Annotated in this window: 104 protein-coding genes, 2 pseudogenes and 2 riboswitches (2 of these 108 only partly in view); of the genes and pseudogenes, 42 read left to right on the top strand and 64 right to left on the bottom strand. The window is 65.0% G+C overall.

Annotated elements, in window-relative coordinates; all coding sequences use genetic code 11:
- From V1280_RS45025 to V1280_RS44965, 13 genes are all read left to right on the top strand, one after another.
- On the top strand, nt 1-2,001 hold the 3' portion of the coding sequence (locus V1280_RS45025; RefSeq protein ID WP_334537602.1) for a flotillin family protein. It extends 906 nt beyond the left edge of the window; 2,001 of the gene's 2,907 nt are visible here — the last part of the coding sequence; its start codon lies off the left edge, out of view; the stop codon is at nt 1,999-2,001.
- 10 nt (nt 2,002-2,011) lie between these two features.
- Nucleotides 2,012-2,449 carry an SRPBCC family protein gene (locus tag V1280_RS45020; protein WP_008140518.1) on the top strand — a complete coding sequence of 146 codons (438 nt, stop codon included), beginning with the start codon at nt 2,012-2,014 and terminating at the stop codon, nt 2,447-2,449.
- Between the two features lie 3 nt (nt 2,450-2,452).
- Complete coding sequence (locus V1280_RS45015) at nt 2,453-2,896, top strand: SRPBCC family protein (RefSeq protein ID WP_334537598.1); 444 nt, start codon at nt 2,453-2,455, stop codon at nt 2,894-2,896.
- A complete protein-coding gene (locus V1280_RS45010; RefSeq protein WP_334537596.1) occupies nt 2,897-3,715 on the top strand; it encodes an FAD binding domain-containing protein in 819 nt (272 codons plus the stop codon).
- A 6-nt stretch (nt 3,716-3,721) separates the two neighbouring features.
- Nucleotides 3,722-4,198: a (2Fe-2S)-binding protein gene (locus V1280_RS45005; protein WP_148773316.1), complete on the top strand. Its 477-nt coding sequence runs from the start codon at nt 3,722-3,724 to the stop codon at nt 4,196-4,198.
- A gap of 12 nt (nt 4,199-4,210) precedes the next feature.
- A complete protein-coding gene (locus tag V1280_RS45000; RefSeq protein WP_334537594.1) occupies nt 4,211-5,803 on the top strand; it encodes a xanthine dehydrogenase family protein molybdopterin-binding subunit in 1,593 nt (530 codons plus the stop codon).
- Nucleotides 5,804-6,826, top strand: a complete 1,023-nt coding sequence (locus V1280_RS44995) for a xanthine dehydrogenase family protein molybdopterin-binding subunit (RefSeq protein WP_148773314.1) — start codon at nt 5,804-5,806, stop codon at nt 6,824-6,826.
- 12 nt (nt 6,827-6,838) lie between these two features.
- Nucleotides 6,839-7,720: an AAA family ATPase gene (locus V1280_RS44990; protein ID WP_334537591.1), complete on the top strand. Its 882-nt coding sequence runs from the start codon at nt 6,839-6,841 to the stop codon at nt 7,718-7,720.
- Nucleotides 7,717-8,838 carry a vWA domain-containing protein gene (locus V1280_RS44985; protein ID WP_334537589.1) on the top strand — a complete coding sequence of 374 codons (1,122 nt, stop codon included), beginning with the start codon at nt 7,717-7,719 and terminating at the stop codon, nt 8,836-8,838. Before V1280_RS44990 ends, V1280_RS44985 begins: the two co-directional genes overlap by 4 nt.
- On the top strand, nt 8,835-9,719 hold the full coding sequence (locus V1280_RS44980; RefSeq protein ID WP_334537588.1) for an amidohydrolase family protein: 885 nt from the start codon (nt 8,835-8,837) through the stop codon (nt 9,717-9,719). The genes V1280_RS44985 and V1280_RS44980 overlap by 4 nt, the downstream gene beginning before the upstream one ends.
- A 30-nt stretch (nt 9,720-9,749) precedes the next feature.
- On the top strand, nt 9,750-10,598 hold the full coding sequence (locus tag V1280_RS44975) for an N-acyl homoserine lactonase family protein (protein WP_334537586.1): 849 nt from the start codon (nt 9,750-9,752) through the stop codon (nt 10,596-10,598).
- A 75-nt stretch (nt 10,599-10,673) separates the two neighbouring features.
- Complete coding sequence (locus tag V1280_RS44970; protein WP_334537584.1) at nt 10,674-12,251, top strand: isochorismatase family protein; 1,578 nt, start codon at nt 10,674-10,676, stop codon at nt 12,249-12,251.
- 3 nt (nt 12,252-12,254) lie between these two features.
- The gene (locus V1280_RS44965; protein WP_334537582.1) at nt 12,255-12,881 is read left to right on the top strand and encodes an FMN-dependent NADH-azoreductase; all 627 of its coding nucleotides are present in this window, start codon (nt 12,255-12,257) and stop codon (nt 12,879-12,881) included.
- Nucleotides 12,882-13,712: 831 nt separating this feature from the next.
- On the opposite strand, the gene V1280_RS44960 is transcribed toward V1280_RS44965, so the two are convergent.
- The gene (locus V1280_RS44960; protein WP_334537580.1) at nt 13,713-14,702 is read right to left on the bottom strand and encodes a Bug family tripartite tricarboxylate transporter substrate binding protein; all 990 of its coding nucleotides are present in this window, start codon (nt 14,700-14,702) and stop codon (nt 13,713-13,715) included.
- 29 nt (nt 14,703-14,731) lie between these two features.
- Nucleotides 14,732-14,986, bottom strand: a complete 255-nt coding sequence (locus V1280_RS44955) for a hypothetical protein (RefSeq protein WP_334537578.1) — start codon at nt 14,984-14,986, stop codon at nt 14,732-14,734.
- 48 nt (nt 14,987-15,034) lie between these two features.
- On the opposite strand from V1280_RS44955, the gene V1280_RS44950 reads away from it, so the two are divergent.
- Nucleotides 15,035-17,917, top strand: coding sequence for an ATP-binding protein (locus V1280_RS44950; RefSeq protein WP_442895208.1), 2,883 nt, complete (start codon nt 15,035-15,037; stop codon nt 17,915-17,917).
- A 27-nt stretch (nt 17,918-17,944) separates the two neighbouring features.
- Here V1280_RS44950 and V1280_RS44945 read toward each other — a convergent pair whose 3' ends face one another.
- The 8 genes from V1280_RS44945 to V1280_RS44910 form a co-directional block, all read right to left on the bottom strand.
- The gene (locus tag V1280_RS44945; protein ID WP_334537574.1) at nt 17,945-18,238 is read right to left on the bottom strand and encodes a DUF1330 domain-containing protein; all 294 of its coding nucleotides are present in this window, start codon (nt 18,236-18,238) and stop codon (nt 17,945-17,947) included.
- Between the two features lie 2 nt (nt 18,239-18,240).
- A complete protein-coding gene (gene msrA, locus V1280_RS44940) occupies nt 18,241-18,756 on the bottom strand; it encodes a peptide-methionine (S)-S-oxide reductase MsrA (RefSeq protein WP_334537572.1) in 516 nt (171 codons plus the stop codon).
- A 36-nt stretch (nt 18,757-18,792) separates the two neighbouring features.
- Nucleotides 18,793-19,227, bottom strand: coding sequence for a cupin domain-containing protein (locus tag V1280_RS44935; protein WP_334537571.1), 435 nt, complete (start codon nt 19,225-19,227; stop codon nt 18,793-18,795).
- 20 nt (nt 19,228-19,247) lie between these two features.
- A complete protein-coding gene (locus V1280_RS44930; RefSeq protein ID WP_334537569.1) occupies nt 19,248-19,670 on the bottom strand; it encodes an OsmC family protein in 423 nt (140 codons plus the stop codon).
- A gap of 114 nt (nt 19,671-19,784) precedes the next feature.
- Nucleotides 19,785-20,633, bottom strand: a complete 849-nt coding sequence (locus V1280_RS44925; protein WP_334537567.1) for an enoyl-CoA hydratase/isomerase family protein — start codon at nt 20,631-20,633, stop codon at nt 19,785-19,787.
- 65 nt (nt 20,634-20,698) lie between these two features.
- Nucleotides 20,699-22,012, bottom strand: a complete 1,314-nt coding sequence (locus V1280_RS44920) for an epoxide hydrolase family protein (protein WP_334537565.1) — start codon at nt 22,010-22,012, stop codon at nt 20,699-20,701.
- Nucleotides 22,013-22,269: 257 nt separating this feature from the next.
- Nucleotides 22,270-22,959 (bottom strand): VOC family protein, encoded by a 690-nt coding sequence (locus V1280_RS44915; protein WP_334537563.1) that lies wholly within the window; start codon nt 22,957-22,959, stop codon nt 22,270-22,272.
- A 137-nt stretch (nt 22,960-23,096) separates the two neighbouring features.
- Nucleotides 23,097-23,768 (bottom strand): sensor histidine kinase, encoded by a 672-nt coding sequence (locus V1280_RS44910; protein WP_334537561.1) that lies wholly within the window; start codon nt 23,766-23,768, stop codon nt 23,097-23,099.
- A gap of 341 nt (nt 23,769-24,109) precedes the next feature.
- Here V1280_RS44910 and V1280_RS44905 point away from each other — a divergent pair, with 341 nt between their 5' ends.
- The 7 genes from V1280_RS44905 to V1280_RS44875 all read left to right on the top strand — a co-directional run bounded on the left by V1280_RS44905 (nt 24,110) and on the right by V1280_RS44875 (nt 32,543).
- Nucleotides 24,110-26,947: an ATP-binding protein gene (locus V1280_RS44905; protein ID WP_334537559.1), complete on the top strand. Its 2,838-nt coding sequence runs from the start codon at nt 24,110-24,112 to the stop codon at nt 26,945-26,947.
- 118 nt (nt 26,948-27,065) lie between these two features.
- Nucleotides 27,066-27,773, top strand: coding sequence for a hypothetical protein (locus V1280_RS44900; RefSeq protein ID WP_334537557.1), 708 nt, complete (start codon nt 27,066-27,068; stop codon nt 27,771-27,773).
- Nucleotides 27,774-27,973: 200 nt separating this feature from the next.
- A complete protein-coding gene (locus V1280_RS44895) occupies nt 27,974-28,672 on the top strand; it encodes a type 1 glutamine amidotransferase domain-containing protein (protein WP_334537556.1) in 699 nt (232 codons plus the stop codon).
- Nucleotides 28,673-28,822: 150 nt separating this feature from the next.
- Complete coding sequence (locus tag V1280_RS44890; protein WP_334537554.1) at nt 28,823-29,662, top strand: enoyl-CoA hydratase/isomerase family protein; 840 nt, start codon at nt 28,823-28,825, stop codon at nt 29,660-29,662.
- Between the two features lie 49 nt (nt 29,663-29,711).
- Nucleotides 29,712-30,686, top strand: a complete 975-nt coding sequence (locus tag V1280_RS44885; RefSeq protein WP_334537552.1) for a heme-binding protein — start codon at nt 29,712-29,714, stop codon at nt 30,684-30,686.
- Between the two features lie 46 nt (nt 30,687-30,732).
- Nucleotides 30,733-31,683 (top strand): alpha/beta fold hydrolase, encoded by a 951-nt coding sequence (locus V1280_RS44880; RefSeq protein ID WP_334537550.1) that lies wholly within the window; start codon nt 30,733-30,735, stop codon nt 31,681-31,683.
- 140 nt (nt 31,684-31,823) lie between these two features.
- Complete coding sequence (locus tag V1280_RS44875; protein ID WP_334537548.1) at nt 31,824-32,543, top strand: hypothetical protein; 720 nt, start codon at nt 31,824-31,826, stop codon at nt 32,541-32,543.
- A gap of 12 nt (nt 32,544-32,555) precedes the next feature.
- Here the strand turns inward: V1280_RS44875 and V1280_RS44870 are convergent, their stop codons facing one another.
- Nucleotides 32,556-35,429 (bottom strand): ATP-binding protein, encoded by a 2,874-nt coding sequence (locus V1280_RS44870; protein WP_334537546.1) that lies wholly within the window; start codon nt 35,427-35,429, stop codon nt 32,556-32,558.
- Between the two features lie 300 nt (nt 35,430-35,729).
- Between V1280_RS44870 and V1280_RS44865 the strand changes: the two genes are divergently transcribed.
- Nucleotides 35,730-36,734, top strand: coding sequence for an AraC family transcriptional regulator (locus V1280_RS44865; protein WP_334537545.1), 1,005 nt, complete (start codon nt 35,730-35,732; stop codon nt 36,732-36,734).
- Between the two features lie 5 nt (nt 36,735-36,739).
- On the opposite strand, the gene V1280_RS44860 is transcribed toward V1280_RS44865, so the two are convergent.
- From V1280_RS44860 to V1280_RS44830, 7 genes are all read right to left on the bottom strand, one after another.
- Nucleotides 36,740-36,997 carry a hypothetical protein gene (locus tag V1280_RS44860; protein WP_334537544.1) on the bottom strand — a complete coding sequence of 86 codons (258 nt, stop codon included), beginning with the start codon at nt 36,995-36,997 and terminating at the stop codon, nt 36,740-36,742.
- A gap of 145 nt (nt 36,998-37,142) precedes the next feature.
- Nucleotides 37,143-39,356: a two-component system VirA-like sensor kinase gene (locus V1280_RS44855; RefSeq protein ID WP_334538598.1), complete on the bottom strand. Its 2,214-nt coding sequence runs from the start codon at nt 39,354-39,356 to the stop codon at nt 37,143-37,145.
- A complete protein-coding gene (locus V1280_RS44850; protein ID WP_334537543.1) occupies nt 39,323-39,649 on the bottom strand; it encodes a hypothetical protein in 327 nt (108 codons plus the stop codon). Before V1280_RS44850 ends, V1280_RS44855 begins: the two co-directional genes overlap by 34 nt.
- Complete coding sequence (locus tag V1280_RS44845) at nt 39,646-40,608, bottom strand: cytochrome-c peroxidase (protein WP_334537542.1); 963 nt, start codon at nt 40,606-40,608, stop codon at nt 39,646-39,648. Before V1280_RS44845 ends, V1280_RS44850 begins: the two co-directional genes overlap by 4 nt.
- A gap of 270 nt (nt 40,609-40,878) precedes the next feature.
- Nucleotides 40,879-41,415 carry a DUF1127 domain-containing protein gene (locus V1280_RS44840; RefSeq protein WP_334537540.1) on the bottom strand — a complete coding sequence of 179 codons (537 nt, stop codon included), beginning with the start codon at nt 41,413-41,415 and terminating at the stop codon, nt 40,879-40,881.
- Nucleotides 41,416-41,552: 137 nt separating this feature from the next.
- On the bottom strand, nt 41,553-42,278 hold the full coding sequence (locus tag V1280_RS44835; RefSeq protein ID WP_148773284.1) for a response regulator: 726 nt from the start codon (nt 42,276-42,278) through the stop codon (nt 41,553-41,555).
- A gap of 388 nt (nt 42,279-42,666) precedes the next feature.
- Entirely contained in the window at nt 42,667-43,611 is a 945-nt protein-coding gene (locus V1280_RS44830; protein ID WP_334537538.1) for a c-type cytochrome, read from the bottom strand.
- Nucleotides 43,612-43,889: 278 nt separating this feature from the next.
- Between V1280_RS44830 and V1280_RS44825 the strand changes: the two genes are divergently transcribed.
- Nucleotides 43,890-45,236 (top strand): glycosyltransferase, encoded by a 1,347-nt coding sequence (locus V1280_RS44825; RefSeq protein WP_334537537.1) that lies wholly within the window; start codon nt 43,890-43,892, stop codon nt 45,234-45,236.
- Nucleotides 45,237-45,287: 51 nt separating this feature from the next.
- Here the strand turns inward: V1280_RS44825 and V1280_RS44820 are convergent, their stop codons facing one another.
- The 5 genes from V1280_RS44820 to V1280_RS44800 are packed head-to-tail and all read right to left on the bottom strand — an operon-like array spanning nt 45,288 to nt 51,383.
- Complete coding sequence (locus tag V1280_RS44820) at nt 45,288-46,895, bottom strand: ABC transporter ATP-binding protein (RefSeq protein ID WP_334537535.1); 1,608 nt, start codon at nt 46,893-46,895, stop codon at nt 45,288-45,290.
- The gene (locus tag V1280_RS44815) at nt 46,892-47,704 is read right to left on the bottom strand and encodes an ABC transporter permease (RefSeq protein WP_334537533.1); all 813 of its coding nucleotides are present in this window, start codon (nt 47,702-47,704) and stop codon (nt 46,892-46,894) included. Before V1280_RS44815 ends, V1280_RS44820 begins: the two co-directional genes overlap by 4 nt.
- Nucleotides 47,701-48,645 (bottom strand): ABC transporter permease, encoded by a 945-nt coding sequence (locus V1280_RS44810; protein ID WP_334537531.1) that lies wholly within the window; start codon nt 48,643-48,645, stop codon nt 47,701-47,703. The genes V1280_RS44815 and V1280_RS44810 overlap by 4 nt, the downstream gene beginning before the upstream one ends.
- Before the next feature lie 12 nt (nt 48,646-48,657).
- Nucleotides 48,658-50,223, bottom strand: coding sequence for an ABC transporter substrate-binding protein (locus tag V1280_RS44805; RefSeq protein ID WP_334537529.1), 1,566 nt, complete (start codon nt 50,221-50,223; stop codon nt 48,658-48,660).
- On the bottom strand, nt 50,223-51,383 hold the full coding sequence (locus V1280_RS44800) for a C45 family peptidase (RefSeq protein ID WP_334537527.1): 1,161 nt from the start codon (nt 51,381-51,383) through the stop codon (nt 50,223-50,225). Before V1280_RS44800 ends, V1280_RS44805 begins: the two co-directional genes overlap by 1 nt.
- A 66-nt stretch (nt 51,384-51,449) precedes the next feature.
- Here V1280_RS44800 and V1280_RS44795 point away from each other — a divergent pair, with 66 nt between their 5' ends.
- Together V1280_RS44795 and V1280_RS44790 are read left to right on the top strand one after the other, a co-directional pair.
- Nucleotides 51,450-52,373, top strand: a complete 924-nt coding sequence (locus tag V1280_RS44795; RefSeq protein WP_334537526.1) for a GntR family transcriptional regulator — start codon at nt 51,450-51,452, stop codon at nt 52,371-52,373.
- A gap of 19 nt (nt 52,374-52,392) precedes the next feature.
- Nucleotides 52,393-53,261, top strand: a pseudogene (locus V1280_RS44790) (aminotransferase class III-fold pyridoxal phosphate-dependent enzyme).
- Nucleotides 53,262-53,268: 7 nt separating this feature from the next.
- On the opposite strand, the gene V1280_RS44785 reads toward V1280_RS44790, so the two are convergent.
- The 13 genes from V1280_RS44785 to hydA (V1280_RS44725) form a co-directional block, all read right to left on the bottom strand.
- Nucleotides 53,269-54,249, bottom strand: a complete 981-nt coding sequence (locus tag V1280_RS44785; RefSeq protein ID WP_334537524.1) for an ABC transporter ATP-binding protein — start codon at nt 54,247-54,249, stop codon at nt 53,269-53,271.
- A complete protein-coding gene (locus V1280_RS44780) occupies nt 54,246-55,235 on the bottom strand; it encodes an ABC transporter ATP-binding protein (RefSeq protein ID WP_334537522.1) in 990 nt (329 codons plus the stop codon). The genes V1280_RS44785 and V1280_RS44780 overlap by 4 nt, the downstream gene beginning before the upstream one ends.
- 19 nt (nt 55,236-55,254) lie before the next feature.
- Nucleotides 55,255-56,178 carry an ABC transporter permease gene (locus V1280_RS44775; protein WP_334537520.1) on the bottom strand — a complete coding sequence of 308 codons (924 nt, stop codon included), beginning with the start codon at nt 56,176-56,178 and terminating at the stop codon, nt 55,255-55,257.
- Nucleotides 56,175-57,116 (bottom strand): ABC transporter permease, encoded by a 942-nt coding sequence (locus V1280_RS44770; protein WP_334537519.1) that lies wholly within the window; start codon nt 57,114-57,116, stop codon nt 56,175-56,177. The genes V1280_RS44775 and V1280_RS44770 overlap by 4 nt, the downstream gene beginning before the upstream one ends.
- A gap of 17 nt (nt 57,117-57,133) precedes the next feature.
- Nucleotides 57,134-58,738 carry an ABC transporter substrate-binding protein gene (locus V1280_RS44765; RefSeq protein WP_334537517.1) on the bottom strand — a complete coding sequence of 535 codons (1,605 nt, stop codon included), beginning with the start codon at nt 58,736-58,738 and terminating at the stop codon, nt 57,134-57,136.
- Between the two features lie 141 nt (nt 58,739-58,879).
- A complete protein-coding gene (gene nikE, locus V1280_RS44760; RefSeq protein ID WP_334537515.1) occupies nt 58,880-60,550 on the bottom strand; it encodes an ABC transporter ATP-binding protein in 1,671 nt (556 codons plus the stop codon).
- On the bottom strand, nt 60,547-61,395 hold the full coding sequence (locus tag V1280_RS44755) for an ABC transporter permease (protein WP_334537513.1): 849 nt from the start codon (nt 61,393-61,395) through the stop codon (nt 60,547-60,549). Before V1280_RS44755 ends, nikE begins: the two co-directional genes overlap by 4 nt.
- Nucleotides 61,392-62,402 (bottom strand): ABC transporter permease, encoded by a 1,011-nt coding sequence (locus V1280_RS44750; protein ID WP_442895275.1) that lies wholly within the window; start codon nt 62,400-62,402, stop codon nt 61,392-61,394. The genes V1280_RS44755 and V1280_RS44750 overlap by 4 nt, the downstream gene beginning before the upstream one ends.
- A 52-nt stretch (nt 62,403-62,454) precedes the next feature.
- Nucleotides 62,455-64,074 (bottom strand): ABC transporter substrate-binding protein, encoded by a 1,620-nt coding sequence (locus V1280_RS44745; protein ID WP_334537510.1) that lies wholly within the window; start codon nt 64,072-64,074, stop codon nt 62,455-62,457.
- Nucleotides 64,075-64,181: 107 nt separating this feature from the next.
- Nucleotides 64,182-65,618 (bottom strand): NAD(P)/FAD-dependent oxidoreductase, encoded by a 1,437-nt coding sequence (locus V1280_RS44740; protein WP_334537509.1) that lies wholly within the window; start codon nt 65,616-65,618, stop codon nt 64,182-64,184.
- Nucleotides 65,615-66,364 carry an SDR family oxidoreductase gene (locus tag V1280_RS44735; RefSeq protein WP_334537508.1) on the bottom strand — a complete coding sequence of 250 codons (750 nt, stop codon included), beginning with the start codon at nt 66,362-66,364 and terminating at the stop codon, nt 65,615-65,617. The genes V1280_RS44740 and V1280_RS44735 overlap by 4 nt, the downstream gene beginning before the upstream one ends.
- 1 nt (nt 66,365) lies before the next feature.
- Nucleotides 66,366-67,340 (bottom strand): NAD-dependent epimerase/dehydratase family protein, encoded by a 975-nt coding sequence (locus tag V1280_RS44730; protein WP_334537506.1) that lies wholly within the window; start codon nt 67,338-67,340, stop codon nt 66,366-66,368.
- Between the two features lie 16 nt (nt 67,341-67,356).
- Nucleotides 67,357-68,826 (bottom strand): dihydropyrimidinase, encoded by a 1,470-nt coding sequence (gene hydA / locus V1280_RS44725; protein WP_334537504.1) that lies wholly within the window; start codon nt 68,824-68,826, stop codon nt 67,357-67,359.
- A 56-nt stretch (nt 68,827-68,882) separates the two neighbouring features.
- On the opposite strand from hydA (V1280_RS44725), the gene V1280_RS44720 reads away from it, so the two are divergent.
- On the top strand, nt 68,883-69,545 hold the full coding sequence (locus V1280_RS44720; RefSeq protein WP_334538596.1) for an aspartate/glutamate racemase family protein: 663 nt from the start codon (nt 68,883-68,885) through the stop codon (nt 69,543-69,545).
- Here V1280_RS44720 and V1280_RS44715 read toward each other — a convergent pair.
- Nucleotides 69,542-70,216 carry a flavin reductase family protein gene (locus V1280_RS44715; protein WP_334537502.1) on the bottom strand — a complete coding sequence of 225 codons (675 nt, stop codon included), beginning with the start codon at nt 70,214-70,216 and terminating at the stop codon, nt 69,542-69,544. The two genes, V1280_RS44720 and V1280_RS44715, sit on opposite strands and share 4 nt — an antisense overlap.
- On the bottom strand, nt 70,216-71,148 hold the full coding sequence (locus tag V1280_RS44710) for an N-carbamoyl-D-amino-acid hydrolase (RefSeq protein ID WP_334537500.1): 933 nt from the start codon (nt 71,146-71,148) through the stop codon (nt 70,216-70,218). Before V1280_RS44710 ends, V1280_RS44715 begins: the two co-directional genes overlap by 1 nt.
- A 446-nt stretch (nt 71,149-71,594) precedes the next feature.
- On the opposite strand from V1280_RS44710, the gene V1280_RS44705 reads away from it, so the two are divergent.
- The gene (locus V1280_RS44705; protein ID WP_334537498.1) at nt 71,595-72,728 is read left to right on the top strand and encodes an MFS transporter; all 1,134 of its coding nucleotides are present in this window, start codon (nt 71,595-71,597) and stop codon (nt 72,726-72,728) included.
- Between the two features lie 13 nt (nt 72,729-72,741).
- Here V1280_RS44705 and hydA (V1280_RS44700) read toward each other — a convergent pair whose 3' ends face one another.
- The 5 genes from hydA (V1280_RS44700) to V1280_RS44680 are packed head-to-tail and all read right to left on the bottom strand — an operon-like array spanning nt 72,742 to nt 77,519.
- Nucleotides 72,742-74,151, bottom strand: coding sequence for a dihydropyrimidinase (hydA, locus tag V1280_RS44700; protein WP_334537496.1), 1,410 nt, complete (start codon nt 74,149-74,151; stop codon nt 72,742-72,744).
- Nucleotides 74,152-74,162: 11 nt separating this feature from the next.
- Nucleotides 74,163-74,894, bottom strand: coding sequence for a maleate cis-trans isomerase family protein (locus tag V1280_RS44695; RefSeq protein ID WP_334537494.1), 732 nt, complete (start codon nt 74,892-74,894; stop codon nt 74,163-74,165).
- Nucleotides 74,895-74,903: 9 nt separating this feature from the next.
- Nucleotides 74,904-75,680 (bottom strand): ABC transporter ATP-binding protein, encoded by a 777-nt coding sequence (locus tag V1280_RS44690; RefSeq protein WP_334537492.1) that lies wholly within the window; start codon nt 75,678-75,680, stop codon nt 74,904-74,906.
- Nucleotides 75,680-76,531 carry an ABC transporter permease gene (locus tag V1280_RS44685; protein ID WP_334537490.1) on the bottom strand — a complete coding sequence of 284 codons (852 nt, stop codon included), beginning with the start codon at nt 76,529-76,531 and terminating at the stop codon, nt 75,680-75,682. The genes V1280_RS44690 and V1280_RS44685 overlap by 1 nt, the downstream gene beginning before the upstream one ends.
- On the bottom strand, nt 76,515-77,519 hold the full coding sequence (locus tag V1280_RS44680) for an ABC transporter substrate-binding protein (RefSeq protein WP_334537489.1): 1,005 nt from the start codon (nt 77,517-77,519) through the stop codon (nt 76,515-76,517). The genes V1280_RS44685 and V1280_RS44680 overlap by 17 nt, the downstream gene beginning before the upstream one ends.
- Before the next feature lie 198 nt (nt 77,520-77,717).
- On the opposite strand from V1280_RS44680, the gene V1280_RS44675 reads away from it, so the two are divergent.
- The 6 genes from V1280_RS44675 (at nt 77,718) to V1280_RS44650 (ending at nt 83,111) form a co-directional block, all read left to right on the top strand.
- Nucleotides 77,718-78,434 (top strand): GntR family transcriptional regulator, encoded by a 717-nt coding sequence (locus V1280_RS44675; protein ID WP_334537487.1) that lies wholly within the window; start codon nt 77,718-77,720, stop codon nt 78,432-78,434.
- On the top strand, nt 78,431-79,183 hold the full coding sequence (locus V1280_RS44670; RefSeq protein WP_334537485.1) for an aspartate/glutamate racemase family protein: 753 nt from the start codon (nt 78,431-78,433) through the stop codon (nt 79,181-79,183). Before V1280_RS44675 ends, V1280_RS44670 begins: the two co-directional genes overlap by 4 nt.
- A 69-nt stretch (nt 79,184-79,252) precedes the next feature.
- A complete protein-coding gene (locus V1280_RS44665; RefSeq protein WP_334537484.1) occupies nt 79,253-80,347 on the top strand; it encodes an ABC transporter ATP-binding protein in 1,095 nt (364 codons plus the stop codon).
- Between the two features lie 29 nt (nt 80,348-80,376).
- Nucleotides 80,377-81,423 (top strand): ABC transporter substrate-binding protein, encoded by a 1,047-nt coding sequence (locus tag V1280_RS44660; protein ID WP_334537483.1) that lies wholly within the window; start codon nt 80,377-80,379, stop codon nt 81,421-81,423.
- 9 nt (nt 81,424-81,432) lie between these two features.
- Nucleotides 81,433-82,296, top strand: a complete 864-nt coding sequence (locus tag V1280_RS44655) for an ABC transporter permease (RefSeq protein WP_334537481.1) — start codon at nt 81,433-81,435, stop codon at nt 82,294-82,296.
- Complete coding sequence (locus tag V1280_RS44650) at nt 82,296-83,111, top strand: ABC transporter permease (RefSeq protein ID WP_334537479.1); 816 nt, start codon at nt 82,296-82,298, stop codon at nt 83,109-83,111. Before V1280_RS44655 ends, V1280_RS44650 begins: the two co-directional genes overlap by 1 nt.
- Here the strand turns inward: V1280_RS44650 and V1280_RS44645 are convergent, their stop codons facing one another.
- Nucleotides 83,112-83,447 carry a hydroxyisourate hydrolase gene (locus tag V1280_RS44645; protein WP_334538594.1) on the bottom strand — a complete coding sequence of 112 codons (336 nt, stop codon included), beginning with the start codon at nt 83,445-83,447 and terminating at the stop codon, nt 83,112-83,114. It abuts the gene before it with no gap.
- A gap of 26 nt (nt 83,448-83,473) precedes the next feature.
- Here V1280_RS44645 and V1280_RS44640 point away from each other — a divergent pair.
- Together V1280_RS44640 and V1280_RS44635 are read left to right on the top strand one after the other, a co-directional pair.
- A pseudogene (locus tag V1280_RS44640) lies at nt 83,474-83,679 on the top strand (MFS transporter); the annotation flags it as partial.
- Nucleotide 83,680: 1 nt separating this feature from the next.
- A complete protein-coding gene (locus V1280_RS44635) occupies nt 83,681-85,048 on the top strand; it encodes an amidase (RefSeq protein WP_334537475.1) in 1,368 nt (455 codons plus the stop codon).
- A 1-nt stretch (nt 85,049) separates the two neighbouring features.
- On the opposite strand, the gene V1280_RS44630 is transcribed toward V1280_RS44635, so the two are convergent.
- Together V1280_RS44630 and V1280_RS44625 are read right to left on the bottom strand one after the other, a co-directional pair.
- On the bottom strand, nt 85,050-86,483 hold the full coding sequence (locus V1280_RS44630) for a PepSY domain-containing protein (RefSeq protein WP_334537473.1): 1,434 nt from the start codon (nt 86,481-86,483) through the stop codon (nt 85,050-85,052).
- A 12-nt stretch (nt 86,484-86,495) separates the two neighbouring features.
- On the bottom strand, nt 86,496-88,850 hold the full coding sequence (locus V1280_RS44625; protein ID WP_334537472.1) for a TonB-dependent receptor: 2,355 nt from the start codon (nt 88,848-88,850) through the stop codon (nt 86,496-86,498).
- A gap of 117 nt (nt 88,851-88,967) precedes the next feature.
- A riboswitch (cobalamin riboswitch) is annotated at nt 88,968-89,169 on the bottom strand.
- Between the two features lie 72 nt (nt 89,170-89,241).
- On the opposite strand from V1280_RS44625, the gene V1280_RS44620 reads away from it, so the two are divergent.
- Entirely contained in the window at nt 89,242-89,814 is a 573-nt protein-coding gene (locus V1280_RS44620; RefSeq protein ID WP_334537471.1) for a histidine phosphatase family protein, read from the top strand.
- Here the strand turns inward: V1280_RS44620 and cobT are convergent.
- Genes cobT through cbiE form a run of 7 tightly spaced genes read right to left on the bottom strand, consistent with a single transcriptional unit; the run spans nt 89,811 to nt 95,983 of the window.
- A complete protein-coding gene (gene cobT, locus V1280_RS44615; protein ID WP_334537469.1) occupies nt 89,811-90,863 on the bottom strand; it encodes a nicotinate-nucleotide--dimethylbenzimidazole phosphoribosyltransferase in 1,053 nt (350 codons plus the stop codon). The two genes, V1280_RS44620 and cobT, sit on opposite strands and share 4 nt — an antisense overlap.
- A gap of 10 nt (nt 90,864-90,873) precedes the next feature.
- Nucleotides 90,874-91,623, bottom strand: a complete 750-nt coding sequence (gene cobF / locus V1280_RS44610) for a precorrin-6A synthase (deacetylating) (RefSeq protein ID WP_334537467.1) — start codon at nt 91,621-91,623, stop codon at nt 90,874-90,876.
- Nucleotides 91,620-92,351, bottom strand: coding sequence for a uroporphyrinogen-III C-methyltransferase (gene cobA, locus V1280_RS44605; protein WP_334537466.1), 732 nt, complete (start codon nt 92,349-92,351; stop codon nt 91,620-91,622). Before cobA ends, cobF begins: the two co-directional genes overlap by 4 nt.
- Complete coding sequence (locus V1280_RS44600) at nt 92,348-93,658, bottom strand: cobyrinate a,c-diamide synthase (RefSeq protein WP_334537463.1); 1,311 nt, start codon at nt 93,656-93,658, stop codon at nt 92,348-92,350. The genes cobA and V1280_RS44600 overlap by 4 nt, the downstream gene beginning before the upstream one ends.
- The gene (cobM, locus tag V1280_RS44595) at nt 93,658-94,440 is read right to left on the bottom strand and encodes a precorrin-4 C(11)-methyltransferase (RefSeq protein WP_334537462.1); all 783 of its coding nucleotides are present in this window, start codon (nt 94,438-94,440) and stop codon (nt 93,658-93,660) included. The genes V1280_RS44600 and cobM overlap by 1 nt, the downstream gene beginning before the upstream one ends.
- The gene (locus V1280_RS44590) at nt 94,437-94,805 is read right to left on the bottom strand and encodes a cobalamin biosynthesis protein (RefSeq protein ID WP_334537461.1); all 369 of its coding nucleotides are present in this window, start codon (nt 94,803-94,805) and stop codon (nt 94,437-94,439) included. Before V1280_RS44590 ends, cobM begins: the two co-directional genes overlap by 4 nt.
- Nucleotides 94,802-95,983, bottom strand: a complete 1,182-nt coding sequence (cbiE, locus tag V1280_RS44585) for a precorrin-6y C5,15-methyltransferase (decarboxylating) subunit CbiE (RefSeq protein ID WP_334538593.1) — start codon at nt 95,981-95,983, stop codon at nt 94,802-94,804. The genes V1280_RS44590 and cbiE overlap by 4 nt, the downstream gene beginning before the upstream one ends.
- Before the next feature lie 10 nt (nt 95,984-95,993).
- Between cbiE and V1280_RS44580 the strand changes: the two genes are divergently transcribed.
- The gene (locus tag V1280_RS44580; protein ID WP_334537460.1) at nt 95,994-96,740 is read left to right on the top strand and encodes a cobalt-precorrin-6A reductase; all 747 of its coding nucleotides are present in this window, start codon (nt 95,994-95,996) and stop codon (nt 96,738-96,740) included.
- On the opposite strand, the gene cobJ is transcribed toward V1280_RS44580, so the two are convergent.
- The 7 genes from cobJ to V1280_RS44545 are packed head-to-tail and all read right to left on the bottom strand — an operon-like array spanning nt 96,716 to nt 104,620.
- Nucleotides 96,716-97,450, bottom strand: a complete 735-nt coding sequence (gene cobJ / locus V1280_RS44575) for a precorrin-3B C(17)-methyltransferase (RefSeq protein WP_334537459.1) — start codon at nt 97,448-97,450, stop codon at nt 96,716-96,718. The two genes, V1280_RS44580 and cobJ, sit on opposite strands and share 25 nt — an antisense overlap.
- The gene (locus tag V1280_RS44570; protein WP_334537457.1) at nt 97,447-98,178 is read right to left on the bottom strand and encodes a precorrin-2 C(20)-methyltransferase; all 732 of its coding nucleotides are present in this window, start codon (nt 98,176-98,178) and stop codon (nt 97,447-97,449) included. The genes cobJ and V1280_RS44570 overlap by 4 nt, the downstream gene beginning before the upstream one ends.
- A gap of 2 nt (nt 98,179-98,180) precedes the next feature.
- Nucleotides 98,181-98,810, bottom strand: a complete 630-nt coding sequence (locus V1280_RS44565) for a precorrin-8X methylmutase (RefSeq protein WP_334537455.1) — start codon at nt 98,808-98,810, stop codon at nt 98,181-98,183.
- Nucleotides 98,810-99,970, bottom strand: a complete 1,161-nt coding sequence (gene cobG, locus V1280_RS44560) for a precorrin-3B synthase (RefSeq protein WP_334537453.1) — start codon at nt 99,968-99,970, stop codon at nt 98,810-98,812. The genes V1280_RS44565 and cobG overlap by 1 nt, the downstream gene beginning before the upstream one ends.
- Nucleotides 99,967-103,215: a cobaltochelatase subunit CobN gene (gene cobN / locus V1280_RS44555; RefSeq protein ID WP_334537452.1), complete on the bottom strand. Its 3,249-nt coding sequence runs from the start codon at nt 103,213-103,215 to the stop codon at nt 99,967-99,969. The genes cobG and cobN overlap by 4 nt, the downstream gene beginning before the upstream one ends.
- Nucleotides 103,215-104,249 carry a cobalamin biosynthesis protein CobW gene (cobW, locus tag V1280_RS44550; protein ID WP_334537450.1) on the bottom strand — a complete coding sequence of 345 codons (1,035 nt, stop codon included), beginning with the start codon at nt 104,247-104,249 and terminating at the stop codon, nt 103,215-103,217. The genes cobN and cobW overlap by 1 nt, the downstream gene beginning before the upstream one ends.
- Nucleotides 104,246-104,620, bottom strand: a complete 375-nt coding sequence (locus tag V1280_RS44545) for a DUF1636 domain-containing protein (RefSeq protein ID WP_334537448.1) — start codon at nt 104,618-104,620, stop codon at nt 104,246-104,248. Before V1280_RS44545 ends, cobW begins: the two co-directional genes overlap by 4 nt.
- Before the next feature lie 96 nt (nt 104,621-104,716).
- Nucleotides 104,717-104,936: riboswitch (cobalamin riboswitch) on the bottom strand.
- 40 nt (nt 104,937-104,976) lie between these two features.
- Here V1280_RS44545 and cobO point away from each other — a divergent pair.
- Both cobO and V1280_RS44535 read left to right on the top strand, forming a co-directional pair.
- Nucleotides 104,977-105,612 (top strand): cob(I)yrinic acid a,c-diamide adenosyltransferase, encoded by a 636-nt coding sequence (gene cobO, locus V1280_RS44540; protein WP_334537446.1) that lies wholly within the window; start codon nt 104,977-104,979, stop codon nt 105,610-105,612.
- Between the two features lie 12 nt (nt 105,613-105,624).
- Nucleotides 105,625-107,073 (top strand): cobyric acid synthase, encoded by a 1,449-nt coding sequence (locus tag V1280_RS44535; protein ID WP_334537445.1) that lies wholly within the window; start codon nt 105,625-105,627, stop codon nt 107,071-107,073.
- Here V1280_RS44535 and cobD read toward each other — a convergent pair.
- Together cobD and cbiB are read right to left on the bottom strand one after the other, a co-directional pair.
- Complete coding sequence (gene cobD / locus V1280_RS44530) at nt 107,062-108,027, bottom strand: threonine-phosphate decarboxylase CobD (RefSeq protein ID WP_334537443.1); 966 nt, start codon at nt 108,025-108,027, stop codon at nt 107,062-107,064. The two genes, V1280_RS44535 and cobD, sit on opposite strands and share 12 nt — an antisense overlap.
- 11 nt (nt 108,028-108,038) lie before the next feature.
- Entirely contained in the window at nt 108,039-108,992 is a 954-nt protein-coding gene (gene cbiB / locus V1280_RS44525) for an adenosylcobinamide-phosphate synthase CbiB (protein ID WP_334537440.1), read from the bottom strand.
- Nucleotides 108,993-109,113: 121 nt separating this feature from the next.
- Between cbiB and cobU the strand changes: the two genes are divergently transcribed.
- Genes cobU through bluB form a run of 3 tightly spaced genes read left to right on the top strand, consistent with a single transcriptional unit; the run spans nt 109,114 to nt 111,035 of the window.
- Nucleotides 109,114-109,617, top strand: coding sequence for a bifunctional adenosylcobinamide kinase/adenosylcobinamide-phosphate guanylyltransferase (gene cobU, locus V1280_RS44520; RefSeq protein ID WP_334537439.1), 504 nt, complete (start codon nt 109,114-109,116; stop codon nt 109,615-109,617).
- Complete coding sequence (gene cobS / locus V1280_RS44515) at nt 109,614-110,399, top strand: adenosylcobinamide-GDP ribazoletransferase (protein ID WP_334537438.1); 786 nt, start codon at nt 109,614-109,616, stop codon at nt 110,397-110,399. Before cobU ends, cobS begins: the two co-directional genes overlap by 4 nt.
- 3 nt (nt 110,400-110,402) lie before the next feature.
- Nucleotides 110,403-111,035 carry a 5,6-dimethylbenzimidazole synthase gene (gene bluB, locus V1280_RS44510; RefSeq protein ID WP_334537437.1) on the top strand — a complete coding sequence of 211 codons (633 nt, stop codon included), beginning with the start codon at nt 110,403-110,405 and terminating at the stop codon, nt 111,033-111,035.
- A gap of 128 nt (nt 111,036-111,163) precedes the next feature.
- Here bluB and V1280_RS44505 read toward each other — a convergent pair whose 3' ends face one another.
- Both V1280_RS44505 and V1280_RS44500 read right to left on the bottom strand, forming a co-directional pair.
- Nucleotides 111,164-112,852 (bottom strand): ShlB/FhaC/HecB family hemolysin secretion/activation protein, encoded by a 1,689-nt coding sequence (locus tag V1280_RS44505; protein ID WP_334537435.1) that lies wholly within the window; start codon nt 112,850-112,852, stop codon nt 111,164-111,166.
- Nucleotides 112,853-112,858: 6 nt separating this feature from the next.
- Nucleotides 112,859-114,398 carry the final stretch of a leukotoxin LktA family filamentous adhesin gene (locus tag V1280_RS44500; protein WP_334537433.1) on the bottom strand. It continues 15,779 nt past the right edge of the window, so 1,540 of the gene's 17,319 nt are visible here — the last part of the coding sequence; the start codon falls outside the window, past its right edge; its stop codon occupies nt 112,859-112,861.

Raw genomic sequence — 114,398 nt, 5'->3', positions numbered from 1 at the left:
GCGGAGGCCCGTATCGCCTCCGAGCGCGAGACTCGCCAGAAGGAGATCGAGCGCACCCGCACCATCGAAGAGAAGGAACTGCTGGCCCGCGAAGATATCGAGAAGACCCGGATCGCCAATCAGCGCTCGATCGACACGACGCGGATTGCATCCGAACGCGAGGTCCGCCAACGCGAGATCGAGCGGATGCGCACCGTCGAGGAAGCCGAGATCGCCGCCCGCGAATCGATCGAGAAGGCCCGCATCCAGCAGGACCGCGTCGTCACTGACGCCCGCATCGCCAACGAGGAGGAGACGCGACGCCGCGAGATCGAGCGCACCCGCGCCGTCGACGAGGCCGAAATCGCGGCCCGCGAAGCCACCGAGAAGGCGCGCATCGCCCAGACGCTGATCGTCAATGTCGAGCGTATCTCCTCGGACGAACGCACCCGCGCGCTGGAGATCCAGCAGGTCCGCACCATCCAGGAGGCCGAGATCGAGGCGCAACGCGCCGTCGAGGCGGCCCGTATCGCCCGCGAGCGGACGCTCGCCGCCGATCGCATCGCCGCCGAGCAGAACACGCGGCAGTTGGAGATCGAACGCAACCAGACCCTCGAGGTCGCCGGCATCGCCGCACGCGAGACGACGGAAGCAAGCCGCATCGCCCAGGAGGAACGCGTCCGCTCCCTGGAGATCGCCCGCAACCGCGCCGTCGAGGAGGCCGACATCGCCTCTCGCGAAGCGATCGAGGCAGCCCGCATCGCCCAGGAGAAGGCGGTCGCCGCCGAGCGTATCCAGGCCGAGCGCGACACCCGATCGCTCGAAATCGAGCGCACCGGCGTGCTGGAAGCGGCCGATCTGAAGCGGCGCGACGCGATCGAGCGCCAGCGCATCGTCGTCGATCTCGCGCTAGAGGCTGAGCGGATCAACTCTTCCAAGAAGCGCGAGGTGCTCAATATCGAGCAGAAGAAGGCGATCGAGATCGCGGACGAAGACCGCGTCATCGCCCTCTCCGCCAAAAAGTCCGAGCGGATCGATGCCGATCGCCAGGTCCGGCAGGCCGAGATCGTCGCCCGGAAAGAGGTCGAAACCACCGACGTCTCCCGCGAGCAGGCGCTGGAAGCCGCCCGCCTGGAACGCCGCCGCGCGATCGAGCAGCTCGAGGTCGCCCGGGTCCAGTCGCTGCAGGAGGCAGAGATCGCCTCCCGTGAGGAGGTCGAGCGCGCCCGCATTGCCTCCGACCGCGGCCTCGACGAGGCCCGCGTCGGCCGCGAACGCGAGCTGCGCAAGCTCGAGGTCAATCGCGAGAAAGAGGTCGAGACGGTTCTGATGGAGAAGGCGATCGCGATCCACCAGAAGTCGCTGGAAGAATCTGCTGCCAAGGCGATGGCCGAGGAAGCGCGGATGCGGGCCACCGAGGCAACCGAGCGCGTCATCACCGCGCGCGAGAGCGAGATCGCCAAACGTCGCAGGACGGTCGAAGTCATGCTCGCCGAGAAGCAGGCCGAGGAAACGCGGATTGCCGCGGACGCGGAGCGTGTCCGTGCCACCGTCGAGGCCGAAGCGCAGCGGATGCTCAATGAGGCCGAGAACGTGCTCACCGACCAGGCGCGCTACTCGCTGTTCCGCAGAAAGCTGCTCGACCGCATCGAGGGCATTGTGCGGGAGAGCGTCAAGCCGATGGAGAAGATCGAGGGCATTCGCATCCTCCAGGTCGATGGCCTCAACGGCAACGGCGGCGGTGGCAATGGCGGCCGCAGCGCCACCGACGAGGTGATCGATTCGGCGCTGCGCTACCGCGTGCAGGCGCCGCTGATCGACTCCCTCCTGGCGGACATCGGTGTCGAGGGCGGCAGCCTCTCGAAGATGCCGGGCCTGATCCGCGAGGCCCGCGACATGCAGGGCATCAAGGAATCCGCGCGCAAGGGTGGCGGTGGCGGCGACAAGACCGCAGCCTCCCCGCCTGCCGCTGAGGGCGGCGGCGAACCGCCGGCCGAGCGCGGTCCGCGGAAGAAGAGCTGAGGTCTGACCCATGCCACGCGTCTACGTCTCCACCGTCGTCAATGCGCGCAACGACCGCGTCTGGGCCCGGGTGCGCGACTTCAACGGCCTGCCGAACTGGCATCCCGCGATCGCGGAGAGCCGCATCGAGGGCGGCGAGCCCTCCGACAAGATCGGCTGCGTGAGGGATTTTCGCCTGCGCAACGGCGACCGCATCCGCGAGAAGCTGCTGGGCCTCTCCGACTACGACATGTTCTGCACCTATTCGATCCTGGAATCCCCGATGGGCGTCGAGAACTACGTCGCGACCTTGCGGCTGACGCCCGTCACCGACGGCGACCAGACCTTTATGGAATGGACCGCGGAATTCGACTGCGCGCCGGAGCGCGAGACCGAGCTCGTGGGCAACATCGGCGGCGGCGTGTTCCAGGGCGGGTTCGATGCCCTCAAGCGCGTGTTCGGAGGTTGATCCGTGCCGCATATCGTCAAAAGCACGATCCTGGACGCACCGACCGAAGCGGCGTGGGCGATGCTGCGCGATTTCAACGGGCACGATCGCTGGCATCCGGCGGTCGCGACCTCGTCGATCGAGCGCGCGCACGCATCCGACAAGATCGGCTGCGTCAGGCGGTTCAAGCTGAAGGACGGCGCCGAGCTGCGCGAACAATTGCTGGCGCTGTCCGACCTCGAGCAAAGCTTCAGCTATTGCCTGCTCGATACCCCGATCCCGATGTTCAACTACGTCGCCCATGTCCGCCTGCTGCCGGTCACCGACGGCGACCGCACCTTCTGGCACTGGGAGTCGCGCTTCACCACGAAACCCGAAGACAGGGACCGCATTACCCACATGGTCGCCGAGGACATTTATCAGGCCGGGTTCGAAGCAATCCGCCGACATCTCAAGGAGGCCGCCTAGATGGCCGTGACAGTGAAGACTTTCGCCAGTGCCAGCGAGGCGGCCGGCGCGCTGTCCTCGGACCGCTCCGCGCGCTATCTCGGCGGCGGAACGCTGGTGATGCGGGCGCTGAACGAGGGCGATGTGTCGATCTCGACCGTCGTCCGCGCCCGGGACCAGGCGCTGGCCCGGATCGATGCCTCCGGCCCGCGCATCACACTGGGTGCGAGCGTCACTTTCGCGCGCGTCCTTGCCGAGCGAGATCTCGGCTTCCTCCACGCCCCCGCCCGTTCGATCGGTGGCCCCGCCGTTCGCAACATGGGGACTGTCGGCGGCAATCTCTTCGCCCCAAACCCTTATGGCGATTTCACCGTCGCGCTGCTGGCGCTCGACGCCACCGTGGCCGTGCAAGGCGGCTTCGGCTCGCGCGACATCCCGATCGAGGAGTTCTTGCAGGCGCGCGAGCGACAGGCCGGGACATTGGTCCTGTCGGTCTCCTGCGCCCGGCCGGCAAGCAGCGAGGCATTCCGCTATCGCAAGATCGCGCGCATCAAACCGAAGGGCGGCTCGGTCATCACGCTGGCCGCGCATCTGCCGATCAGCGGCGGCCGGATCGCTGGCGCCCGGATCGCACTGGGCTCTATGGCGCCGACCCAGATCCGCGCCCGCGCTGCAGAGCGGGCGCTGGAGGGCCGCTCGCTGGATGCCGCGACCATCGCTGCCGCTGCATCCGCCGCCACCGAGGGAACATCGCCATCCGACAACGCGCTCGGCAGCGCCTGGTATCGACGCGAGATCGTCGGCGTGCATCTGCGCCGTCTGCTGTCCGGTCAGGAATAGAGCCTCATGTCCAAGGTACCCCTGCAATTTCGTCACAATGGCCGCGACGTCGCGATCTTCGTCGATGGCGGCACCAATCTCCTGGTCGCGTTGCGCGAGTTGATCGGCGACATGACGCCCAAATTCGGCTGCGGCCAGGGCGGCTGCGGCACCTGCAGCGTGCTGATTGACGGCGAGCTTCATCTCTCCTGCCTGACGCTGGCGGAAACCGTGGCTGGCCGTTCGATCGAGACACTCGACGGCATGAAACAAGGCCCGAACCTGCATCCGCTGCAGCGCGCCTTCGCCGACCAATTCGCCGCCCAGTGCGGCTATTGCACGCCGGGCATGCTGATGGCGGCGAAAGCCCTGCTCGATCGCAACCCCTCGCCCAGCCGCGACGAAGTCATTGAAGCCATCTCCGGCAACATCTGCCGCTGCACCGGCTACGAGCCGATCATCAATGCCATCCTCGCCGCCGCCGGCGGCCGGGTCAGCGCCTAAGGGAACGCGACCATGCTGGAACTGCGCAAGGACATCTTCGCCGACGAGCGCGACGACAATCTGAAGGAGATCGGCAAGGGCACCCAGCGCCAGGACATGCTCGGCCATGTCACGGGCACGTCCAGCTATTTCAACGACCACAAGCTGCAGGGCATGCTGCACCTGAAGGTCGTCCGTTCGACGCAGGCGCATGCACGAATTCGCCGCATCGACACCGCAGAGGCCGAGCGCTCGGCCGGCGTACGCCGGATCATCCGCGGCACTGATGTGCCGGTTAATCTCAACACGCTTCTGAGCCTGATCAATTTCGGCAAGGACGACGAGCCGTCGCTCGCGGTCGACAAGGTCCGCTACAAGGGCGAGCCGATCGTCGCGATCGTCGCCGACAGCGAGCGCGAGGCCTTCGAGGCCGTCGCCAAGGTCAAGGTCGACTACCAGCCGCTGGCGGCGGTGTTCGACGTCGAGGACGCGCTGAAGCCCGGTGCGCCCATCGTCAACGAGACCTATCCCAAGAACACGTTCACCTATCACGAGACCTACGATCACCAAAAACTGCGCTTCGGCGACGCCGACGCGGCGCTGGCGACCGCCGATCACGTGCTGGAGCAGCGCTACCAGATGTCGCCGATCGAGCACGCCCCGACCGAGACCAACGGCGCGATCGCAGCACCCGATACCAACGGCCGCTATGTGGTCTACACCTCGACGCAGGCGCTGTTCTTCTCGGTCGATACCTGCGCCAAGATCCTGGACGTACCCTCCAACACCTTCCACTTCATCGGCGGCACGGTCGGCGGCGGCTTTGGCGGCAAGGTGGACACGCTGACCGAGCCGCTTGCCATCCTCGGCGCGATGCTGACCGGGCGGCCCGTGCGCTACGTGTTCGGGCGCGAGGAGGAGATGCAATACGGCCCGCCGCGCGGCGCCGAGCGCATCTACATCAAGGACGGCGTGATGCGCGACGGCCGCGTCGTCGCGCGCAAGATCCGATGCTATTTTGACAGCGGCGCCTATACGCGGCTGTCGAGCTATGCCGCCGTGAAATGCGCCGCGCATTTGCCGGGCCCCTACACCATCCCGAACGTCTATGGCGACGTCTATTGCGTCTTCACCAACCGCACGCCGGCGACCGCCATGCGCGGTTTCGGCGTGACCGCGATGGACTTTGCGATCGAGTGCCAGATGGACAAGCTGGCGCACCTCGTCAACATGGACCCGATGGAATTCCGAATCCTGAACGCCTATCGCGACGGCGACATGAAGGCGCACCGGCGCGAGGCCAAGAACACAGCGCTGATCGAGTGCGTCCAGGTTGCGGCTGAGAAAGCCAAGTGGCCGCTGCGCGAGGAATTCAAGCGGGCGTCCTCGCGCAAGGACGGCGGCGGTAGCCGCGCCGTGATCCCGCCGACCCCGGCAGATTCTTCGCGCGCACGGCCCACCGCTCCGGCGCAGCAGCGCACCAGCTACGACCGGCTCCCGCCCACCGTCACCCGCGAACCGCCGCGCGAGCCGCCACCGCCCACTCCGCCGCCACCCTCGCCGCGGCCCGCGGCACCGGCGCATGGCGCGACCCGTTTCTCTTCGGTCTTCGGCAGGAGGCGCTAGATGACCCGGCATCGCGGGCGCGGCATCGCGTCGATCAACTATCCCATCGGCATGAATCTCGGCGGCGACCCCAGCCAGGCGCTGGTGCATTCCAACCCGAGCGGCAAGTTCACGGTGGCGCTGTCGTCCATCGACCTCGGCCAGGGCATGAAGTCGGTGACGCGGCAGATCTGCGCGGAAACGTTGGGCGTGCCGGTCGAGGACGTCTATGTCGACACCGCGGATTCCGACACCGGCCCGCATTGCATGGGCTCGTTCGCCTCGCGCGGAACGCATCGCGTCGGCAACGCAGTGATGGCAGCGGCCCGCGAGGCGCGCGGCGTCATGATGGAAGCCGCCGCCGAGGAACTCGAGGTCAACGCCGCCGATCTCGATACCGACGGACGCGGCAATATCCACGTCAAGGGCGCACCGCACCGCTCGATCTCGACCAAGGACGTCGCGATCGCCGCGCAGTTCAAGCAGGGCAAGACCATCTCCGGCCGCGGCATCTTTCTGGTGCCGCTCTCCGAAGTCAATCCCGAAACCGGCGAGATGTCGCCCGCGACCTGCTACGCCCATGCCTGCCTCGTCGCCGAGGTCGATGTCGACGACGAGACTGGCGAAGTCGCAATGGTGCGGATGGACTCGGCCTATGAGCTCGGCCGCGCACTCAATCCGCGTCTGGTCGAGCAACAGCTCGTCGGCGGCGCCTGGATGGGCGTCAGCCACGCGCTCTACGAGACGCCAGAGCCTTACTATCCCGAACCCGTGCACGGCCCGCGCGACTTCGTCGAATATCTGATGCCCGGCCCCGGCGATATCTGCCCGCATGATATCGCTGTGCTGGAGCGCCCTGCGCCCGACGGCCCATTCGGCGCCAAGGGTCCGGGTGAGATGTGTGCGAACCCGGTGCTGCCGGCGGTCGCCAATGCGATCTTCAACGCAGTCGGCGTGCGCATCGATGACCTGCCGATCACTCCGGAGAAGGTGCTTCGCGCGATCAAGGCCCAGGGCGGCGCGCGGCCGCAGGCGCGGCGCTAGAGGTTTTGGTTCATGGCGGTCCGCAGCAACATCGTCGGCATCGATAGCCCGGACGCGCTGGAGAAGGCGCTGCGCGCGGCCTATTACCTCGCCGACGAGGGGCTCGCGACCGCCGCCTATCTCGGCCTTGCGCTCGGCAAACCGCTGCTGCTCGAGGGCGCTCCGGGCGTCGGCAAGACGGAGGCCGCAAAGGCCATCGCCGCCGTGCTCGGTCGTCGGTTGATCCGCCTGCAATGCTACGAGGGTATCGACGCCTCCGCGGCGCTCTACGAGTGGAACTACCCGCGCCAGATGCTTGCGATCCGCCAGGCCGGCGACGAGAGCATCGACATCTACGGTGAGACCTTTTTGATCGAGCGTCCCATGCTGGCGACCCTGCGTGCGCCGGACTCGACCGTGCTCTTGATCGACGAAATCGACCGCGCTGACCAGGAATTCGAGGCTTTCCTGCTCGAATTCCTGTCCGACTTCCAGATCTCGATCCCCGAGCGCGGCACGGTGCGTGCCGCCGAGCGCCCCGTCGTCGTGCTGACGTCGAACCGCACGCGCGATTTGCACGAGGCCTTGCGCCGTCGCTGCGTCTACCACTGGATCGACTATCCCACCGAAGAGCGTGAGGCACGCATCATCATGCTGCGGGCCTCCAGTGTTGCGGAAGCGACCGCGCGCGCTGTCGTCGCGGCCGTCGGCAGGCTCCGGCGCGAGCCGCTCAGCAAGGCGCCCGGCATCGCCGAGGCCGTCGACTGGGCCGAGGCCGCAACGCTCTTGCACAAGGGCGGCGCGCGCTGGCCCGACGCGTTCAAGCGCTCGATCGGCGTGGCACTCAAGGACGAGGAGGATCTGCACTTCATCTCGCCCCGACTGGACGCCATGCTCGCGGAGGCGACCGCATGAGCACCGAACACCAGCTTCCGCGCGCCGCGCGCATCTTCGTCTCCTTCGTTGCGCTCTTGCGTGCCAACAGCTTTGCCGTCGCCCCGGAGCAGACCACCGCGTTCCTCACCGCGATCGCGCTGCTCGGGCCACGCGACCTCCGGGACATCAGGCAGGCCGCACTGGCCACCCTCGCTCCGCCGCCCGAACGCCGCGCGACCTTCGACCGGCTGTTCGATCTCCACTTCCGCGGCAGCGAGGCGCTGGAGCGTGTCGATGACGGCGAGGACGACGAGACCGTCCGCCTCCAGGAAGAGAGCCGCGGCGACGAGGAGCCGCTTCTCTCCGACGAGGCCAATGACTCCGGCCTGACCGCCAGCCGCACCGAGGCGCTGGTTGAGCGTCGCTTTGCGCAGCTTTCCACGACAGATGCGCTTCGTCGCCTGTCGCGTGAGGCTCCCCGGCGCCTGCCGCGGCGGCGCGGCCATCGCCGCATGCGGGCGCGCCGCGGGCCGTTTGCCGATCTCCGTCGCACTTTGCGCGATTCCGTCCGGAGCGACGGCGAGATTCTGCGGCTCGGCCATATGAAGCGGCGCCAGCGCCCGCGAAAATTCCTGCTGCTGATCGACGTCTCCGGCTCGATGAAGAGCCGCACTGAAGACAACATGAAGCTCGCCCATGCGCTGGTGCAGGCTGCGCCCAACGTCGAGGTCTTCACCTTCGGCACGCGCCTGACCCGCGTCACGCGTGCGTTGCGACTGAAACGCCGCGAACAGGCCTTGAGCGCGGCAGCCCATCTCGTCAGCGACTGGGACGGCGGCACCCGCATCGGGGACGCGCTGCAGGCCTTCCTCGCGGTGCCCCGCTTCGGTGGATATGCGCGTGGAGCAGCCGTGGTCGTCGTCTCGGACGGATTGGAGCGCGGTGACCCCGACGCGCTGCGCGATGCGGTCGCAAAGCTGTCGCGGCGGGCCTGGCGCGTGAGCTGGCTGACGCCACTCGCGGCGGGTCCAGGGTTTCGCCCGCAGACCGAAGCGCTCCTCGCCATCGAGCGCTTCGTCGACGATCTCGCCGACGGCGGATCGAGCGCGTCGATCGTCGCGCATGTACTGGCATTGGGACGAAGGAGAGTTGCGTGACCGAGATTGTCGACAGCCATCATCATATCTGGCGGCAGGCCGACCTGCCCTGGCTGGTCGGCCCGATGCAGCCCCGCATCTTCGGACCCTACGAGGCCATTCGCCGTGATTACCCGATCCAGGAATATCTCAACGACCTCAAGGGCGGCGGCGTCACCCGCTCGGTCTATGTCCAGACCAACTGGGCCAACGACCGCTTCGAGGACGAAGCCGCATGGGTGCAGGAGACCGCCGACGAGCACGGCTGGCCGCACGCCATCGTCGCCTATGCCAATTTCGCGGTGGACGACGTGCGCCCGCAGCTCGACCGCCTGAAGCGCTATCCGCTGGTGCGTGGCGTGCGCATGCAGCTGCACTGGCACGAGAATCCGCTCTATCGTTTCGCAGCAAAGCCCGATCTCTGCATCGATCCGACGGTCCGCCGCAACGTCGCGCGGCTCGCCGATTACGGCTGGAGTTTTGATCTCCAGGTCTTCACACCACAGATGCCGGATGCGGCGCTGCTCGCCGAGTCCTGCCCCAAGGTGACATTCGTCCTTCAGCATGCTGGCATGCTCGAAGACCTCTCGCCCGCGGGCCGCGCGGCCTGGCGCGCTGGCATGGCCCGGCTCGCGGTCTGTCCGAACGTGGTCTCGAAGCTCTCGGGCCTCGGCACGTTCATCCATCGCAACGACTCCGCGCATATCGCAGCCGTGGTTACGGATACCGTCGCAATCTTCGGTGCCGAGCGCTGCCTGTTCGGCTCCAATTTTCCGATCGAGAAATTGTGGACCAGCTATCGCGAACTCGTCGACGCATTTCGTGCCGCGACAGCCCCGCTGAGCGCCGAGCAACGGGATGCGATCTTCAGGGGCACCGCAACGCGCGTCTATCGGCTTTGATAAATAAAAACGGAACAGGGAGGGAAACGAATGGCGCTGGAGATCAAGATCCTGGACTACGGCGATATCGAGCTGGAATCGAGTTTTCTCGTGCTCGGCCGCGATTGCGGCCGCACCCGCCGCGTCCTCACGCTGGGCTTTTTGATCCTCGGCGGCAAATATCCGGTCGTGGTCGATACCGGCTATCGCTCCAACCAGATCATGGAGACGCTGGGCATGCGCGGCTTGCAGTACCACGAACACATGATCGAGAACCAGCTGGCCCGTCACGGCGTGCGCATGGGCGACGTGCGCTTCGTCTGCCATACCCATCTGCACATCGACCATGCCGGCAAGGACGACCTGTTCCCAATGAACACGACCGTCGTCCTCAACCGCAAGGAGCTGGAATATTCCGTCTCTGGCCTGATGCATCCGCAGTACCCGGCGCCTGACATCAAGCACCTGATCGATCGGCTGCACACCAGGAGCGCGCTGCGTTTTCTTGATCTCGAGATCACCGGCCCGATCGAGCTGATGCCCGGAGTCTATTGCGACGCTGCCGGCGCGCACACCGAGGGCTCGATGAACATCATCGTCGAGACCGCCGACGGCATCGCCACCATCTGCGGCGATGTGATCTACGATTTCAACGACCAGATCGTGACCCCCTTCAACGAGATCCACGACTGGGAGCCACGCACCACCGGCAACCATGGCACCAGCAAGCGCGCCGAGAAGGCCGCGATCAAGAAACTCCTCAGCAACTCGCGCTATCTGCTGCCGGTGCACGACCGCCCCGCCAAGATCGAAGGCGGTAACGTCGTGGGCCGGCTCCACGACCAAGTTCCGGGCCCCATCGTGCAATCCCTGCCCGCACGCAACTGGTTCCCGGCCTGAGCCTTTTTGTCTGCGCATGATCTTCTCGGAAAACCGCTTCACACTTTTCCGGATCATGCTTTTGAGGACCGACCGATGACACACGTCACATTGCGCTCCGAATTTGAAACCCTGATCGATCCTTACGCACCCGTTGCGCAGGTCGGCACTGGCTTTGACTTCACGGAAGGGCCGATCTGGCACCCGGTCGATCAGTACCTGCTGTTCTCGGACATGCCGGGCGACGTGCGCCGGCGCTGGGATGCGCGGCGCGGCGTCGCCGAGGTCAAGCGTCCCTCGAACAAATGCAACGGCATGACCTACGACGCCGAGCTCAATCTGATCGTCTGCGAACACGCGACCTCGTCGCTGATCCGCGAACGGCCGGACGGACGGCGCGAAGTGCTGGCCTCGCATTTCGGCGGACAGGAGCTCAACAGCCCGAACGACGTCTGCGTGCACTCTTGCGGCGCGATCTATTTCTCCGATCCCTGGTATGGCCGCATGCCGGTTTATGGCGTGGAGCGGCCGCGCCAGCTCGGCTTTCAGGGCGTCTATCGCGTCGTGCCCGGCAGCGAGCCCAAGCTGGTGGTCGACAGAACCCTGTTCGATCAGCCGAACGGACTGTGCTTCTCGCCCGACGAGAAGCTGCTTTATGTCAACGACACCGTGCAGGCGCTGATCCGCGTGTTCGACGTCAATGCCGACGGCACACTGTCGAACGCGCGCGTGTTCGCGAGCGGCATCCGCTCCGAGCTGGAGCCCGGCCTGCCCGACGGCATGAAGTGCGACCAGCACGGCAATGTCTGGGTCACCGCGCCCGGCGGCGTCTGGGTCTATTCGCCGCGCGGCGAGTTGCTTGGAAAGGTTCGCGTGCCCGAGCTCGTCGCCAACCTCGCCTGGGGCGGACAGGATTTCCGCACGCTGTACCTGACCTCGACGCATTCGGTCTACGCCATCCCGACCAAGGCCGGGCCGCGTCATGAGCCCTATATGAGTGGCAGGCGCAGTGGTGGCGGTGCCACGAACGCCGGCCCTGCCGCTGCGGCTCCTATCCTAGCTGACGGCGAGTTGCACCTCGATCCAAACCGCTGTGCCATGATCATCCAGGACCTCCAGAACGACGTCATCATGGACGGTGGCGCGTTTGCTGACTCCGGCGCGCCCGGTCACGCGAAACAGCAGCATGTCGTCGAGAACGTCCGGCGCCTCGCGGAAACGGCCCGCGCGCGCGGCGTCACCATCATCCATGTCTGGTTCGTGGTCGAGCCCGGCGCGCCCGGCGTGACGCTGAACGCGCCGCTGTTCGAGGGTCTCGTCGACAGCAAGGCGATGGTGCGCGGCAGCTGGGGGGCTGCGCCGGTGTCCGGCCTCGAGCCGCGCCCTGGCGACTTCGTGGTCGAGAAGATGCGGATGAGCGCCTGGGAGGGCACGCGGCTGGAGACGATCCTCAAGGCCACCGGCCGCGACATGATCATCAACACCGGCGCCTGGACCAACATGTCGGTCGAGCACACCGCGCGCACTGGCGCCGACAAGGGCTATTTCATGATCGTGCCGGAGGACTGCTGCTCGACCATGAATGCGGACTGGCACTCGGCCTCGATCAATTTTGCCATGCAGAACGTCGCAGTGGTCACGCGGGCGGATGCCATCATCAGAGCGCTGGGATGAGTGGTGGCAAAGCTTTTGCACCTCTCCTGCTCCCCGCGTGCCGATTCCGAGTCGAGCGCGGGCGCGCGACTCTTCCTTGACGGCTTTCGCCAGGCCCGCCCGGATTGGGACATCGACGTGGTCGATCTCTGGCACGAGCGCATGCCGGAATTTGCCGGTCCCATCGTCGAGGCCAAATATGCGCGAATGAACGCGCAGGCCTTCAACGACGCACAACGAGACAGCTTTGCCGAAGCCGAGCGGATGGCGCTGCGCTTCTCGCTCGCGGAGCGGGTGCTGATCTCGACGCCGATGTGGAATTTCGGCATCCCCTACAAGCTGAAGCAGTGGTTCGACATCGTCATCCAGCCCGGCCTGACGTTCCGCTTCGATCCGGCGCAGGGCTATCTTCCGTTGCTGAAAGACCGGCCGACCATCGTCATCCTCGCCTCCGGCAGCGACTTTGCCACCGGCATGAATCGCGGCCGCATCGACATGGCGACGCCGTACTTGCGCGAAGCGCTCCGCTTTATCGGCGTCAAAGACGTACGCTTCGTGCCGATCGGCCCAACGGCAGGCCCAACTGAGCCGATCCGCGCCGCCCGCGACACCGCCCACCGCCGCCTCGCCGAGATGGCCAAGCGGTTCTGAGCTGCGCTCGCAATGACGGAGTATGAGGCAGCATCGTCATCTGCCAATTCGCAGCTTTAGTAGGATGGGTAGAGCACTTGCGAAACCCATCATGCTCGTCGTGGAAGAAGCGTTGATGGGTTTCGCTTCGCTCTACCCATCCTACGGCCTTGCAGACACGCCTTCGCGCTCTCGCGGCTCATTTCGCCCGAGCTTTGCTTGATCTTTCCGCCCTGTTGTCCAAGAGGGCGCAGGGAAGGCCGGGTGCTGACCTCGCACCCGCGGTCCGCTGCGCGAAAATGTAGCGCAAAAAGACCGCACAGCAGCATACAGGTGGTGCCAATCACTCGGCCTTCCCTGCGCAGTGGGTTGACGGCTTATGCCGTGCTCTCCCGGGAGCCGAATTCCTTCTGGCCTCCCTCCCTTCCGCGAATTGACGATGTGGTTGACCCGGTTGGGCGCTCCACACCTCCGCGAAAGCTTGACCGTAGCGACGACGGCCAGGACCACACGGTTTTGCCGTACGCACGGTTCGCTGGTTCGCCGCATTATCTCCAGGCATTGTCGACATTGCCCAGAGAATGCAGACGAGACGAACCTGACAGCGCCGCTCGTCGACACGCGGTTTCGGGCTCACAGGGACTACCCGCCCTGCCCGCACCTCTCGTATCCAACGCTGCCCGCGTCCACCGCAAGCCCGGCTCGCGAACAAGACGACACGAGATCGCCCCTCAAGGATGAGCCGGGATGTCGCAACACATACGCCATTTCCGAATTTCGGTAAAGTGGAATATTTTTGTGGGAAGGGGTTGACGCCTGGCGGGGTGTTTTGCCCGACGGCACAGCGTCGACTTACAGCGCCTTAAGCCCGATTGACTTGATCACTGGAGCAAGGCTTGCCGCGGTGGCGTCGACAATTCGCTGAAACTTGTCCGGACTGGAATCGCTGTCCGGCTCCATGCCTTGCGCGCGATATGCCGCCTGGAGCGCGGGTTCGGCCATCGCCGTGCGTGTCGCCTGCGCGATGCGGTCGATGATCGCATCGTCCGTCATCTTATGCGCGAACAGGCCGAACCATCCCTCATAACTGAGATCAGGCATGCCCGATTCCATGGCGGTAGGAATATCAGGCGCGCCGCTCAATCGCTTCTCGGGTGTGACCGCGAGCAGCTTTATCTTGCCGGCCTCGCTCAATTGCAGCAATTGAACCGACATGACGCCAATAATGAGAGATATCTGGCCGGCGACGAGGTCGTTGGTGGCCTGCGCGATGCCCCGATAGGGAACGTGGACGATATCCAGCCCGCCCGCCTGCTGCTTGAACATCTCGCCGACCAGGTGATTTCCGGTGCCGATACCGGGCGTCCCGTAAGACATCGTACCGGGTTTGGTCTTGGCGCAAGCGATCAGCTCTTTCAGATTTGCGGCCGGCACGGACGGATGGGTGGCAAAGACCAGCGCACTGCTGATCAGGCGATAGATCGCCCGGAAGTCGCCGACAGAATAGGAGGGATTGGCCGTCGTCAGCGGAATGATGACCTGCGTGCTGCCATTTCCCAGAAGCAGCGAATAGCCATCAGGCGCCTCGCGCGCGACGGCGGTCGTCCCGATCGCGCCGCCTGCACCGCCGATGTTCTCGACGAACGTCGGACCAAGCTGCGATGACATCCTCTCCACCCAGGGACGTCCGATCTCATCGCCTGAGCCGCCGGCCCCATAGGGGATCACGAGCCGAATGGAACGCGATGGATAGCCCGCAGCGCTTCCGCTGCGTGGAAATCCGGCGAAGGTCGCCGCAAATGCGGCTGCATTGACGAATCGTCGCCGCGAAAGGGAGGGCATGTCCAATTCCGAAGATGGGCAGCTTGTGATCAGTGGCGGGACCGGCTCCCGAAACTCCATTCGCAGCACGATGCGGCCATCGTCAATGGCGCGCGGTTGGCGAGGCGACGGGCCTGGCCAGCAAAACGGAGGCCTGCCTCGTTTTGCGGCATGCGCCCCTTGCGCAAGATCGACAACTCCCCGGACGGCGCCATTTTCAGGCGCGGGCTTAAGTCATTCATCGGAAAGCGATATTTTCGCTGCGACGTGTCGATCAAAGCAGCCGCGATCGGATCATTGGCCACCACCCTCTGCTTTCGTCCAGTTTGCTGTAGGCTTCGTTCTGGTAGACAATGTCAAACATTTTTGACTCCCTGCCGAGGGGGCTATGGTGCGTGCCAGACGATAACAACCATGACTCGGCCATTTCTTTTGGGCCATTTCGACTGTTTCCGAAGTCGCGCCTCCTGGAGAGGGACGGCGCGCATCTTCACGTCGGAGGCCGCGCGCTCGACATCCTGATCTTCCTGGCCGAACGACCCGGCGAAGTCGTGGACAAGCGCGAGCTGGTCAAGCGCGTGTGGGCCGACGTGAACGTCGACGACGGCAGCCTCCGCTTCCACATCGCAGCGCTGCGCAAGGCCCTCGGCGACACCGGCAAATCGGCCCGCTATGTCGTAAACGTCCCGGGGCGTGGCTATTGCTTCGTCGCATCACTCGCCCAAATTGCTCCTGCACTTCCTGTTCCCCCGGCTGATGTCCCCCTCCCCCGTTCGCTTCCCACGCCGCTCGCCCGGGTGATCGGGCGCGACGACGTCATCGAAAAGATTTCGACGGGGCTGGCGCTGCATCGTTTCGTCACCGTGGTCGGCCCCGGCGGTATCGGCAAGACCGCGGTGGCCGTAACCGTGGGCCATCGCAGCCTGGCCCATTTCGATGGCAACGTCTTCTTCGTCGACTTCGGACCGGTGCGAAAGCCCGAACTCGCCGCGATCACCATCGCACCGACGCTCGGGCTGTCCATCAATGCGGAGGATCCGGTCCCGGCGCTATTGACCCATCTCCAGACGAAACCGACGCTGCTGATCTTCGACAGTTGCGAACACGTGCTGGAGACCCTCGCGCCGCTGGTCGAACGCCTGGTTCGTGAGGCACCGCGACTGCATGTGCTCGCCACCAGCCGCGAATCCTTTCGCAGCGAAGGCGAACGGATCTTTCGGCTGTTTCCACTGGATTGCCCGCCCCGGCGCGATGACCTCGCCGTGGCCGACATCCTCGCCTATCCCGCAGCCCAGCTCTTCGTCGAACGTATCGCGCAGAGCTCCGGGCCATTTCAGCTCAGCGCGGAGGAAGCGCCGCTGGTGGCGGACATCTGTCGCCGCCTTGACGGCATCGCGCTTGCGATCGAGCTCGCGGCGGGACGCGTCAATGCCTATGGCATCGCCGGCACGGCGTCCCTGCTCGACAGCCGCTTTTCGCTGCAATGGCGCGGCCGGCGCACCGCCATTCCGCGACACCAGACGCTCAGCGCCGCGCTCGACTGGAGCTACGACCTTCTTCCCGCATCCGAGAGCGCGATCTTGCGGAGATTGTCGGTGTTCGTCGGCCCGTTCACGCCGGAGGCGGCTGCCGCCGTCGCATCGGGCGACGGGCTCAGTACGTCGGCGACCATGGAGGCGATCGACAATCTCGTCACGAAATCGCTGATCGCACCGTCCGGTGCGCGAACACTGCGTTATCGCCTGCTGGATACCACGCGCACCTACGCGCTCGGCAAGCTGAACGAGGCCGGCGAAGCCAAGCGGATCGCGCAGCGGCACGCCGAACATTTTCGCGACCTGTTCGAGCGCGCCGAGGCCGAGACCTCCGCGCCGCTGTCGGACTGGCTTGGCGTCTATGGCGCGGAGCTGGACAATCTGCGCGCCGCGCTGGATTGGGCCTTTTCGCCGGATGGCGACGCACAGCTTGGCATCGCGCTGACGGCGGTGGCGGTCACGCTCTGGATCCGTCTTTCGCTGTTCACGGAGTGTCGCGAGCGGGCCGGAACGGCGCTTGCCGCGCTCGGAGACCACGGCGACGAGCGAGTACGCATGCAGCTGCTGGCGGCGCTCGGCTGGTCGCTGATGTATGGCGAAGGACGCGCGCGCGAAGCACGCCCGATCCTCGAGGCCACGTTAGAGCTGGCCGACAGGCTCGACGACAAGGATTTCCGGCTGCGGGCGCTCTGGGGCCTGTGCATCGACCAGTTCAACAACGGCGCATTCGGCAAAGCGTGCGTGCTGGCCGATCGTTTCGCCGAGGCCGCTTCGAGTTCACCCGACAAGACCGATCTCATGCTGGCCGACCGGTTGACCGCCGTGGCGCTGCACTATCTCGGCGACCAGAACGGAGCCCGGATTCGCATCGACCGGGTGAACGCCTCCTTGCACGTGCTGGCCGAGAAACCGAAGATCTTTCCGCTCGATGTCAGGCTATCGACGCAGTACTTCCGTGCCCGCATCCTGTGGCTCCAGGGTCATGCGGATCAGGCTTTGGCACTCGCCGAGCAAAACATCCATGAAGGCCGAGCCAATGGCCACGCGCTGACTTTTTGCAGCGTGCTCGGACAGGCCGCCTGCCCGATCACCTTTCTGGCCGGGGACTACGATGCTGCCGAGCGCTACGGGACCGAGTTGCTCGAGCATACCGATCGCCATGCCATCCGGCTCTGGGGTCTGTGGGCACGCGCCTTCAACGCCCTGGTCATCGCCAAACGCACCAACGTCGAGACAGGCTTGCCGTTGCTGCGCGACGAGCTCAATCACGCCGGCGATGCGCGCTTCCTGCCGCGCTTTCTTCCCCTGCTCGGCGAGCTCGCGGCCTGTTTCGGACAGGCCAACCAGATCCACAACGGCTTCGACACGATCGAGAACGCATTGGCGCGTTGCAACGACAGGCAGGAACGCTGGTATTTGCCGGAGCTGCTCCGCATCAAGGGTGAGCTGATGCTGAGAGAGTCACCCCAATCGGAAGCCGCTGACGCCTGCTTTCACGAGGCGATGGATCTGGCAGCGCAGCAGGGCGCGGACTTCTGGCAACTGCGGTGCGCGATCAGCATCGCGCAGGTCAGGCTTGGACGGGGCGAGCGCACAGACGCACTTGCTGTTCTGGAGAAGGCCTGCGCCGCGATGACCGAAGGATCCGGTATCGCCGATATGCGGATCGCCCGCGATCTCATCGCGCAGCTGCAGACCTGATCCGGGCGTCGACGACCTTCGCGGCGTTCAGCCCAATCCTTCGACGATCCGGACGTCCCGCTCGCAGGCATTGCCGAGCGCCTTGAGCGCCTCCTGATAAGCAGGGCTGTCGTGTGCCGCCACGGCGAGTTCGAGGCTGTCGAACTCGGTCACCGTGGCGCGCTGGGCGATGCCCTGCTCATAGACCTTGGCGGCGTTACCGCGGGCGAGAAAACGACCACCATGGCCGGTGATCGCGGGCCCCGCGAGCTTTGCGTAGGCGGCCAGTGCCTCTGGATCGGAGATCGAGCGATAGAACGTGATCCAGTATCCCTTGGTCATCGCTAGCTCCCCGCGGCAACCGCGCGGCGCGGCAGCTTCCAGTCGGGCCGGATGAAATGACAGGTGTAGCCGTCAGGATAGCGTTCGAGATAATCCTGATGCTCGGGCTCAGCCTCCCAGAATTCGCCGACTGGAGCGAGTTCGGTCACCACCTTGCCCGGCCACAGCCCCGAAGCCTCGACATCGGCAATGGTGTCTTCGGCGACGTGCTTCTGCTCGTCCGACGTGTAGAAAATCGCCGAGCGATAACTCGTACCCAGATCGTTGCCCTGACGGTTGAGCGTGGTGGGATCGTGGATCTGGAAAAAGAACTCCAGCACGGTCCGGAAGCTGGTCTTCGCAGGATCGAACACGATCTCGATCGCTTCGGCATGGCCTTCGTGATTGCGATAGGTGGCGTTCTTCACCCGACCGCCGGTGTAGCCGACCCGCGTCGAGATCACGCCGGGCTGCCTGCGGATGAGATCCTGCATGCCCCAGAAGCAGCCTCCGGCCAAAACTGCGCGCTCTGTCGTCATTTGATGCTCCATCTCGTCAATTTGGATGATCTCATCTTACTGCGTGACCGCGTGCAAGCGAGGGTCATCATGATCGTCGTGATATTCGAGGCCAAGCGGTCCGACCGCCGACACCTGCGTGATGTATTCGCCGGACTTCGCCCAATGAAAATGCCAGGTCTCGCCGGGCAGGACAATCACGCTGCCCGGAGGATAGGCTTTCACCTGATCGCCATCGAAGGTCTCGCCGAGGCCGATGTAGAAGACGCCCGACATGACCGTATAGATGCGGTCCTCGGGATGCTTGTGCGGCATCAACTTGGTGCCGCCAGGCACCCTCACCCGGACCACATAGGGGCCGGGTTCGGTGGGATGACCGACCATGACGGCCAGCCGCGCCCCAGGCGGAAACGCTGGAAACGATCTCCAGTCGATATCCTCGGGCAAGATGGCCCGGAACCTGTCTTCATCTGGCTGATGTTGGCGCGGCATGGTCGTCTCCTCGATCCAGCTTAAGTCAATTTGGCGTCGAGCGTGATCGTCGCGTTCAGCACTTTCGACACCGGACAGTTCTTCTCGGCCTCGCCGGCGATCTTGGCAAAGCCGGCATCGTCGAGGTTCGGCACCTTGGCGCGCAAGGTCAGCGCCGACTTGCTGATCTTGAATCCCTTCCCTTCGGGATCGAGTGTGACCGCGGCCTCCGTGGAGAGTTCGGTCGGCGTAAAGCCCGCAAGCTGAAGACCGAAGGCCAGCGCCATCGTGAAGCAGCCGGCGTGGGCGGCTGCGATCAATTCCTCGGGATTGGTGCCCTTCTCGTTCTCGAAGCGAGTCTTGAACGAGTATGGCGTGTCGGCGAGCACGCCGGATTCGCTCGAAATATGACCGGTGCCGTCGCGACCGGTGCCCTTCCAGACTGCTGTTGCCTTGCGGATCATTACTTTTCTCCTTGTTTGCTTGTCGTCGTTTGGCGGCGCTCTGTACCGGTGAAAGGCTACCCCGGCACAGCCGCCGTGTCGCCTTCCAACCGGTCGAGCGCCGCAGCGGTTCCGTCAAATGCCGATCTGTCCGACGTGGAAGCCCAACTGGTTTTCGACGTCGCCGGCGCGGTGGAAACCGCGCGCCATGAGCGCCTTGATCCTGGTCTGACTCGCAGGACGACCAAGGGATCCTATGAACGCGTCCCACTCCGGTTTGATTTCTTCGTCCGGTGGCAGGCTCGCGACATCAACCAGACGCTTGGTCTCGGCAATTGCGTCCTTGTCGAAGGTGGCGATGCGCATGGCGAGCGCCTCGACGAAGCCGTCGAGTTCCGCATCCGGCATCGACCGGTTCACGTAGCCGTAGCGTTCGGCCAGATCGCCGTGGATGTCATCGGCGCTGAGTAGCACTTCGAGCGCACGACCACGGCCCATCAGGCGCGGCAGCCGCGCCATCGGCCCGCCGCCGGGCACCAGGCCTGCGCCGACCTCCCATTGCGACAGGATCGCCTTCTCACGGCTTGCAAAGCGCATGTCGCTTGCGAGCGCGAGCTCACTGCCGACACCGGTCGCGCGGCCTCGGATCGAAGCAATCGACACCACCGGTGCCCGGCTCAGGCGCACCAGCATGTCGGGCAGCGCCTGCCGCCCGGTCGGCCCCGGCGGGATGTTGAGAGAGTCCTCCAGAGGCGCGAGGAAATCGTAATGCGTGATGAAGAAGCCTTCGACGGCGCTGTCGAACACCACGACCTTCACCCGCGGATCGGTTTCGATCGTCGTGATGATATCGTTGAGCAGCGGCAGGTGCTTCGGGCCAAAGATGTTCACCGGCGGCATGTCGAAGGTGACACGCCAATATGTCGGCAGGCGCCGCTCCAGCCTGATGTCTTCTGTGGTGAAATTGCGTTCGGGGCGATTCATGGTTTGCACTCCTGATGTGGTCTCGAAGGATGGGACGCGCGCGAAGGGCACGCGTCCCATTCAGATCAGATCGACTGGCGCAGCGGCCGGAACGCGGTACGCATTTCAGCGCTGAACGACGCGGGCTGCTCCCAGGCCGCGAAGTGGCCGCCCTTGTCGAGGCGGTTGTAGTGAATCAGCTTGGGATAGGCCTTCTCGGCCCAGCTGCGCGGTGCGGCGTAGATCTCGTCCGGGAAGACGCTGACGGCGACCGGGATCTTCACATGCTTGGGCGCGAAGAACACCAGCTTGTTCTCCCAGTACAGACGCGCCGAAGACACCGCCGTATTGGTGAGCCAGTAGAGCGTGATGTTGTCGATGACGTCGTCCCGCGACAACCCTTCGGTCTTGCCGTAGAACGCTCGCGCGATCATCGCGGTGCTGCGCGCATCGTGATCGAGCATCCAGGAGGCCAGACCCGCCGGCGAATCCACCAGGCCATAGAGCGTCTGCGGCCGGTTCGACATTTCGATCGCGTAGCCGAGGCCATGCTTGTAGAAATCGTCGAGCTGATCGTAGGCATAATTCTCGTCTGCCGAGAGACCGGATGGCTTCGATCCGCCGGGCTGAAGCGCCGTGGCTATGTCGTCGGGAACGGTCGCGGGCATGTTGGTGTGAATACCGAGCAGCTCCGGCGGCGCCAGAAGCGCCATCTGCTCGGTGACCGCATTGCCCCAATCGCCGCCCTGGGCGACGTATCGGTTGTAGCCGAGCCGCTTCATCAGCACGACCCAGGCGCGCGCAACACGCTGCGGATCCCAGCCGAGCTCGGTCGGCTTGCCTGAGAAGCCATGACCGGGGAGTGACGGGATCACGAGGTCGAAAGCGTCTGCGGCCTTGGCACCATGCGCAGTCGGATCGGTCAGCGGGCCGACGATCTTCATCTGCTCGATGATCGAGCCCGGCCAACCATGGGTGACGATCATCGGCAAGGCATTCTCGTGCCTGGAACGCACATGAATGAAGTGGATGTCGACGCCGTCGATCTCGGTGACGAACTGCGGCAGCGCGTTCAGCCGCGCCTCCATCTTGCGCCAGTCATAGTCGGACTGCCAGTAGCGAACCAGCTGCTGGACTGTCGTGAGCTGCACGCCCTGCGACTGGTCGGCGACGATCTCGCGATCGGGCCAACGTGTCGCTGCGAGACGACGGCGCAGATCGAGCAGATCTTCCTCAGGCACGTTGACGTGGAACGGACGGATTGCACCGTTTGCAGCGGCACTTGCCGGATGCGCCGGAAACAGGCTCGCCGTGCCTGCGGCAACAGCCACCATTGCGGCCTGGCCGAGCAGTTGGCGACGATCTGGGTTCATCATGTCGGCTCGTGTCTGCGTCGTCATTTTGGATCTCCCTCGCTATGGTCTGTGACGTTGACCGAAATTCGAAATCGACAGATCGGTTCGTCCTGAAGATAGATTGGCTCAGACACCGGCCATTAGCTCGTTATGGATTGTTAGGCTGCGTTAGCCCTTGCGAGTCGTCGTGACACAGAGCAGGAGCGTGATGATGGATGATCTTCGAGGCGCAAATGCATCACGGCGCGCGATGAGCCATCGCGCGCCGTGTCAGCATTGAGCCAAGTGTCTTCGCTCGCGATTCAGGTCGGCAGCGGCTGGCCGGCCTGCTCGCGCACGATGTAGTCGGCATACCAGTCCTGCCAGTTTTCGTCGTGCACGCCGGTCCGCTTCTCGTGCTCGCCATGCGCGGCCGCCGCGCGGCGCAGCGCGCGCGCAAGTTCGTTTGACGAGGTGAACGTCGTGTCCGTCGCGTCGATGCGGCCGGGCAGCCGCGTCGTGATTTCCTGGAACAGCCAACCATTGCCGTCGGGATCCCTGAAGGAGGCAAATGAGCTGTAGCTGCCGCGTTTTGGATCAGCGCCGTTGAGCCGGACACTTCCGAACAGATAAGGCTCGTCGGCGCCGGCGTGAACGTCGCCGCCACCGTGGAAGGGTTCGCTGATCTTGACGCCACGCGCGAGCAAATCCTGCCGCGCCACCTCGATGTCGGAGACAATCAGATAAAGGCCTTGCGCCGAACCGGGCGCCGCGGGCGTGACGTTCTTGCCGAAAATCACGGAACAGGCCGAGCCCGGCGGCGTGAACTGGATCACGCGCCAGCCATCACCGGAGGCGAAATCTGCGTCCAGTCTCCAGCCCAGATTCGCATAGAAAGCTTTCGCGCGATCCACATCCGAAACCGGGATTACAACGACCTCGAGCCTGAGGTCGGCTGCGCGCGATGTCGCTGGCCTGGCGCCGGCTGGAGGATTGATCTCGGTGGTGGTCATGTCGAACTCCCTGGTTTGAGGTGCAGGCTCTCGCGACCGAGACCCGCTTCTGACACCACGACTTTCGCGCAGACTGGGGAATAATGCCCGTTATGGGATGTTATGGCTCGTTAGCGATTGCGAGCGCGGCCACCTCCTCAGGCGACCGCGAGCGGCATTGCTATTGTCACGCGTGTGCCGCCCTGCCCGGCCTCGCCTTGCATGCGGGCACCGATGCTGCGCGCCAGGCCTTCCAGGATCCGGCTGCCGGCGCCCTGAAGCGGTCCGACAGCGCCGACACCATTGTCAGTCACCGTGCAGATCCAATTGCCCTCGTGGTTCGCCACCTCGATGCGGATCAGCGCGCCCTTCTTGTTCGGAAAGGCATGCTTTGCTGCATTCGTGACCAGCTCCGTCAGCATCAGCGCAAGCCGGTGGCATTGCCATGCCGGCAGCGCGCCGCTCTCGATCGAAGCCTCGCAACGGACGCCTGCCGGTTCCAGCACTGCCTCGGAAAGCGCCCCGCAGAGACCTCCGAAGAAGGCCTCGACAGAGATCATCGCCAGATCGTCATTGTCGGACAAAAGTTGATAGAGCCTGCCGAAGGCGACGATGCGCCGCTCCAGCCGGTCAACCGCAACCGACATGTCCCTGGTCCCGGCCCGCATGAAGTCGCGGCGGACTGACGCACCCAGGAGCGTCAGGGTGTTCTTCATCCGATGGTGTGACTCGCGCAGCACGAGTTCCCAGTCACGCGAAACATCGTCGAGATTGGCGACAAAATGAGATCGAAGGCCCCTGTCGTTCGTTCGAGAGCTGATTTCGGGCATGATAGCCTCCCCCGTTGGAAATAGGCCTAACTCGAAAGCTATACTGATGCAGACCAGCGGCTCACGCTCGTTAGACGTTGCAAGATTCTGTTATGATCGGAAGGCGCGTAATACTTGCATGACGCGACCGATGCATCAGTTCTGAAGCGCGCAGCCGAACTTTCACGCTTTCCGCACAAGCCGTTCGCGTTTAAGCAAAATTCGTTGCGTTTCGCCCTTTGCTCTTTCGACCCGATCTCGTGCCCGTTGCTCGATTTCGCCGCTTTCGGCCGGTTTACTCAGGGTCGCGTTCTGATAGACCAACAGACAGCAGCACTTTCCTTTCGCTGGAATCATGGCGCGTGCCGGACACTCACGACCAGGACTTTGCCATTTCCTTCGGGGCCTTTCGGCTGCTTCCCCGGTCGCGGCTGCTTGAGAAGAATGGCGTCCCGCTTCATCTTGGCGGCCGTGCGCTCGATATCCTCATTTTTCTCGCCGAGCGCGCCGGCGAGGTGGTGGACAAGCGGGAATTGGTCAAGCGGATCTGGGCCGACGTCAATGTCGACGAGGGCAGCCTGCGCTTTCACATCACGTCCCTGCGCAAGGCCCTGGGCGATGCCGGCGAAGGCTCCCGTTATGTCGTCAACGTGCCCGGCCGCGGCTATTGTTTCACGGCCCCGCCGCTCCGCACCGCGCCCGCGGAGAGCCGGACAGGCGCGACCGAGTCCTCGCTCCGGTCCATCCCTGCTCCACTCGCGAAGATGATTGGCCGCGACGACGCCGTCGAAAAGATCGCGGCTGAACTGTCCCTGCATCGGTTCGTCACCATCGTCGGCCCCGGCGGCATCGGCAAGACCTCGGTTGCGCTTGCCGTGGCGCACAGTCAGCTTGCGAGCTTCGAGGGCCAGGTCTGCTTCGTCGATTTTGGCGCGCTGACGGAGCCGCGGCTCGTTCCCGGCACGATTGCCGCGGCGCTTGGCCTGACCGTCAATTCCGACGACCCGATACCCGGGCTGCTGATGTCATTGCGCAACCGCCGGACGCTGCTGGTCCTCGACAGCTGCGAGCACATCATCGACGAGCTCGCTCCGCTGGTGGAGCGCATGGTGCGGGAAGCACGTGAGCTGCATGTTCTCGCCACCAGCCGCGAATCCTTTCGCACCGAGGGAGAACGGGTGTACCGGCTGTTTCCGCTCGATTGTCCGCCACAACGCGACGGGCTCAGCATGGCCGACATCCTTGCCTACCCGGCGAGCCAGCTTTTCGTCGAGCGGATTGCCGAAAGCCTGAGCGAATTCGAACTCAGTGAAGAGGATGCGCCTCTCGTCGCCGATATCTGCCGGCGCCTGGACGGCATTGCGCTTGCAATCGAGCTTGCCGCCGGACGGGTCAACGCCTACGGGATTGCCGGCACGGCCTCGCTGCTCGACAGCCGTTTCTTGCTTCTGTGGCGGGGACGCCGCACCGCTATACCCCGGCACCAGACGCTGAGCGCGGCGCTGAGCTGGAGTTACGACCTCCTGCCCCAGGCCGAGAGCGCGACACTGCGCGGCCTGTCGGTCTTCGTCGGGCCCTTCACGCTGGAAGCTGCGCTCGCCGTCGCCGCAAGCCAGGGCATCAACGAGGCGGAGGCGGTCGAAGCGATCTCGAATTTGCTGTCGAAATCCCTGATTGCAACGTCGCCTGCAGAACGGCGACTGAGATACCGCCTGCTCGACACGACCCGCGCCTTTGCGGGCGACAAACTCACCGAAAGCGGGGAAGCGACCCGGGTGGCGCGCGCCCACGCTGAATATTTGCGCGACTTCCTGCACGACATCTCGATCAAGTCCAACGGCATGCACAGCGCGGGCGGCTTCCTGCCCTATGCCGACCATCTGCCGAATGTGCGGGCCGCGCTGACCTGGAGCTTCTCGGAGCACGGCGATCGCGCGCTCGCCGTGGACCTGGCAGCTTCGGCCGCGCAGTTCTTCCTCGAGCTGACATTGCTGACGGAATGCCATGGCTGGACCCAGCAGGCGCTCGCCTCTGCCGATAATTTCGACAGTCGCAAGGAAATGACTTTGCAGGCGGCGCTCGGCGTCTCCGTGATGTTCACGCAAGGCAACACGGAAGGGGTCCGGTCGGCGTTCACGCGAAGCCTGCAACTGGCTCAAGAGCTCGACGACCTGCACTGGCAGCTCTGGCTGTTGCGCGGGCTGCACATCTACCTGACCCGGGTCGGAGATTTTCACGGCGCGTTCGGCACCGGCGTACAGGCCGAAGGTGTCGCCAGGAAGCTGAACGACCCGACCAGCACGCTGAACGTCGAGTGGATGCTGGGTGTGGCGCATCATCTGATCGGCAACCAGGACAAGGCCGTGCAGTTCTGCGAGAGCGCGATGGTGCACAATCCGGGCTCGCAGCGGCTGAATATCGGCCATCTCGGCTATGACGACCGCATCGTCGCCTTGGTCGCCTTGGCGCGCGGGCTCTGGCTCAGCGGCCGGCCCGATCGCGCCATCGAGGCCGCGAGATACACGGTGCGCCAGGCCGAGCAGCTCGAGCAACCCCTGACTCTCGGCATTTCCCTGATCTGGACCATCTACGTGTTTCTGTGGGTCGGCGACTGGGCCAGCGCCGAAAGCCTGATCGAGCGGCTGATCGACCATTCCGCGCGGCACTTCCTCGGCCCCTATCACGCGGTCGGCATCGGCCAGAAGGGCGAGCTTCTGCTCCGCCGCGGGGACATCGCCGGCGGCATCGAGCATCTTCGCCGCAGCCAGGCGACCTTGTACGCCACGCGGCACCGGATCATGACGACGGTGTTTGCAACGGCGCTCGCGGAAGGGCTGGCGGCCCAGAACCACTCTGAGGAGGCTTTGCGCACGATCGACGAAGCGATCGCCCAGATCGGCGATCACGGCGAATCCTTCGATATGCCGGAAATGCTCCGGGTCAAGGCGGACATTCTGGTCCAATCCGCCAGGGCGACGGAGGCCGAAGTCTGTCTCCAGCAATCGCTTGCCTTGTCGCGCCGGCAATGTGCGCGCGGCTGGGAGCTGCGGGGGGCGATGAGCATGGCTCGCGTCTGGCAGCGGGCTGGACGAAAGGGCGATGCGCAGGCCCTGCTCGCGCCGCTGGTCGGACAATATCAGGAAGGCCTGTCGAGCCGCGACCTGGTCGCCGCCAGGGGGCTCCTGAGCACGCTGAATTAAGAGCATCTTCAACGAGATACCGCTCGATCGGGCTCTTGCAACTCCTAACAACTTCTAACACGCCAAGCCGCCCCCGCCCCGCCATGGTGCTGAGAATTCATGGTGGATGCAGTGAGACATGGCACTTCTTGACGATGCGATCGACGCCTGCGGCGGCTTGGCCCGCTGGAACAGCTTGAGCCGGTTCACGCTGCATCTTTCCGTTGGAGGGGCCCTGTTCTCCGATGCCGGACATGCCCGCGAATTCAAGGACGTCACCGCGGAAGGATCGACGCGGACGCAATCGGTCCGCTTCACCGGCATCACCGGCGGCGAACAGTCCGGAGCGTTTGCGCCGGACACGATCACGATCGAAAGCGTGGATGGCCAGGTGCTGCGGACCTGGCGTAATCCAAGCCTCGCCTTCCCCACCAACGGCGCGCATGCGCTGGCGGACGAACTGCATCTGGTCTTCTTCTGCGGCGTCCAGATCTGGAACGATCTCACCACCCCATTCCTCCTCGCTCGTCCCGACGTCGTGATCGAGGAGCTGCCGTCGTGGCAAGAAAACAGTGAGACCTGGCGGCGCCTTCGCGCGCAATTCCCGCCTGGCCTGATCAGCCTCGCCTCCGAGCAAGTGTTCTACTTCGATGGGAACGCCTTGCAGCGACGGACCGATCACGATCTCCTCGGCGCACGTGTCGCGCACTATTCCTGGGCCCACGAGAAGTTCAACGGCATCGTGGTTCCAACCCTTCGGCGCACGCTGACGCTGCAGCCCGACGGCACTGTCATCGCCAAGCCTGTGCTGATCGACGTCGAGATTTTCGACGCCGTCTTCGAGTGACGTCGTCAAACAGGCAACGAGCCTGACCAAACTCCCCACTCTCACCGTCTAACAATACATAACGAGCTAACAGCCCGGCCTGGGTGCAGATTGCGTCTCACGAGCAGCGAACAACGTCACGAGCTCGAACGAGACCTAAGCCGCGCACTCCATCTCTAGGGAGTGGCCTCATCCAGCGAACGCAATCACGGGAGTCAGCTATGAAAGTATTGATGGTCATCACCTCGCACGACCAGTTGGGCAACACCGGACGCAAGACCGGCTTCTGGCTCGAAGAGCTCGCAGCACCCTATTTCGTCTTCAAGGATTCTGGAGCCGAGATCACTCTCGCCTCTCCGAAGGGCGGCCGTCCGCCGCTCGATCCCAAGAGCAACGAGCCCGAATCCCGCACCGACCTCACGCTCCGCTTCGAGGCGGATGCGGCGGCCGAAGCTCAGCTCGACAAGACCGTTCGCCTCGACAGCGTCAGGCAGGAAGACTTCGACACCGTGTTCTATCCCGGTGGCCACGGCCCGATGTGGGACCTCGCCGAGGACAAGGATTCGGCTAGGCTGATCGAGTCCTTCATCGCCGCGGGCAAGACAATCGCGGTGGTCTGCCACTCGACCGGCGCACTGCGCCACGTCAAGGCGCCGAACGGCAAGCCGCTGGTCGAAGGCAAGGAAGTGACGGGCTTCACCAATGGCGAAGAGGAAGACGTGGGCCTCACCAAGGTCGTGCCTTTCCTCGTCGAGGACGAGATGCTGAAGCTCGGTGCCGTCTTCTCGAAGACCGCCAATTGGGGCGTCCACGTCGTCAAGGACGGCCTCCTGATCACCGGCCAGAACCCGCACTCGTCCGGTCCTGCCGCGAAGGCACTGCTGGCCGCACTGGCCCAGCAGGCCAAGTCGGCCGCGTAAGCACACGCTCCAGGAGAGGTGTGACGAGCACCTCTCCACCCCGTCAAAATAGAAGCTAGCGCAACTCCGTCGCCGATCGGCGCTCGGAGAGCGATCAGACGCGTGACGATGAACCCGGCCGCCACGACGGCCCCAGAGCTGGAGGCTCCCATGGACACGACGACGAAGACAACAACGCAGATTCGAGTCACCCGCCGCTCGGCGGCCTATTGGCGGATCACCTTCGACAATCCGCCGCTCAATGTGATGGGCCCGCAACTTGTTCGCGAGATGCGCGACATCGTCACGGCTGTCGAGGCCGACAAGGACGTCAAAGTCATCGTCTTCGACAGCGCGGTCGAAGGCTTCTTTCTGAACCACAGCGACTTCTTCGCCAATTTCAAGGACCTCACCGATATGCCGCAAGGGCCGACGGGCCTGGAAGCCTGGCCGGACATCCTCGTCCGCATCACCCGCATGCCGGTCGTGTCGATCGCCCTGATCCGCGGCCGCGCGACCGGAAACGGAAGCGAGATTGCGCTTGCCTGCGACATGAGCTTTGCAAGCCGCGAGAAGGCCCGCTTGTCGCAATGGGAGGTCGGCGTCGGCCTGGTTGCCGGCGGTGGCCCGATGGCACGATTGCCGGGCCAGATGGGCCGGCAGCGAGCACTCGAAGTGCTCCTGAGCTCGGATGACATCGATGCCGATCTCGCAGCCGCCTATGGCTATGTGAACAGGTCGCTGCCCGATGCCGAACTCGATGGCTTCGTCGACAAGCTGGCGAACCGCATCGCGTCCTTTGACAAATGGGCGATCGCGAACACCAAGCGGCTCGTCAACGCCGCAAGCCTGCCTGCGGACGTCGAGATCGCGGCCGGCTGGGAAGCCTGCATGACCTCGGTCACGCGACCTGCTGCCCAGGACAGGATCAAGGCCTTCTTCGAACAGGGCTTCCACCGTCCCGGCGACGCTGAGGATCACATCGGGTCCTATCTGACGCGCCTCGGCTGACCACACACCGACTATTCCTCGTTCATCAGAACAATTGGAAGGACAGATCATGGACTTGCTCGCATACACCAAGGCAATCGCCGAACGCATCGAGGCACAGGCCGCTCAAGCCAAGGTTCCGGCGGCCGTTTGTGTCATCGACATTCATGGCAACATCATTCTCAAGCATCGGATGAATGGCGCGCCGACGTTTTCGCTCGAACTGTCGGAGCGCAAGGCGTACACGTCTGCGCTGGTCGGACTTCGCACGGCAGACCTTTCGCCACTCGTGCAGCCCGGACAGGAGCTGTTCCCGATGATGGGCCTCGCCGGCGGACGGTTTTGCTCCATGGGCGGCGGCGCACCGCTGAAAATCGATGGCCAACTGGTCGCAGGCGTCGGCATCAGCGGCGGTACCGTCGATCAGGACGTCGCAATTCTCGAAGCCGGGCTCCGCGAGCCGGCAGCCTCGGACATCGTCAAGATGAACATCGAGGTCATCGTCCTGCCCGTCGCGGACGCTGACCGCGCCAAGCGCTTCTATGGCGACCTGGGCTGGAGGCTCGACATCGACTATTCGGGCGACGATTACCGCGTGATCCAGTTCACGCCGCCCGGCTCGGGATGCTCGATCATCTTCGGCAAGAACGTGACGACGGCGTTGCCGGGCTCGGTTCAGGGACTCCACCTGATCGTTTCCGATATCATGGCGGCGCGCAGCGAGCTCGATCGGCGCAGCATCGCCGTCAGCGATGCCTTCCACGATGCTGGCGGCATCTTCCACCACGCGGGATCGGGCATCCTTGCTGCAGGACCCAACCCCCAGCGCAAGAGCTATGCCTCCTATGCGTCGTTCAGCGACCCCGACGGCAATAGCTGGGTGCTCCAGGAGATCACGGCGCGATTGACCGGTCACATTGAGGACGGCGACGAGAGCTTTACGCCGGAGCTGACGGACGTCGTCCGTCACGCGGAAGCTACCCAGCACAGCCGTGAGGGAACAAGCGACCTCGGCCTCAAGTCCATCATGGTGGCGGCTGGATAACACAGCTCCCCCGCCCAATCTCTCGAAATACGGAAGGCGCAGCGCCATGAACATGCCAACCTTGCTTACTCTCTCGGTCGCTATGATCAGCATGACGCTGCCCGCCCCTGCCCAAGACCTGCGGTCCAGCCGACGCTTGATCAGCTATCACACGGTCGAGGTCCAAGGCCTCAAGATCTTCTATCGCGAGGCCGGGCCGGCTGACGCTCCAACCGTGCTACTGCTTCACGGCTTTCCATCCTCCTCGCGGATGTGGGAGCCATTGCTGCCGCTGCTTGCGGACAAATACCATCTCATCGCGCCCGACTATCCCGGGTTCGGCAACAGCAGCGCACCGCCGCCGTCTGAATTCAACTACACGTTCGACAACATCGCCGGCGTGATCGGCGAACTGACGAGCAAGCTTGGCCTGACCGACTACGTGCTGTTCATGCAGGACTACGGCGGTCCTGTCGGCTTCCGGATGGCGCTGTCCCATCCCGAACGGGTCCGCGCCATCATCATCCAGAACGCCGTCTCGCACGAGCAAGGCCTCAGCCCGCTCTGGGCTGCGCGGCGGAAATACTGGGCCGATCCGGCGCACGAGCTCGAGGCGCTCAAGACCAATTTCACCTCTTTGGAGGCGACGCGGCAGCGACACCTCGGCACAAGCCCGCGCCCGGAACGCTACGACCCCGACACTTGGACCGACGAATATGCGTTCCTGACCCGTCCCGGACAGGCCGAAATCCAGACCACGCTGTTCCTGGATTACCGTACCAACGTCGCCTCATATCCGAAGTGGCAGGACTGGTTGCGCAAGACCAAGCCGCCGACGCTGGTGGTCTGGGGGAAATACGATCCGTCCTTCACCGTTGCTGGCGCCACCGCCTATCGCGACGACGTGCCCGATGCCGAGGTCCATATCCTCGAAGCCGGCCATTTCGCGCTGGATGAGGCAACCGACGAGATCGCATCGATCGTCCGCGACTTTCTGGCGCGGCTGGACGGGCACTAGGACCACGAGCCCAACGGTCCCGCTCGGGATGCGCCCCGCCGGCAGCTCAACGGCACTTAACAACGCTTAACGGGCGACCGCCCGCGTTCGGGCCTATCGCTATGGGGTGACATCACCTCATGCGAGAGGGAAGGGCCCGGATGATTCCGCTGCTGGCAAATGCAATCGAAGCCCATGGCGGCCTGCGCCAATGGAACGCGCACAGGCGCCTCACCGCCACAATCGTGACGGGGGGCGATCTCTGGGCGCTGAAGGGTCTCGATCAGGATCAGGATCCGCGCACCATGCGGATCGATCTTCATCGCCAGTGGGCATCGGTCGAGCCGTTCGGGAAGCCCGGCCAGCGCACCGAGTTCAGCCCCGAACGCATCGCCATCGTCGCCGCGGATGGACGTATTGTCGCAGAGCGGAAGAACCCGCGCACGTCGTTCGCGCGGCACGACATGCGGACGCATTGGGATCTGCTGCATCGGGCCTATTTCAACGGCTACGCGCTCTGGACCTATCTGACCACACCCTTCCTGCTCGCCTCGGATGGATTCGAGGTGCAGGAGATTCCACCCTGGCATGAAGGCACCGAGATCTGGCGCGGACTGCGCGCGAGCTTTCCGGCGGTGGTTGCGAGCCACAGCAGCGAGCAGGATTTCTACTTCGGTCCTGACATGCTGATCCGGCGACATGACTATCGCGTCGAGGTGGCCGGAAATTTCCCCACCACGCAATATGTGTCCGATCCAGTCACGATCGGCGGGATCACGACTCCGACGCGACGGCGAATCTATCTTCGCGACGACGATCTGATGCCGATGCACGATGCACTGATGGTGTCGATCGATCTCTCGGATTTTCGGTTCGACTGAGACGCCGCCCTTTCAGCTTTCATCCAGCAACGCCCGTGCCGCCCTCAGATCGGCGGTCTCAAATCCCTCAGAGAAGCGAGCGAGCGTTTTGGCAAGATCGTCGAGCGGATTTCGAACATTTTGGCGACGCCGCAGCCGCGCCAACGACATCTCGCTCCGCAATCGCCAGGATAACGCCCCTTGTCGTTCGGCCATCGCAATCGACGCGGCGAAGCTTGCTTCGGCGGCATCGAGTTCGTCGCCGCGCCCCTCGAGCTCGCCGCGCAGGCGCAGCAGCTCCGGCATGTCGAAGGCCGCGCCTTCGGGCCCGACGCGCGCGATGGCCTCGTGCAGGAAAGCGCGTCCTTCCGTCAATTGCCCGAGTGCAGCCAGCCCCTGTGACAGCTCGGCGATGAACGTAGACGCGTAGAGCTCGTAACGATCCACATGCAGGCGCGGCAACGCGCTCCGCAGCAAGTCGATCCCGCCCCTGACCTCGCCGCGGGCGATCATGGCCTGGGCCCGAAAGCCAGTCGCGACGGCTTCATAGGGCGCGAGCCCATGCAAGCCGGCATGCGTCGCAAGTCGCTCGGTCAACGCCTCGACGGTGCCCCAGTCGCCGACCCAGCCAAATACCGAGGCCGACCAGCACAGCGCAATACAATGCATCACGACGTCACGTGGCGCAGCAGCGCCGATGAGCGGGCGGACGCATTCGACCGCACGGTCGGGTAAGCCACGCAACCACAGGACCCGCGCCAATGGAATCTGCGGCGTGCGCGAGTAGGCAAAATGACCAGGCTGCGCCTCGCGCAGCGCCGCGTCGTCGCGCACGCCTTCATCCAAATGGGCCTGCGCCTCAGTTTGGTTGCCGACGAGATGATAGGACACCCCAACGAGAGCCTTGCTCCCGGCGATTCCCGCGGTATCGCCGATCAGGCGGGCGACCCGCTCGGCCTCCAGCGCGATCGGGATCAGATGCTGGTAGTCGCCGGTCCGGCGATAAAACATGTTCAGCCGCGACAGCAGCCTGAAGGTGTTGGCATGGTCGCCCAGCGCGTTTGCGATCTCCAGCCCATGCTTCAGCGCGCTCTCAGCCTGCTCGCTGTTGCGTTCCGTGAACATAAAGGCGTGGCCGAGCGTCGACTGGAGTTCGAGCTCCCACCGGCTGCCACGGTTGGTGTCGTCAAGCATCGCAAGCGCGCGTTGGGACCAGAGGCGCGCCTCGTTGAGCAGATTGAGCTCGACGAATAGCCGGGCGCAGCTCCCCGCGAGCGGCACGCGTAGATCGGCGCCAAAATCGTTGGCATAGCTCCATTCCAGCGCGGCACGGGCATCGGCGAGCAGGCTCGCCCGGCTCTGCGAACGCAAGGCCTGATCGCTGCCGGCCGCCTCGGTCATGCCGACTTCGAGCGAGCGCTGAACGTATCCGGCATGCCGGCGCGCGACCGCTTGCGCCTCGCCGGCCTCGACCAGTTTTTGAAGCGCATAGGCGCGCGTGGCGTCAAGCAATCGATAGCGGCGCGAAGCGCCCTCCGGCCTTCTCGAAACCAGCGACTTGGCCACCAGCTGCTCCAGCGCATCAACGACACGTTCGACCGCCTCGTTCTCAGCGGCCGCGATCGCCATCGCGTCCTGGAGCGTGAAAGATCCCGCGAAGACGGCGAGGCGCTGAAGCACGATCCGCTCTGCCTCCCCGATCAGGCCAAAGCTCCAGTCAAGCGTGGCGCCCAGGGTCTGTTGTCGCGGCGGCGCCGTGCGCCGGCCGCGCCATTCGAGCTTCAACCGGCTGTCGAGAAGCGCGGCCAACTCCCGCAACCCGTACACACCAACACGCGCGGCGGCGAGTTCGATCGCAAGAGCAATGCCGTCCAGCTTGCCGCAGATCTCCGCAAGGATCTCCGCATCCTCATCGGTAACGTCGGACCTGTGACCGGCCGCCACGGCGCGTTCCATAAACAGGCGGGCCGCCGGATAATTCACCATCTCGTTTGCGCTGAGACCGGCACCCTGCGGCGGGCCCGGCAGCGGAACAAGCTCGAAAATCTGCTCGCCTTCCACCAACAGCGACTCGCGGCTGGTCGCGAGAAGGCTGACGCCCGGCGCCTCGCGGTGAATGGTCTCTGCGAGGCGTGCGACCTCGTCGATTACATGCTCGCAACTGTCGAGGACCAGAAGCAGGCGGCGGCTGCGCAGAAAACTGACGACACTGCCGGTCGGATCGGAATGATGAACGACGAGACCCAGCGCAGCGGCGAGCGTGCTGACGATGAGCGCCGCATCCCTCAGGGGACCGAGGTCGAGAAAATGGACGCCGTCCTCGAACGTCTCCCACATTTCGTGCGCAAGAGCGATCGCGACGGTGGACTTGCCGATACCACCAGGACCTCTGAGCGTGACGAAGCGCTCGCTGAGCAGGCGCGCAGCCAGCTCCGACAGCACGTCCTCACGCCCGACCATCCGGTCCAGGCGATGCGGCAAGGCCAAAGGCGACGCCACGCTTCCGGCCGCCTGCAGCGCGGACTTCGACGCCGGCAGGCGCTCGCCACGCTCTACCGTCGCGACGAAGCAATAACCCCGGCTCGGGACGTTCGTGATGTAGCGGGCACCGTCCTTGCCGTCGCCCAGAACCTTCCGGAGCTCAGCGACATGGACCCGCAGGCTGATTTCCTCGACGGCCAGACCTGACCACGCGAAAGCGAGGATTTCGTTCTTCGGCACGACCTCGCCGGCGCGGCTTATCAACAAGCGCAAGATATCCATCGCGCGGCTGCCCAGCTTCACCGGCACACCGTCCCGCTCGAGCAGGCGCGACCGGAGGGAGAATGGCCCAAACGAGACCGCATCGAGATCGAGGCTCGCGGAGCCTTTGCCACGAGAGGCATTTTCTAACGGGAGCTCGGTCACTTGGGACTCACAGGCGAGACTCGACGGACGCGACCATGAGCAACGTCTGCTTCACGGAACGGAACGCAACAATAGCCGGCGCAACAACGCCGCCTCCGTTTGATCCAAACCTTTGAAATATTGACAAAAATCCAGTCTCCCGCGACCCGCCGCCGCACCCCGTCCGCGCCCACATAATCTAACACATCCTAATCACCCCTAACGGGCTTCCAAGCCTGCTCACGCCTATCCTGTCAGCATACCGAGGATGCGAGTTCACCGGTCATAACGCACGACCGCGAAGCTCAGAAGGAACAAGCGATGCTGACCGAATTGCAGGAGACCAACGCCCGGATCGATCTTCCGGCCGGCCCGAGAGATCACGAAGCTCCGCACGCGGCGCAGGCGATCCCGCGAGAAGCCAGGTGGCGTCAGATCGTCCGCAGCTCGCAGGCCGCGCTGGATGACATCACGATCTCGCGATGGGACGACGCGCGGGAGGCCTCGTGGCACGCAGCGACGTCGCCGCCCGACCGATATTTCGTCGGCATTGCGTTGAAGACAACGCGCGTCATCCTGACCAGAGAGCGCCGGGTCATCTTCGACGGCACCATGCCGTCAGGTACTCTGTATGTCAGCGCGCCGTCGAAACAGCTGAGTGCCCAATTCCAGGCGCCTTGCGCTTTCCTTCACGTCCACATCTCTGCGGAGCATTTCCCGACGCGATGGGCGCAGGGCGCGGCCGAGGGGCTCGACGACCTCGTTCTGTTGCGCGATCCGCTCGCCGCGGGCCTTGCCAAGGCACTCTCCGAGCAAGGCGACGCCGCTGGCCATCGATTTGTCCACTGCATTGGCCAGATCCTTGCGATGCATCTGGCCCGGCCCGAATTGCCGCGTGCCAAAGTCAATGCGCTGCCGAAATGGCGCCTGCGGCGTGTCGAGCAACATGTCGCCGCTCATTTCGAACGCAGCATCAGCCTGTCCGAGCTCGCCAATGTTGCAGGCCTCTCGCGGATGCATTTCGCCGCACAGTTCCGTGCAGCGACCGGATACCGTCCCCGCGAATACCTGCTCAATCATCGGATCGAGCACGCAAAGTCGCTACTGACGACGACGCAGCGGCCGCTGGCCGAGATCGCACTTGCCATCGGGTTCAGCACCCAGGCGCATTTCTCGACCGTATTCAAGCGCATCAGCAGCCAGACGCCGGCGCGATGGCGCGCCGCCGCCAGGAACGAACGGCCAGAGCTTGAAAGCTTTCCGCGACGCCGGCTTTCGCCAGACACGGATTGGGCCGTCAATGGACCCTACGCAAATGCGCTGTGAGGCGTTCAACAGCCGCGGCAGATGATCAGCTTGCGATCGATCTCCGCGTCGAGTCGTCGCAGCTCCAGATCCGACGGCGACAATTGAAGTCCTCCAGTCGTGTCGCTCAGGCGCGGCTGGCGGTGACCGATGGGAGCCTGGCCCGGTAAGCTGAACGCGAAGCGATGGGTTTCGCTCGTCATGTCGGCGCTGCCAGCGAAGACGGGCGCGGAGCCCAACAGAAGCGAGGCAGCCATCATGGTCAAACCAAGTCGTTTCGACATTTCCTTCTCCTATCGCTGTCACGATCGGTTGTTCTCAGATGAACAACCGGGTGCAATCGATAGAATCTGCGCGCTACACGGTGACTTCGTGCATGCGAGATCGCGTTACCAGTGAAACGGCACGATCGCGAGCCGGCAAATCGCGTTAGCGAGCGGACGCGATCTGCCGCAATCCCTTGGCCGTCGGCGTCGTGGCCAGACATCGCGCGAGTGTCATGGCGAGCTCGGACGACATCAGTGGATGATGAACCATCCCGGTGATTCCAGACGCAGCCAGAAGGTGCGCCGCAAGATCGTGCGTCGACGGGCTTGCGAGGATGATCGGCAGGCCCGGCGCCGCCCTGTGCAGCGCTGCCGCGAGTTCGAGCGCAGAACCACCCGGCAAGTGACATACCAGCACCGCGTCGAAGCGCGCACGGGCGGACCGGCAGGCCGCTTCAGCCTCAGGAAGCCCCGTGAAACCGACCGGCTCGTAGCCGAGTGCCGCCAGGATCTCCTCGTGGCGCAACAGGCGCCTGCGATCGGTTTCGAGCACCAGGATTGTCTCGCCTGCGCCGCGAAACGCGAGAGACGGTGCCTGCTGCACCGATACCGGATCGCGCGAACCATCGGACGGCAGCCATACGTCGAAGCGGGTCCCCTCACCCGGCGTGCTCTGCACGGCGACTGCGCCGCCATGCTGTTCGACGATCTCGCGAACCGTTGCCAACCCAAGACCGGTGCCATCGGTACGCGTCGTGAAAAACGGCTCGAAGATTCGCTCCAGCGTGGCGTCGTCCATCCCGGGCCCGGGGTCGGAGACTGAGATGACGACGAAACGGCCTGATCCCAGATCGGTCCGTCCGATCCGCAGCGGATGGATGACTTCGCGCTCGGCAATGCGCAGGTCGACGAAGCCCGGCTCCTCCAATGCCTGCGCCGCATTGTTGCAGAGATTGAGAATGACCTGCTGCAACTGTTCCGGCTCACCCGATACGGTCGCGGTCTCAACGCCCTGGCTGATCGTGAGCTTGACGTGCGATGGCAAGGATGCGGCGAGAAGAGCCGCAGTCTCCGCAACCAGCACCTCGACGCTTATGCGTTCCTGCCGGCCCCGGCTGCGCCGGCCGAAGGTCAGGATCTGCCCCACCAGCTCGCGTGCCCGCTCGCCGGCCCTGCGGATTTCTGCAAGGCTCGCCGCAGGCCGACTTCCCGGCTTGATCCAGCTGTCGGCCATCTCGACATAGCCGAGGATCGCGCCGACGATGTTGTTGAAATTGTGCGCGATGCCGCTTGCGAACGTGCCGATCGTTTCCATCCGCCGCGCCTGTTGCAGGCTCGCCTCGAGCCGCTGCTTCTCCTGCTCCAGCTTCACGCGCCGCACCGCATTGCGAATGGCGTCGAAGGCCATGCGAAAGAGAGCAAACTCGGCCCATTGGCTCAGCGCTGAGGCCTGCACCGCTTCGAAGCCGAGAATGGCCCCCTGTTGTTCTCCGGACAGGGTCTTGATGCAAAGCCAGCCGCGAATACCGGCTTCTTCGAGGAGATTCATCAGATCATGGGGATGCGACGGTCTCACTCTGGGAATATAGATGATCACGTCTTCGCCGCCGTCAAACCGCTGAGCCAGACCCAACGCCCGCTCCGGCCAGCCTTCGTCGAGGCGTACGCCGTCGCGGGACCACCGGTAGACATTTCCGTTGGTCGCTGACCGCCAGGCGAAATAAGCTCTGTCCGCACCGATGCAGCCCGCCAGCTCCTCCAGCGCGTGCTCGACATGGTCCCTGAGCTCATCGCCGTGCGAATAGATGAAGCGCATCGAGATGTTTGCGATCACATGCTCGAAGGCCGCACGCCGTCGCAGCGCCCTGGCCCGCGCGCGTAGCAACAAGCCGAAATACACCAAACCGCCGAGTAACAGCAGCGATGTGAGATACTGCAAAAGACGATTCTTGCGCGCCGCCGCCCGCGCGCCGAGCTGGCGCTTGACGATCAGGGCATGAACAGCATCCTGTTCGCGGTTGCTGGCTTCGGCGACCACCGCTTTCAGAATGCCATCCACGGCCGGAAGCAGATCATGCAGCAGCTGGCCGTGCGCAATGACGGCGCGTATTGACGCCGCCTCGTCCGGCGAGGCCTGCAGATGTACCAGCCTGTCGAGCTCTGCCTGAACCTCGTCGGCGCCGGCACTCGACGCATTAATCGTCAGCTGCAGCATGGCAGCCGCAAGCGCGGAGACGCCCGCGACCAGAGACTTGTCATTCGACGCGGAAAGACGGGCGCTGAACATGCCAAAATAGGCAAAGGAATTCTGCAGCAGAGCATTCTGGCTCTTGAACTGCTCGATCAATTCCTCTTGCCGGAGGGCGCGATCGGCCAGGACGTCAATCGCCGCATTCTCCTCTCTGTCCGAGCCCGCGCGGCTTCGCGCAACCGGACCACCGCAGCATCATAGGCATCGACCATCCGCACGAGGGCGTCATAGTTCCGCGACAGACCGGCGCGCGCCGTCAGGACCTCGCGGCTCATGCCGCGTTCGAACCGGGTAAAATCTGCGAGAGCCTGCGTCTGGCGGTCATAGCGGTCCGAATTCAGGTTGAGGCCGTTGAAGAGAAGCCAGGTCAACAGCGCCAGCAGAAAGGATACGCCGACCACACCAGGAGCGACTTTCATGGTCCACCTCCGACAGCCACGCCGCGATATTGTCCGGTCAGGCTGTTGAGATAGGCGACCAGCGCCTCCACCTGCTGATCGGTCAATGTCGCGTTCAATTGCGCGAAGCCCATTTTGCGGACTGCATCGTCGAGCGTGGGCGCGCTGCCATCATGAAAATAGGGAGCAGTCGTCGCGACATTGCGCAGGCTCGGCACCCGCAGGATCTCCGGATATCGCGAAGCCAGCGGATGAAAGATACCGTGACGCTGAAACAGATTGCCGCCGACATTCACGCCCTGATGGCATGATGCGCATCCCAGGGACTTGAACAACTTGTATCCGTCCAGCTCCTTGTCCGACAGCGCAGACCTGTCTCCGGCAAGCCAGCGATCAAACCGGCTGCCCGGCGTGACCAGGGTCCGCTGAAAGCTTGCAATAGCGTCGACGATATTGCCCGGATCCGGTCGATGGCCATAGGCGGCGATGAAGGCCATCCGCATACTGGGATCAAGACCAAGCTTAGCGGCGATACCGGCGAGACTGCTCCCCATGATCTGCGGATTGACCAGCGACGCCGAGACATCGGCCTCCACGGAGCGAAATTTTCCCTCCCAGCCGAAGCGAAAATTGAGCGTCGAGTTGAAGACGGTGGTCGTGTTCAGCGGCAACTCAGCGCCATCCCGGCCGAAATCGTGCCGCTTCATGCTTGCGCCGTTCGTACGGACGTCGTGGCACGACGAACAGCTCCGCGAATTGTCGACCGACAGCCGCGCGTCGTTGAACAGGCGCTCACCGAGTTCGACCTTGAGAGGATCGATCTCGGGAGCCGGCGGCATGGGCGTGATGGGCTCTTCCGCACTGCGCGCCGCTGCTGACTGCGGCGGCAACTGGAACGGGGCGAGAGACGGCGCCTGAGACGGGTGCAGACAGATCACGAGCAGTGCGCCGATCGCCACGACAGAGCGCCAACGCTTCAACTCACGGAAGATCCTGGTATGGGCGATTCCGGACAAGCCTTGCACTTAAGTTTCGCATTACGCTTCGGCAATGCGGGGCCACGACGGATTGGGCCGTCACCCTTCAAGTCTTATTGATCGATACGGCAGCCTCTCGCCGCTGCATCGATCACCCCTTAGAGCCAGCTAAGCCGCATCAGGCAGATCAGGCCGCTCCTGAGGCTACGCGAGATGATGGAGCGGGCGGTCGCGCGATAGAAGCAAAGTCCGGCAACTGCGAGGAAGACAGTGTCAGCAATCACGGCAATACCTCACCACCCGCTCGATGTCCGCCCGGCCGTTGATGCCAAGATCGCGCAAGGTACGATCGTCATATTGGGACAAGGCCGCGACGGCGCGATCGATCTCCCGCTCCCGACGCCAATGCTTCCAGAGCACCGCACTCATTTCGCCCAGCGACGTCCACCAGCTCCAGCCGCGTCGATTGTGCAAATCAGCCCACGAGCCGCTGGCCGGACGCGGCAAACGCGCAGATGCAGTGCGTCGCATCAGCTCAACAGGAAACGCCGCGTTGGGATGGAGCGCCGCGCCATAGAGTGCAAATCCCTCCATCAAGAATAGCAAGATCGCCGACGACCAACTGGTTGGACTATCTGCTTCCGCTGACGGCTCTGGCGGTCTTGGTGCATCCACCACTGTGCCAAGTCGCACCGCACGGTCCCGCCGACCGCTGCTACGGTGATCTGAAATATCCGCGATGCGGCCGGCTTTCATCTCGAGAGGCCGCACCACGCGGACCTCGTTTGGGGGCAAGTTCTGTTTCAACATGCGACGCGTTCTCCAGCGCAATGTTTGCAGGAGATACCCTGACGTTCGGCTGTTACGCCGGCATCACTGTTACGGGGAAAACGGTTACGATTGCAGCCGGCCACCGCCACGCTTTCACCATCACGGAATGAGCCGGCCTAGAACGGCTCGACCGGGACGGTGAAGACGTAGCCCACGCCACGCTCGGTCTGTATGATGCGCGGCGCGCTCGGGTCGTTCTCCAGCTTGCGGCGCAGGCGCAAGACCTGGACGTCGATGCTGCGATCGAAGATATCTTCGTGAATGCGCGTTGCCTGGAGCAGATGCTCGCGGCTGAGCGGGCGTTCGGGCGCCTCTAGGAAGGCCAGCAGAAGGGCATATTCGCCCTTGCTCAGGGGAACCGGCGCGTTGCTGGCGTCGACCAGCTTGCGGCCGCGGCGCTCGAGCTTCCAGCCGCTGAACCGATAGCCGCCGCGCTCGGGATCCCTGGCGCGCGCAGCCCGTCCTATCTCCTGACGCCGCAGCACCGCGCGGACACGCGCCAGCAGCTCCCGCAGGCTAAACGGTTTGATGATGTAATCGTCGGCACCAAGCTCAAGGCCGACGATGCGGTCGATCTCGTCGGGACGGTGCCCGGTCGTGATGATCACGGGCACGTCGGAGTGCGAACGTATCTCCCGCAGCAGGTCCAGCCCGTCCTCCTGACCGAGGCGAAGGTCGAGAATAATCAGGCAGGGTTGCGCTCCCTCGAGATGGCGATGCAATTCGGCGCGGTTGGATGCAGCTCTCCCCGGTACATTATGCTCTTCCAGATATTTGATTACCATTTGCCGCAAGGTGGGATCGTCATCGACAACGATGACATGGCCGACGTCTGCCAACATATTTGATCTCTCAAACTTGCCTTATCCGACCTGGTCGTGCCGGCTTTGGCTGATACGAAAATGAGTTCCTCTAAAGCCAGCGGCACCCGGTTGAAATCCGTTGTCATGTGCCGAAGACCTTCCTTCTTATGTGCGAACGACAAATATAGATGTTGCCTGTCATGCCTACCGAATAGGTCATTTTGCCGTCAGACTCGGCAAAATCTCCGATACGTGATGAATTGTGATCTGGGGGATTTGCTACCCACGCGAACATCGTCTCGACGGGCCTGCGGAGCCGGCGTTGTTCAGTCAGCTCAGAACGATTCTAAATCAGGCAGCGCAGCTGCCGAGGTGCCTGATCATGAGTCGACGTCATTTCACGTGCTTGTGGATGCTGCGCGACATATCACGGGTGCCGTGACTGCGTCAGATATTGATACATGGCAGCGAGCTCGTCGCTGTCCATCCGTCCGATCGGACGCCACGGCATCTTCTCCCCGATCTGATGCCCATTCGGATCGACGCCGGAGCGCATGGTGGCGATGAATTCGTCGCAGGTCCACTGCGCGACGATACCGAGATCTGGACCGAGCGGCGGCAACTGGCCAGGTACACCACCACTGAGATCCTTGCCGTGGCACTCGCGGCAATCCTGATAGGACAGGAGGTATTCACCGTATTTGGCCGTCGGTCCCCTTGGCGGGGCGGCAATACGCGCGGCGGTCACCGGCTTCGCATCCGGCAACATCCCGGCCCCCAGCATCGCCAGGCCGACGAGGTTAAATCGATCGAGCCGATCAGGCGTGGGCGCGCCCGCGGCCGGAAGACTGCGAAGATAAGCGATCACCGCAAAGGTGTCGTCGTCGCTGAGCCGGCTCGCGTTGGTGAAGGACATGATCGTGAGCCAGCCTCCGCTCGCATCAACGCCGTTGCGAATCGCGCGAAAAATCTCCCCATCCGACCACCGCTTCAGCGGCCCGGCGGGCGTGAGATTGCCGGCCACGAACGAGCCGATATTGATCGGAAGATCCTCGGCAAGATTGCCACCACCGGTCAACTCCGCCTTGTGGCATCCGCTGCAAAAGCTGTCGGTCACGGCCTTGCCGCGCGCGACTCGCTCGGGCGTGAGTTCGACCTTGACGCTCGGGAGAGGCGCGGAGCGCACGTGCTGCTTGACGAGGCCCGTCGCGGTCAGCGCGCTGACCGACGACACCAGGATCGTCAATACGGCTGCGAGCCCCACACCGCTCCATCTCAAGACGCGCGACCGGACCCGCAGGGCACGCCAGCCGATCCAGACCATGAATGCCGCAAGAGCCACCAGTAAAATAAGACTGATAATATTCGGCATGTTCGTCCTCACGCACTCGAAAGGAGCGATTTTCGTAACTATGAGGGCGAGACTACAGCGTTGTTTCAGCGTCGGCGGTGTGAGTTACTGTTGTAACAGGACGCGGGCCCGCGCTGATCGTCGCCCCGATGTCCGCCGCCGCCACAACGCCATGATGCGTTGCCACCGTAACCAATTTGGCGCAGTGCGGAAGTTCTGCCGTAATGGCGATCCCACCACTCTCCCTCTGCTCATCGACTGCCCACGGCCGATGCTCGACAATCAGAGGAACCTATCCCATGAAAATTCTCATCGCTTCGACACCTGCGACGGGCCATCTCAATCCGCTGCTCGCCATCGCGCGCATTCTCGTCGCAGAGAACCACGAGATTGCCTTTCTGACGGGGACCGCTTTTCGTGCCCGTATCGAAGCCAGCGGCGCGCAGTTCTTCCCGCTTCCGGCAGCCGCGGATTTCGACCTGCGGGATATTCTCTCGGTGGTCCCCGAACTGAAGAGCCTTCCTCCGGGGCCCGACTGGCGGCGCATCGCGTGCGAGCGCATCTTCGTCGACCCAATCCCGGCGCAGAACCAGGGCCTGTACGCGGCGCTGGAGCATTTTCAGGCCGACATCATCGTCGGCGACGACATGCTGTTCGGTATCCTGCCGATGCTACTCGGACCGAACGAGATGCGGCCTCCGATCGTGCTGTGCGGAACGTCGTTTCTTCACTGGGAACGCGATGACGGAGCACCGAACTTTCTCGGGCTGCAGCCTGCGACCACAGAGGAGCAGCGCCAGCAATATGCTGTTCTCGCCGGAGAATATGACGCGAACGTCGATCAGCCAGTCCTGCGCAATTTGAACAGGGTGCTGAAGAGCTTCGGCGTCGGACCTGTGTCAAAGCCGATGTTCCATTCAGTCATCGAGTTCGCCGACGCCTATATGCAGTTGTCGGTGCCCAGCTTCGAATTTCCGCGGCCGTTTCCGCCCAATGTGCATTTCGTCGGAACGCCGCCGATCATTCCGCGTCAGGCGCCCCTGCCGCCGTGGGCGCAAGAGCTCGATGGGTCGCGCAAGGTCGTGCTGGTGACGCAGGGCACTGTGGCCAATCACAATTTGGGATTGCTGATCGCGCCGACACTCACCGCGCTTGCCGACGAGCCTGACGTGCTGGTCGTGGCGACGACCGGCGGTCGCCCGGTCGAAGCGATCCCCGCAGCCGTCCCGTCAAACGCACGGCTTGCCACCTACCTGCCGTTCGAATGGCTGCTGCCTCGCGTCGATGTGCTGGTTACCAACGGCGGATATGGCAGTGTCAACCAGGCCATGAGCTTTGGAATTCCGCTGGTCACGGCGGGCACGACCGAGGACAAGGCCGACGTCAACGCGCGCGTGGCATGGTCCGGCGTCGGCATCGATCTCGCGACCAACGAGCCGACGCCTGAAGCGATCCGCGATGCCGTGCGCACAGTGCTCGACCGCCCCGCCTACCGCATGCGTGCCTCGCGAATGGCCGACGAATTCGCGGACATCGACACGCGAGCTGAGGTTCTCCGGATCATCAGCCGTCTCGTGGACGATCGCAAAGCATCTCGGCGTGCCGGCACGCTCGAATCCGGCCGCGGCCGCCGCGTCGCCCGGTAAATTCGCCTGGTCCAACACGGGAGGGGAGCGCGGCTCCCCTCCGCCCCCCACTCAACCCGAGGCGCGCGCCGTTGCCGCGCCGTCAAAGTCCAGCACGGGCGCGGCCGCGAGCAGCGCCTTGGTGTAGTCGTGCTGCGGACGGTCGAAGATATCGTCGCGCGAGCCTTGCTCGACAATCCGGCCGCCTTGCATCACCACGACCCTGTCAGCCACCTGCTCGACGGCCGCGAGATCGTGGCTGATGAACAGGCAGGCAAATCCATATTGGAGCTGAAGCCGCTCGAACAGTTTCAGCACCTGCCCCTGGATGGTCATGTCGAGTGCCGAGACCGGTTCGTCCGCGACGACAAAGGCCGGCTCGCGCACGATGGCGCGTGCGATCGCGATCCGCTGCCGCTGCCCACCCGACAAATCGTGGGGCCAGCGCTTGCCGAGACCGTCAAGCCCGACCTCCTCCAGCATCGCTGCGACACGCCGGTCGCGTTCGCCGGCCGTCAATTGCGGCACGTGGCGAAGCGGCTCGGCGACGATCTCGCCGACGCGCATGCGCGGATCGAGCGAGGAATAGGGATCCTGGAACACGAGCTGCGAAGCGAGGCGAAACTCACGGTCGATGGTTGCCGTCACCTCCCTGCCCCGGAACCTGATCGCGCCGCCTGACGTCGGAATGAGACGCAGCATCGCCCGACCCAGCGTGGTCTTGCCGGAGCCGCTGCCGCCGACCACGGCGACCGTTTCGCCGGCTGCGATGTCGAGGTCAACGCCGTTGACGGCCGAGACACCGGCATCTCGCCGGAACAGCCGCTGCCGCCCGACGAAGCCGACCTTGAGGTCTCGCACGCTGACAAGAGGCTCGCCGATTTGCTGTGCTTTGGTCGTGGCGCCGCGACGCGGCAGGGCTTCCACCAGACGCCGGGTGTAGGCCTCTTGCGGCGAGAACAGGATTTGTCGCGTCGTGCCGGTCTCGACCATCTTGCCCTGGCGCAGCACCAGCGCGCGCTGCGCATAGCGCGACACCAGGCCGAGATTGTGGGTGATCAGCAGCACCGACGTGCCGTGACCGCGGGCAAGCCCAACCATGAGATCGAGCACCTCGCGCTGGGTCAGGGTATCCAGCGCCGTCGTTGGTTCGTCCGCGATCAGAAGCTTCGGCTTCAGCAGCATCACCGACGCCAGCATGATACGCTGGCGCATGCCGCCGGAGAATTCATGCGGATAGGCGTCAAAAGTCCGCTCGGGATCGCGGATCTGTACGCGCGCGAGCATGTCGAGGCAGCGGCTGCGGATCTCGCGCTTTCCCAGCCGTTCGTGCAGGCCGAGCCCCTCCGCCATTTGCGCGCCGACGCTGATGGCCGGGTTGAGCGAGACCATCGGCTCCTGGAACACCATGCCGACAGTCGGTCCACGCAGCGCGCGCATCTGACGCGCAGAGACGTTCGCGAGATCGATGCCATCGAGCACGATCCGGCCGCCGGCCTTGCGAAGACCCGACGGCAACAGGCCGAGCACGGCACGGGCCGCCGCAGTCTTTCCGCTGCCGGATTCGCCAACGACGGCCAGGAACTCACCGCGTTCGACGGCGAAGGAGACGTCGTCCACAATGACAGCCTTGTTGGCGGACACCTCGATGCGCAAATTCTCGACTGACAGCAGCGTCATCCCTGCGCCATCCTGGGGTCGAGGCGATCGCGCAAGGAATCGCCGAGCAGATTGATGCCGAGCAGCGTCAGCGCGATGCACAGGCCCGGTGCGATCGAGAGCCAGGCCGCCGTCTCCATGAACGGACGGCTCGCCGCCAGCATGTTGCCCCAGGTCGGTGCCGGCGGCGGCACGCCAAGCCCTAAGAAGCTCAGCGCGCTCTCGGCCAGCAGCACCCAGCCGAACATGCTGGTCGCGAGCACCGCGACCGGCGCGATCGCGTTCGGCATCACATGGCGGATCATCGAATAAACTTCCGAATTGCCGATGACGCGCGAGGCCTCGACATATTCCTTTTCGCGGATCGAGAGCACGGTGCCGCGCACCACGCGGACCACCGACGGGATGTAGGCGAGACCCAGCGCGAGGATCAGGCCGGTCTTGTTGGCGCCGACCACGATCATCACGGCGAGCGCCAGCAGGATGCCGGGAAACGCGAGCAGTGCGTCGGTCACGGCCATGATGATCCGGTCGACCCAGCCCCTGATATAACCAGCCGTGCAGCCGACCATCACGCCGATCGTAACGGCCAGCAGTACCGTGAGCACGGCAATCACCACGCTGGCGCCGGCACCGACCATGACGCGGCTCAGCACGTCGCGGCCGAATTCATCCGTGCCGAACCAGTGGAGTGAAGACGGCGCCTGCAGCCGCGCGCGCAGATTGATGCGCAACGGGTCGAACGGCGTCCAGAAGGCTCCGGTGATGGCGGCGCCGAGCAGGAATGCTATCAAGACGCTGCCGATCGCGGTGTTGGCGCGCACCCTCATGCCACCGTCACCCGCGGATCGAACAAGGGATAGCAGAGGTCGACAATAAGGTTCACGACAACATAGATGACGGCGGTGAACAGCAGGCAGCCCTGCACCACCGGATAGTCGCGCGCGAAGATGGAATCGACCAGCAGCCGGCCGAGGCCGGGCAGCGTGAACACGGTCTCGATCACAGCGATACCGCCGAGGAGATGGCCGAGTACGAGGCCGATCAGCGTCCAGGTCGGGGCAAAGGCATTGGGCAGCACGTGGTGAGCCAGCACCCGCCATTCCGGCACGCCCTTGGCGCGCGCATGCGTGACATATTCGAGCCGCAGCACCTCGATGGACGCAGCGCGTGCCATGCGTGTGAGCACGCCGATCTCGACCATGGTCAGCGTTGCGATCGGCAACACGATGAAGGCTGCGGCCTGCCAAAAGTTTTCGGTGAACGGGACATAACCGATCACCGGCAGCCATTTCAGCTTGAGCCCGAACAGGAGCAGCAGCAACAGGCCGAGCCAGAAGCTCGGGATCGACAACAGCAGCGTGGCGCCGCCGACGACGGAGAGATCAAGCAGGCTGTTCTGCTTCCAGGCCGCGACGAGCCCGGCCGGGACCGCGATGCAGGCCGCTGCCGCAACCGCCACCAGCACGATGACGGCGCTGACCTGGAAACGCTCGAGAATGAGCGGCAACACCGCAAGATTGTTGGTGATGGAGTGCCCGAAATCGCCGGTCGCAAGTTTGGCGATCCAGTGCATGAACTGAACCGGCATCGGCTGATCGAGCCCGAGCTGGGCGCGCAGCTGCGCCGCCTGCGCGGGATCGGCGGCGTCACCAAGCATCACCTGCACGGGGTCGCCGGGAATGAGCCGGACCAGCGCAAACACCCCGATCGCGACCAGCAGCAAGGTCGGGATCGTCATGAGCAGCCGTCTTGCGAGATAACCCAGCATGCCGCGCCCTTGCTACTCGACCGTGACGCCCCAGAACCGCGGCTCCGGATAGAGCCAGCCGGCATAGCCCTTGATACTCTTGCGCAGCGCCGTCAGCTCGGAGCCATTGAACAGCACGATCATCGGCACATCGGCGATGAAGCGCTTGTGCATCTCGTCGAACAGCGCCTGCCGCTTCGCGGTGTCGTCGATCATCATCGACTGGCGCAGCATCTCCTGCCCCTCCGGATTGTCCCAGACCTTGCGCGGCTGCGACGCCTTCGGGCCGGTCAGCATCTCGAAGCTGAGGGAGGGATCGAGCCGCGCCGAATAGACGAAGGCCATCGACTGGTAGTCACCGCGATTGTAGCGGTCGAGCTGCGCCGCCCAGTCCATCACTTCGAGCTCGATATTCATCCCGACGCCTTGCGCCATCGCCTGCACCAGTACGGAGGCGTCGAACACAAAACTGTAGCGCTTGTTGGTGATCATCTTGATCGGCTGGCCGCGATAGCCGGCCTCCACCAGCAGCTTCTTGGCTTCCGCGATGTTCTGCTCGTAGCCGTGCGACTGCACCTCGCCGTAGAAGGGGCTGCCGAGCGGCAGTGCTGAATTGTTGGGGCGGGCCGTGCCCAGCATCACGGCATCGACGATCTGCGCGGTGTCGATCGACAGCGCGATGGCGCGGCGGATCCGCACATCCTTGAGCAGCGGATCTTTGGTCTGGAACAGGATGCCGGTCAGGCTCAGTGACGGGGTGATGCTGAGCTGCACCTCAGGACGTGACTTGAGATCCTCGAGATCGGGGATCGACAGGCTCATGACGACGTCGAGCGAGCCGCTGAGCAGCCCTGCCTTCGCGGCCGAACTGTCCGGGATCACGTTGAAACGCACGCGATCAACCTTGACGTCCTTAGCGCCGGTATAGCCGGTGCGTAGCTCGCTGCGCGAGACGTAGCCGTCGAAGCGGACGATATCGACATACTGCCCTCGCTTCCACTCGGCGAGCTTGAACGGGCCGGTGCCGATCGGCGCGATCCACTTGCCGTCAGGTCCGACGGAATCGCGATGAATGACTGCGGTCTGGCCGCAATCGGGCCGCGCTATGGTCGGGAGGAACAACGCCGTCGGCTGATCGAGCGTGATGGCGACGGTTTGCGGATCGGGCGCCTCGACCTTCTCGATCCGCGCGATGCCGGTCGCGCTGAATTCGGACAGGCAGCGCCATTGCGTCGCCGGGTCGAGCCAGCGTTTCAGCGACCAGACCACGTCATCCGCAGTCATGGTCGCGCCATTGTGGAACTTGACGCCTTGCCGCAGGCGGAACGTGTAGGTCTTGCCCTCGTTCGAAAGGGCCCAGCTGTCGGCCAGCATCGGGCCGATCGAGGTATCGTCGCGGAAGGCGACCAGCCCTTCCACGATGTGCGCGACCACGGCGTCCGTGTTCGCATCGCGGTTGGTGCCGGGATCGGTGGAGCGGATGTCGGCGTTGAGCCGCGCCCTCAACAATGTCTCGGCGCCGGCTCTCCCCAGCATGGCCCACAGGGCCAATGCGGCCAGACCGACCGCCCATGCCGGCGACGGCCGCCGCCGGCGCATCACGCTGCCCCCGCCGCAGCTGACCGCTCGAACGCCGCTCGCCCGGTCTCGTCGATATCGAGCCGGTACTCGGTGAACTCGCGATTAAGCGACGGCAGAGGTGCTGCCTGCATCAGACCACTCGCTGGCTCCATCAGAATCATCGCCACGGTGGCACTGAGATTGTTGCTGAGATTGCGCCGCGGCGGGCGGCAGACCGACCAGGGATAGGCGAACTCGTCGAACAGGGCATTCTTCACGGTATCGAAGGTGATGCGGCCGATATGGGGCTGGAGCAGATCGCGAACGCGGATGTCGCGGTAGAGACTGTCTGGCGTCTCGGCGATGCCGGTGTCCTTCAATTTGCCGAGCGCGACCGGGCTCACGAAATGATTGGCGTGGGCCAGGAGGCCGTTCTGCGGATGAACCTGGAACGTCTCGTCAGGTGCGCACTCGAAGTCGATCGCAACGCCTTCGCGGTGGCTGACGATCATGTTGTTCGCCGCGGATTTCCTGGTGCTATAGACCGCGCGCATCGCGAGCGCGAGGTGCTCGTTCTCCAGAACCTTGCGACGGATCAGCGCCAGCGGCACGCCGGCCTGGCGGTAGTCGCGGTCACTTTGGAGATAGTTAGCGGTGATCGCAATGCCGACGGCATTGAAGCCGCAGCGGCCGAGTGCGCCGGCCTCGGTGAAGGTCATGAGATCCGGGCCGTCGTCGCGCAGGACCTTCAACACCACCGCCGTCTCGGCGCATTCGCGCTTCCAGTCCCAGTTCTGGGCATGAATCAGGCGACCACTGGCGGTCGCCTGCGGCATCACGACGACGCCGGTGCATCCATCCGGATCTTCCGGCGTCTTCAGCCGTGCGCGGATCGCCGGGTTCGCAAGCTTGATGATCTCGGTGCGGGCGTTGAGCAGGACGATATCCTCGAACGGGACATCGGCGCCCTCGGCGATGCCGCGCATCTCCTCGATATAGCTCGGCTCAAAGGCTTCGATGACGGGGAGATAATCCCGCACCAGCTCGGCCACGCCCTTCGCGTCGAGCGAGAGCTCCTTCAACTGCGCGAAATAGTGCGTGGTCCCCTTCTTGATGCGGGCCACCGCCTTCTGCCCGTATTGGCGTCCACGCTCGCGCGGCGGACCGGAGATCTCGATCAGGGGAAAGGGTTCGACCATGGGACGCCAGGTTCCTTTTGAAGTTCCTTTTGCTTTTGAAGGAAGCGTACTGTATTTTGTGATGACATGAAACAAAAATCTTCCAGCCGGGCAAAGGCGGGCCCAAGCCGTCTCCAGCGCGAATTGTCGGCCGGCATCATGGAGGTGATCCGGAGCGAGGGACTTGCGCCCGGCACCCGGCTCGCCGAGGTCGCGCTCGCCGAGCGCCTGCAGGTTTCGCGCACGCCGGTGCGCGCGGCGTTGAAACTGCTTGCGACCAGCAGGCTGGTGCGATCCGGGAAACACGGCGGCTATTTTGTGACTGATGCAGTGGCCGCCTCCCACAAGCCGCTCCGCTGGCCTGCCCCCGACAACACCGACCGGCTATTCCTCGCAATCGCGAGCGATCGCCGGGCCGGCCGGCTACCGGATGAAGTCTCCGAGCACGACCTGATGCAGCGCTACGCTGCAACCCGGCCAGTCGTGCAGCGCGTCCTCACCAAGCTTGCGGAAGTGGCCGCCGTCCAGCGCAAGCCAGGGCACGGCTGGCGCTTCCATCCGATATTCACGGATGAACACGCGCGCCACGAGAGTTACCGATACCGCCTCATGATCGAGCCGGCCGGCCTGCTCGAGCCCGGCTTCCGGCTCGATCCCGCCTGGACCGCTGACATGCGCCGCCGTCATGAGGAAGCGCTGACGATGCCCTGGAATGAAGCTGCGACCATCCCGCTCTACGAGATCAATGCAGCCTTTCATGAAGGCCTCGCGGCGGCATCAGGCAACCGCTATCTGCTGGTGGCCATTCAGCAGCAGAATCGGCTACGGCGCTTCGGCAACTACGATTGGACGTTTGGCCACGAGCGCGTGCTTGTGAACAGCCGCGAGCACCTTGCCATTCTCGATCAACTCGAAGCCGGCCAGCACGAGGCCGCGGCCGCGCTGTTGCGCAGGCATCTCGAAAGCGCTGCGAAATTGAGGCACCGCTGGCCCAATGCGACCACCGACTGAACAACAAGCAAGAAGCCCCATGCTTGCAAATGCCTTCGCTTCCAACAGCCCCCTCACCCGCGAGGCCATGGAGCCGTTCTGGCTGCCAATGACGCCGAACCGGCAATTCAAGGCGAAGCCGCGCATCTTCGTCGGCGCCGAAGGCATGCATTACGTCACTGACGACGGCCGGCGCATTCTCGACGGCGTGGCGGGGCTGTGGTGCGTGAATGCGGGACACGGACAGCGACGGATCGCCGAGGCGACGTGCTGCCGCCACCCGTCGGTTATCTCGAACGGCTGCGCCAGATCTGCGACCAGCACGGCATTTTGCTGATCTTCGACGAGGTGATCACCGGGTTCGGCCGCCTGGGCGCAGCCTTCGGCGCCAATGCGTTCGGCGTGACGCCCGATCTCATCACCTGTGCCAAGGGCATGACCAACGCCGCGGTGCCGATGGGCGGCGTCATCGCCAGCGGCAAGGTCTATGACGCGCTGATGCAGGGGCCGGAGAACACCATCGAGCTGTTCCACGGATATACTTATTCGGCCCACCCGCTCGCCTGCGCGGCCGGCCTTGCCGCACTCGACGTGTACCAGGACCTCGGCCTGTTCGAGCGCGCACACCGCCTCGCGCCGGTGTGGGAGACCCATGCGCATGGCTTGCGCGACCTGCCCCACGTCATCGATATCCGCAACTTCGGATTGCTGGCCGCGATCGATCTGAAGCCACGCGAGGGCGCACCGGGTGCACGCGGCGCCGAATGCGCCGGCCGCTGCTACGAGGATGGCATCCTGATCCGTGGCAGCGGCGACACGCTGTTGATCTCACCGCCGCTGATCATCACCGAGGAGCAGATCGGCGACATCTTTGCCGCCATCCGCCGGGCGCTGGGCAGCATCGGCTAGTTCTTTATCACGCCGGCAGCGCATCGAGGTGGCAGGCCACCCATTGCTCGCCCTCGGCCGAACGAAGCTGCGGCTCTTCGGTCCGGCAGCGATCGAACACGTAGGGGCAGCGGGTGTGGAAGCGGCACCCGCTCGGCGGATTGATCGGGCTCGGCACGTCGCCGCCGAGGATGATGGGATTGCGCTGCGCACCGGGCTCCGGCAGCGGAACCGCCGAGAGCAGCGCCTTGGTGTAGGGGTGCCTTGGCGCGGCAAAGATCTCCCGGCGCGGCGCCACCTCGACGATCTTGCCGAGATACATCACCGCGACGCGATGGGTCATATGCTCGACGATCGCGAGATCATGGCTGATGAACAGCAGCGCTAGGCCAAACTCGCGCTGAAGATCCTGCAGCAGGTTGACGATTTGCGCCTTGACCGAGACGTCGAGCGCAGAGACCGCCTCGTCACAGACGATCAGCTCGGGCTCGGCCGCGAGCGCCCGCGCAATGCCGATGCGCTGACGCTGGCCGCCGGAGAATTCGTGCGGCCTGCGGTTGAGCGCTTCCCGCGGCAGCCGCACCGTGTCCATCAGCGCCGTCACGCGCGTCTCGATATCGGCCGCCGATTTCGCGAGGCCGAAATTGCGGATCGGCTCGGCCAGGATGTCGCGCACGCGCATGCGCGGATTGAGGCTCGAGAACGGATCCTGGAACACCACCTGCATGCGTTGCCGCAGTTGGCGCATCGTGCTCGGATGCGCGTCGTCGATGCGCTGGCCGTCGAGGATCACCTGGCCGGAGGTCACGTCGAACAGCCGCAGGATGGCGCGGCCGACCGTCGACTTGCCGCAGCCGGACTCGCCGACCAGCGACAGTGTCTCGCCGCGTGCAATCTCGAAGGACACGCCGTCGACCGCATAGACCCATTCGGACTTGCGGCCGAAGAGACCCCTATTGACCGGAAAGTGCTTCTTGAGGTCGTTGACCTGGAGCAGCGGAGGACTCATGCCGCGATTGCCCCCTTGGCGGAGTAGTGGCAGGCGGCGATATGGCGAGGCGCCTTCTCTTCAAGCCCCGGCGCATATTGCCGACAGAGATCGGTCGCCAGCGCGCAGCGGCCGGCAAAGACACAGCCAGTGATGGGCTTGCGCAGATCGGGCACCTGCCCGGGAATTTCGGCAAGCCGCCTCGCGGCGCCGGTCAGCGAGGAGCCGAGCCTCGGCACCGCGCCAAGCAGGCCCTGCGTATAAGGATGACGCGGCGAACGGAACAGCTCGGCCACCGGCGCCTCCTCGACCTTGCGACCCGCATACATCACCATGACGCGCTCGGCGATCTCGGCGACCACGCCGAGATCGTGGGTGATCAGAATGATCGCCGCACCCACGCGGCTCTTCAGGTCCAGCATCAGCTTCAGGATCTGCGCCTGGATGGTCACGTCGAGCGCGGTTGTCGGCTCGTCCGCAATCAGAAGCTTCGGATTGCAGGCGAGCGCGATCGCAATCATCACGCGCTGGCGCATGCCGCCGGAGAGCTGGTGCGGATATTCGCGCACGCGCCGCTTCGGCTCGGGAATGCCGACCAGCGTCAGCATTTCGATCGCGTGCACCTCGGCGGCCTGCTGGTCCAGACCCTGATGAATCATCAGCGTCTCGCGGATCTGGCGACCGACCGTCAGCACCGGATTGAGGCTCGTCATCGGCTCCTGAAAAATCATCGAGATATCGTTGCCGCGGATGGCGCGCATCTCGCGATCCGAGAGCTTCAGGAGATCCTTGCCAGCGAAGCGGATAGAACCGGCAATCCTGCCCGGCGGCTCCGGGATCAGCCGCATCAGGGACATCGATGTCACCGACTTGCCGCAGCCGGACTCGCCGACAATGGCGAGCGTCTCGCCCTCGTTGACATGGAACGACACGCCGTCGACCGCACGGTTGATGCCGCTGGGGGTCCGGAAGTGGGTTTGAAGGTTCTCGACTTCGAGCAACGCCATCGCGATCAGCTCCGCAGCATCAGAGGCTCTTGGCCATGCGCGGATCAAGCGCATCACGAAGACCATCGCCGAGCAGGTTGACGGCGAGCACGGTGACGGACAGAAACGCCGCCGGGAAGAACACGATATAAGGCTTGACCTGCCACAGGGCGCGGCCTTCGGCCATGATGTTGCCCCAGGACGGAATGGTCGGCGGCGTCCCCGCGCCGATAAAGGACAGGATCGCCTCCGTGATCATGGCACTGGCGCAGATGTAGGTCGCCTGGACCAGCATCGGCGCGAGCGTGTTGGGCAGGATATGACGCAGGATGATCATCGGCGTGCGTGTGCCGCAGGCCACCGCCGCATCGACATAGGGCTGCTCGCGCAGCGACAGCACGACGCTGCGGACAAGGCGCGAGACGCGCGGGATCTCGGCGATGGTGATCGCCAGAATGACGTTGCCGACGCTGCCGCGCGTCAAGGCCATCAGCGCGATCGCCAGCAGGATCGGCGGGATCGACATCAACCCGTCCATGAAGCGCATCAGGATGCCATCGGCCCAGCGAATGAAACCGGAGACGATCCCGATGGCGAGCCCGGCGGCAGAGGCTAGCACCGCCACCGAGAGGCCGACCGTCAGCGACACCCGTGCACCAAACAGCACGCGCGAATAGATGTCGCGGCCAAGCACGTCGGAGCCGAACCAGAAAGCGGCCGAGGGCGCGCGGGTGCGCTTGGCGGGCGCGAGCGCGGTCGGATCGACTGTCCAGAGATACGGTGCGAAGATCGCAATCAGAACGAGTGTCAACAGCAGCGCACCGCCGATCGCGACCGTCGGATGGCCGCGCAAAAAGCCGATGATGCCACGCCGGATCACAACAGGCCGAAGAATCTCGGGCAATTGAGGGGCGAGGACGAGGCCCGGAGGCAGCGCGTGCGGGCTGACGGTCGTATCGGTCAATAGCGGATCCTCGGGTCAACGAGCGTGTAGGTGACGTCGATCATCAGATTGACGAGGACGTAGACGAAGCTGAACAGCAGCACGATGCCCTGGATGACCGGATAGTCGCGGCGCAGGATCGCATCGATCGTGAGACGGCCGAGGCCGGGGATCGCGAACACGCTTTCCGTCACGACCGCACCGCCGATCAGCAGCGCGATGCCGATCCCGATCACGGTCACGATCGGCACCGCCGCGTTCTTCAAGGCGTGAACGAACAGGATGCCGCCCTGCCCCATCCCCTTGGCGCGCGCGGTGCGGATATAGTCCTGCTGCAGGACTTCAAGCATGGTGGCCCGGGTGATGCGCGCGACCAGCGCGATGTAGACACAGCCGAGCGCGATCGCCGGCAGGATCAGGTTTTGCAGCCACGGCCAAAAACCCTCCGTGAGCGGCGTGTAGCCCTGCACCGGAAGCCATTCGAGCTCCAGCGCGAAGACGTAGGCAAGGACATAGCCGACAACGAAGACCGGCAGCGAGAAGCCAAACACGGCGAACGCCATAATGGCGCGATCGATGAAGCTTCCCGCCTTCCAAGCCGCGACCACCCCCAACGGCACCGCGACGACGATCGTGAGCAGAAGCGTGACACACATCAGCGACAGCGTCGGACCGAGACGCTGCCCGATCATCGTGGAGACCGGAAGGTTGGTGAAGATCGAGGTGCCGAGATCGCCGTGCAGGATGCGCCAGACCCAGCTTCCGAACTGAATCAGGAAGGGCCGATCGAGGCCGAGGCTCTGGCGGATACGCTCTACATCCTCCGGGCTTGCCTGATCGCCCGCAATCACCACGGCGGGATCACCCGGCGCGATGTAGAGCAGGCTGAACACGAACAGTGCAACAATCGCCATCACCGGCAAGGTGGAGACGATGCGCCGGAGGATATAGGAGAGCATCTGGCCTCAGTGCAGGATCATGCGGACTTCGATACGCCCCAGAAGAAGGGCAACGGTCCCTTGACAACGCCGGAGACGTTCTTGCGCCACGCGGTGTAGCTCAGGAAGAAGCCGGTCGGCGCGTAGACGACGTCATCCATCGCAGCCTTGTTGAGGCGGCCGATGGCGGCCTTTTCCTCATCGAGGTTCTTGGCCTCGAACCATGACGTGACCTCCTTCTCGGTCGCGGGGCTGTTGGGCCAGCCGAACCACGCCTTGTCGCCATTGGCGCGAATGCCCGTGTAGGGAGCGGGATTGATGCAGTCCGCGCCTGCATGCCAGGTGTGGAACATGTTCCAGCCGCCCTGTCCCGGCGGCGTCTTCGCGGCGCGGCGGGAGCCGACCGTGCCCCAATCGGTCGCGACGAAATCGACGTTCATGCCGAGCTGCTTCAGGAGGTCCGCGGTCACGTCGCCCATGGCCTTGGTGATCGGCTGATCCTGCGCGACGAGGCACGTCACCGGCTGGCCGGAATAGCCGCTCTCGGCGAGCAGCTTCTTGGCCGCGTCGAGATCGCGCTTGCCCTTCAGGATCTCGCCACCCACTTCGGTGTACAGCGGCGTATCCGGCGTGAAGAAGCCGGGCAGCGGCTTCCACAGCGAATTGTCGTCGCCGACAATCGCGCGCATGTAGTCTTCCTGATTGAGCGCCATCAGCACCGCGCGCCGCGCCCGCACGTCGTTGAAGGGCGCGAAGAGGTGGTTCATGCGGAACGAGCCGATATTGCCGAGGGGATCGCCGATATCGACGCTGATATTCTTGTTCTTCTTCAGGACCGGGACCAGATCCGCGATCGGGTTCTCCCACCAGTCGATCTCGCCGTTCTGCAACGCGGCCGCCGCGGTTGCCGGATCCGGCATGATCACCCACTCGACGCGATCGACCAAGATCTGCTTGCCGCCGGCCAGCCAGGATGATTTCTCCTGCCGCGGCGCATAGTCGGCAAATTTTTCGAATACGGCCTTGGCGCCCGGGACCCACTCGCCCTTCGCGAACTTCATCGGGCCGGAGCCGACATACTCGGCGATCTGCTTGAACGGATCGGTCTGCGCAATGCGCTCCGGCATGATGAAGGCGCAGGGCGAGTTGCCCTTCGCGAGCGCGTAGAGCAGCTTCGGATAGGGCTGCTTCAGCACCCATTTGAAGGTGCGGTCGTCGACGGCGGTGAGCTCCTGCTGAAGCGCCTTGAGCATCAGCCCCATCGGATCGCGCGCCGACCAGCGCGCAAGACTCGCGACGACGTCCTTGCTCAACACCGGCTCGCCGTCATGGAATTTGAGCCCCGATCGCAGCTTGAACGTCCAGGTCGTGCCGTCGTCGGTCACCTCCTCGGACTCGACCATCTGCCGCTGGGGCTGGAGCGAGGCATCGACGCCGTAGAGCGTATCCCAGACCAGGGCCGCGGCATTGCGCACGACATATTGCGTGCCCCAGATCGGATCGAAATTGGCGAGATTGGCCTGCGGCACGAAGCGCAGGGTCCGGGCCGAGGCGCCTTGCGCGATCGCAGGCGCCGAGAGGCCACCCGACAATGCCAGACCGCCCGCGCCAGCCAGTCCCTTCAATACGGTCCTGCGATCCATGAAATCCTCCCAGTAATGCCCTGATACCGGCCGTTCATTGGCCAAGGGTAGATGAAACCGAGCCCATTAGCGTGCAAATGGTATGCCAGTAACCGCGTGTCCGCCAGCGGGTTCTCATCGACTTTCTGGCTAGTCCAGATGTCAAAGAGCGACCGCCAGCACCGGCCCGGTCTGAATATGCGGGATCGCCTCGACCAGCTTGCGGGTGTAGTCGGTCTTCGGGTTATCGAACAACGCCCGGCTTTCGCCCTGCTCCACGATGCCGCCGTTGCGCAGCACGATGGTGCGGTCGCACAACATGCGCACCACGTTGAGATCGTGACTGACGAACAACAGCGCGATGTCGTTCTCGCGCCGCAAACGGTCGAGCAATTGCAGCACCACCGCCTGCACGGAGACGTCGAGCGCTGCAGTCGGCTCGTCCAGCACCAGCAGCCGCGGCCGGCAGGCGATGGCGCGGGCAATGCCGACGCGGGCCTTCTGGCCGCCCGAGAGCTGATGCGGGAAGCGCGGCAGCAGATCCAGCGGCAACCCGACCCGTTGCGCGCACTCTTCCACCCGCTTGCGCAGCGCATCGCCTGCACGCATGCCGTCGAGCCGCATCAGGGGATGGGCGATGCAGTCGAAGGCTGAGTAGCGCGGGTTAAGGCTCTCGTTCGGGTCCTGGAAGACCATCTGGATATCTTTGCGGAAGGGAGAGCGGTGGAAGTCGCGCGAGGCGATGTGGCCGATCGACTGGCCATCGAACACAATGTCGCCTTCGCTCGGATCGATCAAGCGACAGATCATCCGCGACGTCGTGCTCTTGCCGGAGCCGGATTCGCCGACCAGCCCGACGCTCTCGCCGCCGGCCATGGTCATTGAGAAGTCGGCAACCGCCGCCGAACCTTGATCGAAGCGTTTGGCGAGTTTGCGTACCTCAAGAAGCGGCGGGGTGCCATGCGCGACCTCCGTCCTTGGCTTGCTCACGACCGTCGCGTAAGCCTCCCGCTCCTCTGCCGTCACGAGATCCTCTATCCGGGAGGTCGCGGTCGGCGACGCCGCAACCAGGCGCCTGGTATAGGCGTGCTGCGGCGCGCTGAAGAGTGTCCTGGGATCTGCTTCCTCGACGATACGGCCGCGCTCCATCACCGCGATGCGGCGGCAATAGCGGGCCGCAAGCCCGAGATCGTGGGTGATCAGGATCGTCGCCATGCCACGCGCGGCTGCGATGTCCGCCAGGAGATCCATCACCACCTTCTGCGTGGTGACGTCGAGGCCGGTGGTGGGCTCGTCGGCGATCAGGAGCGAGGGATTGCAGGAGATCGCGATTGCGATCATGACGCGCTGGCACATGCCGCCCGACAGCTCGTGCGGAAAGGCGTTCATCCGCGCTTCGGGATCGCGGATCTGGACGGCGCGCAACAGATCCAGCGCCTCGGCGCGTGCGGCCTCCTTCGATATCCGCTTGCGGGTGAGGATGGCGTCCGCGATCTGCAGGCCGATGGTCCGGATCGGATTGAGCGCCGCCCGCGGGTTCTGGAAGATCATCGACATCGCGGCGCCCTGGAGCTGACGGAGGTCGTCACCCCTGAGCTTCGTCACGTCCTGACCACGAAACAGGATCTTGCCGCCAGTGACGCGACCGGCCGCGTCCAAGAGCCGCGTCGTCGCAAAGCCCGTGACCGACTTGCCCGACCCGCTCTCGCCGACGAGGCCAAGCATCTCGCCGGATTGGACCGCGAGCGTAACGCCGCGGACAGCCTCGACCATGCCGCGCCGCGTCGAGAACGCGACGTGGAGGTCGTCGATCTTGAGCAGTTGCTCGCTCATGTGCGCATGCGGGGATCGAGAATATCCCGCATCCCGTCACCGAGGAGATTGAAACATAGCACGGCCATCATCAGCGCGAGGCCGGGAAAGGCTACCAGCCACCACCGTCCGGTCGAGATGAAGCGTGCGCCCTCCGCGACCATGATGCCCCATTCCGGAGTCGGCGGCTTGACCCCGAGACCGATGAAGGACAGGCCAGCCGCATTCAGAATGGCCCAGCCGAGATTGAGCGAGATCTGCACCGCCATCGCCGGCAGGATATTTGGCAGCAGGAAGCGCAGCACCACGGAGAAATGGCTCTCGCCGCAGGCGCGCGCCGCCTCGACCCAGCCGACGTTGCGGCGGACATTCACCTCGGCGCGTGCGAAGCGGATGTAAAAGGGAAGATTGATGATCGCGGTCGCGATGACGATGTTCTCGATCCTGTTGCCCAGCGCTGCCACCATCGCCATCGCCAGCACGAACAGTGGAAAGGCCATCATGACGTCGACAAAGCGACCGACGCCCCGATCGAGCCTGCCACCAGCATAGCCGCAGAACGCGCCCAGGACCGCGCCGATCACGAAGGAGATGCCAACCGCGGAGACCGCGATGGCCAGATCAAGCCGCGCCGCGATGACGAGGCGGCTGAACACGTCGCGGCCGAGCTGATCGGTACCGGCCAAATGCACCGCGCTTGGCGGCTGCAGTGCTTCCGAGACATTCGAGACCACGGGATCGTAGGGCACAATCCACGGTCCGAAAATCGCGACCAGGACGAACAACGCAACGCCGGCCGCCGCGACGGCGGTGAGCGGGTTGCCGCGCAGGATCCAGACCGAATGGCGAAGTGTGGCGCTTGTCATTCGACGGACACCCTGGGATCGGCGATGCCGTAGCAGACGTCGACCAGGAGATTGACCAGCACGAACAGGCTGGCCATCAGCAGCACGAAACCCTGAACCGGCGCATAGTCGGAGGACAACAGCGCATCGAGCGCGTAGGAGGCGACGCCCGGCCAGGAGAACACCTTCTCCACCAGCACATTCGCGCCCAGCATGGTCGAGAACACGATGCCGGCGATGGTAATGACGGGCAGGATGGCGTTCCTCAACGCATAAGTGACGACCACCTTGTGCCATGACAGCCCGACCGAGCGCGCGGTGCGCACGAAATCGCTGCCGAGCGACACCAGCATCGAGGCCCGCGTGATCCGCGCCAGCGGCGCGATCACGAACAGCGCCATGCTCACCGCCGGCAGGATCAGCTGCTTGCAGGCGGCCCACCAGCCTTCGACATCGCCGGCGAGCAAGAAATCGATCGACAGGAAGCCGGTCCGCTGCGGCGGCAGCGAGGTAAAGACATCGATCCGCCCGGTCGGATCAGGCGCAAGCCCGAGCAGATAGTAAAAGACATAGATCAGCAGCAACCCCGACACGAAAGTCGGCACGCAGACGCCGAGCGCGCAGAACAGCCGTACGCCGTGATCGACGACCGATCCAGGCCGCAGCGCCGCGACGACGCCGAGCGGCACCGCCGCGATCAGCGCGATCAGGAGCGCGGTGAACGTCAGCTCGAGCGACGCCGGCAGCCGCTCGCGCAAATCTTTCAGCACCGGCTGCCCGGTCATCATGGAGCGGCCGAGATTGCCATGGCCGATGTCGGAGAGATAGTAGAAGAGCTGCTCCGGCACCGGCTTGTTAAGCCCCATCTGCTTGCGGATCAACTCGATCTCTTCCTTGCCGGCGTTAGGACCCGAGGCGAAGAACACCGCAGGATCGCCGGGCAGGACGCGCATCAGGAGGAAGGTGAAGACCAGCACGCCGAACAGCGCCGGCAGGGACGACAACAGTCGCCTGCCCGCCCGCACCATCGTTGCACCAAGACCGCCCGTCACCTTGTAGCGTCCTTTCCGTTTGCCGCCGTCACTTGCGGCTGACGTCGCGATAATCGACCTGCCGATGGAACTCGTAGGTGTAGCCCTCGATCGACGACGCCATCACCGCGTCCTGGTTCGGTTGCCACAGCATGATCTGCGGCATCTCGCTGTTATGGATGGCGTTGAGCTTGCGGCCGTCCTCCTCATACTTCGCCTTATCCGGCTCGAACCGCGCTTCCTGCGCGATCGCCACCAGCTCGGGGTTATTGATTGAGCTGTAATTCCAGCGCTGATTGCCGGTGTAGAAATTGCGGTAGAAGTAATCGGTCGACGGCAGCCAGGCTACGATGCCTTCAATGTAGAAAGGAAGCTTCTTCTCGTTGATCTGCGTCGACATCTGCGCATCCGGCAGCTTCTGGATGTCGACCTTGATCCCGATCTTGCCGAGCGATTCCTTCACCAGCGCCGCCATCGGCTCCGCAGTCGAGGACTGGCCGACGTTGAAGCTGAAGGTGGTCGAGAAGCCCTCGGGGAAACCGGCGGCCTTGAGATATTCCCTGGCCTTGTCGAGATCGAGCTTCACCGGTTGCTGGTAAGGATAAATCCCGTTCGCCGGCTTGCCGTCCGGCCAGGTCGCGCCGAACAGCGGCGCGCCGCGTCCGAACAGGGCGGCCTTGAACATGTCGTCATAGGGCAGCGCGAAAGCGATGGCGCGGCGGACATTGACGTTGTCGAAGGGCGGGATCTGGTTGTTCATCGAGACAAAGGTGATCGCATTGTATTGCGGCGTCGAGACCACCTTGAGCTTGCCCTTGGCCTCGAGCGACTGGACGTCGCTGGCCTGGAGATCGACGACGATGTCGGCATCGCCGCGCTCGACCAGGTTGGCGCGGGTCGCCGGCTCCGGCACCGACTGCACGATCACGCGCTTGAAGAACGCGGGCTTGCCGGGCGAGCCACGGTTCCAGTCTTCGTTACGCTTGATGATCACCTGCTCGCCCGGCTTGAACGTTTCGATCACATAGGCGCCACTACCGGCGGTGTGCTCCTTCAGCCAAGCCGTGGCCCATGGATCATCCGCGCTCGCGTGCTCCTTCGCCACTTTCGAATTGATGATCACGGGATAGACGGTAGCGAGATTGGGCAGCGCGAGCTTGTCGGGCTTTGGCAGCGTGACCTCGATGGTGAGGGGATCGATCACCTTGAACTGATCGGCCGAGGTCATCGAGCCCGTCAGCAGCTGGGCCTTACCGAGGACCGGCGCGGTGACGCACCGATCGAGCGACCATTTCACGTCCTCGGCTGTCACGGGCGAGCCGTCCTGGAACTTTGCGTCCTTGCGCAGGTGGAAGGTCAGCTTCAACCCGTCGGGGCTGACGTCGTAGGATTCGGCGAGTTCGCCCGTAATCGTGTCGAGATCGAACACCCATTTGCCGTTGAGCTGCTTGCGGCCGAACGCGACCAGCCGATCATAGGTGCTCATGCTCAGCGCGAATGACTCGCGGGTCGAGCCGGGGATGTTGGGATCGAGCGTGTTGACGGATGCACCGGTCACATAACGCAACGTCTCCGCCCTGGTTTGCGCTTGCGACGGTGCCGTCGCGATAAGCAACAGCGCAGTGGTGGCGAGGACATAGGTCGCGGGCCTCAAAGACACAAAACGCATCCGTTTTTCCTTGAATTTTCGAGCGGAACGCCAACAAGACAGGTCAAGAAAGAAGCAAGTTGCGCGCCAATTCCAGGAGGCGCTACGTCGCGGCAGCGCATGGCAGATCATTGCGATTCCTCCATTTTTCGCGCCGGCCGCGCAACCACGGCCTGCGGCACGTCATAGGCGCTGAGCGATGCCCAATGCCGTTCGATATCAGCGCGAAACAAGCCGCGTGTCAGGCCATGGACCAGCTTCGGGACGGCAGTTGTCATCGCGTTGATCGACGATCCCGATGGACCGAAACTCATGGTGGAGGCGATGGCGAAGAGATGGATGTCGGAGATCCACGGCGTCTCGCCGGGCACGCGCTCGATGAAGGCGTAATCATCGGCGAGATAAGGAAAACGGCCAAGCCGCGCGTTGCGCTCGTTCTCAGGTGGCTGATAGCGATCGGCCCAGGTTGCGATATTTCCGGCAAATTTGGCGAGCTCGCCGCGGCCGGCAAAGCTCATATCGATCCCGGTGCCGCAGATCACGAAATCCGCTGCGATGGCGCCGCGCGGCGTCTGCAGTTCAACGCCGCCAGCAGTCTGTCTGATAGCCTCGAGTGGCGCGCCCTCATGCAATGTGAAATTGGCATGCCGCGCGCAGCGGTCATAAGTCGGCTGCGGAAATCCTTCCCGCATCTCCAGGATCTTGCGCATGAAGCGCCAGCGCCAGGCATCGTCGAGATCGCTGAGATGCCGGAGGAAGCCACGAAAGGTCAGCCAGCGATAGGGCTGGATCACCTGGATCTGCGCGCGGCGGCATAGCAAATGCACTTCCGCCGCGCCTGCCTCGAGCGCGGTGGCCGCATTGTCGAAGGCGGACGCGCCGGCGCCGATGACGGCGACGCGCTTGCCGCGAAGGCTTTCGAAATCGATATCGTCGGCGACGGTTGCGACCGATCCAGCCGGCAGATCGCGCAGCGGCTCCGGAATCATCCAGCCGCCCATGCCCTCCTGGCCCGTTGCCAGCACGATCTTGCGCGCATAGAGCGTCTCGACGACATCGGCGCGCTTGACGCGCGCCGCGAGCAGCCCATCGCGAGCTTGCGATATCTCCAGAAGCTCGCAACCATTCCGCACCGGCAAGCCGATCGTGCGCCGCAACCAAAGCAGATATTCGGCCCAATGCTCGCGCGAAATCAGGCCGAGCTTTTGCCAGCTCTCCTCACCGAGGCGGGCTCCGTGCCAGGACTGATAGGTCAAGCTCGGGATGTCGAGGTCAGGACCGGTGTAGTCCTTCGGGCTGCGCAGCGTTGGCATGCGGGCATAGGTGAGCCACGGGCCCTCCTTCCCCTCCTCAGCCTTGTCGAGCACCAGGATGTTGCTGACGCGGGAGCGCATCAGGCCGAAGCCGATCGCGCTGCCGGACTGGCCGGCGCCGACGACGAGCACGTCCAGCGCAGGCTTTCCGTCCGGTCCCGTCTTCGGCTCGAGCCATGCGGCGCCGGGATGCGCGATCCTGGTGAGATCGGCGCGAACGTTCGCTTCGAGCTCTGTCAGCGTAGCACTCATGCCGCGAGCCAGCCTCCGTCAACCACCATCACAGTGCCGGTCGTGAACAAGGACGCATCGCTTGCGAGATGCAACGCCGTCTGCGCGATCTCCTCGGCCTGGCCGAACCGCTTCATGGCGTGGCGGTTGCGCGAGGTTTCACGCACCGCGTCCGAATTGGCGTGGCGGGCAAAGCTGCGGCGGAGCATCGGCGTATCGATCGCGCCGGGCGCAATCGCGTTGACGCGAATGCCGTCCGTTGCGAAATCCACCGCCATGGTCCGCGTCAGGCTGACGATCGCGCCCTTGGCGGCGATATAGGCGCTGTTGCCCTTGCCGCCGGCAATCGCGAGCTGCGACGCCAGCGTGATGATCGAGCCCCTGCTCTGCCGCTGCATGTGCGGTATGGCCGCCCGCGCCCACAGCCAGGTGCCACCGACATTGGCGCGGAACACCGTATCCCAGTCGTCCGGGTTCGTCGTCAGCACGGTGCCGCCGCAGGAGACGCCGGCGGCGGTCATCAGGATGTCGAGCCGGCCGTGTCGCGCGATGACATCGCCGACGACGGTCTCGGCGAAATCGGCATTGCCGACGTCGCCGACATGTGTCGTTGCTTCACCCACCAGACTAAGCGTCTCCTGAAGGCCGACAGCATCGCGATCGACGAGGGCTAGTCGTGCGCCCTCCTCCGCAAACAGTTTTGCGCTGGCTCGGCCGATGCCCGAAGCTGCGCCCGTGACGATGGCCGTGCGCCCTTGCAGCCGCATCTCAGATCCACTCCTTGTGCTGCTTCAACCAGGCGTTCATTGCTGCGGCGGACTCGGCACAGCCGAACCGCGCGCGCCAACCGAACTCGTCCGCCATCCGCGACACCGACAGCGGCGCGCGATAGGGTCCATGCAGCTTGATCGCCGTGTTCTCTCCGGGCGCCGCGAGCGTGCATCGCAGGCCGGGATGCAACGCTGCGAAGGCCTCGCCCCATTGCAGCGCAGGCCACAACCTGCCGCTGGAGATGTTGTAAAGCCGGTGGCGAGGGCGCTCGGCTTCAACCAGTATCGCGACAGCTTCAGCGGCGTCCGGCGCGTAGATCCAGTCCCGCATGCCCGGCTCCGGCATGACCGCCGCCTCGCCGCGGGCGAACGCCGCCAGGATCTGATACTGGAGGCTCGGCGTATCGCGCACCGAACCGGGTCGCTCCCATGGACCGAACACCGCGCTCAGACGCACGCTCAGGAAATCGCCGCCAAAGAGTTCTGCGTGTCGCGCAACCGAGCGCTCCGAGGTAAACTTGCTGATGGCGTAGAACGAGACGGGATCGCATGGCGTCTCCTCGTCCAGAACTTCGACCCGCGCGCCCGCGGCGCCATAGGCCGATGCCGACGACAGATTGACGACGCGGCGAACGCCGTGACGGATCGCCGCGAGCAGGATGGGGATCTGCGCCATCACATTGATTTCGAGAACGCGCGCGGTCGATGCTCTCTCCAGTTCATCGCCGGCGGTGATCGCAGCCCCGAGCACGATCGCATCAACGCCATCGGCGATAAGGGTGTCGATGGCATCGGCGTCGGTGATATCGCCCTGCACGGCTTTGAGCCGTGCGCCATAGTCAGCAAGAGATCGTCGCGCGGATGGCGGCAGTTCCGCGCGGTCATGCAGCGTCACGTCGTGGCCGCGCGCAAGCAGCGCCTCCGCAACATTGAGGCCGACAAAGCCGGTGCCGCCGAAGATGACGATCTTCATCGCGCGTGATCCAGCATCACAGCAGTTTTGCTCCGAAATTCCGTTCCGGATCCATGTCGGCGACGAGCCGGCCCGTTGGCCTTGCCGCCTCGCCGCCGCTCCGCGCCAGGAATTTGCCGCTGCCGGGGCTCGCCAGGCACTTGTTGCCGTCGACGATGACGCGACCGCGCGACAGCACCGAGACAGGCCAGCCCTTCAGCTTGCGGCCCGCAAACGGCGTGTAACCGGCAAGATCGTGCATCATCTCGTCCGCGATCGTGGTCTCGCGATTAGGATCCCAGATCGCGATATCGGCATCCGCGCCGACCGCGATCGAGCCCTTGCGCGGATGCAGATTGTAGATTTTTGCCGGTGCCGTCGCGGTCAGCTCGACGAACTTTTCAAGGCCGAGCCGCCCCTTCGACACCATCGCGTCGAACAGCAGCGGCAGCCGCAGCTCCAGTCCCGGCAGGCCGTTCGCGACCTGCTTGAAGTTCGGATTGGGGCCAGCGCGCAGCTTGCCGGTCTCGTCGTAACGATACGGCGCGTGGTCCGATGAGATGGTCTGGAGATCGCCGAGCGACAGCGCCTGCCACAGTGCCTCCTGGTCCGAATGCGTGCGCGGCGGCGGGCTGCACATCCACTTGGCACCTTCCGCGCCGGGCTTGTCAAGATCACTAGCCGTGAGGAAGAGGTATTGCGGACAGGTCTCGGCAAACACCTTGAGCCCCTGTCCGCGCGAGTCGCGGATGACCTTGGCGCCTTCGGCGGTCGAGACATGGAAGATCATGATGGGCTGATCGATCAGCGCCGCCATGCCGATCAGCCGGGTGAAGGCTTCCGCCTCCGAGACGCGCGCGTGGCTGACGGCGTGGTATTTCGGCATCGTGTAGCCGCGCGCGAGCAGGCGCTTGACCATCCAGGCGATGATGCCGTGATTTTCGGCATGGGCGCACAACATCGCGCCGGACTGGCGTGCGGCGAGGAGAATGTCGAGCAGCGGCTCGTCGTCGACCTTGAGCCGGTCGTAGGTCATGAAGATCTTGATCGAGGCGTGCCCCTGCTTCACCAGCGCCGGAATGTGCTCCTCGACCGTCTCCTTGGTCGCGTCGGCGACGATCATGTGAAAGGCGTAGTCGATCACGGCGCCCTTTTTCGCCAGCGCGTGATAGTCCTCCACCACCTGCGGCAGCTTCATGCCGACGTGCTGGGCCGCGAACGGGATCACCGTGGTCGTACCGCCAAAGGCAGCCGACACGGTCGCGCTTTCAAAAGTGTCGGCATTCATGATACCGGCGGCAGACAGCTGCTCGATATGCGCGTGACTGTCGACGCCGCCGGGCAGCACCAGCTTGCCGCGCGCGTCGATCTCGCGCTTCGCCGGCGGAAGCCCGCGACCGATCGCCGCAATGGTCTCGCCGGAGATGGCGACATCGGCCTCGAACACATCGGTCGTGGTGGCGACGCGGCCGCCGCGGATGATCAGATCGTAAGTGGGTTCAGTCATGAGGCACTCCATGATATGCCTGGGGCAAGTGATCGTAATTTCAAGGGAAGACCATGATGTCCCGGCCGCGCATTCTCGTCATCAATCCGAACTCCAATCCCATGGTCACGCAAGGGTTGGAAGATGCCTTGAAGCCGCTGGGTTTCGACGGTGGACCCGAGCTGGTCTGCCAGACGCTCGCCGAAGGACCGTTCGGCATTGAAAGCCAGGCCGATGTCGATGGCGTCGCGATGCCGCTCCGAAAACTGGTCGAAGGCGACAACAGCTCGGCCGCCTTCGTGATCGCCTGCTACAGCGATCCCGGGCTTCAGGTCTGCCGCGAAGGCACCGACCGTCCCGTGTTCGGCATCGCCGAATGCGGCGTGCTGACGGCACTCGCCCGCGCCGAAACGTTTGGTGTCATTGCGATTGCGCAGCGTTCTATCTCGCGTCACATGCGCTATCTCAGGCAGATGGGACTGACCGACCGCCTTGCGGGCGAGCGTCCTCTCAACATGAGTGTCGCCGAAACTGCGTCCGGCGAAGGCACGCTGGCCAAGATGATCGATATCGGCCGTGCACTGCGCGACGAGGATGGCGCCCGCGCGATCGTGATGGGCTGCGCCGGCATGGCGCGCCATCGCCACCCGCTCGAAGACGCGCTCGGCATTCCCGTGATCGACCCGACCCAGGCGGCCGTCACCATGGCGCTGGGTGCGGTGCAGTTCTCGCGTCACTAGGCGTCCTTCAGCTCTTTGGCATCCTGCCGCGCCAGCCATTGCGCATGACTCTCGCGCGCCAGTGCAAACGTGTCCCGCTGCGTCGTGTAGAGATTGCCGAACATGCGGCCGATCGGCCGGTAGGCGTCGAGATCGACATACATGTTGGCCTCGTCGACCAGGCCCTCACGCGCGTGAATCCGCAGGACCTCGCCGACCAGCAGCTCGCGATCGGGAGAGAAATTCAGCACGACATGGCGCCGACATTCGAGCGCGAAGGGCGCTGCGGCGAGGCGCGGCACCTTTACGTCAACCGAGGGAACCGTCGCAAGCCCGGTCGCCGCGACCTCGCTGTCACCGGACGGAAAGTCGACGGCACAATCGTTCATCGCCACCGACAGCGCCTCGTCCACCATGTGAACGACGAACTCGCCATCGCGATGGATGTTACGGGTCGTGTCCTTCGGGCTGCGATCCGGCTTGTGCTGGAGCCCGAGCACGATCAGCGCGGGGCTTTCTGAGAAGACGTTGAAGAAGCTGAACGGCGCAGCATTCACCGCTCCGCTCTCATCCAGCGTCGTCACCAGCGCAATCGGCCGCGGCACCACCACGCCGCAGAGCAGCTTGTAGCGATCGCGCGGATCGAGCTCGCGCAGGGAAATGCCCGATGGGCCCTTGTCCGCAATCGGCATCACTTCTCCGGCGGCGGCACCGCGCCGGTGCGGCTGGTGATCAGACCGTAATGCTCGATGCGGCGGTGCTGCGCAAAGTTGAAGATCGTGGTTTTGCCGAAAATGGTGGCATCGAGGTCGCAAGCGTGAACCAGAACCTCGTCCTCCTCCGTCTTGGCCTCGGCGACAATCTCGCCATTGGGATCGACGATCAGGCTGCCGCCAAACAGGGGATGCCCGTCCTCGACGCCGGCCTTGGCCACCGCGACCACCCAGGTCGCGTTCTGATACGCGCCGGCCTGCACGGAGAGACGGTTGTGAAACAGGCGCTTCTCGACGCCCTCCTCGCTTCGCTCCGCATTCACCGACGGCGTGTTGTAGCCGATCAGCACCATCTCGACGCCCTGCAGGCCCATGACGCGATAGGTCTCCGGCCAGCGGCGGTCGTTGCAGATGGCCATGCCGATGATGCCGCCCAACTCGCGCCAGACGTTGAAGCCGAGATCGCCCGGCTCGAAATAGCGCTTCTCCAGATGCTGGTGCGACCGATTGGTGTCGTATTCCACATGGCCGGGCAAATGGACCTTGCGATATTTGCCGACAATCTTGCCGGACTTGTCGGTCAGGATCGCCGTGTTGAAATGATGGCCGTCGGGCGTCAGCTCGGCATAGCCGAAATTCATCGCCATCTGATGCTGCGCCGCACGCTCGAACAGCGGCTTGATCGCCGCGTTCGGCATCTCACGCTCGAACCAGATGTCGGCCTCCGCCCGATCCTCAGAATACCAGCGCGGGAAGAACGTGGTCAGCGCCAATTCCGGATAGACAATCAGGTCGGCGCCTTTGGCCTTGGCTTCGTCCATCAGCGCGATCATGCGCTTGATGACGGCCTCGCGGCTGTCGGCTTTCTGGATCGGGCCCATCTGGGCGGCGGCAACATTGACGATACGCATCAGCGAGTTCCTGATTTCTTGGCAAGTTTCCTGGCGAGGCTGGGGGATCGCAGCTTCAGGGGCGTGTCGGCGCGCGCAGCATAGCGCAGCCTTGCGCCGATTTGCCAGCCAAGCAGCTTTCATGCCGTACGCCTCCATTCCGCCCCGTGCAAAAGCCGAACGGCCATGCGGAATCGTCGGACGTCAGCCACGCAAGTAAGGGAGGCTCATTGCCTCCTCGTTATTGCGAGCGCAGCGGAGGCGACAGCGTCCCTTCTCCACACGCCTCAAACAGCAGATGCGCCTCAGTCTTTCCAATCGGGCTGCAAGCTTTCGAACGACATCATAATGATACAATTCGTCAACACACGGCGGCGGCGAAACTCTGGCGTTCACTCCTGGTTGATGTTTTAAGCACACGCCTCGCCCACGATCGCGCGCTTCGCTTCCCTCCCGGAGCTTCACGAATGACATCAGCCGACCGGCCGGCGACGCGGCTCGCCACGCGCCTCTCGTTCCTGGTCGCCGGCTTCGGCCTTGCCTGCTGGGCGCCGCTGGTGCCCTTTGCGAAGGAGCGGCTCGCGGTCGATGACGCGGTCCTCGGCCTGCTGCTGCTCAGCCTCGGCATCGGCTCGGTCATCGCGATGACCGCCACCGGCATCTTGAGCGCACGCCATGGCACCAAGCCGATCATCATCGCGGGCGGAATCGGCCTCGCATTGGTCTTGCCCCTGCTGGTCGTCGCCGCCACGCCCCTGACATTGGCGATTGCCTTACTCGCATTCGGGGCTGCGCTCGGCTCCATCGATGTCGCCATGAACATCCATGCCGTCGAGGTCGAACGCGCGGCAGGACAGCCGCTGATGTCGGGCTTTCATGCGCTCTTCAGCATTGGCGGGTTCGCCGGATCCGCGGTGATGACGGCGCTGTTGTCGTTTCATTTCGGACCGCTCGCGAGCGCATTGATCTGCTCCGTCCTGATGCTGATCGCGATGGCGCTTGCCTGGCCGCGCCTGCTGCGCAGGGCACAGGTGCAGGAAGGACCGCTGTTCGTGCTGCCGCACGGCATCGTGCTGTTGCTGGCGCTGCTGGCGGCCATCACCTTCCTGATCGAAGGCGCGATGCTCGATTGGGGCGCGCTGCTCGTCATCGGCACCGGCCTCGTCAGCGCGGCGCAAGGGGGGATCGGTTACATCGTGTTCTCGATCGCGATGACCGTTGGCCGGCTCGGCGGCGACGCCGTCGTCGCACGCATCGGCGATCGCACCACGCTGGTCGGGGGAAGCCTGCTTGCCGTCGCGGGCCTTGCAGTGCTGTTGCTCGCGCCGAGCAAGGCCGTTGCCATCACCGGTTTCCTGCTCATCGGCCTCGGCGCCTCGAATCTCGTGCCGGTATTGTTCCGCGGTGCGGCGACGCAGACCGCGATGCCCACGGGGCTCGCCGTGGCGTCGATCACCACCGCCGGCTATGCCGGTGTTCTGCTCGGCCCCGCCGGCATCGGTTTCGTCGCCCACGCCGCCGGACTGCCGATGGCATTCTGGATGCTCGCGGCGCTGATGTGCCTCGTCACTCTGTCGGCGCGCGCCGTAACCACAAAATAGAAACCATCTTCCGTCACACCAGGCTGGACTTGCCGCGGCTCAGCACCTCGCCCGCGCCCTTGTCGCCGACGATTTTGCCCTGCTCGTACACGACCCGGCCCCGCGCAATCGTCGTGACCGGCCAGCCGGTGACGTCAAAGCCCTCCCAGGGCGTGTAATCGGAGCCGTGGTGCAGGTCGGCCTGCCGGATCGGCTTCTTGAGCTTCGGGTCCCACAGCACGATGTCGGCATCGAAGCCGATGCCGATCGAGCCTTTGCGAGGATAGAGCCCGTAGATGCGGGCATGGTTGGTCGCGGTCAGCTCCACGAACTTCTGCAGCGTGATCCGCCCTTTCGAGACACCTTCCGAAAACAGGATCGGCAGCCGCGTCTCGACGCCGGGGATGCCGTTCGGCACCCAACGGAACGAGGTGCGGGCATTCGGCGTCAGCTTGCCTTTGGGATCGTCGTAGCGGAACGGGCAGTGGTCGGACGAGAAGGTCTGAAACACGCCTGACGTGATACCTTCCCAGATCGCCTGCTGGCTCTCGACATCGCGCGGCGGCGGCGAGCAGACATATTTGGCGCCTGATATGTCCATGTTCAGGCCCTTCATGTCGTCGGCCGTCAGCGTGATGTATTGCGGGCAAGTCTCCGCATGCACCGGCAGGCCGCGCTGCTGGGCCCACCGTATCTGCTCCATCGCCTCGCGCCCGGAGACATGGACGATCATGATGGGAACGCCGATCACCTCGGCATGGCTGATGGCACGATGCGTCGCCTCGCGCTCGACGGCCTGCGGCCGCGAGGTGCCGTGATAATAGGGCGCGATGTGGCCTTCGCGTTCCAGCTTGGTGGTGAGGAAGCGGATGGCGTCATAGCCCTCGCAATGGACCATCACCAGCGCCTCCTCGCGGCGCGCGACATCAAAGACCTCGAGCAACTGCTTGTCGCTGAGCACGAGATCATCATAGGTCATGAACACCTTGAACGAGGTGTAGCCGTCCTTGACCAGCGCCGGCAGCTCCTGCCCGAGCACGACGGCAGTCGGATCGGAGATGATGAGGTGGAAGGCCGTGTCGATGTAGCACTCGCCCTCCGCGAGCTTGCGGTAGTTCTCCACGCAGGTCCGTAGCGACGTCCCCTTCTCCTGAAGCGCGAAGGGCAGCACCATGGTGTTGCCGCCGGCGGCAGCCGCGCGCGTCGCCGAGGCAAAATCGTCGGCCATCACGACGTCGGGGCCCTGGGCCTGGGAGATGTGGACGTGGCTGTCGATCCCGCCCGGCAGCGCCAGCAGCCCCGACGCGTCGATCTCGCGCGGCGCGCCTTCGATGCCGTCGGCAATGGCGACGATCCGGCCGTCGCGAATGCCGATATCGGCGCGAAACTCGTCGCTGGCCGTCACGATGGTGCCGCCGCGAATGGCGAGATCGAGCTGCGTCACAGGTGTCTCCGTCACTTCATCATTGCTGATGTCTGGAATATCCGCCCCCACGGCGCAAGGGCCGCGATGTCGCCGCCGGCGAGGCTGAGGCTCCGCCACAGCGTGACCGCGACAGAGTCGAGCACGGCGATATCCAGATCCCGTTCGAGCGAGGCGGCAAGCGCGGCGCCGTCGAGATTGGTGCAGAGGATGACGACGGCGTCGGCGCCCTCCGCCGCCACCGCGCGGATCATGTCGGCGATCGTCGCGGGCGCGACCTCGCCGAAGGAGAAATTGTCGCGCAGACCGAGGTGTCGCTCGGCGTGCGGCGCGATGCCCTCCTCAGCCCAGACGTCGGCGATGCGCCGCTGCACGTCATCGGTATAGGGCGAGACGAGGCCGACACACTTAGCTCGAAGCGCGCGGGCGGCATCGATACAGGCGAGCGTCGAGGTCGTCGCCGGCACGTTTGCCCGCGCTGTAATCGCCTCGCAAAGGCTCCTGTCGCGGCCGATGCCGAGCCAGCTCGCCGACGTGCCGTTCCAGGCGATCGCGTCGACCTTGGCATCGGCCAGCAGGTCCGCGGCCGGCAGCATCACCGAGGCGTCGAACTGGCTCAGCGCCGCGGCATCGAGCGCGATCTCGGTGACGCGGAAGCGCGAGAAATGGGCGTTAACGCCGTCAACGCCATGCAGCATGGCGCAGGTCGCGGGCTCCAGCACCGAATTGGAGGACGGCGTGATCATGCCGAGGCGTTTGCGCATGGCTCTACCTTACGACGCCTGTGCAAGGCGCGTCGACTCCTCCCGGATCAGGGACAGGATGTGGCGCTTGGCGTCGTTGAATTCAGGGCTGGTGATGTCGCGCGGCCGCGGCAGGTCGAAATTGACGGCCTCGCGGATCCGTCCCGGCCGCTTCGTCATCACCACAATCTTGTTGCCGAGCACCAATGCCTCGTCGACGCTGTGGGTGACGAACACGATGGTACAGCGGCGTTTCTGCCAGATCGCGACCAGCTCTTCCTGCATTTCGAGCTTGGTCTGGGCGTCCAGCGCCGCGAACGGCTCGTCCATCAGGATGACGCTCGGGTTCATCAGCAGCGCACGGGCGATCCCGACGCGCTGGTTCATGCCGCCGGACAGTTCCGAGGGATGATGGTGCTCGAAACCGCGCAGGCCCACGAGATCGATGAACTCCATGGCGCGATCGTACCGCTCGGCCTTGGCGACACCCTTGAGCCTGAGATGGAAGGCAATGTTGTCGATCGCCGTCAGCCACGGCATCAGGGTCGGTTGCTGGAACACCACGCCACGGTCGGAGCCCGGCCGTTCCACCTGCTTGCCATCGACCAGCGTCCCTCCGGAGGTCGCCTGCTCGAAGCCGGCGATGATGTTCAGGAGTGTCGACTTGCCGCAGCCGGACGGGCCGAGCAGGCAGACGAAGTCATTGGCCTCGATGTCGAGATTGATATTGTCCAGCGTCAGCAGGTCGCGGCCGCGTCGCTTGTCGGAAAACACCTTGACGATGTTGCGAAGCTCGATTGCCGCCATCAGCCCGCCCTGCCCTGCACGGTGGTTGTTTGCTGCCAGCGCAGCGTGCGCGCCATGATTGCCTTGAGACCGAGATCGGAGAGATAGCCGAGCAGCCCGATCGAGATCATCGCCGCGAGCACGATGTCGTAGCGTAGAAAGTAATAGGAATCCCACAAGACATAGCCGAGACCGCTCTTCACCGCGACCATCTCGGCCGTGACCGTCAACATCCAGGCCGATCCGACCGCGATGCGCAGGCCGGCGAAGATCGAGGGAAGCGCGGCCGGCAGCACGATATCGGTCAGCATCTGCCGTTGGCTTGCGCCCATCATGGCCCCGGCACGCACGAGATTGTGGTCCACGGTCTTGACGCCGTGAATGCTGTTCATCAGCACGGGAAAGAAGGCGCCGAGGAAAACCAGGAAGATTGCGGGCTTGTCAGCGATGCCGAACCAGATGATGGCAAGCGGAATCCAGGACACCGGGGGTATCGGTCGTAGCATCTGCAGCGTCGGCTCCAGTGTCTTCTCGAAGACTCGCGACCAGCCGATGGCGACGCCGGCGAGGATGCCGAGCGCGCTTGCCAGCGCGAAGCCACCGAACACGCGCAAGGCGCTGGCGAGCGCATCGCGCAGCCAGTGCCCGGAATAGGTCTGCGTGGTCTCGTCGAAGCCGAACACCCAGTCGCCGAGCGCATGCAGCACCGCACTCGGCGCCGGCAGCAGCGCCGGCGGAAGCACGCCGCTACGGGCAAAGGCTTCCCAGCCCGCGATCAGCAGCGCAGGGACGATAACCCGTTCCAGCCCCTGGAACGCCCGCGTCAACCGAAACGCCGGCTTGGCCGGCGCTGCGTCAGTAACCGATGTCATTCTTGGCCTTTCCCGTGGCCTTCTCCAGGAAGGAATAGTCCATGTTCTTCTCCGCTTCCGCGGACACGTCCTTCGAAATGTATTTGAGGTCGCGCATCATCGCGGCGATCGCGAGCGTCTGCGACCGATGGATCGCCGGATCCGGCGAAGCGTTCTTCAAGGCTTCCGTCGCCACCGTCTTGTCGAGGCCGGTGAGCTTGTTGATGACGTCGATCCACGGGCCCTTGTCAGCAATTAGCCTGTTGTCGAGCTCGACCACGGCGGTGACGATGCCCTGGACGCCGGCGCGCTGGCTCGCGATCACGTCGGAGCGGGTGACGATGAGGTTGGTCAGATTTCCCGCGGCCTGGTCGTAGGGCAGCACGAAGTGCTTGCCGGCGCCAGCGAGCCGGATCTGCGAGGCGAACGGTTCGACCGAGCAGATCATGTCGACCTCGCCGCGCTGGAGCGCCGCGAGGTGATCGGATGGATTGGGAATGTTGATGAACTGGATGTCCTTGTTGGGATCGACGCTTTGCTTGAGGAACGCGCCGCGCATATGGATGTCCTGCGCGTTGCCGCGGGACGCCGCGACCTTGAGCGGCTGGCCGTCGCTCTTCCCCTTGGCAACCATCGCCTTGAACGCGATCCAATCATCAGGCGGAAGGTTCAGCTTTGTAGACGAGAGGCATTCCGAGCCGCCATTGATCTGGCCGGACACGGCGACGACGTCAAAACCTTTGTCGAGCGCGGTGATGTAATGGAGGTAGGTCACCTGCGCAACGTCGATGCTCTTCGATATCAGCGCGGTGAGGACGTCATTGCCCGAGTTGAAGCCGGTGGCCTCGACCTCGACGCCCTTCGCCATTCCGGGGATCAGCGACATCGGCAGGCAGTGCGCGCATTTGGCGTAACCGAGCTTGATCTTCGCCGTCTCCGCGAAAGCGAGATCGCTTCCACCAAGCAGCGCCGCCATCAACGCCAGGCCTAGTCGCAAACTCGTCCGCATCGCTTACTCCGTTTCGAAGGCGCGACATCTCGCGCGTCGCGCATGATCATCCGTCGCTCTTCGCCGCAGCGCAATCCGGTTTTTGCATGCTGCATACAATTTGCGCGATATGCCATTGTTTTCAGCTAGATGCGTCGATATTTTGGGCAAGCCAAAAAGCCTAAAACGGCTAAGATCAAGTTGAGAAACGAGGCACGCGTGCAGCCAAAATCGGAAGCGCCGAAGGGACGAAAATCGCCCAAGCTCAAGAGGATGGGCCTGCACGAGCGCGCCGCCACGCGGATGCGGGCGATGATCATTCGCGGCGAGCTGCCGCCGGGATCGCAGACCCGGGAGACAAAGCTTTCGAAGGAGCTCGGCGTGTCGCGCACTCCCTTGCGCGAGGCGATGAAGGTGCTCGCCGCCGAAGGATTGATCGAGCTCCGTCCCAACCGCAGCCCGCGCATCGCAAGCCTCGCGGTCGACGGCATCTCGGAATTGTTCGAGGCGCTGGCCGGCATCGAGCGGCTTGCCGCAGAGTTCGCCGCCGAGCGTGCCACCGAGCGCGATCTTGCCCGCTTGCGCACGCTTCAGACCCGGATGGAGGGTCATCACCGTAGCGGCAAGCTCGACGACTATTTCGCCATCAACGGTGAGATCCACACCACCATCGTCCGTATGGCCCGCAACACGCCGCTGCGCGAGGCGCATGAGACGCTGATCACCCGCGCCGAGCGCGCGCGCTACCTCGCACTCGGTGCCGATCGCCGCTGGAGCAATTCGGTCGACGAGCACGCCGCTATTCTTGCCGCGCTCGAGGCGCGCAACAGCGAAGCGGCCGGCCGCCTGCTCGGCGCTCATGTCGCCCGCACCGGCACGGCGCTGCTCGAAGTGCTCGCCCAATCCCAACCCAGGCAGAGGGCGTCGCAATCATGAAGCTTCTGCTGCTCAACCCGAACACCAGCACCGAGGTCACCCGGCTGATGACGGGCGTCGGACAGCGCGCGGCGTCTCCCGGCACCGAGCTGATCCCCTGCACGGCGACGCGCGGAGTGCCCTATATCTCGACACGCACCGAGGCCCAGATCGGCGGCGCCATTGCGCTGGAGATGCTGGCCGAGCGGCAGCGGAACGTCGACGCCGCAATTATCGCAGCCTTCGGTGACCCCGGCCTGTTCGCCGCACGCGAGACCTTCGACATTCCAGTGGTCGGCATGGCGGAAGCGGCGATGCTGACGGCCTGCATGGCCGGGCGCCGCTTTGCCATCGTCACTTTCGCACAGGCCTTGGGGCCCTGGTACGAGGAATGCGTCCGCGCCCACGGGCTGTGGGAGCGCTGCGCCGGCATCCGCATGCTCGATACGCCGTTTCAGGCGATCTCCGAGGTCGGCACCGAAAAGGAGGATGTGCTCGTCGATCTCGCGCATCGTGCGATCGTCGAGGACGAGGCCGACGTTCTGATCTTCGCGGGCGCCCCGCTTTCGGGCCTCGCCGAGCGCGTCGCCCATCGCGTTCCCGTCCCTGTGGTTGATCAAGTGGTCGCCTCAGTAAAGCAGGCCGAGGCGCTGGTTGCGCTGCGCCTGCGCAAGGCCACGGCGGGGACGTTCCGAAGGCCTGCAGCCAAGCCAACCATTGGCCTTGCCGAGGTGCTCGCCGCCCGGCTCGAGCATCGCGACAATCAGTGAGAAGGGTCCGACCAGTGATGCGAGGGCACGAGACTTGCTTTCTTTCCGGGGAGAACGGGAGGCAACACCATGGCTGATATGCCAGGCGGGCGATCGCTCGTCGTCGACGCGGTCACTCACCGCTATCCGAGCGGCGCCCTTGCCGTCGAGAACATCAATCTCGACATCAAGGGCGGCGAGATCATCGCGCTGCTCGGGCCCTCCGGCTGCGGCAAGACGACATTGCTGCGCATCATCGCCGGCTTCATCGCACAGACCCAGGGACGGATCATCATCGGCGACGACATCGTCGATGCGCTGCCGCCGAACCGCCGCGCCGTCGGCATCGTGTTCCAGAACTACGCGCTGTTTCCGCACCTCTCGATCAGCGAAAATGTCGGCTATGGCCTCGCCGCCCGCGGCGTCGACAAGGCGTCGCGCCAGCGTGAGGCGCAACGGCTGCTCGAACTCGTGCAGTTGCCCGCGATGGCGGAGCGGCTGCCGCGGCAGCTCTCCGGTGGCCAGCAACAGCGAGTCGCGCTCGCCCGTGCGCTCGCGATCAAGCCGTCGATCCTGCTGCTCGACGAGCCCTTTGCCGCGCTCGACAAGAATCTGCGGCTTGACATGCAGATCGAGGTCAAGCGGTTGCAGCGTGTCTCCGGGATCACGACGCTGATCGTGACCCATGACCAGGAAGAGGCGCTGTCGATGGCCGACCGCGTCGCGGTGCTGAGCCACGGCAAGCTCGAACAGTTCGGCACACCATCTGACGTCTACGACCGTCCGCAGACCCTGTTCGTCAACACCTTTGTCGGCTCCAGCAACCGTATGCCGGGCGTCGTGGTCTCCGCGGACCCCACGGCTGCAAAGGTGCGGCTCGATGCCGGCGCGGAGATTATCGCGCGACCAGCCGGCGGCACCCTCAACGAGGGTGGCCGCGTCACCGTCTGTATCCGGCCCGAGCATCTGCAATTCGTCGGCGACGAGACCGGCTTTGCCGGCGTGGTTGGCATGTCGCTGCCGCTGGGGGCGACCGTCGTGCACGAAGTGACGACCGCCGACGGCTCCGGCGTCAAGATTTCGCAGGCGCGCATCGGCGAGACGCGCGCGCTGGAAAACGGCGCCGCGGTGCGCCTCGCGCCGCTGGCCCCTTCGCTCGCCAACGCCTTTCCCGCAACGCTTTAGATTTTAGTCTAGTCCACAGGGAGTTCGACATGATCCTCAACCGCCGAAGCCTGATGACCACCGCGCTGACCCTCGGCGCCATGAAGGCGTTTCCGGGCTTAAGCTACGCCCAGGCCCGCCCATTGGTGTTTGCGACCTTCACCGGAAGCTGGGAGGAAGCGCACAAGGCCGTGCTGGTGCCGGCGTTCCGCAAAGCCAATTCGGACGCGGCGATCGTGCTCGATCCGATGCTGTCGGTCGACCAGATCGCCAAGATCAATGCCGCCAAGGCCAATCCACCGATCGACGTCATGCTGCATGATCCCGGTCCGGCGCTTGTCGCGATCGGCCAGGATCTCGCAGAACCCTATCCGGTCGAGAAGAGCGCCTATTACAAGGACCTGATCGCCGAGGCGCAGGAGCCGATGGGCCCCGCTCCGTTCTTCCAGGTCGTCGGCCTCACCTATAATCCGGAAGCCGTCAAGACGCCGCCGACCTCCTGGGCCGATCTGTGGAAGCCGGAATTCAAGGGCCGCGTCGGCATCACCAACCTCAACTCGACGCTCGGCACCGGCTGGCTGGTCGAGATCGCCAAGATGCGTGGCGGCTCTGAGGCCAATGTCGATCCAGGCTTCAAGGCGATCGAGGAGCTGAAGCCCAATCTCGCCGCGGTCGCCGCCAATCCCGGTGCGCTCGCCACCCTGTTCCAGCAGGGCCAGATCGACATCTCGCCCGGCAATTTCAACGCCATCCAGATCCTGAAAGCCCGCGGCGTTCCGGTCGAGTTCGTGGCGCCGAAGGAAGGCGCCATCGCCTTCAAGACGACGATCCACATCGTCAAGAACTCGCCCAACCGCGAGCTCGCCTTCAGGCTGATCGAGGCATCGCTCAGCCCGGAAGTGCAGACCGCGCTGATGAACTCGCCCTATCTGATCGTGCCGACCAATTCCAAGGTGGCGATGGGCGGCGAGATCGCGCGCGTGCTTGCCAAGGACACGGCTGAGCTGAAGCAGAAATTCGTGTTCCAGGACTGGAAAAAGATCAACGAGCAGCGCTCGGCCTGGATCGAGCGCTTCAATCGCGAGATCAAGATCTAGGAACTTGCAATGGGCACAGCACCGGCATCACGGGACGTGACGTCCTACGGAATGGGATTGGCGGCGCCGCTGGCGCTGTTCTTCCTGGTCTTCTTCGTGGCGCCGCTGCTGCAACTGCTCTGGCTCTCGCTGCACAACGACACGGCCGGGCTCCATTGGGGGCTCGGCCAGTACCTGCACTTCCTGACCGATCCCTTCAGCCTCAGCGTGCTCGGCTCGACGCTGTTGCTGGGGGCCGAGGTGACGGCCGTCTGCCTCGTGCTCGGCTTTCCCATCGCCTGGCTCTACCAACGGGTCGGGCCGCGGCTGCAGACAATCATCATCCTGATCGTGCTGCTGCCGCTTTTGACCAGCGTCGTGGTTCGCACTTTCGCCTGGATCGTCATTCTGGGACGCCAGGGCATCATCAACGCCACGCTGCAATCGCTCGGTGTCATCGATACGCCGCTGAAACTGCTCTATACCCAGTTCGGCGTGGTGATCGCGCTGGCGCAGGTGCAGATGCCATTGATGACACTGCCGCTGATCACCGCACTCGGCCGCATCGACCCCAATCTCGACGATGCCTCCTGCTCGCTCGGCGCCGGGAGCTGGCGCACTTTCTTCAGGATCGTGCTGCCGCTCTCACTGCCGGGCGTGATCGCCGGATGCACGCTGACCTATGCCGCCGCGATCACCGCCTTCATCACGCAGTCGCTGATCGGCGGCGGGCAGATGCTGTTCATGCCGATGTATCTCTATCAGCAGGCGTCCACACTGCAGAACTGGCCGTTTGCGTCTGCGATCTCGATCATCTTCCTGCTCGCCGTGCTCGCTGTCGTCTCCGTCTTCACCACGCTCGGCCGCATGTCGCGCGGCTATGGAGGCGCGTGATGAGCGGACGCAAACGGACTCTTGAAGCGATCAGCTTCGAATTTGCGATGACGGTGATCGCGATCGTCGCACTGATCATCATCATCGCGCCATCGCTGGTCGTGCTGATCGTCTCCTTCACCAGCGGCTTCTCGCTGAGATTCCCTCCACCCGGCTATTCGCTGCGCTGGTACGCCGAACTCTGGAATGCTTGGCAGCTTCATTTCGCGGCGAAGAACAGCCTGATCGTCGCGCTGTGGGCAACGGGCCTGTCGATCGTGCTCGGCGTTGCGGCGGCGCTCGCGATCTCGCGGTCGCAGGCGCTATCGGCGCGGCTGCTCGATTCCCTCTTCATGTCGCCGCTGGTGCTGCCGGCGCTGGCTTTTGGTCTGGCTGCGCTGATGCTGTTCTCGCTGGTCGGCCTGCCGGTGTCGCCGCTGACGCTGGTGATCGGCCACACCGTGGTCTGCGTGCCCTATGTCGTGCGCAACACGGTTGCGGCGCTCGCCCAGCTCGAACCGACGCTCCTGGAAAGCTCGGCGGTGCTGGGCGCCAGCCGACTCTATACGTTCCGACGCATCGTGCTGCCGCTGATCCGGCCCGGCATCATCGCCGGCGCCTTCATCGCCTTCATGTCGTCCTTCGACAACGTGCCGGTCTCGCTGTTTCTGCGCGATGCCGCGACCGACATGCTGCCGATCCGGATGTGGCAGGACCTCGAAGGCAAGCTCGACGTCACCATCGCAGCACTTTCGAGCGTGCTGATCATTGCCACAGTCGTGCTGGTTGCGGTCATGGAACGCGTCACCGGTCTCTCGCGGCGGCTGACCAACTGATCAGGCGCCGCGGAACAGCGAATAGCCCCAGCGCGTGAACTTCAGCGGCAGATGAAAATGCTCGTCGACGTTCTTGATGCGGAAGCGGAACGGCGTCACCGTGAGAAAACCGTCGCTGTCCGCAAAGAACCCGCCGAGATGAAACAGCACCTCGTACTCGCCAGCCGTGACGCCCGCGCCCTGCGCGATGGGATGATCGAGCACGCCGTTGGCGCCGAGCCGCCCGTCGGCGATGCGCGACGAATCCGGATCGATCCGCCAGATCTCGACGCGCAGTCCCTGCGCCGGCCGTCCGCTCGCCACATCGACCGCGTGAATGGAAATGCCGCCTGCCACCATGTTCCTCCCGTGAACGCGCCGCCATGGTAGACGCAAACGCACCTCTTCGGCCAGCGCCCGCATTGCTACCTGCCCTGGGGGCGATGACCTGGCTTCAGGCGCTGGTCGCGCTCGCGCTGTTCGCGCCGGGTGTGGTCGCGCCGCGCGCCCATATCGAGGTCTGGCAGCTCTCGATGTTCTCATGCGCCGTGTTCGCCGTCGCGGCACAGTGGCGTTGATCTGGGGAGGTCATGACAGAACCGGCACATAGCGCGCGCGAAATTGCGGCCGACGTCAGCGCAGGACGGATCAGCGCGGTCGAGACAGCCAAAGCCGCCCTCGCCCGCATCGAGGCCGCGAAGGCCTTGAACGCAGTCGTCACGATCGATCCCGAGCGTACGCTCGCTGATGCGGCGGCGGTCGATGCGCGCCTGCGCGATGGCGAGACCATGTCGCTCGCCGGCGTTCCCGTCATCGTCAAGGACAACATCTGGGTCGGCGGCTGGCGCGTGACACAGGGCTCGCGCCTGTTCGCCGATTTCATCGCGCCGCAGGATGCGATTGCGATCGAGCGGCTGCGCCGCGCGGGCGCGGTCGTCGTCGGCATCGGGGCAACATCCGAGTTCGCCAGCAAGGGCGTCACCACCTCGCCGCTGTATGGGCCAACACGGCATCCGCAAAATCCCGCACTGACGCCGGGCGGCTCTTCGGGCGGACCCGCCGCAGCCGTCGCAGCCGGCCTTGTGCCGCTCGCGATCGGCACCGATGCGGGTGGCTCCAGCCGCAGGCCGCCGGCCCATGTCGGCGTTGCCGGCTTCAAGCCGTCCTATGGCGCGATTCCCTATGGGCCCGGTTTCGCCGAGCCATTCTTCGGCCTGTCCGTCATCGCGCCGATCGCCATCGATGTCGCCGATATCGCCCTGGCATTCGAAGCCATGGCCGGCGACGATCCGCGCGATCCGGACTCGGCGAACATCGCGCAAGCTACCTGTAATATCTCCAGCCAGCGCATCGCGTTTTCGCCGCGTCTCGGGCTCGACGCCGCAGTCGACGATGTCGTCGCAAACGGGCTCGCCTCCGCAGTTGCGCGTCTCGCTGCCGCAGGCTTGCCTATCACGCGACGCGATCCAGTCTGGCCGGCCGGCGCCACGGAAGAAGCCATCATGCCGCTACAGCATGCCGGCCTCGCCGCGCTCTATGGCGACGCCTTTCGCAAGGATCCCGCCGTCTTCGATCCTGATATCGCCAAGCAGATCGAGCGCGGACTCGCCTGGTCAGGCAGTGATGTTGCCCGGGCGCTGATTGCCAGCACGTCGATCGCCCATGCGTTTGCGGCCTTCTTCTCCGAAGTCGACCTGCTGCTGGCCCCGACAGTGCCCTGCGTCGCCTGGCCGTTCACCCAGCTCGGACCCGACATGATCGGCGGCCGCCCGGCGAGCCCCCGCGGGCACGCCGTGTTCACGCCGTTCGTCAATCACGCCCGGCTGCCGGCGATCTCTATCCCCTGCGGGCGTGACAAGGCCGGACTTCCTTTCGGCCTCCAGATCATCGCCCGGCGCGGACAGGACCGCACATTGCTGTTGGCCGCACGACATATCGAAGCGCTGCTGCGAGCGTAGTTCACGTCACGAAGGTCGCCCGCAAGCGTCGCCAGCCGATCACGATGCCGGTGACGGAGAACACCAGGCCAAGCGCGCAAAGTCCGACGATCAGGACATCGCGCAGACGCGGATGCGCCATGAGAACGGGGAAATCGAGCGTGTGCAGCGCGCTGTAGAACCAGCGATAAGCCCGCCGCGAGGCATCCAGCCGTTGCAACACGCTGCCGTCGGCGCCGTCGATGTCGAACCAGAGATCGCCGCATCGGACGCGGTAGACCGGCGTGCCGGGAACGCTAGACTGCGCAGAATAGTCATCGTTATCGGCAAGAACCGACGCTGCGCCGCAGCCTGCCGCGAGGCGCGTCGTCAGGCTGAGAACGTCCTGCTCATCCAGGAACGCCATCTGCCGATTGCGAGCCAGTGCGCCCGCCTTGGTCAAGGTCTGGCGGCCAAGGCCGGTCCGGTCGCGTCGAAAGACACTTCCATTGAAAGCAAACCATTCGACCTCGCGGACCGAGGCCGATATGGGCCGCTGATCAAAGGATGGAGCCGCGCGCCAGTCCGGCACAGCGTTCGTCACGCCGGCCTCAGTTGGGGTCAATTGCCCGCGCGAAAACAGCCGGCCGTGATCCATCGAGAGCCAGCCGCTGAAAATCCAGGTCAGCACGAAAACGGTCGAAACGAGACCGATGATGTGATGCAGGGCGTGCCAGCCGCGATAAGGCGACGAGATAAGGCCTCCTCGAATCCTGATCCTGATGACACCGAGCACCGCTCCCAGCACCGCCGCGATCAAGGCCGCCAGCGACAGTGTCGAGACGACCTGGTCCCACATCGACCAGTTGCTTCTCAGAATCGTCGGATAGATCCAGTGCAGGACGCTGCCGACGAGATTCCAGCCACGCTCGCTTCGGGTCGTATCCAGCACAATTTCGCCAGTGCGCGACGAGACGTAGATTTCCGTTCCCGCCGCATCGCCAAGCGCGACGCGAAACAGCGGCCGATGCCGATCAAAACCGTTTGGCACGCTCCATTGATCGTAGTCGGCGCGTGCGGCGATCCCGGCACGCGTGGCGTCGAGCCCGCGGCTGCGGGCGTGATCCCGGGCGATGGCGAGCGCGACATCGGGAAACTCCACCGATGCGTCCGCCCCATCTGACGCATGGACCGCTCGCACACGCGAGGACCCCAACACGACATAGACCTGCCCGTCGCGGCGCTGGATCAGGCGAACGCGCGTAGCGTCCATGATGCCGCTGGCTGCGACTGCGCCGGCAACCGATATGATCGCCTCTCCGCGCTCCACCGGCGCGAGCCCGGCAAAGCGTTCCGCTTCCGTCAGCGACGGAAACGGAACGAAGTGCATCACGATTCCACTCGCGAACCACATTGCGAACAGGAGGCAGAACGCGATCCCGAGCCAGCGGTGCAACAGGACGATCGCGCCCATCATATGGTCAGCGCCCTACCATTTGAACGCTGCGGAGATCTCGTAGGTCCGCGGCGCGCCCAGCAGGATCTGGTCGGGATAGAACGGATCGCCCCAGATCGCGTAGCGCTTGTCGGTGAAATTGCGCACCCGGAAGGTCAGGCGGGCCTGGTCGACCGCATTGAACACCGTCTTGGGGATATCGACGAAGGCGTAGAGATCACCGACGGTGTAGGCATTCATGGTCACGGTGTTGGCGTCACTGTTGTAGCGGTCGCCGACATGGCGGCCGGTGATGCCGACCTCGACAGGCCACGGCGTGAAGAAGCGCCAGGACGCGCCGGCATTGGCGACGATGCGCGGCACGTTCGGCGGTGTGTTGCCGGAGAACGAGCCGCCGGCGAAATCATAATCGGCATAACGCGCATCGACATAGGCGATGTTGCCCCAGAGACGCAAAGGCTCGATCGGGCGGATCGATCCGGCGAGCTCGACACCCTTGGATTCCTGCCGTCCCGCGATGTTGAGCGTCATGCCGCCGGCCGCCGCATAGACGTTCTTGCGTACGATATCGTAGGCCGAGAACGACCACTCCGCCCTGTTGTCCCAGAGCACATGCTTGACGCCAGTCTCGTAGGTGCGCGCGGTCGTCAGGTCCAGGTTCTGGGTCGGAGCAAGCAGGAAGATATTGTTGGCCGAGACGTCCGCGCCGGTGGCGTACTGGCTGAAGAAGGTCAGACCCGGAACGGCTTCCCAGGTGTAGCCGATGCGGCCGGTGACGGGCGCCCAGGATTTCGAGAAGGGGAAATTCGCGTTCTCCAGGCCGTTGACGTCGGTCGAGTTGCGGTCGAGCCCGATATGCTCGACGCGAATGCCGCCGATCAGCGAGAAGGTCCGCGTCAGCTTCAGCCGGTCCTCGAACGCCAGCGCCTCGTTGTCGATACGCGCGGTCTGCTGCTTGGTCGTCAGCAGGCCGTAGAAGCCACGGTTGGGATCGACGAGATCGACGGAATCGCTGGGGAAATTCGCAGCACCCGGCCTGACGAAGTCGAGATAGCTCGACGAGAGCGTCGTGACGAGGCGATTGTCGAAGCCTGCGATGTTCGCATCCCAGGTCAGATCCGTGATGTTGCCGACCAGGCGCTGACTGTGTGCGACATAGAAGCGGCTGCGATCAACCGTGTTCGTGGCCGTGTTGAAGGCTTCGACCTCGTTGTTGAACCACGAGCGTTCCGCGCCGTAGGCATAGGCCTGGCTCTTCAACGTCAGGTCGGGCGCCAGCTTCAGCTCGAAGCCGCCGCGCAGCCAGACCTCCTGCGCCACGTTGCGATTGTCGAGGACGTTGTAGTTGGTGTTGAAGGTGCGATCATCGATCGTGATCGGCCCGAGATTCGAATTGTTGGAGGCGACATAGGTGCCCGAGACGATGCCGGCCGTCGCGTGCGAGCCACTGAAGGCCACCGGCACCAATGGCGCGCCCCAATAAGCCTTGGAGCGGTCCTCGCGATACTCGATCGCGCCCCAGACCTTGAGGCTGTCGGAGATGCGGTAGTTGAGCTGGCCGGAGACGTCGAGCGTTTTGGTGTTGGTGTCGTCGGCAAAGCCGTTGAGCGTGGAGCGGCTGACGTCGAAGCGGTAGTCGAGGCCCTGAATATTCGTGCTGCCACCCGAGCCGTAATGCGCGCGGAAGGAGTTCAGGGAGTCGTACGAAAAGTCCGCTTCGTTCCGGATCGCCCCCGTGTGCGGCTGCTTGGTGACGAAGTTGATCGCGCCGCCGGCGGCGCCCTCGCCCGAGATCAGCGAGGCCGGGCCTTTCAGGATTTCCACGGCTTCGAGATTGGCCGTGTCCATGACCCGCGAGGTCATGTTCTGCGGACCGATCTTGATGCCGTTGTAGAGCGTGTTGATCTGGCTGTTGGTGAAGCCGCGCATCGAGAATGCCGACGGCTCGGCCGGATTGTCACCGGCGGTGACGCCGACCGCGCCTTGCGCCACGTCGGAGACGGTGCGGTAGCCCTGCTCGCGCATGGTCTCGGCGGAGATCACCTCGACAGTTGCGGGCGTCTCGCGCACGGTCAGGCCGAGGCGCGAGGCGCTTTCGGCGACCGCATTGCTGTTGAGTGGCGTCGGCGCCGCAGCGTTCGGCACCACCGGCTTGGACGCGGCCGCTGCCGCGGCAGGTCTGCGCGCTGCCGTGCGGCGTGCGCTTGCCGCCTCCCGGCCGGCCGGCTTGGCCTGCTTACGGGATTGCGGCGGCGAGACCTCCACCGCAGGCAGGGGTTCGCGCGCCTGCTGCGCCAAGGCAGCTGGCATGTCGATGGCGACAACAGATGTGAGAGCGGCGGACGCCAGCAAGAAACGGCGTGGTCGTACAATATGGATGGAAGACACGGTCTTGGACCTCGGTGTGACGTCAGTGGCACGTCACCGCGAACCAAGGTCCCATCTTCCGGCTCAAAAGCCTTCCGATGAAGCCGAATGTCTGTACTCCCCGACCGACATCTTCGCGTGTGACCACGGCTGACGGCAGGTCTCCTGGCTCGCGGGTCGTGACCACTTCGTCGCCTTCCCGGGACCGAGGACCCAGTGGCTTCTGACGAAGGATTCACCGCTTACAGTTGCGGGGGCAGCCGCGGCATTGGGGACAACATCCCCGCACCGCATTCCCTTTTCATCCCCTCTCGGGGAAACCGTCAAAGTCATCTAGAGTTACGATCAAGACAGAGTCAATGTACAAGCTGCGGCGTTATTGCCACAGCAACCAACTTCCTTGGAGATGAGTATGGAAGGCGAGACCTTCCTCTGGTTGATCCGGCATGCGCTGGTCGACGGCGTCAAAGGGACGATCCACGCCGCCGACGCGCCAGCCGATCTCAGCGATCGCGCGCAGCTCGAGGCGCTGCGCCGGTGCTTGCCGCGGGATGCGGCGGCCTATGCCAGCCCGGTGCGACGCACGGTTGAGACGGCGCGCGCGCTGGGGCTTGAGCCCGAATTGCTGGCCGAATTCGGCGAACAGGATTTTGGCGACTGGACCGGCCGGCGGCATGACGAGCTCGCAGCTCACGGAGGCCACGCCTATGCGCAATTCTGGAGCGATCCGGCGCGCGGACGGCCGCCGGGCGGCGAGAGCTTTGAAGATCAGGTCGCGCGCGTCCGGCTGGGTCTCGCACGGATCGGCGCAGGTCACGCCACGCTCGTCGTGCATTCCGGCACCATTCGTGCCGCGCTCTGCATCGCACTGGATCTGACGCCGCAGGCCGCCTTGCGCTTCGTGATCGATCCGCTGTCGCTGACCCGGATTGATCGGCTCGCAACCGGCTGGCGCGTCGTCTCGGTCAATCAGCGCGTGGGCTAGGACGGCCGATCCGGCACGTTGGCCTGCGCGAACGTCGCCATGTCATTGTGAAGGCTGCATGCCGATCGCACCAGCGGCAGCGCGATCGCGGCGCCCGATCCCTCACCGAGCCTGAGATCGAGGCTGATCAGCGGCTGCACGTTCAGCGCGCGCAGCACCAGCCGATGCCCCTGCTCCGCCGATTGATGCGAGGCGAGCTGGAACGGCTGGCACGATGGATTGAGCCGCACCGCCGCGAGCGCGGCAACCGAGACTATGAAGCCGTCGATCAGGACGGGAATGCGCGCCTGCGCAGCCGCGATGATCGCGCCGGAGATCGCCGCGATCTCGAGGCCACCCACCGCGCACAGGATCTTTTCGGGCGCCGCTCCCGCAACGCCATGACGCGCGATCGCCGCATCGATCACGCGCGCCTTGTGCGCACGGCCCGCCGCATCGACGCCGGTACCCGTGCCCGCGATGTCCTCGGCGCTGATGCCGAGCAGGCTCGCGGCGATCGCCGCCGATGTCGTGGTGTTGCCGATGCCCATCTCGCCGAAGATCAGCAGATCAGGCTGATGGGCCTTCGCCCGCGCCACCGCGCGCTGGCCAGCCTCAAAGGCGAATGCCAGCTCGGCGAGCGTGAGCGCAGCCTCGACGCTGAAATCGCGAGTGCCAAGGCGCGGCTTGTCCGTGATGATATCAGGCATCGCCGCCTCGGCCAGTGTGCCGGCATCGACGACCTCGAGGGTCGAGCCGAGCTCACGCGCCAGCACCGAGATCGCGGCACCTCCAGAGGCAAAATTCGCCATCATCGCGATGGTCACGGCCTGCGGATAGGCTGACACGCCCTGAGCGACGATGCCGTGATCGCCGGCGAAGATGATGATCGGCACGCGTGCGGCGCGCGGGCGTTCGGTCGCCTGCAGGCCGGCAAGCTCGATCGCGAGCTGCTCGAGCCGGCCGAGCGCGCCGGTCGGCTTTGTCAGTTGCGCCTGCCGCGCGATCGCGGCCTCGCGATGGGCGGCGGAGATCTCGGGGCATTTCTGAGTAACCCAATCAGGGAGCATGCTGCCTCGCTTACGGCCTGCGCTTGAGAATGTAACTGTCCATGATCCAGCCATGCCGCTCGCGCGCGTCCTGTCGCGCCGCGACGATGCGCGCCCCGACCTCGGCAAGCCGGCCGGATAGGATGATCTGATCGGCCATGCCGAGATAGGCGCCCCACCAGATGTGCAGGCCTTCCGGATCGAGCAACTGGAAAGCGGTGCCGCCGTCGAGCATCACAACGACCGTATCGACGCCCACCGGCCAGCCGCCTTCGCGCAGGCGGCGTCCCGTCGTCACCAGAAACGGCTCGCCGATGTCGTTGAGCGGCAGCGCATGCGCCGCGCACAGCGCCTGGATCGAGGTGATGCCGGGCACGACCTCGATTTTTGGCAACGGATTGAGCCGCCGCGCGATGCGCAGCGAGGAATCGTACAGCGAGGGATCGCCCCAGATCAGCAGCGCGACCTTGCCGCGACCTTCGAGATGATCAGCGATCGTCTGCGACCAGGTCGCGGCGACCGCGTCGTGCCAATCGTCCACGCCCTTGCGGTAATCGGCCTCACCCGCATCACGCACGGGCAGATCGAACTCGGCGATGCGCGTGGTGTCGTTGGTGAGCACATCGGCGCAGATGGTCCGCCTGAGATCGGCAAGATCGGATTTTGCGGTCCCCTTGCGCGGGATCAGGACGAGATCGGCGGCGTTGATCGCGCTAATCGCAGCGCGCGTGAGTTGCCCGGGATCACCGCAACCGATGCCGATCAGGGAGAGCGTCGTCATGCCGATCCGCCCTCCGCCAGCGCGCCGAACATGATTACGGCCGCCGTGGAGGCCGCGCCGCCGCGCGCGAGCTGCTCGGCGAGCTCGGCAATCGTGGTGCGGACCAGCCGCTCGTCGGCATGGCCGAGGGACTCGGCGAACAGCGCCGGAGTGCTCGCTGAGAGGCCGTGCTCGATCAATTTCGCGACCAGCGCCGGAAAGGTGCGCCGGCCCATATAGACCACGGTCGTCGCATCAGGATCGGCCAGCGCCGTCCAGTTCAAGTTCTGCGGCAGCTCGCCGGTGGCATCGGCGCCGGTGACGAACTGCACCCGGCGCGAGGTGTGGCGGCGTGTCAGGGGAATCCCGGCTTGTGCCGCGGCGACGCAGGCCGAAGTGACGCCGGGAACGATTTCGTAGCCGATGCCGACCTCGCGCAGCGTCTCCAGCTCCTCTTCGAGCCGCCCAAAAATCCCGGCATCGCCCGACTTCAGTCGAACCACACGCACGCCCGTGGCGGCGTAGTCGACCAGCAGGCGGTTGACGTGATGCTGCTTTGTCGACGCCCGCCCTGCCCGTTTCCCGACCGCGACGAGATTGGCGCCCGGGCGTGCCAGATCAAGGATCGCGCCGGAGGCAAGGTCGTCATAGAGCACGACATCCGCCTCGCGCAGCCGCGCGGCGCCCTTGAGCGTAAGAAGCTCGGGATCACCGGGGCCGGCGGAGATGAAAGTGACAAAGCCGCTCACCGGTCCTCCGCGATCAGATGGAAGAACGTGCCAGTGGCGTGGCCGCGTCGCGAGCCGGTTTCGGCGATAACGGCACCGGTTGCGTCGTGCACGGCCGCCAGCGGCGTATCAGGCTGGGCGACGATCGTCGAATAGTGGAATTCATGGCCGCGCAGGCGCGCGCCAACCTGATGGCCCGGCATGGGTGCAGCGAGCGCAGCGAGACGATAGCCCAGATGCATGCGGCGCTTGGCAAAGCTCGTCTCCAGTCCGAGCAGGCCCGTCATCTCATGACTGATACCATCGGCATCGGTCAAAGCCGTTCCCAGCACCATATACCCCCCGCATTCGCCGTGCACGGGTCGTGTCTCGGCGAAGGCGCGCAGGCCGCTGCGGAAGCGCGCATTGGCGGCGATCTTGCCGGCATGAAGCTCGGGATAGCCGCCGGGTAGCCAGCACACGTCGGCGCTCGCATCGGGCGCTTCATCCGCGAGCGGCGAGAAAGTCGAGATCTCCGCGCCTGCCGCGCGCCAGGCTTCCAGCATATGCGGGTAGACGAAGGAGAATGCGGCATCGCGGGCGAGTGCAATGCGTTGGCCCGGCGGCGTCACGTTCAGGCCGTTCGCCGCTGATGGCACGGACCGCGCGGCCGCGGATCGCAGCACCGCATCGAGATCGACATGCTCGGAGACAAAGCGCGCGGCCTCGTCGATCAGCTCGCCGATCTCGGCCTGCTCCTCGGCCTGCACCAGGCCGAGATGCCGTTTCGGCAGGCTGATCTCGGCGTGGCGCGGCAGCGCGCCGAACACGGCGATACCAATGTCGTTCATGGCACGCCGCACGAGGTCTTCATGGCGCGGGCTCGCGACGCGGTTGAGCACCACGCCTGCAAGGCGCACGCCCGCACGATAATCGCGAAGTCCTGCGGCAATCGCCGCAGCCGTCTGCGCCTGTCCGGAGGGATCGATCACCAGCACCACCGGCCAACCCAGCATCTCCGCGATGTCGGCAGTGGCGCCAGTGCCGGAGACGCCGCGCGCGGCGACGCCGTCGAACAGGCCCATCGAGCCCTCGGCGAGCACGATGTCGGCATCGCTGCCCCGGCCGACGAGATGCGCGATCGTCGCGCGGTCCATCGCCCAGCTATCGACATTGACGGAGGCGCGGCCTGTGGCGGCGGCATGGAAGGCGGGGTCGATATAGTCAGGCCCGCTCTTGAAACACTGCACGCGCAATCCGCGATTGCGCCAGGCGCGCGCAAGCGCCAGCGTCAGCGTGGTCTTGCCGACGCCGGAGGCCGGCGCGGAGATGACGAGGCCCGCCGGCATCACGACGCCTCCGGAAAGCGCGGCTCGGCGCCAACAGGCCGGTAGCGGCGGTCATAGTCCGCGGCGTAGAGGCGGCTCTCCTCGAAATCCGCAGTGCCAAGCGTCTTGCCGACCAGGATGAGCGCGGTGCGCTCCATCTCGCTGCTTATGGCTGCATCGAGCGTTGCGAGCGTGGCGCGGACGATGCGCTGGTCGGGCCAGCTCGCGCGCCAGACGATCGCGACCGGGCAATCCGCGCCATAATGCGGCGTCAGCTCGGCGACGACCTTGTCGAGCAGATGGATCGACAGGTGAATGGCGAGCACCGCACCGGTCGCGGCAAAGGCCGCGAGCTTCTCGCCCTCGGGCATCGCGCTGGCGCGGCCGGGCGTGCGCGTCAGCACGACCGTCTGGGCAAGACCAGGCAAGGTCAGCTCGGCCTCGAGGGCCGCCGCGGCGGCCGAGAACGACGGCACGCCGGGCGTGACCGTGAAGGGAATGCCGAGTGTGCGCAGGCGGCGCAGCTGCTCGCCCATCGCCGACCAGATCGAGAGGTCGCCGGAGTGCAGCCGCGCGACGTCCTTGCCCTCGACATGTGCGGCAGAAATCTCCGCGATGATCTCGTCGAGCGACAATGGCGCGGTGTTGACGATGCGCGCACCGCTCGGGCAATGCGCCAGCACGCCTTCGGGCACCAGCGAGCCCGCGTAGAGGCAGACCGGACAGGCCGCGATCAGATCGCGTCCGCGCAGGGTGAGAAGATCGGCGGCGCCCGGCCCGGCGCCGATGAAATGCACCGTCATGAGCCGTCTCCTTCCGCGATCGCCGCGGTCGCGGTGCGATCCTGCGAGACCGCACGCGTTGCGATGAGCCGCGCGCGTGGGCCGGCTGCGGCGAGTGCTGCCGCTTCGGCGACGGATCCCGTGCCGAACTTTTCGGTGATTCGCTGCGACTGCGTCGGCGTCGCGATACCTGCCAGCATGTCCGCAGGGACGGCCCTGATCGGAACGCCACACTCGCGCGCGAGCAGTTTCAACGCCTCTGAATCAGCCTTGTCGCTGACGGTTGCCACGGCCGCGAGGCCATCGGGACCGCCGGCCGCCGCAAGCGCTTCGCGCAACGAGGCCAGCGTAACATCCTTCTTGAATCCGAGCCCGGCGACTTTCATCGGACCGTACTCCACTGCACCACCGGCCGCGCCGCTTCCCAGGACCGGTAGCGGCCGAGCGGAGCGGCATGCGCAATCTCGACCCGCATCAGCTCGCCGCCATGCTGCTGGTGCAATTCGCCGAGCAGCGCTTCCGTCTCCAGCGTGACTGAATGTGCAACCAGCCGCGCACCCGGCGAAAGCTGGGACCAGATCGCATCGAACATCGCAACGTCGAGACCACCACCAATGAAGACGGCATCCGGCGCGTCCAGGGCAGCAAGAGCTTCGGGCGCCTTCCCCGCGATGACAGTGATCCGATGTGCCAGTCCGAACGTCGCCGCATTGGTACGAATATTCGCGGCGCGATCATCGCGCGCCTCGACGGCCGTCGCGGTCCCGCCGCACAGGGCCCACTCCACCGAGATCGAGCCCGAGCCCGCGCCGATATCCCACAGCCGCTCGCCGGAGCGCGGCGCCAGTGCGGAGAGAGCCAACGCGCGAACCGGCCGCTTGGTAATCTGGCCGTCATGGACGAAGAGCTCATCCGCAAGGCCCGAGCTATGTGGAATGCCGTGCCCACCCCGCGGAAGCAGCGCCACCGCAACCAGACTTCCAGTATGATCCCAAGTAAAGAGGTCGGCGCGATGCTGGTCGATGTCTTCGCGTGGACCGCCCAATGCAGCCAGGGTCCACAAGAGTGAAGCGCCCCATCCGCGCGCCGTCAGCCATTTCGCGAGATCGGCGACGGATGTCGCGTCGCGCACGAGGCAGATGATGCGCGCGCCTCGCGTCAGGTGCGGAACGAGACGTTCGAACGGCGCGGCGTGAAGACCAAGACAGGCGGTTGCTTCGAGGCGCCAACCCAGCCGTGCTGCGACCAGCGAGAAAGTCGACGGCGCAGGATGCCCGATCCATTCGTCCGAACCGAGCCTCTCGGCGAGGCCCGCGCCGGCGCCATACCAGAACGGATCGCCGGAGGTTAGCACTGCTGTCGGCCGGCCACGGCAGCTCAACACGATGTCTGCGTCGAACGGCACCGGCCATGCGCGGCCGCGGCTTCCCACATCCGCAAGCGCGAGATGCCGTTCACCGCCAAAAACGGTTTCCGCGTTGGACAGCGCCTTTCGACTTGCGTCGGACAGCCCGGCAAGGCCATCTTCGCCGATACCGATGATGGTCAGCCAGGGATCAGCCAAGGAATCAGCCATGACGCGCGCCCTTGTCCTGGGCGGAATTGCCGATGCGAGCCTGCTCGCCGCGGAGATCGCGCGCGCAGGGATTGATGCCGTGTATTCCTATGGCGGCCGCACCCGCGCGCCCGCCGATCAGCCGCTGCCGACCCGCATCGGCGGCTTTGGTGGCGTGAGCGGGCTTGCCGATTACATCCGCCGCAATGGCATCACGCATGTGATCGATGCGACGCATCCCTTCGCGGCCGAGATCAGCCGCAATGCCATTGAAGCCTGCGCGAAAACCGGTACGCCGTTGATTGCGCTCGAACGTGCGCCCTGGACCAGAGCGCCCGGCGACAACTGGATTGAAGTCGGCGATGTCGCCGCCGCGGCCGCCGCCCTTCCCGAAACGCCCGCACACGTGTTCCTCGCCATCGGCCGCCAGCACATCGCGCCGTTCGGGGCGCGGCCGCAGCACGCCTACACGCTGCGCTTCGTCGATCCGCCCGAAGCGCCCCTGCCCTTCGCTGCCGATGTGATCGTATCGCGCGGACCGTTCACCCTTGATGGCGAGCTGGAGATGATGCGCATGCGCGGCATCAATTGGATTGTGGCGCGCAATTCCGGCGGCGACGGCGCGCGCGCCAAGATCGATGCTGCCCATAGGCTCGGCCTGCCCGTCATCATGATCTCGCGACCAACGCTGCCCGAACGGCTGCGGGTGGAGAGCGTCGCTGAAGTAATGCAGTGGCTCGGTCATCGCACGCCCCTCGGCGCATAGACCCAGCGGCCGACACGGCGCGTCTGCGAATTGCCGACGATGACGAGCGTGCGCATGTCGGCCATCTCTGATGTTGCGTCGTTCAGCGTCACCGTCTCGATCTTTTCGTTCGCCGCGCTGATCGCGCGCGCGAAGATCACGAGACGATCACCGCAGCCGGCTTCCTTCAACACCGCGAGCGCGCGGCCAAATCCTTCCGGTCGGCTCGCCGAGCGCGGATTGTACAGCGCAATCGAAAAATCGGCTTCGGCGGCAAGCCGCAGCCGCTTCTCGATCACCGCCCACGGCTTGAGATTGTCGGAGAGATTGATCGCGCAGAAATCGTGGCCGAGCGGCGCCCCCGCGCGCGCCGCGGCGGCCAGCATGGCAGTGATACCCGGCAGCACGCGGATCGGCAGAGCCTGATATTGCGGCGCCTGCTCGAGCGCCTCGAATACGGCCGAGGCCATCGCAAACACGCCGGGATCGCCGGAGGAGACGACGACGACCTGTCCGCCTTCGGCCGCGAGGCGTAACGCTTCGGCTGCCCGCTGCAGCTCTTCGCGGTTGTCGGACGGATGCAGGGTGAGACCGGCCCGCGGCGGGACGCGCGCGACGTAGGGCGCATAGCCCAGAATATCGGTCGCCGCGGCAAGCGCGGCGGAAACCTCCGGCGTCACCAGCGCATCATGGCCCGGCCCGAGGCCCGCGATGGTCAGCGTGCCCGTCATTCGGCGGCGTCCGGCAGCCGGCCCTTCCCGTGCACCAGCACGATCGCAAAGTAAGGACAGTCGGCGGCGTCGATCTCGGCGAGCCGCACGACGCGCTCGCCCGGCATGGTGCCGCGCTCGACCAGCCAGGCATCGTCGAGCCGGCCGGCGGACGCAAGCGCACGGCGCACCTTTGCGAGATTGCGGCCGGTCTTCATGATGACGAGCGCATCGGAATCGCGCATGCGCCGTTCGAGCTCGGCTTCAGCCAGCGTACCCATCAGCACCGTCGTCACGTCGTCGCCGAGCGCGATCGGCTGACCGACGCCGTTCCAGCAGCCGACCATGCCGGGAATGCCGGCGATCACCTCGATCTCGACGCGGCCCTGCAGGCGCGTGTGCAGATGCATGAAGGAGCCGTAGAAATAGGGATCGCCCTCGCAGAGCACGACGACGTCGACCGCGCGCGCCAATCGCGCCAGGCGCTCGGCCCATTCGTCGTAGAAGCCGGCCAGCAGCTGGACATAGTCCGGGCTGTCGAAAGCGATCTCGGTCGTGACCGGATACTCCATGGGATATTCGGTGACGTCGCTTCCGAGCATGCCCTCGACGATGCGCCGCGCCTGGCCGGGCCGACCCTTCTTGCGGAAATAGGCGACGTGCTTTGCACCGCGCACGGTGCGATCGGCGCGCACGCTCATGAGATCGGGATCGCCGGGGCCGAGACCGCAGCAGATGATGCGTCCCATGGTTATTCGCTCCGGCTTGCGAGCGCATTCACGGCCGCGACCGTGATGGCCGAGCCGCCGAGGCGGCCTTCGACCGTCAGCGCCGGTACAGGCGGATCGGCCATCAGCGCTGCCTTGGATTCGGCCGCACCGACGAAGCCCACGGGGCAGCCGATGATCGCCGCAGGCCGCGGGCAGTCGCGATCCTCCAGCATATTGAGCAGATGAAATAGCGCCGTCGGCGCATTGCCGATCGCGACGATTGCACCGTCGAGGTGCGGGCGCCACAGCTCCAGCGCCGCGGCCGAACGCGTGTTGCGCATGGACTGCGCCCGCGCAGGAACCGTCTCGTCGCTGAGCGTGCAGATCACGGCGTTGGCCGCCGGCAATCGCGCGCGCGTAATACCCTCCGAGACCATGCGGGCATCGCACAGGATCGGCGCGCCCTTCTGCAACGCCGCGCGTGCGGTGGTCGCCATACCCTTCGTGAAGCGGATATGCGCCTCAAGTCCCACCATGCCGGCGGCATGGATCATCCGCACCACGACCTGCTCCTCATCCGGCGTGAAGCGCGCCAGATTGGCCTCGGACCTGATGGTCGCGAAGGATTGCCGATAAATCGCGGCGCCGTCCGTCTCGTAGGTGTGCGGCATCAGTGCCCTCCCATCAGAATGGAGGGATCGCGAACGATGTCGTCACGGTCGAGCCCCCGCAGGATGGGCTCGTCGCGGGTCGACCCGCCGCGCACGAGATCGAATCCTGCGCCCGTCGCAATCAATGTGATCGCGGCGGCGCCGGAATGGGCGCAACCCTTGGCACAGCCCGAAACGTGAAGCCGCTCGGCCCCGCCAATGTTCGGCGCAAGCGCCGCGGCCAGCGCGCGCGTGTCGGCATGCGCCTCGCGGCAGCGCGGCGCGCCACTGCAGGCGATGACGCGCAGCGCCGGATCGTAAGCTTCGGTGATCAGGCCGGAAGCGGTCGGCATCGTCCGCTTGCCTTCGCTCAAGACCATGCGCCATGGCGTCATCCGCAGCGCATGCCCGCAACCGGACAGCTGATTGAGCGTCGCATGCGGCATCTGCCCGAAGGCGACGCCGACCATGGCACCCTGCGGATAAAGGCCGGGACGTGCGGCAGCCATGATAGGCGCCGGCTCCGCTTCGCCGCGCAGGACTTCAGGCAATTCCGCGCCGGCCGCAAGATGCGTTGCCATGCGCCCTCTTCCATCCCTGACGCCGGAGGCGGCGAACCAGCGTGCGACAGCAACTGCGGTGGTCACGACCTCGCCACGCGCGACGCTGCGACCGAGCCTGGCACCATCCGCGCGCACGAGGAGACCACCGGCAGCGTCACGCTCGATCCGCACATCGGCGGAGTTGCCGGCGAGCACGCGCGACTTGCCGTCATCGATGGCGAAGCCAAACTTCGTCGGCAGCTCGAGCATCGAGTCCGCCAGCGCCTCCTCGAGCTCGGCCGCAAGCGCCTGGGTCTCGTCGCCATCGCGCCAGAACGGCGTGACCAGGATATTGCGCCGGGATTCGGTGTCGGCGTCCGGGTCGAGCAGCGTCAGTTGCGCAAGACCGTCAAGCAGCAGCCGATGGCTGCTCTCGCTGACGCCCCTGATCTGCAGATTGGCGCGGCTGGTCACGTCGATCAGACCATTGCCGTGGCGCTCGGCGAGATGCGCAAGCCCGGCGATCTGCGCCGCATCGAGCCGGCCGCCGAACGGACGCACGCGGACCACGAGTCCGTCGCCCGATTGCATCGGCCGCAGCGCGCCGGGACACCAGCCCTTCACCGAAGCCGCGCTCATGACGCCTCCTTCAGCGCAGCTGCGATCGAATTGCGGCGGGTCCGCCAGAGCGAGGCCTCGTGCAGACGCGTGAAGCAAATCTCCATCGCAGCCAGCGCCGCCGAATTTTCGCGCGCCATGAAAGCGCGGACATCGGCGTCGCCGAGCGTTGCATCGTAATAGAGATCGAACAGATGCGGCGGCACGGCACCGGCCAGATGCGCGAAGGCGGCCATGTGCTCCAGCGTCGCAGTGATCTCGGCGGCGCCGCGAAAGCCGTGGCGCATCATGCCGGCGATCCAGGCCGGGTTGGCGGCGCGCGCCCGGACGACGCGCGAGATCTCTTCGGTCAGCGTGCGCGCGTGCGGCTCGTCGGGGCGGGTCGTGTCGAGGTGATAGAGCGATGGCCGCGCCGCGCCGAGATGGGCTGCAGCCGCCGCCACGCCGGCCTCATGCGCGGCATAATCGGCGGCGAGCAGCAGGTCGGTTTCCGGCAGATCCTGGACGTGGACGAAAGCATCGGCAGAGGCAAGCCGCCGCTCGATGCCGGCGCGATCGGGCCTGATCTCTCCATCGGCGAAGAACGCCCAGGACGATGCCGACAGCCAGGCCTCGCCGGCTGCGTCGCGCGTCTCGGGCGTGAAGGCATCCGGGATTGCCGAGAGGCCGACGCCGTATTGTCCGGGGCGCGGCGCGAACACGCGCGAGGCGCGATGGCGATAGGGATTTTCCTCGCCCTCCTCCTCGCGCGATGCGAGCGCCTCAGTGGCGACCTCGAACAATTGCGCTAGGCCCGCGAAGACATCGCGGAACAGGCCGGACACGCGTAGCGTGACGTCGATGCGAGGACGGCCGAGCTCGGCCGGCGCGATGATGTCGTAGCCGGTGACGCGGCCGGAGGCGTGATCCCAGCGTGGCGCGAGGCCGGCCAGATGCAGCGCCATCGCGAACTCCTCGCCCGCGGTGCGCATGGTCGCCGAGCCCCAGAGATCGACCACGAGCCCTTTCGGCCAATCGCCGTGATCCTGAAGATGACGACGCAGCAGCTCTTCGGCAAGTTTTATCCCCTGCGCATGCGCCGACGGCGTCGGCACGGCGCGGGGATCGACGGCGAAGAGATTGCGACCCGTCGGCAGAACATCGCTGCGTCCGCGATAGGGCGAGCCAGATGGGCCCGGCGCAACGCGCTTGCCCGCGAGCGCAACACGCAACGCGTCCCGTTCGGCCTCGCCGCAGGCGCCGCGACCGAACACGTGCAGGCCGTCGCCGAACTGGCTTTCCTTGAGATCGCAGACGAAGCGATCGATCCACGGGATCGCTTCGGCCGGCGCGGCCGAGGCATCGAGCCCGAGATCGTCTTCGAGGCCGGCAGCGCGCGCCTCATCGCGGATCGCGGAAATCAAGCGCTGGCGGCGGGCGGGATCGAGACCATCAGCGGTCGAATATTCGTCGAGCAGACGTTCGAGCCGGCGCATGCCTTCCGGCACCGCGGATTGTTCGAGCGGCGGGGGCAGATGGCCGATGGTCACAGCGCCGATGCGCCGCTTGGCCTGCGCGGCCTCACCGGGATCGTTGACGATGAAGGGATAGATGACGGGGAGATCGCCGATCAGCGCTTCGGGCCAGCACGCGGACGACAGCGCCACGGATTTTCCGGGCAGCCATTCCAGCGTGCCGTGCGCGCCCATGTGCACGACGGCATCAATCCCCTGCGCACGGAGCCAGAGATAGAAAGCGACATAGGCATGGCGCGGCGTGCGGGCGAGATCGTGGTAGTCGGCATCGCGCGTAGTCGCATCGCCACGCTCGGGCTGGACCGCGATGATCGAGTGGCGGCATTGGATCGCAGCGAAGTGGAACGCCCCATCGCGGCAATTCGGATCATTCTCCGGCGCGCCCCAGGCTTGCGCGAGATCATCCTGCAAATTATGCGGAAGGTGCGAGAGCGCCGCGCGATAATCGGCGACGCTCCAGGCCAATTGCTGCTTGAGCAGCGTCTCGCCAAGCGCTTCAATTGGTGCAACATCGAAGCCGGCTTCAGTGAGATCGGACACCAGCGCTTCGACCGAAGCGAGCGCGTCGAGACCGACCGCATGCGCGATCTGGTGCGGACGTCCGGGATAGTTCGAGAGCACGATGGCCAGCCGTTTCTCGGCGGCCGGTGTCTCCGCAAGCCGCCACCAGGCCGCAACGCGCGCAGCCACGGCCCTCACGCGCTCTTCATCCGCCTGATGGGCCAGATGCGAAAATTGCAGATCTGGATCGCGCGTCGCAGCCGATTTGAAACTCACCACGCCCGCGAACAGGCGGCCGTCGACCTCGGGCAGCACCACATGCATCGCGAGGTCGCCGGGCGACAGGCCCCGCAGCGACTCCGCCCAATCCTCTCGCCGCGCCGACGAGAGCGCGACCTGGAACACCGGACATGACGCGGCATCGAACGGCGTCGTGCCATCGTCGCCCATCGCCGAGAACGCCGTCGCATTGACGATCGCCGCCGGAGGATTTTTTGCGAAATACGTCCTCAGCCAATCCGAGACACCTGCGGCCTTCAGCGACGTGACGAACACGCCATGAGCGTCAAAGCCCCTCTCGCGCAGCGCCGCGATCAGCGCATCGACCGGCCCCGTGTCGGCGGCGGTGAGATAGGAGCGATAGAACGCCACCAGCGCATGCGGCTTCCCTTCGCTCGCCACCGGCACGGCGATCACACCGCGTGCGGGATCGTAAAAGCCCATCTCGGGAACGGTCATCTCGCCAACGACGGGTCCGGCGTAAAGGCCGGAGGCCAGCGCGAGCTGCGCGATCGCGGCTTGTGCCGCAACGGGACCACCGGTGTCGCAGAGAACTTTCAGCCGGCGCAGCGTCGAGACCGGCAGAGTGGAATACGCATCGAGCCGCGTGTCGTCACGACCATCGGCCGGCAGCACGGCGAGCACGATGTTACGATCCTTCGCCAGTTGCTGGAGCGCCGCCAGCCCATACGGCCAATAGGACTCGCCGCCGATCAGCCGCACCAGAATGCCGCGCGCCTGCGACAGCGTGCGCTCGATATAGGTATCGACCGAGAGCGGATGACGGAGCTCTGCAAGGTTCGCCAGCCGCAGCGACGGCAGGCTGTTGCGGCCGCGCCGCCAGCCGGCCGCGAACGCCGCGAGATCGGAGTCCGAGTACGAGAGCACCACGAGATCGGCCGGGTCCTGGCCGATGTCCCTTGGCGTCGCGGTCTCTTCCAGACCGCGGCTCTCGCGGAAGACGACGTGCATCAGACTCCCAATCCCGCCTTGATCGCGGCCTCGTCGATATCGCCGTGCTCACCGATCACGACGAGCTTTGACTGCCGCTTGCCGGCGCCCCAGGGCTTGTCGAATTGGTGGCGCACGCGCTCTCCGACCGCTTGCAGCAACAGACGCATCGGCTTGCCTGCGACCGCGATGTAGCCCTTGACGCGCAGCACGTTCTGCTCGCGTGCCAGCTTCTGGACGGATGCGACCAGCGCGTCGACATCGGTGACTTCAGGAAGATCGATCACGACCGAAGCAAAATCGTCGTGCTCGTGGTCCTCCTCGCCGTCATGATGCGAAGGGCGCGCGGCGAGATCGTTCTCAGCGGCAGCACCGAGGCCGAGGATCACGCGTGCGTCGATCGCACCGTCGGTAATGGGGAGCATCGGCACGCGACGCGGCATCTCGGCGGTAATCAACGCCTTGGCGGCCTCGATGCCGGCGTGACCCGCCAGATCGGCCTTGGTCAGCAGCACGATATCGGCGCAAGCGATCTGATCCTCGAACACTTCGGACAGCGGCGTCTCGTGATCGAGATTTTCATCCGCCGCACGCTGCGCTTCGACCGCATCCGGATCCGGCGCAAAGCGGCCGGCCGCCACCGCCTCGGCATCGGCGAGCGCAATCACGCCGTCGACCGTGATGCGCGAACGGATCTCCGGCCAGTCGAACGCCTTGAGCAGCGGCTTCGGCAGAGCGAGCCCCGAGGTCTCGATCAGGATGTGATCAGGCCGCACCGGGCGCGCCAAAAGCTTCTCCATGGTCGGAATAAAATCATCGGCGACGGTGCAGCAGATGCAGCCATTGGCGAGCTCGACGATGTTCTCCTCCGGGCAGTTTGCGTCGGCGCAGGACTTCAAAATCTCGCCGTCGACGCCCTCGCTGCCGAACTCGTTGACGAGCACGGCGAGCTTCTTGCCGTTGGGATTAGCGAGCAGGTGCTGGATCAGCGTCGTCTTGCCGGAGCCGAGAAACCCGGTGACGACAGTCACAGGGACTTTTGCAAGCGAGTTCATTCGGCGGCCTCCGGCAACACGGCAATGGGGGGAATGCGGGCAAGCGACTGCTTGCGGAAGATTTCGGGGCGGCTGCGCCAGGGCACGACGCCATCGGGCGCGGCGGCATAGGCGGCAGCGCCGGCGACAACGTCCTGCGCGTTGGCGTCCGAGAGGCGGCCGTAGACATAGGACCAGCGGCCGGGCGCGCTGAGCGCGACCGAGCAGCCCTGGCTGCATGCAGACAGGCATTCGACGGGAACCACATTGACGCCGTCGGGCACGCCGGCCTCGAGGATCGCACCGTGAAGGCGCTTGCCAGGCGCGACCTCGCCCTCGCCAAGCGTCTGGCCGGCGCGGCAGGTGATGCAGACGTGCAGTGTGACCGTCATCGCCTCTTCCAGAAGTATGAGCGGGAGGCGAAGAGGCCCACGAACCGTTCTTGCGAAGGCCCGTTTCCCCGTCGCGGAACACCCCGTCCGCCGGTCCAAAAATCGTCCGCGCTGGCAGGTCTCCCGGCTTGCGGAGCAGGGTTTCCCCTTCGATCCCCGCCTTCCCGATCCGCAAGGTGGATCAGTGGCTTTGGGCATCTCTCCGGTCACGGTCGCGGGGGCGGCTGCAGTTTGGATCCAAATCTTGCCGATTCGGACCCTATCGCATTCCCTCTTCGCCTGTCATAGGACAGGAACCAACGCCGGGTCACCATTTGCCCCCGGCCGCCTCTTGTCAAGCCGAAGGACCCTGTCAGATGACGCCGGAACCGGATACCCAAACGGCCGACGAAACCGACGCCAGGCACGCCGCGAAAATGGCGAAAATCAAGGTCGCCCGCGACAAGATCATGGCGACCAAGAGCGGCGAAAAAGGCCTCATCATCGTCCACACTGGCGCCGGCAAGGGCAAGTCCTCCTCCGCCTTCGGCATGATCGTGCGCTGCGTCGCCCATGGATTCCCCTGCGCGGTCGTGCAGTTCATCAAGGGCGCCTGGGATACCGGCGAGCGGCGCCTGCTCACCGGCCATTTCGGCGAGCTCTGCCAGTTCCACGCCATGGGCGAAGGCTTTACCTGGGAGACGCAGGACCGCGCCCGCGACATCGCGGCCGCGCGCGCCGGCTGGGACAAGGCGAAGGAGCTGATTCTCGATTCCAATCTGCGCATGGTCGTGCTCGACGAGATCAACATCGCGCTGCGCTATGACTATCTCGACATCGCCGAGGTCGTCGATTTCCTGAAGACCTCGAAGCCGCCGATGATGCATGTCGTGCTCACCGGGCGCAACGCCAAGGACGAGCTGATCGAGATCGCCGATCTCGTCACCGAGATGACGCTGGTGAAGCATCCGTTCCGCTCCGGCATCAAGGCGCAGGCCGGCGTCGAGTTCTGAGACGATCTCACGATGGCACGCGCGCTGATGATCCAGGGGGCCGGCTCGGACGTGGGCAAATCGCTCATCGTCGCCGGCCTCGCGCGCGCCTTCACGCGGCGCGGCCTGCGCGTGCTGCCGTTCAAGCCGCAGAACATGTCGAACAATGCCGCCGTCACCGTCGATGGCGGCGAGATCGGCCGCGCCCAGGCGCTTCAGGCGCTCGCCGCCGGCGTCGAGCCGCACACGGACATGAACCCGGTGCTGCTCAAGCCTGAGACCGATGTCGGCGCGCAGGTCATCGTGCAGGGCAAGCGCATCGCCACCGCACGCGCGCGCGAATATGCGGCGATGAAGCCTTCCTTGATGGGCGCCGTGCTGGAGAGCTTTGAGCGGCTGAAGGCGCGTTCTGATCTGGTGCTGGTCGAAGGCGCCGGCAGTCCGGCCGAGGTCAATCTGCGCAAGGCCGACATCGCCAATATGGGCTTTGCGCGCAAGGCCGATGTCCCCGTGGTGCTGATCGGCGACATCGATCGTGGCGGCGTCATCGCACAACTCGTCGGCATCAAGACGGTGATCGATCCTGACGATGCCGCGATGATCCAGGGATTCGTCATCAACAAGTTCCGCGGCGATCCCACGCTGTTCGACGACGGCTACAGGCTGATCGCGACGAAGACCGCATGGCGAGGCTTTGGCGTGCTGCCCTGGTTCGCGCGCGCCGGCGAGCTGCCCGCCGAGGATGCGCTCGGCCTGAGCGACGCGCGAAAACCCGGCCAGTGCAAGATCGCCTGCCTTGCACTGTCACGGATCGCCAATTTCGACGACCTCGATCCGCTGAAACTCGAGCCGGGCGTCGATCTCGTGATGGTGCGTCCGGGAGAAGCGATCCCCGGCGATGTCCGCCTCGTCATCATCCCCGGTTCAAAGTCCACCCGCGGCGATCTCGCCTTCCTGCGCGCGCAGGGCTGGGACATCGATCTGCTCGCGCATCACCGCAGGGGCGGCCATGTGCTCGGCCTCTGCGGCGGCTATCAGATGCTCGGGCACAGCGTCGCCGATCCTGATGGCATTGAAGGCCCTGCGGGCGACACGCCGGGCCTTGGGCTTCTGGATGTCCAGACGGTGATGAGCCCGGAGAAGACGCTGACGCGTGTCGCGGCCGTGCATGCTGCTACGGAGCAGCCGATCCAGGCTTACGAAATTCATATCGGCCGCACCGACGGAGCCGATCGCGCACGGCCATTCGCAGAACTGAACGGCGAGCCGGAAGGCGCGATCTCGCGCGATGGGCGCGTGCAAGGCAGCTATTTGCACGGCCTGTTCACGTCGGACGACTTTCGCAGGGCGTACCTCGCAAAGCTCGACATTCCCGCGGGCGACGAGCCCTATCAAGCCAGGGTCGAAAGCGCACTCGACGCACTCGCCGATCAAATCGAAAAGCATCTCGACGTCGAAGGATTGCTTGCGCTAGCGCGCTAGGACCTCGGCGAGGCGCGTCCATTCGGACTCAGCGCCCGGAAGACCCAGGCGCAACCAAGAGGGGTTTTGCGCAAAGACGCGGGACCAGATCTGGCCTTGCGCCAGCTTCTCCTGCGCGGCACGCGCGTCCGGCGTTTCATAGAGGCGAAACAGGGGCGCGCCGCCAACCAGCCGCCAGCCTTGCGACTGCACCATCTCGTCGAGGCGAACGCAGTCGCGGGCAAGCCGCGCTGACGTCGCCTTGGCCCAGGCGTCGTCCCGCAGGGCACGACAGCCGATCGCGATCGCAGCTCCGGAGACCGGCCATGGACCTGACGCCGCCGTGAGCTTGCCGATGTCAGCCGCATGGCCGATCGCGAAACCGAGCCGCAGCCCGGCGAGACCATAAAACTTTCCGAACGAGCGCAGGATCAGCAGCCCCGGCCGCCCCGCTTCCGAAGCGAGCGAGACGTCCGGAACAGCATCCGCAAAACTCTCGTCAATGACGAGGTGACCGACGCGCGGCAACAGCGCTAGCAAATCCTTCGGCGCGTAACGGCGGCCGTCGGGATTGTTGGGATTGACGACGATGGCGAGGTTCGCCCCCGCCAGCGAATCGAGCGCCCTCACCTCCTCGATCTCCCATCCTGCGGCCGAGAGAACGGGAGCATATTCGTTATAGGTCGGCGCGAGGATGCGTGCGCGACCGCGCGGCGCAAGCTGCGGCAACAATTGAATGGCAGCTTGCGCACCGCCCATCGCGACGATCGGCGCAGCTGTGCGATAGGCGTGCCCTGCGGCCTGATGCAGGGCGTCGATCTCGGATCTCGACGGCAACGCCTGCCAATGATGCGCGTCGAGCTCGCCCACGGGATAAGGCAGCCGGTTGATCCCGGTCGACAGATCGATCCAGTCCTGCGCGCGTCCGCCAAAACGCTGCTGGGCCAGATCGAGATTTCCTCCGTGCTCGCGCATGCCCTGTTCTTTCACGCGAAGGCCAGGATCGCAAGGACGCCTGCGAGCAGCAGCATGGCGCGGCGATAGACGGTCAATCCTTCGACGATGTCGGCAGCGAGCGGATCGCGCGCCCATTCGTTGAGCCAGGGCTCGTTGGTCGTGCTGCCGTGATAGATGCGGGGGCCGCTGAGCCGCACGCCGAGCGCTCCCGCCATCGCCGCCTCGGGCCAGCCGGCATTGGGCGAGCGATGACGGCGCGCATCGCGCGTCATGCACGACAGCGCCTCGGACCGCCGCGGCGCGAGCAGCACGAACAGAAAGCCGGTCAGGCGGGCCGGAATGACATTCGCGACATCGTCGATGCGCGCAGCCGCCCAGCCAAAGGCTTCGTGCCGTTCGCTGCGATGACCGATCATGGAGTCCAGTGTGTTGATCGCCTTGTAGCCAAAAATACCGGGAAGTCCGAACAGCGCACCCCAGAACACCGGGGCGACGATGCCGTCGGACGCATTCTCCGCGAGGCTCTCGATCGCCGCGCGCGCGATACCGGCTTCATCGAGCGCGGCGGGATCGCGGCCGACGATGCGCGAGACCGCTTCGCGCGCGGCGGCGATGTCGCCGCCCAGCAAAGCATTCGCGACGGCGGCGACATGATCATGCAGCGAGCGCAAGGCGACCAGTGGCCAGGCCAAAATGCCGACCAGAACGATTCCGATCCAGCCCCAAGGCAGCAGGAACCGAAGCAAGGACTGAAGCAGCCAACCGAGCGCAACCGCGAGCGCAATCACCAGAAGCGCACCGGCAACGCCGGCAGCGCGGCGGAGTGCCGGTGGGTCAGACGCGCGATTCCAGCCGGTATCGATGGCGGCGATCAGCCCGCCCAGCCAGGTCACGGGGTGGCCGATCCGCGCAAACAGTCTTGACGGCCAGCCCAGCAGGGCATCCACCGCCATCGCCACCACCATCGCGCCCGCAAAGCCCACACCAGCCTCCTGTCCCGCCCCTGTTGCGCAAAGCAAGCGGCGAGCGCAAGCCCCCGGGTGCCTGATTTCGGCTTTGTCTTTGGCCGCGATTGGTGATTAGTCAGCCCCACAGGAGACTTTTATGGCCGTCATCTTGATCACGGGCGGAGCGCGATCGGGCAAGAGCAAGCGAGCGGAAACGCGCACGCGCGCCTTCCCCGGGCAGCCCGTCTATGTCGCGACGGCCGAGGCGCTCGACGCGGAAATGGACGCGCGCATCGCAAAACACCGCGCGCGCCGTGAGACCGACTGGATCGAGCGCGAGGTACCGCTCGATCTCGTGTCCGCGCTGGTCGCAACCGATGGCGGCGGCGCGCGGCTCGTCGATTGTCTGACGCTGTGGCTCTCCAACCTGATGCATGCGGAGCGCGACTGGGACCGCGAGGTGACCGAGCTCGCCGCCGCCCTGCCCCGCCTCACGAGCCCGGTGGTCTTCGTCACCAATGAGGTCGGGCTCGGCATCGTGCCCGACAACGCATTGGCGCGCAGCTTTCGCGACGCCGCCGGGATCATGAACCAGACCATTGCGGCGACCGCCGACGAAGTCGAGTTCGTCGTCGCCGGCCTGCCGATGAAACTGAAATGACGCCGCGCGCCGACATTCTGAAAGACGTCGTCGCCGATCTCAGGATCGCGGCGTCCTTCGTCACGATCGTGCCGGTGGCATCGTCAAAACCGGCCGGCGATGGTGACGTTGCGCGCGCGACCTGGGCGCTGCCGATCGCGGGATTGCTGGTGGGCTTTGCAGGCGCTGTGGTCTACGCGCTCGCGAGCAGACTGGGACTGGCACCGGGCATGACCGCCCTGCTCGCTCTCGCCACAACGACCCTCATCACCGGCGCGCTGCACGAAGACGGGCTCGCCGACACCGCCGACGGCCTCGGCGGCGGACGGACGCGCGAGCGCAAGCTCGAGATCATGCGCGACAGCCGGATCGGCAGCTATGGCGTCTGCGCGCTGATCCTGTCATTCGGCCTGCGCTGGAGTGCGTTGGCCGCAATCGCCAATCCATGGGCCGTGATGCTGGCTTTGTGCTCAGCCCACGCCTCGGCCCGCGCAGGCATTCCGGCCTTCATGTCACTGGTCGCCCCGGCGCGTCCCGACGGGCTCTCCGCGCGCGCCGGATCGCCGCCGGGCCGCAGCGTGGCCGTCGCCTTCGCCGTTGGAACGCTCGCGCTCGCCCTTGCGCTCGGACCGGCCAAGGCGCTGGTCGGCCTGGTCCTGCTGTCCCTCGCCGGGCTCATCCTGGCGCAGCTTGCCATCCGTCAGATCGGCGGGCAGACCGGCGACATCCTCGGCGCTTTCGAGCAGGTCGGCGAGATCCTGATCCTACTGGTGGCCGCAGCCTTCCTTCACGCTGGGGGATGATCGATGGTCGAGTTCGACGACACCTTCCGCCGGCAATTGCGCGAGCTGTTCGTGTGGCGCCGCGACGTGCGCCGCTTCCGCTCCGATGCGCTGCCCGACGGCGCCGTGGAGCGGCTGATCGAGACGGCCTGTCTGTCGCCCTCGGTCGGTCTGAGCCAGCCGTGGCGCTTCGTCACCGTCGATGATGCGGCACGGCGCCGCGCGGTGATTGACGATTTCAGGGCGTGCAACGCCGACGCGCTGAATTGCTTTTCCGGCGAGCGCGCCGCGCGCTATGCCGCGCTCAAGCTCTCGGGCCTCGAACAGGCACCTCGCCATCTCGCGATATTCGCCGACAAGGCCAGCGACATCGGCCACGGCCTCGGCCGTGCGACCATGCCGGAGACCACCGAATATTCCGTGGTCGCGGCAATCACCGCCATGTGGCTCGCCGCGCGCGCCGAGGGGATCGGGCTCGGCTGGGTCTCGATCCTCAATCCGGAGCGCATCCGCGGCGTGCTCGACGTGCCCGCCTCCTGGAAATTCATCGCCTATCTCTGCATCGGCTATCCCGAGGCCGAGTGCGATCAGCCGGAGCTCGAGCGGGCGAAATGGGAGCACCGGCGAGAAGCGAGCGAGTTCACGCTGCGGCGGTAATTAGACCCAGATCCACCCACCCGTCATTGCGAGCGCCGCGAAGCAATCCAGAATCTCTCCGCTGAGATAGTCTGGATTGCTTCGTCGCAAGGGCTCCTCGCAATGACGACGCAGAGAGGTAACCTGTCCTACGACTTACTGGCAATGGCCGCCACAGGCGTGGCGCTCTTCTGCTTCTCGAACATCAGCAGCGGGCGGAAGATGACGCGGCCATAGGCCTCGTAGTGATGCTGGGTCGAGACCGCCATCTTCAGCGGCGTTGCGCAATTGGCTTCGAACGTCATGAACTGCGCATACGTCCAGGAGAAGCCCACGCCGACCGAGGCCAGTTCCGTGACGCCGGGGAACGTCGAATACACCGCACCCACGTCGGTGAAGATGTAGGTGTCAAATCCCCTCAACCATTGCGACCAGTTGTAGTGGAGCTCGGCGTTGAAATAATAACCGCTGTCGCCCGACGCGGCGTTGGTCGGATAACCGCGCACGGTGGTGGGACCACCGATCGTGAAGATCTGGTCGCCCGGCAGCAGCTTCTCCTGTGTGTACTGCCAGCTTGCGAGCACGTTGGTGCTGAAATTGGCGGGGCCAGCGGTGCTGGTCGCGAGCATCGTGCCGGTATAGGTGTTGAACGTGCGATTGTTGCCGAGCACGTGGTCTTGCCATTCGATGTAGTTGACGGCGGGCGAGACCGTGATCGAATAGGCGTTGCCGGAATTGGTCACGGAGACGCCGGCCGTGGCCTTGTCGTAATGGTCGTCGGTCACCGCGACGGTCGAGAACCGGCTCACCGTCTTGCCTTCGGTCTCGGCGGCGTTGAGCAGCACCAGCCAATTCTGCGTCACCCAGACCGGCTGGCTGAAATTGACAGCGGCCTGGCTCGACCGCCCCGTGACGTCGAGCGCAACGAAGGGCCCGTCGATGATCTTGATCTTGCCTTCTGTATAGCTGACGCCGGCGCGGCCGCCCCAGGGGTTGACCGGGATGCTGTAGGCAACGTTGCCGTTGAGGTTGCCGTCCGAACGGACGCCGTAAAAGGTCAGGCGGTCGTCGACGCCGAACAGGCCGTGGCGCTTGTAGAAGGTGCCGCCTTCCCAGCGGCCCGTATTCTCCGCGGCCTGATTGTCGACGAAGAGCTGCCAGGTATCGACCGGCGGCTCGATCACCGCAAACTGCAGGTCGGTCAGCCCGAAGCTCGAGCCGGGCTGGAGCAGCGCCTTGATCTGCACGTCGTTGGTCCGGTTGAACCAGGTCACGTCGCGATTGAGTTTGGGAACGTCGAGGACCTCGCCTTCCGGCTCCTTGACGCGCTGGAGGATGTAGTCGGTGCGGGTCTGCTTGTTGCCCTCGATGGTCATCTTCTGGAGCCGGCCTTCGGTCAGCTTGATCTTGACCGTCCCGTCCTTGGGATCCTGATCCGGCAGGGTCGCAATTCCGGTCACGATGCCGCGCTCGGTGTAGATCGCATTGATATCGGCGACGATCTGCAGCAGCGTCGCGATGTCGACGTTCTTGCCGACATATTTCTTCGCGATCTCGTCGAGCTCGGCCGGCGTGATGAATTTGGACCCGTCGAATTCGAGCTTGCGCAGACGGAATTTCGGGCCGCCCGGCTTCATCAGCGGCGACTTCTCACGCGCGCCGCCGATCACGGCCGGGCCATTCAACTTGGGCGGCTCGCTCTGCTGTTCGATCTGGCGGCGTTGGCGGTCGATGTCGTTCTGGATCGCGCCCGGATTGATCGAGGGCACCTGCGCGCGCGCGGCCACGATGCTCGACGCTGCAAGCCCCAACCCCAGTGCTGCCCCCAGAACCCGCATCCCGACCTACCACGCCTCCGCGAGGCGGCTCACCGCCGGCTTCGTCATTGCACCGATTGCAGCATCCTTCCAGCCCGGGCGACCCGTGCGCTGCCCCTGGTGGCGCAGCTTGCGCATGTCGCTGAGCCCTTCGACGTTCACGGCGGGACCAGACCCGATGGTCTCGACCGGCCGCGGCGTCAACAATGCGTCGGGCCGCGCATGGCCGGAGAGACCGAGTTGGTAGAATGTTCCCGCCCCGCTCTTCTGCGCCAGCCAGGTGTCGATGCTCTCATGGCCCTCGCCATCGACGGCGACGTTGCGCGCCATGCTGGCGCCCGTGTAGCTGCTGCAGCAGGCGTGGCTCGAACCGTAATTGGAGACTGTTGCCGAGATATCACCGGTGTAGAACACCACATAGGCGTCGGTGACGTTGGCGTTGCCGACCTGGCTCAGCGTGAACACGCCGTCCGGCTGGTAGAGCTGAAGCGTCGGCCCGTTGCTCGGCGCCAGCGTGCGGTTGTTCAGCAGTACCTGCTCGGTCGCGGTGGTGAGCAGGAGCTGGCCCGGGACGTAGCCGTTCAGGATCGTCACGGAGTGCGCGTCGGTCAGGAAGTTGGCGTCCACCACCCTGAACTGGTTGACGATGATGGTATCAGGATCGATCGAGATGTTGGCGTACTTCGCGACGCCGCCATTATAGCCCGTGATGTTCAGGATCAGCGGAACCGGCGGGTTCGAGCGGACCTGCTCACCCCTGACGGTGATGGTGTCGGCGGCGAGGTCGAGCTCCCTGACCACGCTGACCCAGTTGATGGTCAGATCACCGGACGAGGTCATCTTGACCACGTCGCCGCTGATCCGGTCGAACGAGACCGATCCGGCCACATCGAAACGGGTAGCGCCGTTGGCCGAGATCGATCCGCCGTGAAGCGAACCGGTGTCGGACTTGACGATGAGCTCGCCGGCATCGCCCGGGATGCCCGTCGTGGTGAGCTGGCTGAAGATGATGTCGTCGTGGGCATGCAGGGTCTGCGTGCCGCCGCTGATGGCGGTACCGAGGGTGATCCCTCCGGCCGTCGCAGTGATGTCGAGCGTACCGCCGACGCTGAGGTTGTCCCACTTGACGACGGTGCCCTGCAGGAGCGCGTTGCCGGTCGAGGCCGTGAGGTTGTGACCCATGTTGGTGCCGGCGGCGATCAGCTTCGCCGAGCCATTGGCCGAGACCGAGCCCAGCGTCGGCACCCCGCCTGACATCACCGTCTGCGCCAGGATGAAGCCGTTATCGGCGGTGACGCTGATGCTTCCGGCGTCGCCATTGATGCCCGTCGCCGTCAGCGCGTTGAAGATCAAATTGTCGTGGGCGTGGATGGTCTGCGTGCCGCCGCTCTGCGCGGTCTGCAAGGTGATGCTGCCCTGGCTCGCGGTCGCTCCCAGCGTCGTCGCGACGTTGAGGACGTTCCAGTTGATCGGGCCACCGGCGGTCAGCAGGCCTGAGCCGGTCGTCCCCGCAAGCGTGTTACCGGTGATGGTCGTGGCGGCCAGCAGCGTCGCCGAGCCGTTGGCG

Origin of the sequence: Bradyrhizobium sp. AZCC 2230, assembly GCF_036924495.1 — a bacterium.
Taxonomy (GTDB): domain Bacteria; phylum Pseudomonadota; class Alphaproteobacteria; order Rhizobiales; family Xanthobacteraceae; genus Bradyrhizobium; species Bradyrhizobium rifense.
The sequence above is the reverse complement of the archived record's forward strand: the minus strand, read 5'-3'. Positions and strand labels throughout refer to the sequence as shown.

What these genes read in the sequence shown, in the direction of transcription:
- V1280_RS45020 (WP_008140518.1), top strand. Translation starts at nt 2,012, where the DNA reads ATGCCACGCGTCTACGTCTCCACCGTCGTCAATGCGCGCAACGACCGC.
- V1280_RS45010 (WP_334537596.1), top strand. Translation starts at nt 2,897, where the DNA reads ATGGCCGTGACAGTGAAGACTTTCGCCAGTGCCAGCGAGGCGGCCGGC.
- V1280_RS45005 (WP_148773316.1), top strand. Translation starts at nt 3,722, where the DNA reads ATGTCCAAGGTACCCCTGCAATTTCGTCACAATGGCCGCGACGTCGCG.
- V1280_RS45000 (WP_334537594.1), top strand. Translation starts at nt 4,211, where the DNA reads ATGCTGGAACTGCGCAAGGACATCTTCGCCGACGAGCGCGACGACAAT.
- V1280_RS44995 (WP_148773314.1), top strand. Translation starts at nt 5,804, where the DNA reads ATGACCCGGCATCGCGGGCGCGGCATCGCGTCGATCAACTATCCCATC.
- V1280_RS44990 (WP_334537591.1), top strand. Translation starts at nt 6,839, where the DNA reads ATGGCGGTCCGCAGCAACATCGTCGGCATCGATAGCCCGGACGCGCTG.
- V1280_RS44985 (WP_334537589.1), top strand. Translation starts at nt 7,717, where the DNA reads ATGAGCACCGAACACCAGCTTCCGCGCGCCGCGCGCATCTTCGTCTCC.
- V1280_RS44975 (WP_334537586.1), top strand. Translation starts at nt 9,750, where the DNA reads ATGGCGCTGGAGATCAAGATCCTGGACTACGGCGATATCGAGCTGGAA.
- V1280_RS44970 (WP_334537584.1), top strand. Translation starts at nt 10,674, where the DNA reads ATGACACACGTCACATTGCGCTCCGAATTTGAAACCCTGATCGATCCT.
- V1280_RS44960 (WP_334537580.1), bottom strand. Translation starts at nt 14,702, where the DNA reads ATGCCCTCCCTTTCGCGGCGACGATTCGTCAATGCAGCCGCATTTGCG.
- V1280_RS44950 (WP_442895208.1), top strand. Translation starts at nt 15,035, where the DNA reads ATGTCAAACATTTTTGACTCCCTGCCGAGGGGGCTATGGTGCGTGCCA.
- V1280_RS44945 (WP_334537574.1), bottom strand. Translation starts at nt 18,238, where the DNA reads ATGACCAAGGGATACTGGATCACGTTCTATCGCTCGATCTCCGATCCA.
- msrA (WP_334537572.1), bottom strand. Translation starts at nt 18,756, where the DNA reads ATGACGACAGAGCGCGCAGTTTTGGCCGGAGGCTGCTTCTGGGGCATG.
- V1280_RS44935 (WP_334537571.1), bottom strand. Translation starts at nt 19,227, where the DNA reads ATGCCGCGCCAACATCAGCCAGATGAAGACAGGTTCCGGGCCATCTTG.
- V1280_RS44930 (WP_334537569.1), bottom strand. Translation starts at nt 19,670, where the DNA reads ATGATCCGCAAGGCAACAGCAGTCTGGAAGGGCACCGGTCGCGACGGC.
- V1280_RS44925 (WP_334537567.1), bottom strand. Translation starts at nt 20,633, where the DNA reads ATGAATCGCCCCGAACGCAATTTCACCACAGAAGACATCAGGCTGGAG.
- V1280_RS44920 (WP_334537565.1), bottom strand. Translation starts at nt 22,012, where the DNA reads ATGACGACGCAGACACGAGCCGACATGATGAACCCAGATCGTCGCCAA.
- V1280_RS44915 (WP_334537563.1), bottom strand. Translation starts at nt 22,959, where the DNA reads ATGACCACCACCGAGATCAATCCTCCAGCCGGCGCCAGGCCAGCGACA.
- V1280_RS44910 (WP_334537561.1), bottom strand. Translation starts at nt 23,768, where the DNA reads ATGCCCGAAATCAGCTCTCGAACGAACGACAGGGGCCTTCGATCTCAT.
- V1280_RS44900 (WP_334537557.1), top strand. Translation starts at nt 27,066, where the DNA reads ATGGCACTTCTTGACGATGCGATCGACGCCTGCGGCGGCTTGGCCCGC.
- V1280_RS44895 (WP_334537556.1), top strand. Translation starts at nt 27,974, where the DNA reads ATGAAAGTATTGATGGTCATCACCTCGCACGACCAGTTGGGCAACACC.
- V1280_RS44890 (WP_334537554.1), top strand. Translation starts at nt 28,823, where the DNA reads ATGGACACGACGACGAAGACAACAACGCAGATTCGAGTCACCCGCCGC.
- V1280_RS44885 (WP_334537552.1), top strand. Translation starts at nt 29,712, where the DNA reads ATGGACTTGCTCGCATACACCAAGGCAATCGCCGAACGCATCGAGGCA.
- V1280_RS44880 (WP_334537550.1), top strand. Translation starts at nt 30,733, where the DNA reads ATGAACATGCCAACCTTGCTTACTCTCTCGGTCGCTATGATCAGCATG.
- V1280_RS44875 (WP_334537548.1), top strand. Translation starts at nt 31,824, where the DNA reads ATGATTCCGCTGCTGGCAAATGCAATCGAAGCCCATGGCGGCCTGCGC.
- V1280_RS44865 (WP_334537545.1), top strand. Translation starts at nt 35,730, where the DNA reads ATGCTGACCGAATTGCAGGAGACCAACGCCCGGATCGATCTTCCGGCC.
- V1280_RS44860 (WP_334537544.1), bottom strand. Translation starts at nt 36,997, where the DNA reads ATGTCGAAACGACTTGGTTTGACCATGATGGCTGCCTCGCTTCTGTTG.
- V1280_RS44850 (WP_334537543.1), bottom strand. Translation starts at nt 39,649, where the DNA reads ATGAAAGTCGCTCCTGGTGTGGTCGGCGTATCCTTTCTGCTGGCGCTG.
- V1280_RS44840 (WP_334537540.1), bottom strand. Translation starts at nt 41,415, where the DNA reads ATGTTGAAACAGAACTTGCCCCCAAACGAGGTCCGCGTGGTGCGGCCT.
- V1280_RS44835 (WP_148773284.1), bottom strand. Translation starts at nt 42,278, where the DNA reads ATGTTGGCAGACGTCGGCCATGTCATCGTTGTCGATGACGATCCCACC.
- V1280_RS44830 (WP_334537538.1), bottom strand. Translation starts at nt 43,611, where the DNA reads ATGCCGAATATTATCAGTCTTATTTTACTGGTGGCTCTTGCGGCATTC.
- V1280_RS44825 (WP_334537537.1), top strand. Translation starts at nt 43,890, where the DNA reads ATGAAAATTCTCATCGCTTCGACACCTGCGACGGGCCATCTCAATCCG.
- V1280_RS44820 (WP_334537535.1), bottom strand. Translation starts at nt 46,895, where the DNA reads ATGACGCTGCTGTCAGTCGAGAATTTGCGCATCGAGGTGTCCGCCAAC.
- V1280_RS44815 (WP_334537533.1), bottom strand. Translation starts at nt 47,704, where the DNA reads ATGAGGGTGCGCGCCAACACCGCGATCGGCAGCGTCTTGATAGCATTC.
- V1280_RS44810 (WP_334537531.1), bottom strand. Translation starts at nt 48,645, where the DNA reads ATGCTGGGTTATCTCGCAAGACGGCTGCTCATGACGATCCCGACCTTG.
- V1280_RS44805 (WP_334537529.1), bottom strand. Translation starts at nt 50,223, where the DNA reads ATGCGCCGGCGGCGGCCGTCGCCGGCATGGGCGGTCGGTCTGGCCGCA.
- V1280_RS44800 (WP_334537527.1), bottom strand. Translation starts at nt 51,383, where the DNA reads ATGGTCGAACCCTTTCCCCTGATCGAGATCTCCGGTCCGCCGCGCGAG.
- V1280_RS44795 (WP_334537526.1), top strand. Translation starts at nt 51,450, where the DNA reads ATGAAACAAAAATCTTCCAGCCGGGCAAAGGCGGGCCCAAGCCGTCTC.
- V1280_RS44785 (WP_334537524.1), bottom strand. Translation starts at nt 54,249, where the DNA reads ATGAGTCCTCCGCTGCTCCAGGTCAACGACCTCAAGAAGCACTTTCCG.
- V1280_RS44780 (WP_334537522.1), bottom strand. Translation starts at nt 55,235, where the DNA reads ATGGCGTTGCTCGAAGTCGAGAACCTTCAAACCCACTTCCGGACCCCC.
- V1280_RS44770 (WP_334537519.1), bottom strand. Translation starts at nt 57,116, where the DNA reads ATGCTCTCCTATATCCTCCGGCGCATCGTCTCCACCTTGCCGGTGATG.
- V1280_RS44765 (WP_334537517.1), bottom strand. Translation starts at nt 58,738, where the DNA reads ATGGATCGCAGGACCGTATTGAAGGGACTGGCTGGCGCGGGCGGTCTG.
- nikE (WP_334537515.1), bottom strand. Translation starts at nt 60,550, where the DNA reads ATGAGCGAGCAACTGCTCAAGATCGACGACCTCCACGTCGCGTTCTCG.
- V1280_RS44755 (WP_334537513.1), bottom strand. Translation starts at nt 61,395, where the DNA reads ATGACAAGCGCCACACTTCGCCATTCGGTCTGGATCCTGCGCGGCAAC.
- V1280_RS44750 (WP_442895275.1), bottom strand. Translation starts at nt 62,402, where the DNA reads ATGGTGCGGGCGGGCAGGCGACTGTTGTCGTCCCTGCCGGCGCTGTTC.
- V1280_RS44745 (WP_334537510.1), bottom strand. Translation starts at nt 64,074, where the DNA reads ATGCGTTTTGTGTCTTTGAGGCCCGCGACCTATGTCCTCGCCACCACT.
- V1280_RS44740 (WP_334537509.1), bottom strand. Translation starts at nt 65,618, where the DNA reads ATGAGTGCTACGCTGACAGAGCTCGAAGCGAACGTTCGCGCCGATCTC.
- V1280_RS44735 (WP_334537508.1), bottom strand. Translation starts at nt 66,364, where the DNA reads ATGCGGCTGCAAGGGCGCACGGCCATCGTCACGGGCGCAGCTTCGGGC.
- V1280_RS44730 (WP_334537506.1), bottom strand. Translation starts at nt 67,340, where the DNA reads ATGAAGATCGTCATCTTCGGCGGCACCGGCTTTGTCGGCCTCAATGTT.
- hydA (WP_334537504.1), bottom strand. Translation starts at nt 68,826, where the DNA reads ATGACTGAACCCACTTACGATCTGATCATCCGCGGCGGCCGCGTCGCC.
- V1280_RS44720 (WP_334538596.1), top strand. Translation starts at nt 68,883, where the DNA reads ATGTCCCGGCCGCGCATTCTCGTCATCAATCCGAACTCCAATCCCATG.
- V1280_RS44715 (WP_334537502.1), bottom strand. Translation starts at nt 70,216, where the DNA reads ATGCCGATTGCGGACAAGGGCCCATCGGGCATTTCCCTGCGCGAGCTC.
- V1280_RS44710 (WP_334537500.1), bottom strand. Translation starts at nt 71,148, where the DNA reads ATGCGTATCGTCAATGTTGCCGCCGCCCAGATGGGCCCGATCCAGAAA.
- V1280_RS44705 (WP_334537498.1), top strand. Translation starts at nt 71,595, where the DNA reads ATGACATCAGCCGACCGGCCGGCGACGCGGCTCGCCACGCGCCTCTCG.
- V1280_RS44695 (WP_334537494.1), bottom strand. Translation starts at nt 74,894, where the DNA reads ATGCGCAAACGCCTCGGCATGATCACGCCGTCCTCCAATTCGGTGCTG.
- V1280_RS44690 (WP_334537492.1), bottom strand. Translation starts at nt 75,680, where the DNA reads ATGGCGGCAATCGAGCTTCGCAACATCGTCAAGGTGTTTTCCGACAAG.
- V1280_RS44685 (WP_334537490.1), bottom strand. Translation starts at nt 76,531, where the DNA reads ATGACATCGGTTACTGACGCAGCGCCGGCCAAGCCGGCGTTTCGGTTG.
- V1280_RS44680 (WP_334537489.1), bottom strand. Translation starts at nt 77,519, where the DNA reads ATGCGGACGAGTTTGCGACTAGGCCTGGCGTTGATGGCGGCGCTGCTT.
- V1280_RS44670 (WP_334537485.1), top strand. Translation starts at nt 78,431, where the DNA reads ATGAAGCTTCTGCTGCTCAACCCGAACACCAGCACCGAGGTCACCCGG.
- V1280_RS44665 (WP_334537484.1), top strand. Translation starts at nt 79,253, where the DNA reads ATGGCTGATATGCCAGGCGGGCGATCGCTCGTCGTCGACGCGGTCACT.
- V1280_RS44660 (WP_334537483.1), top strand. Translation starts at nt 80,377, where the DNA reads ATGATCCTCAACCGCCGAAGCCTGATGACCACCGCGCTGACCCTCGGC.
- V1280_RS44655 (WP_334537481.1), top strand. Translation starts at nt 81,433, where the DNA reads ATGGGCACAGCACCGGCATCACGGGACGTGACGTCCTACGGAATGGGA.
- V1280_RS44650 (WP_334537479.1), top strand. Translation starts at nt 82,296, where the DNA reads ATGAGCGGACGCAAACGGACTCTTGAAGCGATCAGCTTCGAATTTGCG.
- V1280_RS44635 (WP_334537475.1), top strand. Translation starts at nt 83,681, where the DNA reads ATGACAGAACCGGCACATAGCGCGCGCGAAATTGCGGCCGACGTCAGC.
- V1280_RS44630 (WP_334537473.1), bottom strand. Translation starts at nt 86,483, where the DNA reads ATGATGGGCGCGATCGTCCTGTTGCACCGCTGGCTCGGGATCGCGTTC.
- V1280_RS44620 (WP_334537471.1), top strand. Translation starts at nt 89,242, where the DNA reads ATGGAAGGCGAGACCTTCCTCTGGTTGATCCGGCATGCGCTGGTCGAC.
- cobT (WP_334537469.1), bottom strand. Translation starts at nt 90,863, where the DNA reads ATGCTCCCTGATTGGGTTACTCAGAAATGCCCCGAGATCTCCGCCGCC.
- cobF (WP_334537467.1), bottom strand. Translation starts at nt 91,623, where the DNA reads ATGACGACGCTCTCCCTGATCGGCATCGGTTGCGGTGATCCCGGGCAA.
- V1280_RS44600 (WP_334537463.1), bottom strand. Translation starts at nt 93,658, where the DNA reads ATGCCGGCGGGCCTCGTCATCTCCGCGCCGGCCTCCGGCGTCGGCAAG.
- cobM (WP_334537462.1), bottom strand. Translation starts at nt 94,440, where the DNA reads ATGACGGTGCATTTCATCGGCGCCGGGCCGGGCGCCGCCGATCTTCTC.
- V1280_RS44590 (WP_334537461.1), bottom strand. Translation starts at nt 94,805, where the DNA reads ATGAAAGTCGCCGGGCTCGGATTCAAGAAGGATGTTACGCTGGCCTCG.
- V1280_RS44580 (WP_334537460.1), top strand. Translation starts at nt 95,994, where the DNA reads ATGACGCGCGCCCTTGTCCTGGGCGGAATTGCCGATGCGAGCCTGCTC.
- cobJ (WP_334537459.1), bottom strand. Translation starts at nt 97,450, where the DNA reads ATGACGGGCACGCTGACCATCGCGGGCCTCGGGCCGGGCCATGATGCG.
- V1280_RS44570 (WP_334537457.1), bottom strand. Translation starts at nt 98,178, where the DNA reads ATGGGACGCATCATCTGCTGCGGTCTCGGCCCCGGCGATCCCGATCTC.
- V1280_RS44565 (WP_334537455.1), bottom strand. Translation starts at nt 98,810, where the DNA reads ATGCCGCACACCTACGAGACGGACGGCGCCGCGATTTATCGGCAATCC.
- cobG (WP_334537453.1), bottom strand. Translation starts at nt 99,970, where the DNA reads ATGAGCGCGGCTTCGGTGAAGGGCTGGTGTCCCGGCGCGCTGCGGCCG.
- cobN (WP_334537452.1), bottom strand. Translation starts at nt 103,215, where the DNA reads ATGCACGTCGTCTTCCGCGAGAGCCGCGGTCTGGAAGAGACCGCGACG.
- cobW (WP_334537450.1), bottom strand. Translation starts at nt 104,249, where the DNA reads ATGAACTCGCTTGCAAAAGTCCCTGTGACTGTCGTCACCGGGTTTCTC.
- V1280_RS44545 (WP_334537448.1), bottom strand. Translation starts at nt 104,620, where the DNA reads ATGACGGTCACACTGCACGTCTGCATCACCTGCCGCGCCGGCCAGACG.
- cobO (WP_334537446.1), top strand. Translation starts at nt 104,977, where the DNA reads ATGACGCCGGAACCGGATACCCAAACGGCCGACGAAACCGACGCCAGG.
- V1280_RS44535 (WP_334537445.1), top strand. Translation starts at nt 105,625, where the DNA reads ATGGCACGCGCGCTGATGATCCAGGGGGCCGGCTCGGACGTGGGCAAA.
- cobD (WP_334537443.1), bottom strand. Translation starts at nt 108,027, where the DNA reads ATGCGCGAGCACGGAGGAAATCTCGATCTGGCCCAGCAGCGTTTTGGC.
- cobU (WP_334537439.1), top strand. Translation starts at nt 109,114, where the DNA reads ATGGCCGTCATCTTGATCACGGGCGGAGCGCGATCGGGCAAGAGCAAG.
- cobS (WP_334537438.1), top strand. Translation starts at nt 109,614, where the DNA reads ATGACGCCGCGCGCCGACATTCTGAAAGACGTCGTCGCCGATCTCAGG.
- bluB (WP_334537437.1), top strand. Translation starts at nt 110,403, where the DNA reads ATGGTCGAGTTCGACGACACCTTCCGCCGGCAATTGCGCGAGCTGTTC.
- V1280_RS44505 (WP_334537435.1), bottom strand. Translation starts at nt 112,852, where the DNA reads ATGCGGGTTCTGGGGGCAGCACTGGGGTTGGGGCTTGCAGCGTCGAGC.